General features: G+C 55.9%; 108 protein-coding genes, 1 tRNA gene and 2 pseudogenes (2 of these 111 only partly in view). 47 read left to right on the forward strand and 64 right to left on the reverse strand.

What is annotated here, in order from left to right; translation table 11 throughout:
• Positions 1 to 956: the 5' portion of an NAD-dependent DNA ligase LigB gene (gene ligB / locus MXM41_RS19350; protein ID WP_325933776.1), read on the reverse strand. It extends 715 nt beyond the left edge of the window; the window shows 956 of its 1671 coding nt (coding positions 1-956); the start codon lies at positions 954 to 956; the stop codon falls past the left edge of the window.
• 250 nt (positions 957 to 1206) lie between these two features.
• On the opposite strand from ligB, the gene gmk reads away from it, so the two are divergent.
• The 5 genes from gmk to recG are packed head-to-tail and all read left to right on the forward strand — an operon-like array spanning position 1207 to position 7070.
• Complete coding sequence (gmk, locus tag MXM41_RS19355) at positions 1207 to 1830, forward strand: guanylate kinase (protein ID WP_325933777.1); 624 nt, start codon at positions 1207 to 1209, stop codon at positions 1828 to 1830.
• Between the two features lie 54 nt (positions 1831 to 1884).
• On the forward strand, positions 1885 to 2160 hold the full coding sequence (rpoZ, locus tag MXM41_RS19360) for a DNA-directed RNA polymerase subunit omega (RefSeq protein ID WP_039030179.1): 276 nt from the start codon (positions 1885 to 1887) through the stop codon (positions 2158 to 2160).
• Between the two features lie 19 nt (positions 2161 to 2179).
• Complete coding sequence (spoT, locus tag MXM41_RS19365; RefSeq protein ID WP_325933778.1) at positions 2180 to 4291, forward strand: bifunctional GTP diphosphokinase/guanosine-3',5'-bis pyrophosphate 3'-pyrophosphohydrolase; 2112 nt, start codon at positions 2180 to 2182, stop codon at positions 4289 to 4291.
• A 4-nt stretch (positions 4292 to 4295) separates the two neighbouring features.
• Positions 4296 to 4985: a tRNA (guanosine(18)-2'-O)-methyltransferase TrmH gene (gene trmH / locus MXM41_RS19370; protein WP_325933779.1), complete on the forward strand. Its 690-nt coding sequence runs from the start codon at positions 4296 to 4298 to the stop codon at positions 4983 to 4985.
• Positions 4986 to 4988: 3 nt separating this feature from the next.
• Positions 4989 to 7070: an ATP-dependent DNA helicase RecG gene (recG, locus tag MXM41_RS19375; RefSeq protein ID WP_325933780.1), complete on the forward strand. Its 2082-nt coding sequence runs from the start codon at positions 4989 to 4991 to the stop codon at positions 7068 to 7070.
• Here the strand turns inward: recG and gltS are convergent, their stop codons facing one another.
• The gene (gene gltS, locus MXM41_RS19380) at positions 7071 to 8273 is read right to left on the reverse strand and encodes a sodium/glutamate symporter (RefSeq protein ID WP_325933782.1); all 1203 of its coding nucleotides are present in this window, start codon (positions 8271 to 8273) and stop codon (positions 7071 to 7073) included. It lies immediately after the preceding gene.
• A gap of 225 nt (positions 8274 to 8498) precedes the next feature.
• On the opposite strand from gltS, the gene MXM41_RS19385 reads away from it, so the two are divergent.
• Together MXM41_RS19385 and MXM41_RS19390 are read left to right on the forward strand one after the other, a co-directional pair.
• Positions 8499 to 9890 (forward strand): NCS2 family protein, encoded by a 1392-nt coding sequence (locus MXM41_RS19385; protein WP_325933783.1) that lies wholly within the window; start codon positions 8499 to 8501, stop codon positions 9888 to 9890.
• 119 nt (positions 9891 to 10009) lie between these two features.
• Entirely contained in the window at positions 10010 to 11722 is a 1713-nt protein-coding gene (locus tag MXM41_RS19390; RefSeq protein WP_325933784.1) for an AsmA family protein, read from the forward strand.
• Between the two features lie 68 nt (positions 11723 to 11790).
• On the opposite strand, the gene yicI is transcribed toward MXM41_RS19390, so the two are convergent.
• Positions 11791 to 14109: an alpha-xylosidase gene (gene yicI, locus MXM41_RS19395; RefSeq protein ID WP_325933786.1), complete on the reverse strand. Its 2319-nt coding sequence runs from the start codon at positions 14107 to 14109 to the stop codon at positions 11791 to 11793.
• Between the two features lie 12 nt (positions 14110 to 14121).
• A complete protein-coding gene (locus MXM41_RS19400; RefSeq protein WP_325933787.1) occupies positions 14122 to 15516 on the reverse strand; it encodes a glycoside-pentoside-hexuronide family transporter in 1395 nt (464 codons plus the stop codon).
• 282 nt (positions 15517 to 15798) lie between these two features.
• Here MXM41_RS19400 and MXM41_RS19405 point away from each other — a divergent pair.
• Both MXM41_RS19405 and MXM41_RS19410 read left to right on the forward strand, forming a co-directional pair.
• Positions 15799 to 15893 (forward strand) — tRNA-Sec (locus tag MXM41_RS19405).
• 133 nt (positions 15894 to 16026) lie between these two features.
• Positions 16027 to 16607, forward strand: a pseudogene (locus MXM41_RS19410) (DUF6680 family protein).
• A gap of 3 nt (positions 16608 to 16610) precedes the next feature.
• Here MXM41_RS19410 and MXM41_RS19415 read toward each other — a convergent pair.
• Entirely contained in the window at positions 16611 to 16802 is a 192-nt protein-coding gene (locus MXM41_RS19415; RefSeq protein ID WP_325933788.1) for a toxin-antitoxin system HicB family antitoxin, read from the reverse strand.
• Between the two features lie 124 nt (positions 16803 to 16926).
• Between MXM41_RS19415 and MXM41_RS19420 the strand changes: the two genes are divergently transcribed.
• Complete coding sequence (locus MXM41_RS19420) at positions 16927 to 17214, forward strand: SymE family type I addiction module toxin (protein WP_325933789.1); 288 nt, start codon at positions 16927 to 16929, stop codon at positions 17212 to 17214.
• Positions 17215 to 17452: 238 nt separating this feature from the next.
• The gene (locus MXM41_RS19425; RefSeq protein ID WP_325933790.1) at positions 17453 to 18064 is read left to right on the forward strand and encodes a hypothetical protein; all 612 of its coding nucleotides are present in this window, start codon (positions 17453 to 17455) and stop codon (positions 18062 to 18064) included.
• Between the two features lie 83 nt (positions 18065 to 18147).
• Here the strand turns inward: MXM41_RS19425 and MXM41_RS19430 are convergent, their stop codons facing one another.
• Complete coding sequence (locus tag MXM41_RS19430; RefSeq protein WP_325933791.1) at positions 18148 to 18585, reverse strand: acetyltransferase; 438 nt, start codon at positions 18583 to 18585, stop codon at positions 18148 to 18150.
• A gap of 117 nt (positions 18586 to 18702) precedes the next feature.
• Between MXM41_RS19430 and MXM41_RS19435 the strand changes: the two genes are divergently transcribed.
• The gene (locus MXM41_RS19435) at positions 18703 to 19002 is read left to right on the forward strand and encodes a helix-turn-helix transcriptional regulator (RefSeq protein ID WP_325933792.1); all 300 of its coding nucleotides are present in this window, start codon (positions 18703 to 18705) and stop codon (positions 19000 to 19002) included.
• A 211-nt stretch (positions 19003 to 19213) separates the two neighbouring features.
• Here MXM41_RS19435 and MXM41_RS19440 read toward each other — a convergent pair whose 3' ends face one another.
• The 3 genes from MXM41_RS19440 to MXM41_RS19450 form a co-directional block, all read right to left on the reverse strand.
• Positions 19214 to 19756 carry a hypothetical protein gene (locus MXM41_RS19440; RefSeq protein ID WP_325933793.1) on the reverse strand — a complete coding sequence of 181 codons (543 nt, stop codon included), beginning with the start codon at positions 19754 to 19756 and terminating at the stop codon, positions 19214 to 19216.
• 142 nt (positions 19757 to 19898) lie between these two features.
• A complete protein-coding gene (locus tag MXM41_RS19445; RefSeq protein ID WP_325933794.1) occupies positions 19899 to 20897 on the reverse strand; it encodes a class I SAM-dependent methyltransferase in 999 nt (332 codons plus the stop codon).
• Positions 20898 to 20973: 76 nt separating this feature from the next.
• Positions 20974 to 21498 (reverse strand): lipocalin family protein, encoded by a 525-nt coding sequence (locus MXM41_RS19450; RefSeq protein ID WP_325933795.1) that lies wholly within the window; start codon positions 21496 to 21498, stop codon positions 20974 to 20976.
• 117 nt (positions 21499 to 21615) lie between these two features.
• Between MXM41_RS19450 and MXM41_RS19455 the strand changes: the two genes are divergently transcribed.
• The 4 genes from MXM41_RS19455 (at position 21616) to MXM41_RS19470 (ending at position 25146) form a co-directional block, all read left to right on the forward strand.
• On the forward strand, positions 21616 to 22344 hold the full coding sequence (locus MXM41_RS19455) for a MerR family transcriptional regulator (RefSeq protein ID WP_325933796.1): 729 nt from the start codon (positions 21616 to 21618) through the stop codon (positions 22342 to 22344).
• 96 nt (positions 22345 to 22440) lie between these two features.
• A complete protein-coding gene (gene uraH, locus MXM41_RS19460; protein ID WP_325933798.1) occupies positions 22441 to 22851 on the forward strand; it encodes a hydroxyisourate hydrolase in 411 nt (136 codons plus the stop codon).
• A 102-nt stretch (positions 22852 to 22953) separates the two neighbouring features.
• Positions 22954 to 23913, forward strand: coding sequence for a DUF523 and DUF1722 domain-containing protein (locus tag MXM41_RS19465; protein ID WP_325933799.1), 960 nt, complete (start codon positions 22954 to 22956; stop codon positions 23911 to 23913).
• Between the two features lie 144 nt (positions 23914 to 24057).
• Entirely contained in the window at positions 24058 to 25146 is a 1089-nt protein-coding gene (locus MXM41_RS19470; protein ID WP_325933801.1) for an AAA family ATPase, read from the forward strand.
• A 19-nt stretch (positions 25147 to 25165) separates the two neighbouring features.
• Here the strand turns inward: MXM41_RS19470 and MXM41_RS19475 are convergent, their stop codons facing one another.
• From MXM41_RS19475 to MXM41_RS19500, 6 genes are all read right to left on the reverse strand, one after another.
• Positions 25166 to 26128, reverse strand: a complete 963-nt coding sequence (locus MXM41_RS19475; protein WP_325933802.1) for a GlxA family transcriptional regulator — start codon at positions 26126 to 26128, stop codon at positions 25166 to 25168.
• A 26-nt stretch (positions 26129 to 26154) separates the two neighbouring features.
• Positions 26155 to 26934 (reverse strand): MBL fold metallo-hydrolase, encoded by a 780-nt coding sequence (locus tag MXM41_RS19480; protein WP_325933803.1) that lies wholly within the window; start codon positions 26932 to 26934, stop codon positions 26155 to 26157.
• A gap of 138 nt (positions 26935 to 27072) precedes the next feature.
• Entirely contained in the window at positions 27073 to 27876 is an 804-nt protein-coding gene (gene nlpA / locus MXM41_RS19485; RefSeq protein WP_325933804.1) for a lipoprotein NlpA, read from the reverse strand.
• Positions 27877 to 28046: 170 nt separating this feature from the next.
• Positions 28047 to 28445 (reverse strand): type II toxin-antitoxin system VapC family toxin, encoded by a 399-nt coding sequence (locus tag MXM41_RS19490; RefSeq protein ID WP_325933805.1) that lies wholly within the window; start codon positions 28443 to 28445, stop codon positions 28047 to 28049.
• Positions 28442 to 28708 (reverse strand): AbrB/MazE/SpoVT family DNA-binding domain-containing protein, encoded by a 267-nt coding sequence (locus tag MXM41_RS19495; RefSeq protein ID WP_325933920.1) that lies wholly within the window; start codon positions 28706 to 28708, stop codon positions 28442 to 28444. Before MXM41_RS19495 ends, MXM41_RS19490 begins: the two co-directional genes overlap by 4 nt.
• Positions 28709 to 28825: 117 nt before the next feature.
• Positions 28826 to 30322 carry an MDR family MFS transporter gene (locus MXM41_RS19500; protein ID WP_325933806.1) on the reverse strand — a complete coding sequence of 499 codons (1497 nt, stop codon included), beginning with the start codon at positions 30320 to 30322 and terminating at the stop codon, positions 28826 to 28828.
• Positions 30323 to 30403: 81 nt separating this feature from the next.
• Between MXM41_RS19500 and MXM41_RS19505 the strand changes: the two genes are divergently transcribed.
• Positions 30404 to 31063, forward strand: a complete 660-nt coding sequence (locus MXM41_RS19505; protein WP_325933807.1) for a TetR/AcrR family transcriptional regulator — start codon at positions 30404 to 30406, stop codon at positions 31061 to 31063.
• Here MXM41_RS19505 and MXM41_RS19510 read toward each other — a convergent pair.
• Positions 31060 to 31479: a GNAT family N-acetyltransferase gene (locus MXM41_RS19510; protein ID WP_325933808.1), complete on the reverse strand. Its 420-nt coding sequence runs from the start codon at positions 31477 to 31479 to the stop codon at positions 31060 to 31062. The genes MXM41_RS19505 and MXM41_RS19510 overlap by 4 nt on opposite strands.
• Positions 31480 to 31801: 322 nt before the next feature.
• Here MXM41_RS19510 and MXM41_RS19515 point away from each other — a divergent pair, with 322 nt between their 5' ends.
• Positions 31802 to 32098 (forward strand): YicS family protein, encoded by a 297-nt coding sequence (locus MXM41_RS19515; RefSeq protein WP_325933809.1) that lies wholly within the window; start codon positions 31802 to 31804, stop codon positions 32096 to 32098.
• A 35-nt stretch (positions 32099 to 32133) separates the two neighbouring features.
• Here the strand turns inward: MXM41_RS19515 and MXM41_RS19520 are convergent, their stop codons facing one another.
• The gene (locus tag MXM41_RS19520) at positions 32134 to 33081 is read right to left on the reverse strand and encodes a LacI family DNA-binding transcriptional regulator (protein ID WP_325933810.1); all 948 of its coding nucleotides are present in this window, start codon (positions 33079 to 33081) and stop codon (positions 32134 to 32136) included.
• Positions 33082 to 33375: 294 nt separating this feature from the next.
• Here MXM41_RS19520 and MXM41_RS19525 point away from each other — a divergent pair, with 294 nt between their 5' ends.
• The 6 genes from MXM41_RS19525 (at position 33376) to MXM41_RS19550 (ending at position 39409) form a co-directional block, all read left to right on the forward strand.
• The gene (locus tag MXM41_RS19525) at positions 33376 to 33690 is read left to right on the forward strand and encodes a PTS sugar transporter subunit IIB (protein WP_325933811.1); all 315 of its coding nucleotides are present in this window, start codon (positions 33376 to 33378) and stop codon (positions 33688 to 33690) included.
• Between the two features lie 12 nt (positions 33691 to 33702).
• On the forward strand, positions 33703 to 35028 hold the full coding sequence (locus MXM41_RS19530; protein ID WP_325933812.1) for a PTS sugar transporter subunit IIC: 1326 nt from the start codon (positions 33703 to 33705) through the stop codon (positions 35026 to 35028).
• 17 nt (positions 35029 to 35045) lie between these two features.
• Positions 35046 to 36431, forward strand: a complete 1386-nt coding sequence (locus MXM41_RS19535) for a glycoside hydrolase family 1 protein (RefSeq protein ID WP_325933813.1) — start codon at positions 35046 to 35048, stop codon at positions 36429 to 36431.
• A gap of 11 nt (positions 36432 to 36442) precedes the next feature.
• On the forward strand, positions 36443 to 36745 hold the full coding sequence (locus tag MXM41_RS19540; protein WP_072250852.1) for a PTS lactose/cellobiose transporter subunit IIA: 303 nt from the start codon (positions 36443 to 36445) through the stop codon (positions 36743 to 36745).
• 162 nt (positions 36746 to 36907) lie between these two features.
• On the forward strand, positions 36908 to 38287 hold the full coding sequence (locus tag MXM41_RS19545; RefSeq protein WP_325933814.1) for a carbohydrate porin: 1380 nt from the start codon (positions 36908 to 36910) through the stop codon (positions 38285 to 38287).
• A gap of 216 nt (positions 38288 to 38503) precedes the next feature.
• On the forward strand, positions 38504 to 39409 hold the full coding sequence (locus MXM41_RS19550; RefSeq protein WP_325933815.1) for an EamA family transporter: 906 nt from the start codon (positions 38504 to 38506) through the stop codon (positions 39407 to 39409).
• Between the two features lie 387 nt (positions 39410 to 39796).
• Here MXM41_RS19550 and nepI read toward each other — a convergent pair whose 3' ends face one another.
• The 3 genes from nepI to MXM41_RS19565 all read right to left on the reverse strand — a co-directional run bounded on the left by nepI (position 39797) and on the right by MXM41_RS19565 (position 42129).
• Complete coding sequence (nepI, locus tag MXM41_RS19555; protein ID WP_325933816.1) at positions 39797 to 40987, reverse strand: purine ribonucleoside efflux pump NepI; 1191 nt, start codon at positions 40985 to 40987, stop codon at positions 39797 to 39799.
• 64 nt (positions 40988 to 41051) lie between these two features.
• Positions 41052 to 41579, reverse strand: a complete 528-nt coding sequence (locus MXM41_RS19560) for an SRPBCC domain-containing protein (RefSeq protein ID WP_325933817.1) — start codon at positions 41577 to 41579, stop codon at positions 41052 to 41054.
• 97 nt (positions 41580 to 41676) lie between these two features.
• On the reverse strand, positions 41677 to 42129 hold the full coding sequence (locus MXM41_RS19565; protein WP_325933818.1) for a DUF1198 domain-containing protein: 453 nt from the start codon (positions 42127 to 42129) through the stop codon (positions 41677 to 41679).
• A 100-nt stretch (positions 42130 to 42229) separates the two neighbouring features.
• On the opposite strand from MXM41_RS19565, the gene MXM41_RS19570 reads away from it, so the two are divergent.
• Entirely contained in the window at positions 42230 to 43132 is a 903-nt protein-coding gene (locus MXM41_RS19570) for a LysR family transcriptional regulator (RefSeq protein ID WP_325933819.1), read from the forward strand.
• Here MXM41_RS19570 and MXM41_RS19575 read toward each other — a convergent pair.
• The gene (locus MXM41_RS19575; RefSeq protein WP_325933820.1) at positions 43120 to 44124 is read right to left on the reverse strand and encodes an alpha/beta hydrolase; all 1005 of its coding nucleotides are present in this window, start codon (positions 44122 to 44124) and stop codon (positions 43120 to 43122) included. The genes MXM41_RS19570 and MXM41_RS19575 overlap by 13 nt on opposite strands.
• 724 nt (positions 44125 to 44848) lie before the next feature.
• On the opposite strand from MXM41_RS19575, the gene MXM41_RS19580 reads away from it, so the two are divergent.
• Positions 44849 to 45706, forward strand: coding sequence for a DUF6216 family protein (locus tag MXM41_RS19580; RefSeq protein ID WP_325933821.1), 858 nt, complete (start codon positions 44849 to 44851; stop codon positions 45704 to 45706).
• A gap of 166 nt (positions 45707 to 45872) precedes the next feature.
• Here MXM41_RS19580 and uhpT read toward each other — a convergent pair whose 3' ends face one another.
• From uhpT to rbsK, 7 genes are all read right to left on the reverse strand, one after another.
• The gene (uhpT, locus tag MXM41_RS19585; protein ID WP_325933822.1) at positions 45873 to 47264 is read right to left on the reverse strand and encodes a hexose-6-phosphate:phosphate antiporter; all 1392 of its coding nucleotides are present in this window, start codon (positions 47262 to 47264) and stop codon (positions 45873 to 45875) included.
• Between the two features lie 132 nt (positions 47265 to 47396).
• Positions 47397 to 48716: an MFS transporter gene (locus MXM41_RS19590; RefSeq protein ID WP_325933823.1), complete on the reverse strand. Its 1320-nt coding sequence runs from the start codon at positions 48714 to 48716 to the stop codon at positions 47397 to 47399.
• Positions 48709 to 50214 carry a signal transduction histidine-protein kinase/phosphatase UhpB gene (gene uhpB / locus MXM41_RS19595; protein WP_325933824.1) on the reverse strand — a complete coding sequence of 502 codons (1506 nt, stop codon included), beginning with the start codon at positions 50212 to 50214 and terminating at the stop codon, positions 48709 to 48711. The genes MXM41_RS19590 and uhpB overlap by 8 nt, the downstream gene beginning before the upstream one ends.
• Positions 50214 to 50804, reverse strand: coding sequence for a transcriptional regulator UhpA (gene uhpA, locus MXM41_RS19600; protein ID WP_325933826.1), 591 nt, complete (start codon positions 50802 to 50804; stop codon positions 50214 to 50216). The genes uhpB and uhpA overlap by 1 nt, the downstream gene beginning before the upstream one ends.
• An 82-nt stretch (positions 50805 to 50886) precedes the next feature.
• Positions 50887 to 51897: an aldose 1-epimerase family protein gene (locus tag MXM41_RS19605; RefSeq protein WP_325933828.1), complete on the reverse strand. Its 1011-nt coding sequence runs from the start codon at positions 51895 to 51897 to the stop codon at positions 50887 to 50889.
• 11 nt (positions 51898 to 51908) lie between these two features.
• Positions 51909 to 53225, reverse strand: coding sequence for an L-fucose:H+ symporter permease (gene fucP, locus MXM41_RS19610; protein ID WP_325933829.1), 1317 nt, complete (start codon positions 53223 to 53225; stop codon positions 51909 to 51911).
• A gap of 29 nt (positions 53226 to 53254) precedes the next feature.
• Positions 53255 to 54175 (reverse strand): ribokinase, encoded by a 921-nt coding sequence (rbsK, locus tag MXM41_RS19615; protein WP_325933830.1) that lies wholly within the window; start codon positions 54173 to 54175, stop codon positions 53255 to 53257.
• Between the two features lie 323 nt (positions 54176 to 54498).
• Between rbsK and MXM41_RS19620 the strand changes: the two genes are divergently transcribed.
• Entirely contained in the window at positions 54499 to 55290 is a 792-nt protein-coding gene (locus MXM41_RS19620) for a DeoR family transcriptional regulator (protein ID WP_223075656.1), read from the forward strand.
• A gap of 1 nt (position 55291) precedes the next feature.
• Here the strand turns inward: MXM41_RS19620 and ilvN are convergent, their stop codons facing one another.
• From ilvN to ivbL, 3 genes are all read right to left on the reverse strand, one after another.
• Positions 55292 to 55579 carry an acetolactate synthase small subunit gene (gene ilvN, locus MXM41_RS19625; RefSeq protein ID WP_039032259.1) on the reverse strand — a complete coding sequence of 96 codons (288 nt, stop codon included), beginning with the start codon at positions 55577 to 55579 and terminating at the stop codon, positions 55292 to 55294.
• A gap of 3 nt (positions 55580 to 55582) precedes the next feature.
• Positions 55583 to 57271, reverse strand: coding sequence for an acetolactate synthase large subunit (gene ilvB, locus MXM41_RS19630; protein ID WP_325933831.1), 1689 nt, complete (start codon positions 57269 to 57271; stop codon positions 55583 to 55585).
• Between the two features lie 102 nt (positions 57272 to 57373).
• Positions 57374 to 57472 carry an ilvB operon leader peptide IvbL gene (gene ivbL / locus MXM41_RS19635; protein WP_103824263.1) on the reverse strand — a complete coding sequence of 33 codons (99 nt, stop codon included), beginning with the start codon at positions 57470 to 57472 and terminating at the stop codon, positions 57374 to 57376.
• Between the two features lie 523 nt (positions 57473 to 57995).
• On the opposite strand from ivbL, the gene tisB reads away from it, so the two are divergent.
• The 6 genes from tisB (at position 57996) to dsdA (ending at position 62430) form a co-directional block, all read left to right on the forward strand.
• Positions 57996 to 58085 (forward strand): type I toxin-antitoxin system toxin TisB, encoded by a 90-nt coding sequence (gene tisB / locus MXM41_RS19640; RefSeq protein ID WP_039032257.1) that lies wholly within the window; start codon positions 57996 to 57998, stop codon positions 58083 to 58085.
• Between the two features lie 66 nt (positions 58086 to 58151).
• Entirely contained in the window at positions 58152 to 58598 is a 447-nt protein-coding gene (locus tag MXM41_RS19645; protein WP_325933832.1) for a GNAT family N-acetyltransferase, read from the forward strand.
• 186 nt (positions 58599 to 58784) lie between these two features.
• Positions 58785 to 59969 carry a multidrug efflux MFS transporter EmrD gene (gene emrD, locus MXM41_RS19650; protein ID WP_325933833.1) on the forward strand — a complete coding sequence of 395 codons (1185 nt, stop codon included), beginning with the start codon at positions 58785 to 58787 and terminating at the stop codon, positions 59967 to 59969.
• Positions 59970 to 60086: 117 nt separating this feature from the next.
• Positions 60087 to 60614, forward strand: coding sequence for a hypothetical protein (locus tag MXM41_RS19655; RefSeq protein ID WP_325933834.1), 528 nt, complete (start codon positions 60087 to 60089; stop codon positions 60612 to 60614).
• Complete coding sequence (locus MXM41_RS19660; RefSeq protein ID WP_325933835.1) at positions 60605 to 61021, forward strand: type II toxin-antitoxin system YafO family toxin; 417 nt, start codon at positions 60605 to 60607, stop codon at positions 61019 to 61021. Before MXM41_RS19655 ends, MXM41_RS19660 begins: the two co-directional genes overlap by 10 nt.
• 107 nt (positions 61022 to 61128) lie before the next feature.
• Positions 61129 to 62430, forward strand: a complete 1302-nt coding sequence (gene dsdA, locus MXM41_RS19665; protein WP_325933836.1) for a D-serine ammonia-lyase — start codon at positions 61129 to 61131, stop codon at positions 62428 to 62430.
• Between the two features lies 1 nt (position 62431).
• Here dsdA and MXM41_RS19670 read toward each other — a convergent pair whose 3' ends face one another.
• The 5 genes from MXM41_RS19670 to MXM41_RS19690 form a co-directional block, all read right to left on the reverse strand.
• Positions 62432 to 63535 carry an anaerobic sulfatase maturase gene (locus MXM41_RS19670; protein ID WP_418936801.1) on the reverse strand — a complete coding sequence of 368 codons (1104 nt, stop codon included), beginning with the start codon at positions 63533 to 63535 and terminating at the stop codon, positions 62432 to 62434.
• Positions 63532 to 63894 carry a DUF202 domain-containing protein gene (locus MXM41_RS19675; RefSeq protein ID WP_325933840.1) on the reverse strand — a complete coding sequence of 121 codons (363 nt, stop codon included), beginning with the start codon at positions 63892 to 63894 and terminating at the stop codon, positions 63532 to 63534. Before MXM41_RS19675 ends, MXM41_RS19670 begins: the two co-directional genes overlap by 4 nt.
• Positions 63884 to 64231, reverse strand: a complete 348-nt coding sequence (locus MXM41_RS19680) for a YidH family protein (RefSeq protein WP_325933842.1) — start codon at positions 64229 to 64231, stop codon at positions 63884 to 63886. Before MXM41_RS19680 ends, MXM41_RS19675 begins: the two co-directional genes overlap by 11 nt.
• Positions 64232 to 64292: 61 nt before the next feature.
• Positions 64293 to 65786, reverse strand: coding sequence for a sulfatase-like hydrolase/transferase (locus MXM41_RS19685; RefSeq protein WP_325933843.1), 1494 nt, complete (start codon positions 65784 to 65786; stop codon positions 64293 to 64295).
• Positions 65783 to 67498 (reverse strand): solute:sodium symporter family transporter, encoded by a 1716-nt coding sequence (locus tag MXM41_RS19690; RefSeq protein WP_325933844.1) that lies wholly within the window; start codon positions 67496 to 67498, stop codon positions 65783 to 65785. Before MXM41_RS19690 ends, MXM41_RS19685 begins: the two co-directional genes overlap by 4 nt.
• Before the next feature lie 168 nt (positions 67499 to 67666).
• On the opposite strand from MXM41_RS19690, the gene MXM41_RS19695 reads away from it, so the two are divergent.
• Positions 67667 to 68548, forward strand: coding sequence for an AraC family transcriptional regulator (locus MXM41_RS19695; RefSeq protein WP_325933845.1), 882 nt, complete (start codon positions 67667 to 67669; stop codon positions 68546 to 68548).
• 22 nt (positions 68549 to 68570) lie between these two features.
• Here MXM41_RS19695 and MXM41_RS19700 read toward each other — a convergent pair whose 3' ends face one another.
• The 3 genes from MXM41_RS19700 to ibpA all read right to left on the reverse strand — a co-directional run bounded on the left by MXM41_RS19700 (position 68571) and on the right by ibpA (position 71399).
• Positions 68571 to 70229 (reverse strand): putative transporter, encoded by a 1659-nt coding sequence (locus MXM41_RS19700; protein ID WP_325933846.1) that lies wholly within the window; start codon positions 70227 to 70229, stop codon positions 68571 to 68573.
• Between the two features lie 193 nt (positions 70230 to 70422).
• Complete coding sequence (gene ibpB / locus MXM41_RS19705) at positions 70423 to 70851, reverse strand: small heat shock chaperone IbpB (RefSeq protein WP_114316312.1); 429 nt, start codon at positions 70849 to 70851, stop codon at positions 70423 to 70425.
• A 137-nt stretch (positions 70852 to 70988) separates the two neighbouring features.
• Positions 70989 to 71399: a small heat shock chaperone IbpA gene (gene ibpA / locus MXM41_RS19710; protein WP_032615564.1), complete on the reverse strand. Its 411-nt coding sequence runs from the start codon at positions 71397 to 71399 to the stop codon at positions 70989 to 70991.
• Between the two features lie 311 nt (positions 71400 to 71710).
• Between ibpA and MXM41_RS19715 the strand changes: the two genes are divergently transcribed.
• Positions 71711 to 72043, forward strand: coding sequence for a YceK/YidQ family lipoprotein (locus tag MXM41_RS19715; protein ID WP_325933848.1), 333 nt, complete (start codon positions 71711 to 71713; stop codon positions 72041 to 72043).
• Here the strand turns inward: MXM41_RS19715 and MXM41_RS19720 are convergent, their stop codons facing one another.
• The 11 genes from MXM41_RS19720 to dnaA all read right to left on the reverse strand — a co-directional run bounded on the left by MXM41_RS19720 (position 72044) and on the right by dnaA (position 85497).
• Positions 72044 to 73270: a DUF3748 domain-containing protein gene (locus tag MXM41_RS19720; protein WP_325933849.1), complete on the reverse strand. Its 1227-nt coding sequence runs from the start codon at positions 73268 to 73270 to the stop codon at positions 72044 to 72046.
• Between the two features lie 51 nt (positions 73271 to 73321).
• Positions 73322 to 74659 (reverse strand): MFS transporter, encoded by a 1338-nt coding sequence (locus MXM41_RS19725; protein ID WP_325933850.1) that lies wholly within the window; start codon positions 74657 to 74659, stop codon positions 73322 to 73324.
• Positions 74660 to 74744: 85 nt separating this feature from the next.
• Positions 74745 to 75893, reverse strand: coding sequence for a galactonate dehydratase (gene dgoD, locus MXM41_RS19730; RefSeq protein ID WP_325933851.1), 1149 nt, complete (start codon positions 75891 to 75893; stop codon positions 74745 to 74747).
• Complete coding sequence (locus MXM41_RS19735) at positions 75890 to 76507, reverse strand: 2-dehydro-3-deoxy-6-phosphogalactonate aldolase (RefSeq protein WP_325933852.1); 618 nt, start codon at positions 76505 to 76507, stop codon at positions 75890 to 75892. The genes dgoD and MXM41_RS19735 overlap by 4 nt, the downstream gene beginning before the upstream one ends.
• Before the next feature lie 72 nt (positions 76508 to 76579).
• Positions 76580 to 77494 (reverse strand): 2-dehydro-3-deoxygalactonokinase, encoded by a 915-nt coding sequence (locus tag MXM41_RS19740; protein WP_325933853.1) that lies wholly within the window; start codon positions 77492 to 77494, stop codon positions 76580 to 76582.
• Entirely contained in the window at positions 77491 to 78180 is a 690-nt protein-coding gene (dgoR, locus tag MXM41_RS19745; protein WP_325933854.1) for a D-galactonate utilization transcriptional regulator DgoR, read from the reverse strand. Before dgoR ends, MXM41_RS19740 begins: the two co-directional genes overlap by 4 nt.
• A 263-nt stretch (positions 78181 to 78443) precedes the next feature.
• The gene (gene yidA, locus MXM41_RS19750; RefSeq protein ID WP_325933855.1) at positions 78444 to 79256 is read right to left on the reverse strand and encodes a sugar-phosphatase; all 813 of its coding nucleotides are present in this window, start codon (positions 79254 to 79256) and stop codon (positions 78444 to 78446) included.
• Positions 79257 to 79475: 219 nt separating this feature from the next.
• On the reverse strand, positions 79476 to 81887 hold the full coding sequence (gyrB, locus tag MXM41_RS19755) for a DNA topoisomerase (ATP-hydrolyzing) subunit B (protein ID WP_325933856.1): 2412 nt from the start codon (positions 81885 to 81887) through the stop codon (positions 79476 to 79478).
• 28 nt (positions 81888 to 81915) lie between these two features.
• A complete protein-coding gene (gene recF / locus MXM41_RS19760) occupies positions 81916 to 82989 on the reverse strand; it encodes a DNA replication/repair protein RecF (protein WP_325933857.1) in 1074 nt (357 codons plus the stop codon).
• A complete protein-coding gene (dnaN, locus tag MXM41_RS19765; RefSeq protein ID WP_103177630.1) occupies positions 82989 to 84092 on the reverse strand; it encodes a DNA polymerase III subunit beta in 1104 nt (367 codons plus the stop codon). The genes recF and dnaN overlap by 1 nt, the downstream gene beginning before the upstream one ends.
• 4 nt (positions 84093 to 84096) lie before the next feature.
• Positions 84097 to 85497: a chromosomal replication initiator protein DnaA gene (gene dnaA / locus MXM41_RS19770; RefSeq protein WP_103177629.1), complete on the reverse strand. Its 1401-nt coding sequence runs from the start codon at positions 85495 to 85497 to the stop codon at positions 84097 to 84099.
• A gap of 323 nt (positions 85498 to 85820) precedes the next feature.
• Here dnaA and MXM41_RS22895 point away from each other — a divergent pair.
• The 10 genes and pseudogenes from MXM41_RS22895 to MXM41_RS19815 all read left to right on the forward strand — a co-directional run.
• A pseudogene (locus MXM41_RS22895) lies at positions 85821 to 85871 on the forward strand (hypothetical protein); the annotation flags it as partial.
• Between the two features lie 230 nt (positions 85872 to 86101).
• Positions 86102 to 86242 carry a 50S ribosomal protein L34 gene (rpmH, locus tag MXM41_RS19775; RefSeq protein ID WP_003849659.1) on the forward strand — a complete coding sequence of 47 codons (141 nt, stop codon included), beginning with the start codon at positions 86102 to 86104 and terminating at the stop codon, positions 86240 to 86242.
• Between the two features lie 16 nt (positions 86243 to 86258).
• Entirely contained in the window at positions 86259 to 86618 is a 360-nt protein-coding gene (rnpA, locus tag MXM41_RS19780) for a ribonuclease P protein component (RefSeq protein ID WP_014072458.1), read from the forward strand.
• Positions 86582 to 86839: a membrane protein insertion efficiency factor YidD gene (yidD, locus tag MXM41_RS19785; protein ID WP_072036746.1), complete on the forward strand. Its 258-nt coding sequence runs from the start codon at positions 86582 to 86584 to the stop codon at positions 86837 to 86839. The genes rnpA and yidD overlap by 37 nt, the downstream gene beginning before the upstream one ends.
• A 2-nt stretch (positions 86840 to 86841) precedes the next feature.
• The gene (gene yidC, locus MXM41_RS19790; RefSeq protein ID WP_325933860.1) at positions 86842 to 88485 is read left to right on the forward strand and encodes a membrane protein insertase YidC; all 1644 of its coding nucleotides are present in this window, start codon (positions 86842 to 86844) and stop codon (positions 88483 to 88485) included.
• Positions 88486 to 88559: 74 nt separating this feature from the next.
• The gene (mnmE, locus tag MXM41_RS19795) at positions 88560 to 89924 is read left to right on the forward strand and encodes a tRNA uridine-5-carboxymethylaminomethyl(34) synthesis GTPase MnmE (protein ID WP_325933861.1); all 1365 of its coding nucleotides are present in this window, start codon (positions 88560 to 88562) and stop codon (positions 89922 to 89924) included.
• A gap of 111 nt (positions 89925 to 90035) precedes the next feature.
• Positions 90036 to 91211, forward strand: a complete 1176-nt coding sequence (locus tag MXM41_RS19800) for an MFS transporter (RefSeq protein WP_325933862.1) — start codon at positions 90036 to 90038, stop codon at positions 91209 to 91211.
• A complete protein-coding gene (gene yidZ, locus MXM41_RS19805) occupies positions 91180 to 92142 on the forward strand; it encodes an HTH-type transcriptional regulator YidZ (RefSeq protein WP_325933863.1) in 963 nt (320 codons plus the stop codon). Before MXM41_RS19800 ends, yidZ begins: the two co-directional genes overlap by 32 nt.
• 143 nt (positions 92143 to 92285) lie before the next feature.
• Complete coding sequence (locus tag MXM41_RS19810) at positions 92286 to 93032, forward strand: phosphopantetheinyl transferase (protein ID WP_325933864.1); 747 nt, start codon at positions 92286 to 92288, stop codon at positions 93030 to 93032.
• Positions 93033 to 93070: 38 nt separating this feature from the next.
• A complete protein-coding gene (locus MXM41_RS19815; protein WP_325933865.1) occupies positions 93071 to 93637 on the forward strand; it encodes an NADPH-dependent FMN reductase in 567 nt (188 codons plus the stop codon).
• Between the two features lie 86 nt (positions 93638 to 93723).
• Here MXM41_RS19815 and adeP read toward each other — a convergent pair whose 3' ends face one another.
• Positions 93724 to 95058 (reverse strand): adenine permease AdeP, encoded by a 1335-nt coding sequence (adeP, locus tag MXM41_RS19820; protein WP_325933866.1) that lies wholly within the window; start codon positions 95056 to 95058, stop codon positions 93724 to 93726.
• A 167-nt stretch (positions 95059 to 95225) separates the two neighbouring features.
• Between adeP and yieH the strand changes: the two genes are divergently transcribed.
• Entirely contained in the window at positions 95226 to 95891 is a 666-nt protein-coding gene (gene yieH, locus MXM41_RS19825) for a 6-phosphogluconate phosphatase (protein ID WP_325933867.1), read from the forward strand.
• 41 nt (positions 95892 to 95932) lie between these two features.
• Here yieH and MXM41_RS19830 read toward each other — a convergent pair whose 3' ends face one another.
• The 9 genes from MXM41_RS19830 to glmU all read right to left on the reverse strand — a co-directional run bounded on the left by MXM41_RS19830 (position 95933) and on the right by glmU (position 107265).
• Complete coding sequence (locus tag MXM41_RS19830; RefSeq protein ID WP_325933869.1) at positions 95933 to 97102, reverse strand: alpha/beta hydrolase-fold protein; 1170 nt, start codon at positions 97100 to 97102, stop codon at positions 95933 to 95935.
• 25 nt (positions 97103 to 97127) lie between these two features.
• Positions 97128 to 98654, reverse strand: coding sequence for a carbohydrate porin (locus tag MXM41_RS19835; RefSeq protein ID WP_325933870.1), 1527 nt, complete (start codon positions 98652 to 98654; stop codon positions 97128 to 97130).
• 379 nt (positions 98655 to 99033) lie between these two features.
• Entirely contained in the window at positions 99034 to 99759 is a 726-nt protein-coding gene (gene phoU / locus MXM41_RS19840) for a phosphate signaling complex protein PhoU (protein WP_325933871.1), read from the reverse strand.
• Between the two features lie 14 nt (positions 99760 to 99773).
• Positions 99774 to 100547, reverse strand: a complete 774-nt coding sequence (pstB, locus tag MXM41_RS19845) for a phosphate ABC transporter ATP-binding protein PstB (protein ID WP_250586715.1) — start codon at positions 100545 to 100547, stop codon at positions 99774 to 99776.
• 47 nt (positions 100548 to 100594) lie between these two features.
• Positions 100595 to 101485 (reverse strand): phosphate ABC transporter permease PstA, encoded by an 891-nt coding sequence (gene pstA, locus MXM41_RS19850; RefSeq protein ID WP_325933874.1) that lies wholly within the window; start codon positions 101483 to 101485, stop codon positions 100595 to 100597.
• A complete protein-coding gene (gene pstC / locus MXM41_RS19855; protein WP_032615515.1) occupies positions 101485 to 102444 on the reverse strand; it encodes a phosphate ABC transporter permease PstC in 960 nt (319 codons plus the stop codon). Before pstC ends, pstA begins: the two co-directional genes overlap by 1 nt.
• A gap of 82 nt (positions 102445 to 102526) precedes the next feature.
• Positions 102527 to 103567: a phosphate ABC transporter substrate-binding protein PstS gene (pstS, locus tag MXM41_RS19860; RefSeq protein ID WP_040077712.1), complete on the reverse strand. Its 1041-nt coding sequence runs from the start codon at positions 103565 to 103567 to the stop codon at positions 102527 to 102529.
• Positions 103568 to 103887: 320 nt separating this feature from the next.
• Positions 103888 to 105717, reverse strand: a complete 1830-nt coding sequence (gene glmS, locus MXM41_RS19865; RefSeq protein ID WP_325933877.1) for a glutamine--fructose-6-phosphate transaminase (isomerizing) — start codon at positions 105715 to 105717, stop codon at positions 103888 to 103890.
• A 177-nt stretch (positions 105718 to 105894) separates the two neighbouring features.
• Positions 105895 to 107265 (reverse strand): bifunctional UDP-N-acetylglucosamine diphosphorylase/glucosamine-1-phosphate N-acetyltransferase GlmU, encoded by a 1371-nt coding sequence (gene glmU, locus MXM41_RS19870; protein WP_325933879.1) that lies wholly within the window; start codon positions 107263 to 107265, stop codon positions 105895 to 105897.
• Between the two features lie 343 nt (positions 107266 to 107608).
• Here glmU and MXM41_RS19875 point away from each other — a divergent pair, with 343 nt between their 5' ends.
• Positions 107609 to 109699 (forward strand): right-handed parallel beta-helix repeat-containing protein, encoded by a 2091-nt coding sequence (locus tag MXM41_RS19875; protein ID WP_325933880.1) that lies wholly within the window; start codon positions 107609 to 107611, stop codon positions 109697 to 109699.
• Positions 109700 to 110039: 340 nt separating this feature from the next.
• Here the strand turns inward: MXM41_RS19875 and MXM41_RS19880 are convergent, their stop codons facing one another.
• The 4 genes in view from MXM41_RS19880 to atpA are tightly spaced (at most 50 nt apart) and all read right to left on the reverse strand, a layout consistent with a single transcriptional unit that may run on beyond the window.
• Entirely contained in the window at positions 110040 to 110459 is a 420-nt protein-coding gene (locus MXM41_RS19880) for a F0F1 ATP synthase subunit epsilon (protein WP_040077708.1), read from the reverse strand.
• Positions 110460 to 110479: 20 nt separating this feature from the next.
• Positions 110480 to 111862 carry a F0F1 ATP synthase subunit beta gene (atpD, locus tag MXM41_RS19885; RefSeq protein WP_103824235.1) on the reverse strand — a complete coding sequence of 461 codons (1383 nt, stop codon included), beginning with the start codon at positions 111860 to 111862 and terminating at the stop codon, positions 110480 to 110482.
• 26 nt (positions 111863 to 111888) lie between these two features.
• Entirely contained in the window at positions 111889 to 112752 is an 864-nt protein-coding gene (atpG, locus tag MXM41_RS19890; protein WP_325933882.1) for a F0F1 ATP synthase subunit gamma, read from the reverse strand.
• A gap of 50 nt (positions 112753 to 112802) precedes the next feature.
• A protein-coding gene (atpA, locus tag MXM41_RS19895) for a F0F1 ATP synthase subunit alpha (RefSeq protein WP_325933884.1) crosses the window boundary here: on the reverse strand, positions 112803 to 113592 show its 3' portion. 752 nt of this gene lie beyond the right edge of the window; only the last 790 of its 1542 coding nucleotides appear in the window; its start codon lies beyond the right edge, outside the window; the stop codon is at positions 112803 to 112805.

Raw genomic sequence — 113592 nt, forward strand, 5'->3', positions numbered from 1 at the left:
ACGGTAAAATTGATGGCCCGCACCTCAGCAACCCGTGCAACCGGCTCGTATTTCCATGCCACGACCCAACTGCCCTCTCCAGGCAGCCAGCGGTTGCCTGCGGGCTCCTGTGCCGAGCGGATCACGACACCATCGGTGACAAAGGGCAGCGGCGATCTGAACCAGCGATCGCGTATTTTTTTTACCTCCTCCAGCGAGCTGACCCGGTGTGTCCATGCTTCCGTAAGGGTGAAGCCTGCCCGGGATAACCTCTGCAGACGCTCGGGCATCGAAGCGGGGCCATCTGGCCACGCCCAGATGAAGATACCGATACGATACAGCTCTGGGCCAGTCTCTTGCCGCATCATCGTCCCGGCAACTTTTGCCCGCGCATTCATGCCACCCATCTGCTGCTGAATATGGTTATCGCGGCTTAAAAAGAGTTCGCCCTGCAACACGCTGTTGGCGAGCGGGCCCGTTACCCGCGTGGGCACGGAGGGAATGTGCTTAACTTTCGCCGTCCAGTCTTCGCCTTTCAACCCGTCGCCCCGGCTGGTGGCCTGCACCAGTTGCCCCTGACGGTAGACCAGCGTTACCGCCACGCCATCCACTTTCGGTTGGATCCACAGGTCGCGACGCGCTTGCATCCACTGCCGGAGTGCCGCTTTATCGGCTATCTTCGGCACCCCGGTGTGGCTGACCGGGTGCCTGATTGAACCCTTCGCAGGGACCAGCGCGTCCGCAGCCTGTTCATCGCCAAAGCAGTTCCGCCACTGTTTGAGCCTTGCCGCCAGCTGGTCATAAACTTCGTCGTTCACATCGCTGACGCCCTGTTGCCAGTACGCCTTATCCCAGCGTGCTATTTGCGCGCTGAGCCTGACTATCTCCTGCTCTGCCTGAGTGGGCGACCAGACCGGGCATACCGCCTGTCCAGCACTGCTCCAGAGCCACAACAGCAAGCCAATATATCGCCACATTGTTACCCCTCCCTGTTTTACAAGGGGTATAACGTGATGCGCAGCTGCAGGCGATACGCATAAACCGACTTTACGAGGCCGCGTCAGAACATTATTTCTGTTGCAGCAAAAAGGAGATAAAACCGGAAAACGGTACGCAAAATTCAAGGAAGACCAGGAAAAAGTGTGACAAAGGCTACGTCACGCAGCGGCGACGTGTATAATAAGCCCGTATGTAGGACTTCAACGCTATCAACATACAAAGACTCTCATGGCTCAAGGCACGCTTTATATTGTTTCTGCCCCAAGTGGCGCGGGTAAATCCAGCCTGATTCAGGCGCTGTTAAAAACCCAACCGTTGTACGATACGCAGGTTTCTGTTTCTCACACCACGCGCGCACCGCGCCCGGGTGAAGTGCACGGTGAACACTATTTCTTTGTGGATCACGACGAATTCAGAACGATGATTGGCAGAGACGCATTCCTTGAACACGCCGAGGTCTTCGGTAACTATTACGGCACCTCGCGTGAAACCATTGAGCAGGTGCTGTCGACCGGCGTGAACGTGTTCCTTGATATCGACTGGCAGGGCGCGCAGCAGATTCGCAATAAAATGCCTGATTCGCGCAGTATCTTTATTTTACCGCCGTCGAAAGATGAGCTGGATCGCCGCCTGCGTGGCCGCGGCCAGGATAGCGAAGAAGTTATCGCAAAACGTATGGCCCAGGCAGTTGCGGAAATGAGCCATTACGCCGAATATGATTACCTGATTGTGAATGATGATTTTGACGCCGCCCTGAGCGATCTCAAAACTATTCTTCGCGCCGAACGTCTGCGCATGAGCCGCCAGAAGCAGCGACATGACGCATTAATCACCAAACTGTTGGCAGACTGAACCCACATTCAGTATCATGCCCAGTCATTTCTTCATCTGTGGAGCATTTTAAGTATGGCACGCGTAACTGTTCAGGACGCTGTAGAGAAAATTGGTAACCGTTTTGACCTGGTGCTGGTCGCCGCGCGTCGCGCTCGTCAGATGCAGTCAGGCGGTAAAGATCCGCTGGTACCGGAAGAAAACGATAAAACTACCGTTATCGCACTGCGCGAAATCGAAGAAGGCCTGATCAACAGCCAGATCCTCGATGTTCGTGAGCGCCAGGAGCAGCAAGAGCAGGAAGCCGCAGAACTGCAGGCCGTCACCGCCATTGCTGAAGGTCGTCGTTAATTAAACCTGCAGGTCGCCCTTGTATCTGTTTGAAAGCCTGAATCAACTGATTCAAACCTACCTGCCGGTAGACCAGATTAAGCGTCTCCAGCAGGCGTATCTCGTTGCACGTGACGCTCACGAGGGCCAGACACGTTCAAGCGGTGAACCCTATATCACGCACCCGGTAGCGGTGGCCTGTATTCTGGCCGAGATGAAACTCGACTATGAAACGCTGATGGCCGCCCTGCTGCATGATGTGATTGAAGATACCCCCGCCACCTACCAGGATATGGAACAGCTATTTGGCAAAAGCGTTGCCGAGCTGGTGGAAGGGGTCTCTAAGCTCGATAAGCTAAATTTCCGCGACAAGAAAGAGGCGCAGGCCGAAAACTTTCGCAAGATGATCATGGCGATGGTACAGGATATCCGCGTCATTCTGATCAAGCTCGCCGACCGTACTCACAATATGCGCACGCTGGGTTCGCTTCGCCCGGACAAACGACGTCGCATTGCCCGTGAAACCCTCGAAATCTACAGTCCGCTGGCGCACCGTTTAGGTATTCATCACATTAAAACCGAGCTGGAAGAGCTGGGTTTTGAAGCGCTGTACCCGAACCGCTTCCGCGTGATTAAAGAGGTGGTGAAAGCCGCACGTGGCAACCGTAAAGAGATGATTCAGAAGATCCTCTCAGAAATCGAAGGACGTTTGCAGGAAGCGGGTATCCCCTGTCGCGTCAGCGGTCGCGAAAAGCATTTGTACTCTATCTACTGCAAAATGGTGCTCAAAGAGCAGCGTTTTCACTCGATCATGGATATCTACGCGTTCCGCGTGATCGTCCACGATTCCGATACCTGCTATCGCGTGCTCGGTCAGATGCACAGCCTGTACAAACCGCGTCCGGGAAGGATGAAAGACTACATCGCCATTCCAAAAGCGAACGGCTATCAGTCTCTGCACACCTCGATGATTGGTCCGCACGGCGTACCGGTTGAAGTGCAAATTCGTACCGAGGATATGGATCAGATGGCGGAGATGGGTGTTGCCGCGCACTGGGCCTACAAAGAGCATGGCGAAACCAGCACCACCGCGCAGATCCGCGCCCAGCGCTGGATGCAGAGCCTGCTGGAGCTGCAACAGAGCGCCGGTAGCTCGTTTGAATTTATCGAGAGCGTTAAATCCGATCTCTTCCCGGATGAGATTTACGTTTTCACACCAGAAGGGCGTATTGTCGAACTGCCTGCTGGTGCCACGCCGGTCGACTTTGCCTACGCCGTGCATACCGATATCGGTCATGCCTGCGTGGGCGCACGTGTCGACAGGCAACCGTATCCGCTGTCACAGCCGTTGACCAGCGGCCAGACGGTAGAAATCATTACTGCACCTGGCGCACGTCCAAACGCGGCGTGGCTCAACTTTGTCGTGAGTTCGAAGGCCCGCGCCAAGATCCGACAGCTGCTGAAAAACCTCAAACGCGACGACTCCGTCAGCCTGGGTCGTCGTCTGCTCAACCATGCGTTAGGCGGTAGCCGCAAGCTGGCGGAGATCCCGAAAGAGAACGTACAGCGTGAACTCGAGCGTATGAAGCTCGCCACGCTGGACGATCTGCTGGCGGAGATCGGCCTTGGCAACGCGATGAGTGTGGTGGTAGCGAAGAACCTGCAGCAGGGCGAAACCTCTGTACCGCAGTCGTCATCCACCAGCCACGGGCATCTGCCGATCAAAGGCGCCGACGGCGTACTGATCACCTTTGCCAAGTGCTGCCGCCCTATTCCTGGCGACCCGATTATTGCCCACGTCAGCCCGGGCAAAGGCCTGGTTATCCATCACGAATCCTGTCGTAACATCCGCGGCTACCAGAAAGAGCCGGAGAAGTTCATGGCGGTTGAGTGGGATAAAGAGACCGAGCAGGAATTTATCACCGAGATCAAGGTGGATATGTTCAACCACCAGGGCGCACTGGCGAACCTGACGGCGGCAATCAACACTGCCTCTTCCAATATTCATAGCCTGAATACCGAAGAGAAGGATGGTCGTGTCTATAGCGCCTTTATTCGTCTGACCGCGCGGGATCGCGTGCATCTGGCGAATATCATGCGCAAAATCCGCGTGATGGCTGACGTCATTAAAGTCACCCGTAACCGAAACTAGTTTTATGAATGCAACGCGTTATGCACGTATCTGTGAGATGCTCGCCAGGCGTCAGCCCGATCTGACGGTCTGCATGGAAGAGGTGCATAAGCCCCATAACGTTGCTGCTATCGTCCGTACTGCAGACGCCGTCGGCGTGCATGAAGTGCACGCCGTCTGGAAGGGGACGCGGATGCGTCCCATGGCCTCAGCTGCCGCAGGCAGCAACAGCTGGGTACAGGTCAAAGCCCACGACACCATTGGCGAAGCCATTTCGCACCTGAAAGGGCGCGGCATGCAGGTGCTGGCGACCCACCTTTCCGACAACGCCGTCGATTTCCGTGAAATTGATTACACCCGCCCGACCTGCATTCTCATGGGTCAGGAGAAAACAGGGATCACCCGGCAGGCTTTAGATCTGGCGGATCAGGACATCATCATCCCGATGATCGGCATGGTGCAGTCGCTGAACGTCTCCGTGGCGTCGGCGCTCATTCTGTATGAAGCGCAACGTCAGCGACAAAATGCCGGGATGTACAAACGCGAGAACAGCATGCTGCCGGAAGGCGAGCAGCAGCGCCTGCTGTTTGAAGGCGGTTACCCGGTGCTGGCCAGAGTGGCAAAGCAGAAAAAATTACCCTACCCCCACGTCAATCTGCAGGGCGAAATTGAAGCCGATGCGACGTGGTGGGCCACGATGCAGGCGGCGAAGTAAATCATGCAAGGCCGCCTGTTGGATGCTGTGCCGCTCAACTCCCTGACGGGCGTGGGTGCGGCCCAAAGCAGCAAGCTGGCAAAAATTGGCCTGCATACCGTGCAGGATCTCCTTCTGCATCTCCCCCTGCGTTACGAAGACCGCACCCAGCTCTATCAGATTGGCGACCTGCTGCCCGGGATCTATGCCACCGTGGAAGGCGAAGTGCTGAACTGCAACATCACCTTCGGCGGTCGCCGGATGATGACCTGCCAGATCAGCGACGGCTCCGGCATCCTGACGATGCGTTTCTTTAACTTCAGCGCCGCCATGAAAAACAGCCTCGCCGCTGGTCGCCGGGTGCTGGCCTACGGCGAAGCCAAACGCGGGAAATACGGCGCGGAGATGATCCACCCGGAGTACCGCGTACAGGGCGATCTCAGCACCCCTGAGATGCAGGAGACGCTGACCCCGGTCTACCCGACCACCGAAGGCGTTAAGCAGGCGACGCTGCGCAAGCTGACCGACCAGGCGCTGGAGCTGCTCGATACCTGTGCTATCGCCGAACTGCTGCCGCCCGAGCTGGCACAGGGGATGATGAGCCTGCCGGAGGCGTTGCGTACCCTGCACCGTCCGCCGCCGACCCTGCAACTCAGCGATTTAGAGAGCGGGCAGCATCCGGCACAGCGACGGCTCATCCTGGAAGAGCTGCTGGCGCATAACCTGAGCATGCTGGCGCTGCGCGCCGGCGCCCAGCGTTTTCATGCCCTGCCGCTCCCGCCCCTTAACGATTTAAAAGACCGACTTCTGGCCTCGCTGCCGTTTAAGCCCACCGGGGCGCAGGCCCGCGTGACCGCCGAGATCGAGCACGATATGGCGCTGGACGTGCCGATGATGCGCCTGGTCCAGGGCGATGTCGGCTCAGGCAAAACGCTGGTGGCTGCGCTGGCCGCGCTTCGCGCCATCGCCCACGGCAGGCAGGTTGCCCTGATGGCGCCGACTGAACTGCTGGCCGAACAGCATGCCAATAACTTCCGCAGCTGGTTTGCCCCGCTCGGCGTCGAAGTGGGCTGGCTGGCCGGTAAGCAAAAAGGCAAAGCGCGCCAGGCGCAGCAGGAGGCCATTGCCAGCGGTCAGGTGCAGATGATTGTCGGCACCCACGCCATCTTCCAGGAGCAGGTGCAGTTTCACGGTCTGGCGCTGGTCATTATCGATGAACAACACCGTTTCGGCGTGCATCAACGTCTGGCGCTGTGGGAGAAAGGTCTCCAGCAGGGGTACCATCCGCACCAGCTGATCATGACCGCCACGCCGATCCCGCGCACCCTTGCGATGACCGCCTACGCCGATCTCGATACCTCGATTATCGACGAGCTGCCCCCGGGTCGCACGCCGGTGACCACCGTCGCCATTCCGGATACCCGCCGCAGCGATATTATCGACCGCGTGCGTAACGCCTGCCTGCAGGAGGGTCGTCAGGCCTACTGGGTTTGCACCCTGATTGAAGAGTCCGATCTGCTGGAAGCGCAGGCGGCGGAAGCCACCTGGGAAGAGTTGAAGCTGGCGCTACCGGCGCTGAACGTCGGGCTGGTGCATGGCCGCATGAAGCCTGCGGAAAAACAGGCGGTGATGCAGGCCTTCAAGCAGGGCGATCTGCATCTGCTGATCGCCACCACGGTGATTGAAGTGGGGGTGGATGTGCCTAACGCCAGCCTGATGATCATCGAAAACCCGGAGCGTCTGGGCCTGGCACAGCTCCACCAGCTGCGTGGCCGCGTCGGACGTGGCGCGGTGGCCTCGCACTGCGTGTTGCTTTACAAAGCCCCGCTGTCGAAAACCGCGCAGAAGCGCCTGCAGGTGTTACGCGACAGCAATGACGGCTTTGTGATTGCGCAACAGGATCTGGAGATCCGCGGGCCCGGTGAATTACTGGGGACGCGTCAGACGGGTAATGCCGAGTTTAAGGTGGCGGATTTGCTGCGCGATCAGGGCATGATCCCCGAAGTTCAGCGTCTGGCACGCCATATCCATGAACGCTACCCCGAACAGGCGGCAGCGTTAATCGACCGCTGGATGCCAGAGACCGGGCGTTACTCGAACGCCTGATCAGCCAAAGATAGGCAACAGCAGGTAAAGCTTAATCACGATCGCATTGACGATATCAATAAAGAACGCCCCCACCATCGGTACCACCAGAAACGCCATATGTGACGGACCGAAACGTTCGGTAATGGCCTGCATGTTGGCGATCGCCGTCGGCGTTGCCCCCATACCAAAACCGCAGTGTCCGGCCGCCAGCACCGCCGCATCGTAGTTTTTGCCCATCAACCGCCAGGTAATGAACATGGCGTACAGCGCCATAAACAGGGTCTGTACTCCCAGAATCACCAGCATTGGCAGAGCCAGCGACGCCAGTTCCCACAGCTTAAGGCTCATCAGCGCCATCGCCAGGAACAGCGACAGGCAGACGTTGCCCAGCACCGATACCGCCCGCTCAAAGACGCGATAAAAGCCCATCAGTGAGAGACCGTTGCTGAGGATAACCCCCACAAAGAGCACGCAGACAAAGGTCGGCAGCTCCAGCGCGGAGCCCGCCAGTAGTTGCGCAATCACTTTGCCCACCGTCAGGCAGATGGCAATCAGGGCGATGGTTTCGATCAGCACCAGAGAGGTGATCATGCGCCCGACGTCCGGCTTCTCAAACGCCGATGGCGTGATCTCATCGTCAGGGCAACCGTTCGGGGTAGTGGAGTGCTTTACCAGATAGCGCGCCACCGGCCCGCCAATCAGGCCACCCAGCACCAGGCCAAAGGTGGCGCAAGCCATCGCCACTTCGGTGGCATTCTGAAAGCCGTAACGCTCAACAAACAGCTTGCTCCACGCCGCGCCGGTACCGTGTCCGCCCGACAGCGTGATCGAGCCGGCCAGCAGGCCCATCAGCGGATCCAGCCCCAACAGCGAGGCCATACCGATGCCAATGGCGTTCTGCATTACCAGCAGCCCGACCACCACAATTAAGAACACCCCCAGCACTTTGCCGCCTGCCCGCAGGCTGGACAGGTTGGCGTTCAGACCGATAGTGGCGAAAAAGGCCAGCATCAGCGGGTCTTTTAAGGTCATATCAAAGTCGATTTCCCAACCCATGCTTTTTTTCAGCACCAGCAGCGCAATGGCGGCCAGCAATCCGCCCGCGACGGGCTCCGGGATGGTGTATTTTCTGAGAAAGGGGACGCTATGAACCAGTTTACGGCCAAGCAGTAGAACCAGTGTTGCCGCAACGAGGGTCGACAACGTATCGAGATGAATCATAGTGGGCTCCTTTTAAGGCACGTACTCCATCAACAAGTGCGTTTTCCTGAAACGTTTGCGCGTTATTAGCGCAATCGGGAGCAGGAGTGTAATGAACTTTGCCGCTTCGCGACAGAAAAAGCCGTGCCGGACGGGTGAATTTATCAACGTTTTTTGTAAGCAATCGTTTGCTTTTCTCACCGACTCGGCTAAAATGCCCGCTTTTCCTCCAGGGGTTCGCAGCAGATGTCCGTTAACGCCATTGAACAGCAGGATGCGCAACCGATTGCGCAGCCGCACAACAGTGAACTGATTTACCGTCTTGAAGATCGTCCGCCGCTGGCGCAGACCTTGTTCGCCGCCTGTCAGCATCTGCTGGCCATGTTTGTGGCCGTCATTACCCCTGCGCTGCTGATCTGCCAGGCGCTCGGTTTACCGGCCCAGGACACCCAACACATTATTAGTATGTCGCTGTTTGCCTCAGGCGTGGCGTCCATCATTCAGATTAAGGCCTGGGGTCCGGTGGGCTCCGGCCTGCTGTCGATTCAGGGCACCAGCTTTAACTTTGTGGCACCGCTTATCATGGGCGGTACGGCGCTGAAAACCGGCGGCGCGGATGTGCCAACGATGATGGCGGCGCTGTTCGGCACCCTGATGCTGGCCAGCTGCACCGAGATGGTGATTTCCCGCGTTCTGCACCTGGCGCGCCGCATTATTACCCCGCTGGTCTCCGGCGTGGTGGTGATGATTATCGGGCTGTCGCTGATTCAGGTGGGCCTCACCTCCATCGGCGGAGGCTACGCGGCGATGAACGACCACACCTTCGGCGCACCGAAAAACCTGCTGCTGGCGGGCATCGTGCTGGCGATCATTATTCTGCTCAACCGTCAGCGTAACCCTTACCTGCGCGTCGCTTCGCTGGTGATTGCCATGGCGGCAGGCTATCTGGCCGCCTGGGCGATGGACATGCTGCCGCAATCCAGCGCCCCGACCGACAGCCCACTGATCATGGTCCCGACGCCGCTGTACTACGGTCTGGGCATTGACTGGAGCTTGCTCCTGCCGCTGATGCTGGTGTTTATGATCACCTCCCTGGAAACCATCGGCGACATCACCGCCACGTCCGACGTCTCTGAGCAGCCGGTCTCTGGCCCGCTGTACATGAAGCGCCTGAAGGGCGGCGTGCTGGCAAACGGCCTGAACTCCTTTGTGTCCGCCGTGTTTAATACCTTCCCGAACTCCTGCTTCGGTCAGAACAATGGCGTGATCCAGCTCACCGGCGTCGCCAGCCGCTATGTGGGCTTTGTCGTCGCACTGATGCTGGTTTTACTGGGCCTGTTCCCGGCGGTAAGCGGCTTTGTGCAGCATATTCCTGAGCCGGTTCTGGGCGGCGCAACGCTGGTGATGTTCGGTACCATCGCGGCATCGGGCGTGCGTATCGTCTCTCGCGAGCCGCTGAACCGTCGCGCCATCATGATTATTGCGCTGTCGCTGGCCGTGGGTCTGGGTGTTTCTCAGCAGCCGCTGATCCTGCAGTTTGCGCCAGACTGGGTGAAGAACCTGCTCTCTTCCGGCATCGCTGCCGGCGGTATCACCGCTATCGTTCTGAACCTGATCTTCCCGCCAGAAAAGCAGTAATCGCTTTTTACGGCAGCAGGCAACTGCTGCCGTAATCCGGAATTACACTATTCCCGCCTTGAGCATTGCGCATAAATCGTGCATAACTCCTTTATGTGCGTTTTACGTGATGGAAGACCATGAAATTTATTGGAAAGCTTCTCGTCGGTATTCTGGCCGTTCTGCTTATTGCGATCCTCGCGCTCTATATCCTTGTTCAGACCCGCTGGGGCGCGGCGCAGGTCAGCAGCTGGATCACGGTAAACACCGATTACGAACTCAATTTTGACCTGATGGATCACCGCTTCTCGTCGCCCACGCATCTGGTGCTGAAAAACGTCACCTTCGGGCGCGACGGCCAGCCTGCCACCCTTGTCGCAAAAATGGTGGATATCGGCGTGAGCAGCCGCCAGCTTACCGATCCGCTGCATATGGATACCATCACCCTGTTTGATGGCACATTGAATCTCTCGCCGCAGACAGCCCCCCTTCCTTTTCAGGCCGACCGTCTGCTGCTGAACAACATGGCGTTTAACAGCCCCAATACCGCGTGGGATCTGAGCGCACAAAAAGTGACCGGCGGCGTACGCCCCTGGGACCCCGAAGCAGGCAACGTGCTGGGTAAGAAAGCGCAGATTCAGATCAGCGCCGGCTCGCTGACGCTGAACGGCGTGCCGGCCAGCAACGTGCTGATCGAGGGTGAGCTGAGCGATAAAGAGGTCATTCTGACCACCATCGGCGCAGATATGGCCCGGGGCTCGCTCACCGGTAACGCGCGTCGCGACGCCAACGGCGGCTGGAAGGTGGACAATATGCGCCTGAACGATATCCGCCTGCAGAGCGATAAATCCCTGTCCGACTTCTTCGCCCCCATCACCACCCTGCCGTCGTTACAGATTGGCCGCCTCGATGTGACCGACGCCCGCCTGCAGGGGCCGGACTGGGCGGTGACCGATCTCGATTTAAGCCTGCGCAACCTGACCCTGAGCCAGGGCGACTGGCAGAGCGAGGACGGTCGTCTGTCGATGAACGCCAGTGAGTATATCTACGGCTCCCTGCACCTGTTCGACCCGATCCTCAACGCCGAATTCTCCCCACAAGGGATCGCCCTGCGCCAGTTCACCTCACGCTGGGAAGGCGGGATGGTGCGTACCTCCGGCAACTGGTTACGCAGCGGTAAAGCGCTGGTGCTGGATGATGTCGCCGTCGCCGGGCTGGAATACACCCTGCCGGAAAACTGGAAAACCCAGTGGATGGAGACCCTGCCGGAGTGGCTGCACAGCGTCACGCTGCGCAAGTTTGGCCTGAGCCGTAATCTGGTGATCGACGTCGACACCGCCTTCCCGTGGCAGATCACCGCCCTTGACGGCTACGGCACCAACCTGCAGCTGGCAAAAGATCGCGAGTGGGGCGTATGGGCTGGCACCGCTACGCTGAACGGCGCGGCCGCCACCTTTAACCGGGTGGACGTGCGCCGTCCGTCGCTGTCGCTCTCGGCCAACGCCTCGACGATTGCCATCAACGAGCTGAGCGCCTTTACCGAGAAAGGGATCCTGGAAGCGAAGGCCAGCGTCTCGCAGACGCCAGGGCGCCAGACCACCGTTAACCTGACCGGGCGCGGCGTGCCGTTGAACATCATCCAGCAGTGGGGCTGGCCCGCGCTGCCGGTGAGCGGCGATGGCAACCTTAAGCTCACCGCCAGCGGCAACGTGCAGAAAGATTCGCCGTTAAAGCCGACGGTCAACGGCAGGTTAAACGCGGTGAATATGGATAAGCAGCAGGTGACACAGACGATGACGGGTGGGGCGGTGAGTACGGTTGAGCAACAACCCTCACCCCAGCCCTCTCCCTGAAAGGGAGAGGGAGCAAACCCGTCCTCATCTGCTTAAAGATGGGCACTAACTCTTAGAGGGAGAGGGGCTCAGAGGTGAATCACCACCTCGTTCCCCTCCGCTTTCACCACCACGCCCCACTCGCTTCCCGCATGTGATGCGCCTTTCACGCCGCTCACACGATGCACATTGCGCAAACAGACCGACCAGCCCCGCGCTTCGCCGCTTCCTTCTAACGTGATGGTATCGCCGTGGCGCGTCGCGGTCAGGGTAAAGGCGACGACACCGTTAGCCGCAGGCACTTCACTCACCGCCGTCGCGCCATCGTTCAGGCTAAACAGCTGGAAGGCGGTACCTTCATTCCAGGCGTAATCCGGCTTCTGGTCGTTGTTGCCCAGCGCCAGCAGGGTGTTGTCCCGCACGTAGACCGGCAGGCTCCGGAAATCATGCTGCTGTTTGTGCCAGCGGCTGCCCTGGATTTCGTCGTTGTGCCACAGGTGCGTCCAGCGCCCTTCTGGCAGATAAAACTGCACGTCGCCCGCCTCGCTGAACACCGGCGCAACCATCACCGCATCACCCAGCATGTACTGACGGTCGAGGTAGTCGCAGGCCGGATCGTCCGGGAACTCGATCATCATGGCGCGCAGCATCGGCGTACCGCACTCGCGGGCCAGCGCCGCCTGGCGATAGAGGTACGGCATCATCCGGCACTTCAGCTGCGTGAAGTGGCGCACCACGTCGCAGGACTCGTCATCATACGCCCACGGCACCCGGTAGGATTTGCTGCCATGCAGGCGGCTGTGGCTGGAGAGCAGCCCGAACGCGCACCAGCGTTTATAGACGTGCGCCGGAGCGGTATTCTCGAACCCGCCGATATCGTGGCTCCAGAAGCCAAAGCCCGACAGGCCAATGGACAGCCCACCGCGCAGGCTTTCAGCCATCGATTCGTAGTTGGCGTAGCAGTCGCCGCCCCAGTGCACCGGGAACTGTTGTGCGCCCACGGAGGCCGAACGGGCAAACAGCACCGCCTCCTCCTCGCCCACCGTCTCTTTCAGCACGTTCCACACCAGCTCGTTATAGATATAGGCGTAGTGGTTGTGCATCTTCTGCGGATCGGAACCGTCGAACCACTGCACGTCGGTCGGGATACGCTCGCCAAAGTCGGTTTTGAAGCAGTCGACGCCGATATCCACCAGGCCTTTCAGCTTGTCGGCGTACCATGCACAGGCTTCCGGGTTGGTGAAGTCGTAGATTGCCAGCCCCGGCTGCCATTTATCCCACTGCCACAGGGAGCCATCCGGGCGCTTCAGCAGATAACCCTTCTCTTTCAGCTCCTTAAATACCGGGGATTTTTGCCCGATGTACGGGTTGATCCAGACGCAGACCTTCAGCCCTTTCTCCTTCAGGCGGCGGATCATCCCTTCCGGATCCGGGAAGGTGACCGGGTCCCACTCAAAGTCGCACCACTGGAAGGCCTTCATCCAGAAGCAGTCGAAGTGGAAGACGTGCAGCGGCAGGTCGCGCTCGGCCATACCGTCGATAAAGCTGTTTACCGTCGCTTCGTCGTAGTTGGTGGTGAACGAGGTGGTGAGCCACAGGCCGAACGACCATGCTGGCGGCAGCGCCGGACGACCGGTGAATTGCGTATAGCGGTTGAGCACCGCTTTCGGCGTCGGGCCGTCGATAACGAAGTATTCCAGATACTCGCCTTCAACGCTGAACTGCACCTTCGACACCTTCTCAGAGCCAATCTCAAAGGAGACGTTCTCCGGGTGGTTCACCAGCACGCCGTAGCCGCGGTTGGTGAGGTAGAACGGAATGTTTTTGTAGGATTGTTCGGTGCTGGTGCCGCCGTCGCGGTTCCAGGTTTCAACCGTCTGGCCGTTGCGCACCAGAGCGGTAAAGCGCTCGCCGAGGCCGTAGACGGTTTCGCCCACGCCCAGATCCAGGCGCTCAAACATGTAGTTGCGATCGGTATTGCCGTCCTGCACGTAGCCGTTGTTTTTCAGCTGGCTGCCGGTGATGCGCTGCCCGTCGCGGAAGAAATCCAGCGACCAGAACTCGCCTTTGGTAACGCGCACGCTAAGGTTGCCGCTTTTCAGTTCGGCAAACTCCGCGTTGTTTTCAATCTGCACGTTAACGTCTTTCAGGACGTTGAGCGGATAGTGCGGGCCGTTATTCAGCGCCCCCTGGAAGTGCTCGATGCGCACCCCGACAATCCCCTCCTGCGGCGCGAACAGGCGCACCGTGAACATAAGCGTATCCAGCTGCCAGGTGCGCTCGCGCACGTCGCGCGGGGCGACATAGGCCACCAGGTCGTTGCCCTGCTGCTCCACCTCGAACACCTGCACCGGGTAGGTCACGTTCAGACCCGGTTGAATTAGCCAGTTTCCGTCACTGATTTTCATGCTTTCGTCCTCTTAGTTCTGTAATTCTTTGCTGACCGGCAGGGTATTAAATTCCTGCTCATTACGTCGTGCGCCCTGCGCCAGATCGTCCATGATTTTCACCAGGAACGGCGTTTTCAGGCTGTAGTAGCGTTTGGCGATCACCGCGCTCAGCAGGTAGCACGCGGCGGGCACCAGGGTAAACAGGGCAATGATGATGCTGATGGTGGCGCTGTTCTGGGTTTTGGCTGCGGCATCGTAGCCGCCACCTGCCAGCATCCAGCCGATGAGCGCCCCGCCCAGCGCCAGCCCCAGCTTGAGCACGAACAGCGTGCCCGCAAAGCTGATGCCGGTGAGGCGTTTGCCGTTGGTCCACTCGCCGTAATCGACGGTATCGGACATCATCACCCACTGGATCGGCGTCACCAGCTGGTGCAGCACGCCAATCACGAAGATAAAGCCGAACATGGTGATGCTGGCCTGCATCGGCACGAAGAACATCGCCACGCTCGCCACCGCCAGCAGGGCATTGGTCCACCAGAAGACGCTGACTTTGCACTTCCAGTCGGTGAGCGGTTTTGCCAGCGCGGAGCCAATCAGGTTGCCGACACAGTAAGTGGTGAGGAAGGCGACGAACAGCTCCGGCGAGCCCATGATCCAGGTGACGTAGTACATCATCGCCCCGCCGCGCACGCAGACCGCCAGTATGTTGAGGATGGTAAGCAGCCCGACGATGCGCCACTGGTCGTTCTTCCAGATGTCGCGCAGATCTTCGCGCATGGAGGTGGTGCTTGGCGGCACCTGGATGCGCTCTTTGGTGGTGAAGAAGCAGAACGCCAGCATGAGGAACGCCACCACCGACAGCACGGCGATGCCGCCCTGGAAGCCGAGCGCTTTATCCTCGCCGCCAATCATATTCACCAGAGGCATCATCAGCACCGTAGAGAGCATGCCGCCCGCCGTCGCCAGCACAAAGCGCCAGGATTGCAGGGAGATACGCTGCGTCGGGTCGTTGGTGATCACCCCGCCCAGGGCGCAGTACGGGATGTTGACCACGGTATAGAGCAGGGTCAACAGGGTGTAGGTGACGGCGGCATAGATCATTTTGCCGTTCAGGCTGAGATCCGGCGTGGTGTAGGCCAGCACGCAGACCAGACCAAACGGGATGGCGCCGAACAGTATCCACGGCCGGAACTTACCCCAGCGGCTGCGGGTGCGGTCGGCAATCAGCCCCATGCAGGGGTCGGAGATGGCGTCCAGCGCACGCGCCAGCAGGAACATGGTGCCGACAAACCCGGCGGGGATGCCGAAGATATCGGTGTAGAAGAACATCATGTAGAGCATGACGTTGTCGAAGATAATGTGACTTGCGGCGTCACCCATGCCGTAACCAATTTTCTCTTTGACGGATAAGACTTCGCTTTTCATTGTTATTCCTTCACGCGTAGGGCGCTGAGACCGGTTACATTTTTTGTAAACCATTCACCCACGGGCAGGTATTGCGTTTTCTGGTTACGTTTTTACGTTTCTTGTTTTTTGTGATCGCGGTAAAAGTGCTGACGGGGAAAATGTAACCTGAGGATTTTCTTAAGAATTAGCTTAAAAGGGGGAATCCAGGTCAAAAGAGGGACAAAAAATGTGTGCGAAAGGATGGGGTAAATGATTGAAAGTAGATATAATGCGCCCGCCTCCATGTAGCAATCGAGGCGCGGAAGATCGTCATCTCCGGTGAGGTGGCTGGACTTCAAATCCAGTTGGGGCCGCCAGCGGTCCTGGGCAGGTTCGACTCCTGTGATCTTCCGCCAAAATCTATTATATTCCTTCTTTATATTTATGCCTTTCTATTTATTTTATATTTCTTCAATACCTTTAGCTATGATACTTTTATAAGGTGAAGTAATGAATAGTTTCTTTGGAATGGAAAGTAAAGATATAATAATGACTGCCGCAGTTCTTATTGGCCCTATACTGGCAGTTCAAATACAAAAAATTCTAGAGCAGTTCCGCGAAAAAAACAAAACCGCTTACATATATTTAGAACATTAATGTCAACACGATCACAAAGATTACACCGAGATCATGTCCAAGCTTTAAATATGATTGATATTGAATTTTATGGGCGGAAAATACCTGTTATCAAGACTAGATATCAAACAAATAAAGAACAAGCGGTAACTCACGCTTGGAAAAGCTATAACAATCACTTAAATAAAGGGAAAGATTTTCCAGATATAAATATATGGATATCAAAATCTGATGATTTGTTTACCGATTTGTTATATAGCATTGCGCAGTCAATGAATTATGATTTTTATAAAGTACAATTACAAAGAGACTGTTATCGCCCAATTGCGCATGGAGATTTAGAAACCACACAAGCCAATATTCTTAAAGGTCTTGAAGATATATTTAAGGGAAACAGCTCTTTACCTATGACTATAACTAATATTCCTCTAGGTAACTCGAATAATAGAAGTGAAGATACTCAAGAAGCCAATCAAGACATTGAGTTACCGTGACAATTAACCCTCAGGTTCAATACCTTTCATCCTTAACGCTTCCCTCGCCAGTTCCTTCAGCCAGCTGGCGAGGCTCACCCCTTCCTCCGCCGCCACAGCATCCAACTGTTCCTTCAATGCCGGATCAATACGCATTTTAAACTGCGGGGACTGCCCGCCGCCTTTTGGTTTTTTTTCGCGCGCTATGATTGACATGGGGCCACCTATCCATCTAATCTGAACCATATAGGAGGCCACCTAAACCTCCAGCTTTATCAACGCTCCAGTGTGCTCGAACACACCGGAGCGTCTAACCTCACCAACTATCAAGGAGTTGATTATGGCTGATTCGCATTCTACCCCAGACACCACCGCAACCGGAACTGAGCGTACATTAATTGTGGGATATCGCCCGCAAGGTCTCGATCGCAGTACGCCCAATCTCATCCTTTCCGGCAAATGGCTGCGTGCGGCGGGATTTGATACCGGGGATAAAGTCACGTTAAAAGTCATGGATGGCTGCATCGTAGTGATGGCGCACAACCCGCATGAAAAGGCACTGCTCGCTGAGTTAAAGCAGGCGCAGCAGAAGCTAAAAGGGATTGAAGGAGCGCTGTCCATGGTGTAATCACAGGCTGATCACCTGATTATTACTTAACCTGTAAGTCAGGCTTACAGGTTCGGCAGACTCGAAACCAAAGCAGATATGCAGTTGTTCAGCAAAACCGAACAACTGCCGCGGCCCGTAACCCTCATCTCACACTCATCACCATGCAAAAATCAGAATTTTACAAAAAAAGACTGGCAAGCGGCCAGTAAATAGCACGGTATACTCACGACGATACAAATCAGAATGAGTGCCAGACATGAAAACAATAGCTAATGTCAAAATTAAATGCTTATCGTTCCTGACTCTTATATTACTTTCAGCCTGCCATCACGCTTTCGCGGCCAAAATGACAGGCTTTGCGGAGCAATATTACCGGGATGACCTCTCTTCCCAAGAAGTTGTATCACAACAGCCTATCTCTCCCACCATTACTATCGGCAACAAAGCTATTCAGATGGAGACGACTTACCTGACGGATATTGCTGATATACCCATTCAGACAGACAGCTCTGCTCGCTGGCTCTGCCTGCATTCAAAAGACGGTACAAATTATTGGTTTATTTCCGATAATGAAATGGGGAGGGGGTTACTCACTGCTATTGCGATAGCTAAAGACGGCAATCATAAAGAGTGTGTGGCATCGCCAGAATCCATTCGCGTTTCCATAGCGAAGATATCTTTGCCTGATACCACTCGTCAGGATATCGCTCAGTCGCTCGGTACTCATGAAATAATAAAAAAGGAGGCTTTCCTTTTGTATCAGGAAACACCCACTCAGGACGAATTCACTCAAAGCAATACCGTCTCTTATTACTTCAATGGCGAGAAAGTGCGTGGCGTGATCGTTGGGCAGATTACGAGTAACTAATCATTTTCTGGAAAGGGAGAGGGCGGCTTTCCCCTCACCCCAACCCTCTCCCCACAGGGGCGAGGGGGCAGTATGTGCAGTAGTTAACCCTTATACCGCATATGCAACAACGGAAACGGATTGCCCTGCCCGTCCAGTTCCGACCGCCCGGTCTGCACAAACCCCATATGCTGATAAAACCCAACCCCTTGCGGGTTTTGCTCGTTAACGTCCACCTCGTTCGCGCCGAAATGGTCAATGGCGTGTCTCAGCAGCAGCGTGCCGACGCCTTTTCCCCGGCTCGCATCATCCACAAACAGCATTTCAATGCGGTTTTCATCCACACCCAAAAAGCCGTGAATGGCGCCGCTTTCATCCCGGGCGATCACAACCTTTAAGTTCGGTAAATAGGCGTTAAGCAATAACGGGCGTAATGCCGCAATATCGCTCTCCTGCAAAAAGTGGTGCGTAGCGCGAACGGAGGACTCCCAGATCGCGACGAGACGTTCAAATTGTGAGGGGACTGCGGTTTCGATTTTCATAATGCGATCATGGCCTAGAAACGAATCTACATCAAGCGTGAGCTCGTGCATTTATAAGTTGTAGCTTATACGATTAATAACTTATCAAGGATGACATCATGTAATGGAGACAAGAAATTGAAAACCCTGAATGAAGCGATCGCTTCGCATTCCCCTGAAAGCCAAAAACGCATCAAAGAAATGGCCGACGAAATGATCCTGGATACAGGTCTGCAAATGATGCGAGAAGAGTTGAAGCTGTCGCAAAAGCATGTCGCTGAGGTGATGGGAATTAGTCAGCCCGCAGTCACTCAGCTCGAACAGCGCGGGATTGAGCTGAAAATCGCTACGCTTAAACGCTACATTGAGGCGATGGGCGGTAAACTGAGCCTGGATATTGAACTCCCGACCGGGAAACGCGTGGCGTTTCACATTTAGGAAATTCCAGTTTTGTCCCTCTCCCAACAGGAGAGGGAATCGACCGCACTTAAACAGATACCTCCATCACCGCATCCACCCCGTCTTTCTGCACGACCGTATGACATTATTTTTTGTGCCATTAAATACTTTTGCAGCCGGTGTAATTTTCCTTATACATGTATCCATCGCAGCCTGTCCCGGCAAGATATATGACAATCAATCCGCTATATTATTGAACGTTTCCTGAAACAGTGGATTTAATGTACGTGAGAACCTGTTGTTGATTCATTGGCGACCGCATATTGATGCCCATTCCCAGCTTTTGCAGACATGCGTGGAGATTTTGGATTAATGAGTCATCATTCTTTAAACAGATAATATAGGCATTTTCAAAAGGTAAAATATTAACAAGCCTTATACCTTGTGGGCTCAGGTAGTGGTTGATATGTTCGAGCCAGGGCATCACATAGGGAAGATCCCAGGGCTCAATTTTCGCCTCTGACCAGTTAATTTTCTCAATGAGCGTAAAAAGATACTCAGAGGGATCAACGGGAAGAGAAGCACTAACCAGTGGTTTTAACGCCGGAAGATAACCGGTATATTCCGTCCATTCTTCATATACCATCAGATGTTGCGCGCTGAGGTTGTCATATAACCAATCAAGAACAGTTTCAGTCTCAAAGGTGGTGGGAAAAGAGGCATAAAGTGGATCGGGATCTAATTCCGGGATACTGTTTTTCAGGGCGTGTATCAGGTCCTTAAAATCGTCCATTAATATTTCCTTATATTATTCACTAGATAAATTAAAAATTATTTTTTGATCCAGATATATCCCGCTGCGCCGTAAACAATATCAAGCGGCTATAAAAACTGCAATTTCATCCCTCTGTCGTAGCCCGATAAATATGGCGACCTTATTTCCTGATTTCCATCACCGCATACACTCCGTCTTTCGGCACAATTACCGTGACGTTTTCCACCGGAATGCCCGCCGCCAGATGGATATCCTGAAGCTGTTGCAGAGTGCGCGGGTAGATCGGCGTCCAGCCGATACAGCGCAGGGCAAAATCGATCTGCGGGCTGCTGGTGAGCATGTTCGAGACGATAATCGCCCCGCCGGGCTTCACCAGCCGCAGAACATGTTGCAGGAAGGTCACCGCGTCGGCGTCGTTGAAATATTCGAAGATCCCCAGCGCATCCACCAGCTCGACGCGGCCTTCTCCCAGCGCCTGTACCAGCTTATCGCTGTGGATCAGGCACTCTTTCAGATCGCGCTGCAATATCGTGACCTGCTCCCCGACGCGCAGCCCTTCAGCGGCGGTCATTTTCTCTGCCCACTTCAGGGAGACGGGATCGACGTCCACCAGCGTTAAATGCACTTTTTGCCCGTCAAGATGGGCGCCGCGCAGCGCCTCAAGCACCGGGACGGCCGCGCCGCTGGCGAGGCTGACCCAGACATTGTCGATATCGTTACGCAGGTACTGTTCCGCCAGCACCGCCATCACCTTCGCGCGGGAGCGGATGCCGATGGCGTCGTTGGCGTGGATAAACCACAGGCGGCTGCGGCTGTCCATCCGGGTGCCGTCGGGGAGATGTTCATCCAGCGGATTCTGGATGGCGTACAGGGCCAGCGCCGTGGGCACCAGCCGGGTACGCCAGGCGACGATCGCCGGGCGTGTCGCGAAAGCCTGTTCAGACCAGGCGTGCTGGCATTTTATCGTCTTCTCGCCGCTGGCAGCCTTTTCAATCAGCGGCGGCATCAGCTGCGGGTCCGCTTTTAACGCCCGATCAACGGCGTTAATTTCGCGCGTTACCTCGTCTTTCATCGGCCATTTATCACTGACATCGGGAAACGACGCGCTGTGGATGGTCATGGTGGACGGCGCGGTGCCGCGAAAGGGTTGCCAGTGCATATGTTCATCTCCCGTGTACCCATGACGGAAGTCTACTTCCCTGTTCGCTTACCGCCCCAGGAAGAAAGCACGATCTTTACTGCTTCACCCACACCAGCTGATCGACCCGGAATCCCAGGCTGCGCGCGGTGTTCAGATAGTCCTGTTTCACCGCGTCCGGAATGGTTGGCGTGCGGGACAAGATCCACAGGTAGTCGCGGTTCGGGCCGCTGACCAGCGCGTACTGGTAGTCGTCGTCCAGCTTGATCACGTTATACCCGCCGTAGAACGGGCCAAAGAACGAGACCTTAAGCGCAGCGGTCGTTGGCGCACCAGTGTAATAGGCTTTGCCCTCGCTCTCATTCCACTTGCGCTTCACCGGATCGTATCCCCGGTTAAGCACGCTGATCCCGCCGTCGCTGCGCTTGCCGTAGGTGGCCGTGACCTGCTCCAGGCCACGTTCGAAGCGGTTTTCCAGCCGGGCAACCTCGTACCATTTGCCAAGATAGCGGCTGGCGTCAAAGTTGGTTATCGGCTGCACGCCTTTCGGCGGCGTCGGGGATTTGCAGGCGACCAGGGTCAGCGCAATGGCGACACCGGTCACAACAGGCCATAGTTTCATGAGAACTCCTTTCATTTGCGCGTCTGGAAGTAAAGTGTAGTGCACCGGTCTGGCGCTTCATCCCGCGGGCAAATATTCGTAGTATATTGAGATTATTCCTTCCCTTCGGATACAGACATGGCCTACTCCATCGGCGAATTCGCCAGACTCAGCGGGATCACCGCCACCACGCTGCGGGCGTGGCAGCGCCGCTACGGTTTACTCAAGCCGCAGCGCACGGAGGGCGGCCATCGCCAGTACAGCGAAGAGGACGTCCAGCAGGCGCTGAAGATCCTCGACTGGGTAAAAAAAGGCGTCCCCATTGGTCAGGTGAAGCCGCTGCTGGAACGCCCTTCCCCGAATCGCGCTAACAACTGGCTGACGCTGCAAATGAACATGCTGCAACGTCTGCAGGAGGGCAGAATCGAATCCCTGCGCCAGATGATTTACGACGCCGGTCGCGAATATCCGCGACCAGAGCTGGTGGCAAAAGTGTTGCGCCCGCTGCGCAGCCAGGTCTCAGCCAATGTGCCTGCCGCCATGACCCTGCGCGAGCTCCTCGACGGCATCATCATCGCCTACACCTCGTTTTGCCTTGAGGGCGATAAAAAAGCACCGGGCGATAACCTCCTGCTGAGCGGCTGGCATCTGAACGACCCGTGCGAAATCTGGCTCGAAGCCTTAACCCGTACCGGCCAGGGCCACCGCATCGACATTCTGCCCATTCCGCCTGCCACGCTGGCCCCGGAGATCCTCCCGGACCGCAAGTGGTTGCTGGTCACCAGCGGTAAACTGACCGCCGCACGCAAGAAACAGGTCGAACAGTGGCAGCAGCAGGTTTCTCTTGAGGTAATTATCCTCCGCTGATTTTCTCCTGTGGGAATGTTCACGAAAAGTTGAATATTTTCTCGCGCGGCAAATGCTAACGTTTTCCTGTGACTTATTACTCCACAGGAAAACCCAATGAAAAAAACTGCCCCTCTGCTGATCCTGGCCTCCATGGCCTTTGCCCCTGTTGCCTTTAGCGCCCCTGTCGGCACGCTGAGCGTGCACATTCTGGACCAGCAAACCGGCACGCCGCCGCCGGGCGTCAGCGTCACGCTGGAAAAGCAGCAGCAGGACAAATGGACCCCCATTGCCAGCGGTAAAACCGACCAGGATGGCCGCATTAAGTCGCTCTATCCAGAGGATCAGGATATGCAGCCTGGCGTCTACAAAGTGACCTTTAAAACCGCAGAGTACTTCCAGGCGAATAAGCTGAAGTCGTTCTTCCCGGAGATCCCGGTGCTGTTTACCGTGACCCGCACCAACGAAAAGCTGCACATCCCGCTGCTGCTCAGCCAGTACGGTTATTCAACGTATAAGGGCAGCTAAAAATCATTGATTTTTAAAAGTAATAAAAAATAAATCTGCTAATACTTGGACAAAATAGTCAAGTTGTGTAACTTTTAGATATAGGCTCTGGAGGTACACACCATGACAACAAAACCTGTGCTGGGTATTAGCGGCTGTTTGACCGGCTCCGCCGTTCGCTTCGACGGCGGGCATAAGCGTATGGGCTTTGTCATGGATGAGCTGGCCCAGTGGGTGACCTTCAGGCCGGTATGCCCGGAAATGGCGATCGGCCTGCCGACGCCTCGCCCTGCGCTGCGTCTGGTACAGACCACCCGCGGTGAGACGCAGATGCGGTTCAGCAAAGCGCCTCACGAGGACGTCACGCAGAAGATGGCCGACTTTGCGGCGGGTTATCTGCCAAAGATCGGCGATCTCGCAGGGTTTATCGTCTGTGCGAAATCCCCCAGCTGCGGCATGGAGCGCGTGCGGCTGTATGATGAAAACGGCAACCGGGGCCGCAAGGAGGGTGTCGGGCTGTTCACCGCCGCCCTGCTTGAAGCCTGGCCGTGGTTACCGGTGGAAGAAGACGGACGCCTGCACGATCCGGTGCTACGGGAAAACTTCGTTGAGCGCGTCTTCGCCCTTCATGAACTGAACACCCTGCGGGCTAATGGCCTGACCCGCCATGCGCTGCTGGACTTCCACAGCCGGTACAAACTCCAGCTGCTGGCCCACCATCAGGCGGGCTACCGGGAGATTGGCCCGTTTGTCGCCTCGCTGCACGAATGGGAAGATCTGGACGCTTTCTTCGTGGCGTATCGCGAAAAGCTGATGGCGATCCTGAAGCAACCCGCCTCGCGCAAGAATCACACCAACGTGTTAATGCATATTCAGGGCTATTTCCGTAACCAGCTGAACGCCCGCCAGCGCGGTGAACTGCGCGACGTGATCCTCCACTACCGTGATGGATTGTTGCCTATTCTCGCCCCGCTCACGTTGCTGAAGCATTACATGGCCGAATATCCCGACAGCTATCTGATGACGCAAAACTACTTTGATCCCTATCCCGATGATTTGGGTCTGCGTCTCGCCGTGATCTGACAGTAACAATGCGAAGGCCCCATTGACCCATAGAGGCCCAAAGCAGTACCCCGTTTGACGACACCCTCACTGTCGTCTTTTTTTTGCTTTTCGCCTGAAACACTGTAACTGTATACAGTAAATGATGCGCAACGGGGTACGCCGATGATCAACACTCTGCATATTCAAAACTACCGCTCGATTCGCGATCTGTCGCTGGATCTGCAGCAGCTCAATATCGTCTTTGGCCCGAACGGCACCGGCAAATCCAATATTTACAAGGCGATCCACCTGATGCACAGCGCGGCGCAGGGGCAGTTTTCCCAGGCGCTGGCGAACGAAGGCGGGATTTTGAAGGTTTTCTGGGCTGGCAAAACCCGCAGCGACCAGCTGCGGCGCATGAACCTGGCGGTGGAGACAGAGACTTACGAATACGAGCTGCAGGTGGGATTTGTCGAGAAGCTGCCCTATCCCTCGCAGTTTCAGCTCGATCCGGTCATTAAAGAGGAGTCCATCTGGCTGAGCGGCCACCAGCGGCGCCCGTCCGCGCGCCTGATGCAGCGCAAAAACCAGACGGTATTTCTGAATAACGTTCACCACGAAAAGGTGACCCACAGCGGTACCCTGTATGAGAACGAATCGGTGTTCGGGCAGCTCGGCGAGCCACACCTCTACCCGGAGGTGTCGCAGTTGCGCGAGTCATTGCGTAACTGGCGCTTTTATCATGAATTTTCCGTCTCGTCCGGTTCGGCAATGCGCGCCCCGCAAGTGGGGTTCCGCTCGCCGGTACTGGCCAGCGACGGTGCAAACCTGGCGGCGGCGTTTCAGACCATCGTCGAGATTGGCGACGAGCTGTTGCTGATGCGCATACTCGACCAGGCCTTCCCCGGCTGTGTGTTTTACAGCGATAACACGGGTGGACGCTTCCGCATGATGATGCAACGCGAAGGCTTAAGCCGACCGCTCGAACCCGCAGAGTTCTCCGACGGCACGCTGCGTTTTCTGTGCCTGGCGGTCGCGCTGCTCAGCCCACGTCCGCCCGCCTTTATCGCCCTCAACGAACCGGAAAACAGCCTGCATCCGCAGATGCTCCCCGCCCTGGCGAGCCTGATTGCCGAGGCCAGCCGCTATTCACAGATCTGGCTCACCAGCCACTCGCCGGAGCTGGCCACGCTGATTGAAAAGCACCGTTCGTTTTCGCTGTATCAGCTGTCGATGGCGGAGGGGGAGACAAAAATGGAGAAGCTGGGGTAACTGCCGGGAGGCGCTGCGCTTACCCGGCCTGGGGCTGAGTGCGGAAGGTTTTGCGCCACTCCGCCGGGCTGACGCCAAAGCGAGCCTTAAACTGCTGACGCCAGGTCACGGCGGAAAGAAACCCCACCTGCTCCGCCACCGCATCCATCGGCAGATTGCTGCTTTCCAGCAACAGCTGGCTACGTCGCAGACGCTCGGCGGTGATCCACCCGGTGACGCTCATCCCGGTGGCTTTCATAAAATGGCGGGTCAGCGTGCGGCGACTCATCGCCACGCTCTCTGCCAGCGAATCCAGGCTCAGCGGCTGATGAATGTTGCGCTGGAGATAATCAATCAGGTTGTTGATGCGCGCATCACGGGTATTTTCCGGCACCGGCTGGGCGATAAACTGCGCCTGACCGCCCTCCCGGTGCGGGGGCACGATCATTCGCCGGGCAATCTGATTGGCGACCACGCTGCCAAAGCGCTGACGAATAATGTACAGGCAACAGTCCAGCGCCGCCGCGGTGCCAGCAGAGGTGATAATGCGATCGTCATCGACGTACAGCGCGTTGATATCCAGCCGCGCCGCCGGAAACAGCGTCTGAAACTGACGCTCAAACTCCCAGTGAGTCGCTGCACGTTTGCCGTCCAGAATGCCTGCGTATCCGAGAACAAATGCACCCAGACACAGCCCGACAATCTCCGCGCCCTTATCTCTTGCCCGCACCAGGCTGTCGAGCAGCGCCTGTGGCGGACGTTCAAGCACGTGTGCCCAGTAAGGCACCACCACGATATCGGCCTGTTCGATAACCGAGAAATCGTGCGTCGCATTCAGTGCAAAGCCGTCGCGGGAGGTGAGCATACCCGGCGTTTCGGCGCAGATACGCACATCAAAACGCTTTTCGCCGCTGATACCGTCACCAAAAAGAATGCAGGGCACGGAGTAGTGAAAAGGGCTGAACCCGTCCACGGCGACAATCGCCACTGTTGTAAGTTTCACATTGTTCTCCTTTGCCCTGATGCTGCTCAGACTATAACGCTTTCCCCGTCCTGGGGAATAATGACCGCCTCGCCAATCTGGTTCGCGTCCAGATATTCCCGCAGCGCGCTGCGCGTCAGCAGGCAGTGGTTGATGGCCTCCATATGGACCGCGACGATTTTTGCCTGCGGCAGCAGATAGTGCACGTTCAGCACATCCTCCTGCCCCATGATGATGGGCCCAAAGCCGATCACATGTGCGTACCCGGCATTCAGCACCACCACATCCGGCTGGTGCTTTTGCAGCTCGGCGGCGACCTGCGGGCGCAAAATGGTGTCGCCCGCAATCAGCAGCGTTTTTTCATCGGGATGGCGAAACACTACGCCGCACGCCTCTCCAAGCCGCTCCGCCAGCTCGGGTACCGCGTAAGCGCGGTCGGTGCCGTGTTGACCGCCGTGGGTTTTGCTCAGCTGGATCTCGCCAAACGACGTGTTATCTGTCAAAACGGTCAGATTGCGGAAACCCTGGCTGCGCAGCAGCTGCGCGTCATCATCGTGCTGGACAAAGATCGGCATCTCTTTGGCGATCCGCTCGATGGCATGCTGATCCCAGTGATCGGCATGGGTATGGGTCACGATAACCGCATCGACATCCAGCAGGCTTTCCAGCGCACAGGGCAGTTCCACCATCGGGTTGCGAATTTCTGACCGGGCGGTGCCCGGAAAACCCGGGTATGTATCTTTTGGTGCCAGCATCGGGTCAATCAGAAAGCGTTTTCCGGCGTAGGTGATAAGCTGCGTCGCGTTACGAATATGGGTAATGTTCATGAGCTGTTCTCCGGTCTGTGTTGCAAAAAGTTTAGCCGGAGAGAAGCCGCCAGAATGTGGGCTAAAGGGCATTCAACGATGGGATTGGGCCAACTTATCTTCAGGCCGCGATGATCGGTATCACCGCGGCATGGTGATTTATTCCCAGCCCGGCACGGCCCCGCCGTTAAAGATGGTCTCTGCCGCCTTCGCCACTTCTGGCGACTGGTAGGACTGAATAAATTCCTTCACGTTCTCCGCATCTTTATTGTCTTCCCGCGTCACTACGATGTTCACGTACGGCGAGTTTTTATCTTCGATAAAGACGCTGTCATGCACCGGTGACAGCCCGGTTTGCTGGAGATAGGTGGTACTGATAATCGCCACGTCCACTTTCGGATCGTCCAGCACGCGCGGCAATTGCGCCCCCTCCAGCTCCATGATTTTCAGCTTTTTCGGGTTGGCGGTGATATCCAGCGCCGTCGGCAGCAAACCGACGTCCGGTTTCAGGGTGATCAGCTTTTCGTTTTGCAGCAGCAACAGCGCGCGGCCCAGGTTGGTGGGGTCATTCGGGATGGCGATGGTGGCGCCATCTTTAAGTTCAGACACCGATTTGATCTTGCGGGAATAACCCGCCATCGGGAAGACAAAGGTGTTGCCCACCGCCACCAGCTTGTATCCGTGCGCTTTGTTATCTTCCGCAAGGAACGGGCGATGCTGGAAGACGTTGGCGTCCAGCTCGCCGTGGTCGGTAGCGTCGTTCGGCAGCAGCGAGCCGCTAAAGCCCACCAGCTCGACGTCGAGGCCGAACTTCTCTTTCGCCACTTTTTTGGCGACTTCTGCCACGTCCTGCTCGGCGCCGTTAATCACGCCAACTTTAATGTGCTTAGCATCGCTGCCGCTCTGGTCACAGCCCGCCAGCAGCAGGCCAGCGAGAAGAAGCGCACCCAATTGAAGTTTCACCGGTCATGTCCTTTTGATAACTGTTTTATCGACTATATCGGCAACTCTGCGGCAGGTTAAAAAACGAAAAGGAATCAATAAGAAGGATAAGTTATATGCGGCTTTTACCGGGTGAATGCGTGCCGACGCTTTGTAGGCCCGGTAAGCGTAGCGCTACCGGGCGTTGAGGCTCAGGCCGCTGTGGTCCAGTCCTCGATAGTCAACGCCTGCACCATCCCGAAGGCACGATCGTTAGTCACAATCGTCGTGCCCCGACTGAGAGCATGCGCTGCGATCAACTGATCGAGATCGCCCATGATTTTGCCGCGCTTTTCCATTTCGGCGCGCAGCTTGCCGTAGATTGCCGCAGCGTCACTGTCCCAGTCGCAAACGGTGATAGTGCTCAGAAACTCCCTTATTGTCTCTTTCAACCCGCCGCTTTGTTTTTTATCCGCCCCATAAAGCAACTCCGCTTCTGTGATACTTGAGATACACACGTCGGCTGGCTTCAGGTTAGCCATTCTGTTTACGACACCGGGATGCCTTTTAAATAAATGGCTCACAATATTCGTATCCAGCATATGTTTCATACCTGAACTCCATCCAGAGGATCCCTCTTTGTAATACTCTGATTTCTTTCCTCCGGACTTAAAAAAGAATCCGGTACGGTCGTGTTTTCCAGCATCCTGAAAAATTCATCCCAGCTTTTTTCCTTGGCAGGTTCTGCAGCCAAAACCACATTCCCCTCCTCATCCCGCCGGATATAAACACTCTCCGAATCAAACGCGAACTCAGCAGGCAGTAAGACCGCCTGGTTTCTCCCCTTTTTGAACAGTTTTGCTTTGCGTTCCATTGCAACCTCTGCTGGTTTATTGACCAGGCAACAGGATGCGCCAGTATCGCCAGGGAAGACAAGCAGGGTCATTCAGATTCGGAAAGCGACTCGCAACAAATAGCAGAACCGCTAACCTCAGGCTTCCCGCTTGCGCAGCGGCGCCTCGCGCAAAAACCACGACAGCACAAAGGCCAGCACCATAATGCCTGCCGCCATCAGGAACACCGCGTGAATGGCAGAGCCAAAGGCGTCCAGGTAGTCCAGGCGCAGGGCATCCGGCAGATGGTGAATGGCGGTCGGGTTCATCTCCCGCGGCAGTTCGGTCCCCTCGGGGATCCGCGCCATCAGGCCCGACTGCAATACGTGGGTGAATACCGCGCCAAACAGCGCCACGCCAATCGCCCCGCCGATGGAGCGGAACAGGGTGACGCCCGAGGTAGCCACACCGTACTGGCTGGAGGAGACGCTGTTCTGTACCGCCAGCACCAGCACCTGCATCACCAGACCCAGCCCCGCCCCCAGCACGCCGGTAAACAGGTAGAGCTGCCAGACCGGCGAATCAATGGTGATCCGCGTCAGTAACGCCATGCCGACCACACCCAGCAGGGTGCCGAGGATCGGGAACAGGCGATATTTCCCGGTGCGGCTGATAATACGACCGCTGATAATCGAGGTCAGCAGCAGCCCGCCCATCAGCGGGATCAGCTGCAAACCGGCCTGGGTCGGGGTGGCCTCTTTGACAATCTGCAGATAGAGCGGCAGGAAGGTCACCGAGCCAAACAGCGACATACCGATGATAAAACCAATCAGGCTACAAAGCAGAAAGCTGCGATCGCGGAAGAGCGACAGCGGAATAATCGGCTCCCACGCCAGACGCTCCTCATAGATAAACCCAGCGATACCCGTCAGGCCAAAGGCCAGAATGCACCACAGCTGCGGGTCGCTCCACTCGCGTACCGTGCCTCCTTCGCTGGTAAACAGGATGATGCACAGCAGCGCCATGCTGAGGTAAATCGCCCCCAGATAGTCGATCTCATGTTTGTTGCGCTTCGCGCTGCCGCGAAAGACCGCGCCGATCACCAGCAGGGCAAACAGCCCCAGCGGCAGGTTGATATAGAAAATCCAGCGCCAGGAGGCGTGCTGCACCAGAAACCCGCCCACCAGCGGGCCAATCACCGTCGCCAGGCCAAAGACCCCGCCGAACAGGCCCTGATAGCGACCACGCTCCGCAGGCGGGATCACGTCGGCCACCGCCGCCATGCTGATCACCATCAGCCCGCCGCCGCCCAGCCCCTGCAGGGCGCGCATCAGCACCAGCTGGGTCATGTTCTGCGCCAGCCCGCACAGGGCAGAGCCCAGCAGAAACAGGACAATCGCAATTTGCAGAACAATTTTGCGGCCAAAGAGATCGCCAAACTTGCCGTACAGCGGCACCACGATGGTGGAACTCAGAATATAAGCCGTGACCACCCAGGAGAGCTTATCCAGCCCGCCCAGTTCACCCACAATTGTGGGCAGCGCCGTGGAGACGATGGTCTGATCGAGGGCCGAGAGCAGCATCACCAGCAGGAGCGCGCTGAACAGCAGCCGCACCGAAGGCGCGTTTTTGGTTTGCGTTGTTGAATCTGACATCCTAAAACACCGCTTGAAATTAATTAATTGGATAATTAATATTTATTGAAGTTATGAATCAGGTCAAGGGATCCCCCGCGTATGTCAGCACATAAAGATAATTCCGACCCCATGCCACAGGCTCGCCGCCCCGGGCGTCCGCGCGGGCGTAAACCCACCGCTACCAGCCGGGAACAGCTGCTGGATATTGCTCTGGATCTCTTTGCGCGTCAGGGGATTGCCCGCACCTCGCTTAACGCCATAGCCCGGGAGGCAGGCGTGACGCCGGCGATGCTGCACTACTACTTTAACTCCCGGGAACAGCTGCTGGATGCGATGATCGAGGAGCGTTTTCTGCCGCTTCGCAGCGCCATCGCGACGCTTTTCAGCAGCCACCCGGATGACCCGGTGACCGCTCTGACGCTGATGGTGGAAAAGCTGGCCGAGCTGGCCGTTCTGCACCACTGGTTCGCACCGCTGTGGATGCAGGAGGTAATAGGTGAAATGCCGGTTCTGCGCGCGCATTTGCAGGCCCGGTTCGGCGATGAAAAATATCAGGGAACGCTGGACACCGTAGCCCGCTGGCAACAGGAGGGGAAACTGAACCGCGATCTGGCGCCGGAGCTGCTGTTCACCACTCTGTTAAGTCTGGTGCTGGTGCCCTTTTCGCGGATGCGCAATGACGAGAGGTTAAGCGCCCTCTCGCCTGAACGTATTGTGCGCCATGCCCTGGCGGTGATCGGTTGCGGTATTGGCGCTTAAAGCGCCTTCGACAGGTAATGCCGTTGTATGCCTGGATACGGGAAATCGTTCAGCGTCATTTCCAGCTTATAGCCCTGCTTTTCGTAAAACGGACGCGCCTGGAAACTGAAGGTATCCACCAGCGCATGCCGGCAACCCTGCTTGCGGGCCTCCTCTTCGGCGGCGTGCATCAGCTGGCTGCCAAGCCCGCTGCCGCGTAGTTCGTCGGATACCCAAAGATATTTGATGTTCAGCCACTCGCCCTGGCGGTTGCCGATCAGCCCGCCGCGCATTTTGCCGCTGTCGTCGCGGGCATAGACCGCGATATCACTCCCCACGCGGGAAAAATCAATAAACTGGCTGTTATACATCCGCAGCAGCTGCAGTAGCTCTTCTTGTTCTTGTTCAGTAATGGTGTCGGTAATACTCAGTTGCATATCATTCCCCCGTTACGTTGCATATCGACTATCGCACACTGCGCTCAGGATACAAACGCCAAATTCTGGCGTTATGCTGGCTAAAAAATGTAAGTGCAATCAACGTAAAACTCTCTTTGCGAGCGGAATCACTCTTTGTTACCTGACGGCCGCCAGCCGTCACAAATTTTTCTGTCTGGCTTGCCTGTCCGGCAAATTGTGCGGCTACGCTTAGTCGTACCCCTGCGCAACTATTGGCAAAATTAATACTTTCGGCTTGGGTCGCAAAGGCGGATGTAACGATACATTTCATAAACGTGTGTGTTTTTTTCCGGAGGATTCCATGAAGTCAGCGCACCTGTTTTGCCTCATCGTCTGCCTGCTTTTCGCCGCCTTCGTTCATGCTCAGGAAATGAACGACCCGGTAAAATTAGAACAGATGAAACAGGCGGTGTTAAAGGATGTGAAAAAAGCCTGTGCCCCACAGCGCAAGCAAAGCGATAAAGAGTGGCAGGCGATGATTATGACCTCTGAGGCGAATCAGCTGCTGGTCAAAAATGCGGTGGTGGCGATGGAGCGGAACAACCAGGAAGGCTACTGGGATGCCGTCAGCCAGGTGGACTGCATGGAAGATTACTGAGTACGCATTAAGGGGCCAGACAGCCCCCTAATTTTTTATCGACGCATATCAGGAATAATTAAATCCCCGCGCAGCACATAGGAGCCCAGCATCTGGGTTTTCTCATTCAGCCAGCTGACAATCCGTGCCGCCATGGCATCCATTGAGTATTCAATCGCCGGAATGGTTGGGATCCCCGGCAGGTGCAGCGACCCCGCCAGACTGAAGACCATGATATCGCCCGGTACCGATTTATTAAACGCCTGCAGCTGCGGGATCACCCGCTGCGCTTCCTGTTCGTCGGCCACCAGTAAGGCGTTGAAGTTGAGCGTCGTGGCGTTATTCAGCAGCTCCTGTAGCGCCACCGAGGATGACGTGGCCTCCATAAACACCAGGTTGCGGTTAAACGGCAGGAAGTTTTTTTCCAGCGCGTGTTTGTAACCCAGCAGGACCTGATCGGCAAAACCGCTGCCTTGCGGATGGATCAGGGCAATCTGCCGGCGCCCCTGGCTGGCGAGGAAGTTACAGGCGGTTTCCGCGGCAAAGGCATGGTCAAACTGGATACTGTTGGCGTTACGGGTTTCCATGCAGTCCACCAGAATGACATTCTCCTGATCGATCTGCAGCGGAAAACGGGCGCCGATAATCAGAATGTCATCGCATAACCCGCAGGAGAGCTCCTCCAGCGCGTTCATGACTTCCGCTTTAGCGTTAGCGAAGCGCAGCAGCAGATGCTTTTGATGCTGGCTGAGGTGTTTTTCCAGCGCGTACAGGTAACCGGTCGTCTGGTTGATGTTGTCGTGCGCGCAAATCACTCCGATACAGCCGGTTGACTGGCTGAGCAGCGACTGGGCAATCACATTTGGCCGATAGTTCAGCTCTTCCACTGCTTTCAGTACGGCCTGGCGGCTGGCTTCCTTCACGCCGCGCGACCCGCTCAACACCCGTGATACCGTGGCTTTGGACACCCCGGCCAGACGTGATACATCGTTGATTGTAGACATCTTTTTCCCCTGACAGGTCTCTCCAGGCCCCTGTAATTCCTGATTCCACTTCGGCTCATATTATAGCCACTCAGGAGTATATCCGTTTCCGTTTTCTATGGAAACCGATTTTCCGTTTCCACTCCATGTGATGTAAAAGCAGCCAAAATATGTGACCCAAATCCGATAAACAGGCCCCATAAGTAATGGATCTTGATGGCTGTCACACTTCTGTCTTATATGAATGGAAACCGGTTTCCATCTGTTATCCAATCATCTCCGCAATAACTATTTACATTTTGAGGATGGTTGTCGATGTTCAAGATTATGCTGTGCTGTTCTGCCGGGATGTCCACCAGTCTGCTGGTACGGAAAATGGTCGAAGCCGCGGACGAACGCGGTTTACCTGTCAAAATCGATGCGTACGGTGTTTCAGAATTTGATACACAGTTTCCGCAATATCAGGTCGTGCTTCTCGGACCGCAAGTCAAATACATGTTAAAAACGCTCTCAGATAAGGCTGCCACCCAGGGCATACCCGTTCAGTCCATCGATACAATGGATTACGGTATGCAACGTGGTGATAAAGTGCTGGACTATGCTCTGTCGCTCATTGAAGCGGCACACTAAGAAGGTGTTCTCATGAGTTCGTTATATCAATCTATGGTTGCCGTCATTGAGCAGTCCATTACGCCTCTGGCGGGCAAGCTGGGCCAGCAGAAGTACGTGATTGCCATCCGCGACGGTTTTACCGCCGCGCTGCCGTTCATGATCATCGGCTCCTTTATGCTGGTGTTCATCTTCCCACCGTTCTCCGCAGATACCACCAACAGTTTTGCCCGCGGCTGGCTGGATTTTTCTGAGACCTGGCGCGAACAGCTGATGCTGCCGTTTAACCTCAGCATGGGTGTGATGACCTTCTTTATCTCGGTAGGAATTGGCGCCAGCCTCGGTCGGCAGTTTAATCTCGACCCGGTGATGTCCGGTCTGCTGGCGTTTATGGCGTTCCTGCTGGTGGCCGCGCCCTATGCCGACGGTAAAATCTCCACCCAGTATCTGTCGGGCCAGGGGATCTTCACTGCACTTATCACCGCCATCTATGCCACCCGCGTTTACGCATGGCTGAAGGATCACAACGTCACCATCCGTCTGCCGAAAGAAGTGCCGACCGGCGTGGCGCGTTCGTTTGAGATCCTGATCCCGGTGGTGGTGGTTATTGGTACGCTGCACCCGCTGAACTTGTTTATCGAAGCCCAGACCGGAATGATTATCCCGCAGGCGATTATGCACCTGCTGGAGCCGCTGGTTTCCGCCTCTGACTCCCTGCCCGCCATTCTGCTCTCCGTGCTGCTGTGCCAGATTTTCTGGTTTGCCGGCATTCACGGCTCGCTGATTGTGACCGGCATTATGAACCCGTTCTGGATGGCCAACCTCTCCGCCAACCAGGCTGCTCTGGCTGCCGGCGCTGCGCTGCCGCACGTCTATCTGCAGGGCTTCTGGGATCACTACCTGCTGATTGGTGGTGTAGGCTCCACCCTGCCGCTGGCCTTCCTGCTGCTGCGTAGCCGCGCGACTCACCTGCGCACCATTGGCAAAATGGGCATCGTGCCAAGCTTCTTTAATATCAACGAACCGATTCTGTTCGGCGCGCCGATCATCATGAACCCGATGCTGTTTATTCCGTTCGTGTTCGTTCCGATGATCAACGCATGTCTGGCGTACGCTGCCACTAAACTCGGCTGGCTGGCACAGGTTGTGTCGCTGACGCCGTGGACAACGCCGGCTCCGATTGGTGCCTCCTGGGCGGCAAACTGGGCCTTCAGTCCGGTGGTAATGTGCGTCATTTGTATGGTGATGTCGGCGCTGATGTATTTACCGTTCCTGCGTGCTTATGAACGTTCTTTGATGAAAACCGAAGAGCAGAAAGCGCAGGCGACCGTAGGTGCAGCAGAGACCGTCGGCAATTAAGTCAAAGAGGACGATTTATGAAATATGCATTTCCCGAAAACTTCTGGTGGGGCAGCGCCTGTTCTGCATTGCAAACCGAAGGGGAAAGCCAGGGCGGCGGGAAAGGATTAACCACCTGGGATCACTGGTTTGCAGAGCAGCCAAATCGCTTTCACAACGGGGTAGGACCGCAGAATACCTCCACGTTTTATCAGCACTGGAAAGCCGACATTCAGCTGTTAAAGCAGCTGAACCACAATAGCTTTCGCACCTCGATAAGCTGGGCGCGCCTGATCCCGGATGGCACCGGTGAAGTGAACCAGGAGGCGGTGACGTTTTACAACCAGGCGATTGACGAACTGATCGCCCAGGGCATCACGCCGTTTATCACCCTGTTCCACTTCGACATGCCGATGGCGATGCAGGAGATTGGCGGCTGGGAAAACCGCGACGTGGTCGCGGCCTATGCCCGCTACGCAGAAACCTGCTTTGAGCTTTTTGGTGATCGGGTAATGCACTGGTTTACCTTCAACGAGCCGATTGTGCCGGTAGAGGGCGGGTATCTGTATGACTTCCACTACCCGAACGTGGTCGATTTCCGGCGTGCTGCCACCGTGGCCTATCACACCGTGCTGGCCCATGCGCAGGCGGTTCGCGCCTTCCGCGCCGGGCATTATGCCGGTGAGATTGGCATCGTGCTGAACCTGACGCCGTCCTATCCGCGTTCGCAGAACCCGGCGGATGTAAAAGCCGCGCATCACTGCGATCTGCTGTTTAACCGCAGCTTCCTCGATCCGGTGCTGTGCGGTGAATACCCGGCTGATCTGGTAGCGATGCTGAAAGCGCACGATCAGCTGCCTGCCTGTCTGCCAGAAGACAGCGCGCTGATTGCCGACGGTAAAATCGACCTGCTGGGCATCAACTACTACCAGCCGCGTCGGGTGAAGTGCCGTGATAGCGCCATCAACCCGCAGGCGCCGTTTATGCCGGAGTGGTTCTTCGACAGCTACGAGATGCCGGGGCGCAAAATGAACCCGTATCGCGGCTGGGAAATCTACGAACCGGGTATTTACGATATTCTCATTAACCTGCGCGATAATTACGGCAACCCACGCTGTTTTATTTCAGAAAATGGTATGGGTGTCGAAAATGAACAGCGTTTTATTGAGAACGGCCAGATTAACGACCAATATCGTATCGATTTTATTTCTGAACATCTTAAATGGCTACATAAAGGCATTAGCGAAGGCTGTAATTGTCTCGGCTACCATATGTGGACATTTATTGATAACTGGTCATGGTGCAATGCGTATAAAAACCGGTATGGCTTTGTCCAGCTCGATTTAGACACGCAGCAACGTACCATTAAAAAGAGCGGAGAATGGTTTGCCAAAACCTCTCTGAATAATAGTTTCGATAAATAGAGTGAAAGATGATGATTGCCTTAGAAGAAGCCGTAATGGAAATCATCGTCAATGCTGGTCAGTCGCGCAGCCTGTGCTTTGAAGCACTGCATGCTGCGCGGCAGGGCAACTTTGACGAAGCGAAAAGCCTGCTGCGCGAAGCCGATGGTTATGCGCGCCAGGCGCACCATATGCAGACCAAACTCATCGAACAGGACGCGGGCGAGGCCCGTCAACCGATGACGTTAATTATGGTGCATGCTCAGGATCATTTAATGAACTCGCTGCTGGCCCGTGAATTATCCGAAGAGATTATTCATTTATATCAGCGCTAACGTTTAAATATCAGTGATGGAGATAGCGTTACGATAATAGTGTAAAACCTCTGTACCCGTAAAAATAAAAATCAACTTGTTCTGATGATAGCGACATATTCTGTCAATCCGGAACGGGGTGGTTATTGTCTGAATAAAATTTAAATATATATTGAGATAACCATGAATATGATTAAAAAACTTCCATTAACAATGGCGGTTATCGCCGCGCTTTGCCCAATTTCTGTACTCGCACAAGAATTTACGCAGGAGCAAATCGACGCCATTGTCGCAAAAGCGGTGGATAAAGCGCTGGCCGATCGTCAGGCTAAAATGGATGCCGCGGTCGCGAAAAAAGCCGACGTCATCAACGAACCGCAAAGCGCCGCGCAATCGCCGGATATGGCGATTCCGTTCGGGATTAAATTTACCGGCTATGCCCGCTACGGCGCGCACTTCCAGGCCGCCGATCAGAAATATGTCGCCGTCGACGGCTCCTATAACGGCGCCTCGGCGATTGGTCGTCTGGGTAACGAAAGTAACGGCGGCGAGTTCCAGCTCTCCAAAGCCTTCAAGGGCGACAACGGCGCTATCTGGGACGTCAACGTGATGATTGACCACTGGGGTGACGAAGTTAACCTGAAAAAAGCCTATGCCGGTGTAACCAACATTCTGGAATCCAACCCGAACGCCTACATCTGGGCGGGCCGTGACTTCCACCAGCGTCCGCAACAGGGCATCAACGACTACTTCTGGATGAACCACGACGGCCAGGGCGCCGGGGTGAAGAACTTCGACATCGGCGGCGTGCAGTTTGACGTGGCGACCGTGGCGGCAGTGGAATCCTGTAGCCCGGAAGTCATGGACGATGAAGCGAACCCGTCGCGCATCACCTGTACCGGCGGCTCCGGCACCGGCGATAAAGGCAACTACGCGGCCACCTCTAAAATTCACGGCATGAAGCTCGGCCCGATCGATCTGGAGCTGTACGCTAACTACGGCTTTGACTCGAAAGCCATCGACACCGACGAGCGGACCAACGCCTGGCAGGGTGGCGTGGTGCTGAGCCACACCAACGACAGCGGCGTGAACAAGGTGATCGCCCGCTACTCCGATAACGCTGACAACAGCGTGTTCAACAAAACCGAGGATCTGACCACGGTGTACGCTAGCTTCGAAGGGCTGCACAAGTTCACCCAGGCAACTCAGGTAGAGTACATTCTGGCCTTCCACGACTATGACAACAGCCGTGATAACACCGACAACCGTAAGAACTACAACGCTATCGTGCGTCCAATGCACTGGTGGAACGACGTTCACTCCACCTGGCTGGAAGCGGGCTGGCAGCATGTTGATTACGACAACGGCGGGGATAACAAAGGCTGGAAGCTGACCCTGTCGCAGAACATGTCTATCGCGATGGGCCCGGAATTCCGTCCGATGCTGCGCTTCTACGTCACCGGCGGCAAGGTGGATAACGAACGCACCGCCCGCGTGAACAATACCCAGGACGAAACGCTTGACGACTTCAACGTCGGCGCGATGTGGGAAGCCTGGTTCTAGGTAAAAGCAAAACGGCAGCGCAACGTTGCCGTTTTTAATGTTTTCTCCCTCTCCCGGTGGGGGAGGGTTGGGGTGAGGGCATCAGGCCGCACCTTGCTCTGCCGGGTGGCGCTGCGCTTACCCGGCCTACTCATTTTTTAGGCCCGTGCAAGCGCAGCGCCGCCGGGCAATACTCCCATGTTATGCTAGAAAAAAATCGACATAACAGGGGAGAACATGGGTGCCACAAAAAGAGGGATGCTGAACGTTCTGATCGCCGCCATTTTATGGGGCAGCTCAGGGGTTTGCGCACAGTACATCATGGAGAAAAGCCAGATCTCTTCGCCGTATCTGACCATGATCCGCCTGCTGTTTACCGGCGTGATCCTGCTGACATTATCGTTCGTTCACGGCGACAAGATTTTCTCGGTCATCAAAAATCGCAAAGACGCCCTCAGCCTGCTGATTTTTTCTCTGTTCGGGGCGCTGATCGTTCAGCTCACCTTCCTGGTGACGATTGAAAAATCCAACGCCGCTACCGCCACCGTGCTGCAGTTCCTCTCCCCGACCATTATTGTGGCGTGGTTCGCACTGGCGCGTAAAAAGCGCCCGGGCATCTTCGTGCTGGCGGCGATCATGACCTCGCTTATTGGCACCTTTTTACTGGTCACCCACGGCGATCCGACCTCGCTGACTATCTCGCCTGCCGCGCTGGTGTGGGGCATCGCCTCCGCCTTTGCCGCCGCATTCTATACTACCTACCCTTCCACCCTGATTGCCCGCTACGGCACGCTGCCGATCGTCGGCTGGAGTATGCTGCTGGCCGGGTTAATGCTGACGCCGTTCTATGCCGGCCGCGGCACTACCTTCGTCATCGACGGCAGCCTGCTGCTGGCGTTCTTCTATCTGGTGGTGATCGGTACGGCGCTGACCTTCAGCCTGTATCTGAAAGGGGCCCAGATGATTGGCGGGCCGAAAGCGAGCATTCTGAGCTGCGCCGAGCCGCTGAGCAGCGCCCTGCTGTCGGTAATATTGCTGGGGGTGGCGTTTACCCTGCCGGACTGGCTGGGTACGCTGCTGATTGTGTCGTCGGTGGTGCTGATTTCGATGGATTCAAGAAGAAAGGTTCAGACATCAGCGTAGCCTGATGTCCCCTCACCCTAACCCTCTCCCCATAGGGGAGAGGGGACAGCTCGGTGTGGTCTTTTCACCCTCGCCCCTTTGGGGATAGGGGACAGCTCGGTGCGGTCTTTTCACCCTCGCCCCTTTGGGGAGAGGGGACAGCTCGGTGCGGTCTTTTCACCCTCGCCCCTTTGGGGAGAGGGGACAGCTCGGTGCGGTCTTTTCACCCTCGCCCCTTTGGGGAGAGGGGACAGCTCGGTGTGGTCTTTTCACCCTCGCCCCTTTGGGGATAGGGGACAGCTCGGTGTGGTCTTTTCACCCTCGCCCCTTTGGGGAGAGGGGACAGCTCGGTGCGGTCTTTTCACCCTCGCCCCTTTGGGGAGAGGGCCGGGGTGAGGGGTAAATTGACTACTGCGCCTTCACCTTCCCCGCCACCAGCAGCGCGGTGATCAGCATCAGCGTGCCGGAAATGACCAGCGGTGATGTCAGCCCCAGATGGTCGAGCGCAACACCGCCCACCGCCGCCCCGCAGGTATTTGCCAGCTGGATCACCGCCACCTGAATGGAACCGGCTTTTTCGGCCTGATCCGCCAGCGAGCGGGTGATCCACGTTGACCAGCCCACCGGGATCAGCGCAAAGGCAAAGCCCCAGATAATGGCAATCGCCGAGGCGACCCATTTGTCGCTCCCCCACAGAATCAACACGACAGCGCTGACGGCCAGCACCAGCGGCGCGCCCGCCAGCGCCACCTTCAGGGAGCGTTTCAGGAACTGCGCCGACAGCGAGGTGCCGACAAAGCTGGCGATACCGAAGCTTAAAAGCACCAGCGTCAGGCCATCGACGTCAAACCCGGCCATGGTCATAAACACCGGACGGATATAGGTAAAGAAGGCGAACTGTCCGGCGAAGGCCATAAAGATGGCGGTCATTCCCGCCAGCACGCCGGGGCGTTTCAGCAGGCTGAACATGTTCTGCTTGTGATGCGCGGCTTCGCCCGGCAGTGACGGCAGCGCTTTCCAGACCCACAGAATACAGAGCACGCCCATCACCGCGGCGCCGTTAAAGACGTTGCGCCAGCCGATAATACCGCCAAGGAAACTGCCCAGCGGCGCGGCAATCACCAGCGCGATGGAGACCGCGCCGAAGATCACCGACAGCGCTTTCGGCACCGTGCGCGCCGGCACCAGCCGCATGGTGAGCGAGGCGGACATCGCCCAGAAGCCGCCCAGCCCCAGTCCAAGGCAGGCGCGTCCTGCCAGCAGCAGCATAAAGTTATCGGCGAACGAGACCAGCAAGCAGGAGAGCGTCAGCAGGACGCTGAACAGGATCACCACCTTGCGACGGTCAATGGTGCCGATCGCCTGGGTGATAAACAGGCTGGCGAACATCGCCACGAACGCGGTGACGGTGACTGACTGTCCCGCCAGCCCTTCGGAAATGCCCAGATCCTGCGCCATCGGCGTCAGCAGGCTAACCGGTAAAAACTCCACGGTAATCAGGCAGGCGACGCAAAACGCCACGGAGAAAACCGCCGACCAGTTGGGGCGCGAAACCGCTTTGGCCTGCGGTTGAGTCGTGGGCTGGATATGTTCTGTCATGGCATCACCTGAGATAAAAACGTGCGGAAAAGTCGCGCAGTTTATCATCAAAAATGTGACGAATTTAACGTTTTGACAACTTTTCTTGCATCGCCGCCTTCGCCAGTCCGACGATCCACTCCTGGTGCCCGTTAATCATTGGATTCGGCACGGTATGCGCCAGCGCTTGTGCAGGAACGCCTTTCTGCGACTCCTGAGTCAGAATGCGCACCCGGTTGCCGGGCAGATCCTCAAACAGCCAGGCATGAATGACATCCAGACGGGAGGCCGCATCCCCCTCCACCCAGCCGTGCCAGGCGATGCGCGCGGCCTGGCCTGCAACCGGCGGCACATATTCGGTGACCTGCGCCTCTACCGGAAAGCCGAAGGTCGTGAAACGAAAGCGCGCACCGGCGCTGAGCAGCGGGCCGCTGCCGTCGTGAAAACGAATGTCTTCGGCATTGCTGTAATACGCCGGCCAGAGGCGGGTGTCATTGAGCTGATCCCAGACGGCCTGCGCGGTAAGCCCGGCGACGATGATTTCGTTGGATGCAAAGTTATCGGTGGTGCCGGGCAGGTAATCCTGCGGCCAGACAATAGCGGATTGGTTCATGGTTCACCTCATCGTGTGGCTGATAAGGTGATGGTGCACCGGGCAGTGGTATAAATCTAATGACGATGATTTATAATCTTCATCATGAATCGTGATATCAGTGCAGGAAGAACACCCCCTCTTCCGGCAGAAAGTGCTGGTTATAGCGCAGCTGGAAGGCGTTGAGCTCGTATGGATCGGGTTCCATATCGCGCATAAAGCCGAGCGCCAGGCGCACCTGCGCATCGGTGATCGGTGCGGCGAGACGCGCCTTGCGCAGCAGGCGATACCAGCTCTGCAGATTGTCTTCGCTGCTGTCGACAATGCATACCTGCCAGATCAGCAGCACCTGCGCGGCATTTAGCAGATGCGCCTCGTCAGGGCGTTCAAGGTAGCGGATAAACTCATTGCCGGCGCTTTTGCCAAACTGGTCGATCATCGACTCCAGCGGCACAGGGGTGATCCCCAGACGTTCACTGAGACGACGAATGGCGCGTCGGGAACCCGACGTCATTACGCGAAAGCCCACCACAAACACCACGGCAAGCGTAGCCAGCATTATCCAGACCATGAATTCTCCTTAGGGTTAGTCGAGCATAATATCGGGAAACAGCGCGCCTCGACAGCGGACAACGTCGTATTAATGCACAGAAAACAGGTGGTAGAGAGGGATGAAAACGGATATCCGCACGCTGGATCTGAATCTTTTAAAAACGCTGGATGCCCTGCTGGATGAACGCAGCGTCACCCGCGCGGCAGCACGCTTATCCCTGACCCAGCCCGCGGTCAGCGGCATGCTCACCCGGCTGCGCGACTACTTTGCCGATCCGCTGTTTATCCGGGTGCCGCACGGCATGGTACCAACCACGCGAGCAGAAGAACTGGCCGCGCCGGTAAAACGCATTCTTGCGGAGATCGACGTGCTGCTTCAGCCCGTTGAATTCTCGCCTTCCACCGCCGAGCTGATCTTTACCGTCGCCGCCACCGACTATGCCCTGCGGGCGGTGATAGTGCCCTTTCTCGCCGCGCTCAAGACACGGGCGCCCGCCGTTCGCCTGCGGGTGGTGCCTGTTGAACCGGATCGCCTCACTGCGCAACTTGAGCAGGGGAAGATCGATGTGGCGTTACTGACGCCAGAGACCACACCCGGCGAACTCCACACACGTGCGCTGTATGACGAACGCTATGTCTGCATGATGCGCGCCGACCACCCGGACGCGGGTAGCCCATTGACGCTCGAGAGATTTTGCGCGCTGGAGCATGTGCTGGTTTCTTACGAAGGCGAGAGTTTTCACGGCGTCACCGACGACGCGCTGGCGCAAATTGGGCGCACACGGTATGTCGGATTATCGGTGAGCAGCTTTCTGGTGCTGCCGGAGGTGCTGGTAATCAGCGATATGATTGCGGTGGTGCCGGCGCGGATGGCGGAAAACCGGCAAGGGATGTGGGTCTGTGAGGCACCCGTAACCCTTCCCGGGTTCACCAAAAGCCTGGCCTGGCACGGCAGGACGCACCGCAACCCCGCACAGGCGTGGCTGCGCGGGTTGATGCTTGAGACAAGTCAGCGGCTCTGAAGCCCCTTTAACAGCGCCTCATGGAAACGCGCAGGATCCTGCATCTGCGGCGCGTGGCCCATGTCGTTAAACTCGACCAGCGTGGCGTGCGGGATACGCTTCGCCGTCTCCTGACCCAGCACCGCGTAGTTGCCGAGGGTCTTGCGGATCTCCGGCGGGGCGAGATCTTTGCCGATGGCGGTGTTGTCTTTTGTACCGATCATCAATAAGACCGGCATCTTCAGCTCGCTAAATTCATAGATTACCGGCTGGGTGTAGATCATGTCGTAGAGCAGGGCCGAGTTCCAGGCCACGCGCTCTTTACCCGGCCCGTTGTTCAGCCCGGCGAGCATGGTGACCCAGCGCTCGTACTCCGGCTTCCACTCTCCGGCGTAGTAGGTGTTTTTCTCGTACTGGCGGATGCCGTCGGCGCTGGTTTTCAGCTCGCGCTGGTACCACTGGTCAACGGTAATGTGCGGCACGCCGCGCGCTTTCCAGTCCTCAAGACCAATCGGGTTCACCATCACCAGCTGCTCTACCTGCTGCGGCCACATCAGCGCGTAGCGGGTCGCCAGCATGCCGCCGGTGGAGTGCCCGATGACCGTGACGCGATCGATACCCAGCTCTTTCAGTAAGGCATGAGTGTTATCGGCGAGCTGCTGGAAAGTGTACTGATAACGCTCGGGCTTAGTGGATTTGCAAAAACCGATTTGATCGGGCGCTACCACCCGGTAGCCGCTGGCGGTGAGGGCGCGGATCGTGCCGTCCCAGGTGCCAGCGCAGAAGTTTTTACCGTGCATCAGCACGACGGTGCGGCCGTTGGCGTTTTCCGGTTTTACGTCCAGATACGCCATATCCAGAGACTGGTTTTGCGAGGTGAAAGTAAAGTGTTTAACCGGCCAGGCGTAGTCAAAACCTTCCAGCTTCTCGCCATACGTTGGGGTGTCCGCAGCCATCGCGGGTGAGGCCAGCGCCACCAGCAGCGCAAGGCAGGACAATCGTCGGGTCAACATGCAAGCTCTCCATTAGCAAGGGGCTAAGGCTGCGCGAAAGGCGGCAGCAAAATAAAACTGTAGAGCATAGAGCGGAGCGGATGTGTAAAGCGGGGTAAAAGTATTGTCTCAGTTGCTACATTCTGGTGTGTTGTACAGGTTATTACTGAAGTTATTGAAGCGGCAGACATAGCAACTTGTCGCTCATCTTTAATCAAATCAGAGCATTTTCTGTCACTGAATATAGGGTTCCTTTATAAAATCAGCCAACAGGCAGACGAGATCATGCAAAATTCAAGCATAATGGAAACGGGTATTTTTTCTGCAGAAAGTTGGTCGATTGAATGTTTAGGCAGGTCATTTTGGCAGAGCCTTTTCATATGCATAAGCGCATTGAGTAATCGTCCGCGTCAGGCATTGCGTGCTGCGGAATCGTCTGTTTCGACAAGCACATTCGCAAATGTCCAGAAAAAGAGTTGGTAAAGGTGTTTAGTTAATACCAGATGACGTAATACCATTGTTACAATGGTAGCTTCCAAAATTTGATAAACCCTACAATAGCAGTTCAGAGGAGTTGATGCTTCAATCTCTATAAGCATATAATAACCAAGAAAAATCAATCGAAACAATTAACGTCAATATACAAGTATATTTACAGAGGATAGCAAAAGCTCAAGACACCTAATGAAGTTGGCTTCAAAAAACTTGACTTTCAGCGCCGCAGCAATTATTAAGAGAATTAACAATGGATACATCATTCAATACTTTACTTTCATATTTAACGGAACTCATTGATAATAAATATGTATTTTCAGCAATTGTTTTTTCCACTGTTTTGGCTCTTATTTTTTACATCAAATGGAAGGCAAAATCTGGATTCTCAATTTCCAATAAGTTGTTCATATTTCTTATAGGATACAGTAAAAAAAACAACAACGACCTCATTGATGAGATTATAGATATTGAAAAATTCAATTTCCACTACAATACTAATGCTATATCCAAAAGACAGATTAGTAGATTTGAGTTATGGATTCGAACTTACGAGTTAGATTTCAGGCTTATATCAAAACTAAAAAATCACCTAAACATTGAAACTCTAAAAATAAAGAAGGTTAATAACATATATTTTATATTAGTCTTTTTAAGCATTTTCGTTCCGTTCTTTGCATTATTTCCAGCAATTGATGTTGCGCTGAAACCAGCATTTCTCATTAAAATAGAAAATACAGGATGGTTTTGGATAAACAAAAATCAAGCCACAGAGTATATGTTAACTAATAAAAAAAAGCCATGGGTAATCAACAAAACCACTTGCACTGAAAATAATTCAGCCACACCACCAAAAAACATCATTAAATTAATTGATGAAAAATCATTCAATCTGATATGCAAATCTTTCAGTAGCAAAGAAGATCAGATTTTTATTGAAAGAAAAATCAAAGAACAGCAATTATTTTTCTATATTGTATCAATCGCATTAGCTTTTTTAGCTTTTATTTTATTTAAACATTTGATGAAATTAATATCTGCATATGAATCACGAAAAATGGTTTTGTTAAAAATAAAAAACCTCCGAAGTAAGAGGAGATATAGATCCTGAAGTGAAAAATCATCAACTAAATGTCAAGTATGAAAATTAATTATACAAACCGGAAAAGAATTTCCTAAAGCAATTAATTTAGTCTGAAAAAAATCTGCAGGACTTGAATGAGAAATTTAAGCCCTGCTAATTCAGTCATTTTATCGCTTATGTGCAATTCTCACACTCAAGCTACTTTTAATTTCTGAGCACGGTTCTCGCGGCGGATCTTGCGCTCTTCCAGCACCGCGACCATCGCCATCAGGACGATACAGCCGATGGCGGCCGCATCCAGCGCCGCAAAGGTGCCCGCCCAGCCGGTGAGGCCGAAGATCGGCGTGCCGTCGGCGATCATCCCCAGACCCAGCTTGGCGAAGCTGTCGCCGATCAGGTAGGCGAAGGTGCCCTTAATCCCATCGGCGGCGCCGATCGCTTTTTTCGGCACGAAGCCGACTGCCGCCACGCCGATCAGCAGCTGCGGGCCAAACACCAGGAAGCCGAGCGCGAACAGGGACGCCAGATAGACGTACTGGTTGCTGGCGTGCTGGTAGACGCCGAGGGTGGCGATAATCAGCGCCAGCGCGACGCAGGCCACCAGCGCACGACGGCCGTTGGCGAGATCCGAGAGCCAGCCCCAGAGCAGGGTGCCGACCAGCGCGCCCACTTCAAACAGGGTGAAGCCCTGAATCGCCACCTCTTTGGAAAGCTTCAGCTCCTGGAAGGCATACACGGTTGACCACTGATCAATACCGATGCGCACCACGTAGAGGAAGATATTGGAGAAGCAGAGCAGCCAGATGACTTTGTTTTTCAGCACGTACTCAACAAAGATCTGCCATTTGGTCATCTCGTTCTCTTCGGTCTCTTTGTCCTCTTCGCTGATCTCTTCATTAAACAGCTCTTCGGCTTTACCCAGTCCGTAAGATTCCGGGGAGTCGCTGCCGTAGCGCAGGCCGATAAAGCCGACGATCAGGGCGATAATCGACGGGAAGATAAACATGCCGATGACATGGCCGTCGAACAGCACGTTAGCACCGAACAGCGCCACGCCTGCCGCACCGGCACCGCCGAGGTTGTGGGAGATGTTCCACATGCCGAGGTAGGAACCACGCTTGCGGCGCGGGGTCCATTTGGTGATGGTGGAGTAGCTGCACGATCCGCCGGTACTCTGGAAGAAACCGCTCAGGGCGTAGAAGGCGATCATCATGAACAGGCTGACGGAGCCTGCGCCCATGCTGGCGCTGAAGCCGAGCATACAGATAGCGGAGAGGATCAGCATAAACGGCAGGAACTGCTTGGTGTTTTTGCCGTCCGCGTAGTAGGAGACAACGGTTTTCCCCACCCCGTAGGTGATGGAGAAACCGAGGCCAATCATCCCCAGCTGCGTCATGCTCAGCCCGTAGGTGGAGATCATGTCGTTCTGCGCAATGTTAAAGTTTTTGCGGATCAGGTACATGGTCAGGTAGCCGATGAAGACCACCAGATAGGACTGCATGAAGGGTTTGAACCACATTTTTCGCCGCACATCGAGCGGCAGATCCAGGGCCGGCTTGCGCACCTGATTTAAGAAGGCCAGCATGTATCAATGTCTCCTGAGCTGATTTTTGCCGCATTGTAAAAATCAGCCGGGCGTGACGCCTGAGACAGCGTCCAGGTAAAACCGGGAAAATTTCTTAGTTTTGCCCCACTCGCGGTGAAAAGGTGAGGCGCATCACATCATACTGGCTTCACGCGGGGCCTGCGCGTTGAGGAAAGGCAGCAGCAGCAGGGCCGAAATCCCCGCCGCGATGGCGATCACCCCGAAGAAACCACTCCAGTGCCAGGTGTCGATCACCCAGGCCAGCGGCCAGCCGGAGAGCGACGCCCCGAGGTAGGCGAACAGCCCGACAAAACCCGTTGCCGCTCCTGCCGCATCCTTATGGGAACACTCCGCTGCCGCCATGCCGATCAGCATCTGCGGGCCAAACACAAAGAAGCCGATGGTGAAGAAGCACGCCGCCTGCATGACGTAGCTGGCAAAAGGCATCAGCCACAGCGAGCCGACCGAGAGCAAAATTCCGGCGGCGAAAATGAGGTTCATCGGACCGCGGTTGCCGTTAAAAAGCTTATCCGAGCCCCAGCCCGCCACCAGCGCGCCGATAAACCCGCCCAGCTCGAACATCGTTACCGCCGAGTTGGCGGTCACCAGATCCACACCCAGCGTCTCGGACATATACAGGTTGCCCCAGTCGTTGATCGCTGCCCGCACCACGTAGACCAGCACGTAGCAGAGCGACAGCAGCCAGATATAGGGATTTTTCAGCACGTATCGGGTGAGGATCGCTTTGCGGGACAGCCCCGCCCCCTCCTGCTGCTGGGCAATCTCCATCTCATCGTGCCGCCAGTCGCCTACTGGCGGAAGGCCCACGGTTTGCGGCCTGTCGCGCAGGCGCCAGCAGAGGAACAACCCGGCGAGGATCGCGAGACAACCGGCAACCATCATCCCCGTGCGCCAGCCGTAGTGCAGCGCCGCCGCGCCGACCACCATCGGGATCAGCGCCCCGCCGACGTTATGGGCGGTGTTCCAGATCGCCCACCAGCCGCCGCGCTCGTTGCGCGAGTACCAGGCGGTGAGCAGACGGGCGCAAACCGGTGCCCCCCAGCCTTGGAAAAAGGCGTTCAGCGCCCACAGCAGGGCAAAAGCCCATAGCGAGGTGGAGAAGCCAAACAGGATATTTACCATCCCGGTCGCAATCAGCCCGACGCCCATAAAGTAGCGGGCGTTGGAGCGGTCGCTGACGATGCCGGAGAAGAACTTCGACAGGCCGTAGGTGATGTAAAACAGCGTCGCCAGCAGGCCGATATCGGTGCGCGTCATCACCCCGCTGGCAAGGATCTCCGGCGCGGCGGCGTTGAAGCTTTTGCGGGTAAAGTAAAACAGCGCGTAGCCGAGCCAGAGGGTGATCAAAATATGGCGTCGCCAGTAGCGGTAGCGGGCGTCGATTTCTGCCTTATCGCTTATCGGGGCGGCATCGACAGGGGGTTTAAACATGGTGACTCCGAAGCGGTAAACTGACGCTGACGCGCGTCCCGTGGGTGCAGGAGAGGTTCAGCGTGCCGCCCAGCGCCTTCACGCGCTCGCGCATCCCCGCCAGGCCAAAGCCCTGCTGCCCGGAGCCCGGCGGCAGGCCGCAGCCGTCGTCTTCAATCACCAGCATCAGGCGCTCGTCCTGCTGCCAGCCCTGTATCGTGACCGCGCTGGCGCTGGCGTGTTTGACGATATTATTCAGCCCCTCCTGACAGACGCGGAACAGGGTGACACGCTGGCCTTCACTCAGCGTTGTCTCGTCGATGTCCCAGTCGAGATGACTGACGATGCCGCGGCTCTCCAGCTCCATCTCACGCATCAGGGAGCGTACCGCCTGTTCCAGGGTCAGGTCGTCGAGCTGACGCGGACGCAGCCTGCCGAGCAGGCGGCGCACCGAGTCATAGACGCCCAGCGAAAGCTGTTCGATATGCGCCCCGCCCTGCTTCACGCCCGCGTTTTCAGCCGCCAGACGCTGGACGATGCCCGCCTGGGTGCGGATGGCGGTAATGGTCTGGCCGATATCATCGTGCAGCTCGCGCGCCACCTCCTGCCGCACACTCTCTTCGGTCTCCAGCAGGCGTTCAGCCAGGCGACGGTTGCGTGCCAGCTCGGTTTGAAGGGAGAGGTTCAGCTCGCGCAGACGCTGAATGCCCGCCCCCAGCAGCAGCCCGGTCAGGCTCTGGGCCAACAGGGAGAGCAGCAGATCCACCGGGTGATCGTGCCAGGTCTGGCTGGCAATCAGAGCGATGGCGTTCATCAGCGTGGCGATCAGCGCCCCCTGCCAGCCGTAGTGCCAGGCCAGGGCAATGATCGGCAGCGCCAGGCAAAACGGCGTGAAGCGCGACAGCTCCGCGGGCAGACCAAGCTGCAACCACAGGCTCACCACAAACAGCAGCAGATACCCGATGAGATGCCGGGTACGCCAGTTCACCGGTTGAGAAACCAGCGCCGGGCCAAGCGGCTGCCAGACGGTGCTGGTGAGGTAGTGCCAGATAACGAGGCAGATCGGGGCCAGGGTCAGCCCGCCGGTCAGGGTCAGCAGCAGGGCGTTAAGCCTCTCCTTCTCGCCCACCCAAGGTAGGGATTGCAACAGCGCGGCGGCAATCAGCGCCGCCCCCTGGCGCAACAGGGTGCGCCAGTCGCGCTGGTGGCGGTAGCGGGAGATCAGCGCCACGGGAATAAGCGTCAGCACGCTTCCGGTCATCAATAAGGGCAGATGCGCGAGGGCAACTTCCTCCGCAAGCCAGACCAGCATCAGCCACTCTGCGCCCAGCAGCACCGGCCAGTAGCCGCGCGGGCATTGCAGCATCAGCCCCAGCCGCAGGCCGAAGGGGAACAGCAGCACCGCCAGCTCCGGGCGTTCCACCAGGTGCAGGCTGATGCTCCACAGGCAGAACCAGGCGGCGGAGAAGATAAAGAAGCTGGCGACCACCGCCACCAGCCGGGAGAAAAAGGCGTGCATTACCAGCCGTCAAACATGCGGCGCGCCAGCTCAACGTCATTGCTGACGCCCAGCTTTTCCATCAGGTTGGCGCGATGAACGTGTACGGTTTTTGGCGACAGGCCCAGCTCAATGGCGATCTCTTTCACCGCCATCCCCTGAGCCAGCTTTTCCGCCACCTGGCGTTCGCGCCGGGTGAGCGGATCCTGGCGTCCGGCCGCCAGCTTGATGGCGATATCCGGCGTCAGGTAACAACCGCCGGTGGCGACGGTACGCACGGCGGCAATCAGCTCGTCCGGGCTGCAGCGTTTGGAGAGGAAGCCGCGCGCGCCCGCGTTCAGCGCCTGCTCCACCAACGCCGGGCTGTCGTGGACCGAGAGCATGATGGTCGTCATTCCTTTCGGCAACTGGCTCAGCAGCGCCAGCCCGGAGATATCCGGCATTGAGATATCGCAGATGCAGACCTGCACCCCGCGACCCGGCAGGCCAGCCAGCGCCTCGCGCCCGGAGCCAAACTCCGCCACCACCTGAAAATCGGGCTCCAGGCTCAGCAGCTGGGCAAATCCGGAGCGGACGATAAGGTGATCGTCGATAAGGGCGATGGTAGTCATGGCGCATTCCTGGCGGGATGAAAAAACGCGCTTACCTTAGCGGCAAGCGCGTTGCTGTTCAAGCGATGAACGATTTGTGCCGTCAGAGGATGCCGGTGGTCACCGTAAAACGGCGGGTTTCGGCCGGAGCCAGTTCAATCAGGCTACCGCTGCGCTGGGCCGCCAGGAACCCTTCCGGACGGCAGGTGGCCGGGAGCACGAAGGCCGCCACCTGCTGATCGCCGTTGTAGAGGATCCAGCGCGTGGCATAGTTAAGCTCCGCGCTGGCAAAGCGGGTCACGAAGGTGACGCCGTCCGGTGCGGTCATGCGAAACTCCGGGTGCGCAGTGTAGCGGTCGAGCGTGTCGGCAAAAAAGACAATTTCCGGATCGTAATAGTGCGGTTCATCCAGCGTGTTCAGCGTGGCTTCGCCCTGCAGCAAACGCTGATTGAACGCCAGCCACTGCCCGGTAGGCTTGACGTGCGCCGGAACCGACTCCCGCAATTTGATTGCCTCCTCAGGTACGTTCTGGCTGAAGGTCGCACCCGCCACATACGCATAGTTCATGTGGCACATATACTGGAGCGGCATCGGCACCGACGCCAGATTGGTCACCGACATGGCGATATCAAACAGGGCGCTGTCCTTATGCAGCGTGACGGCGGGCTGCGCCTGGTAGTGGTGGCCGAAGCCCATCACATATTCATAGCGCCCGGTCACCGTCAGGCTGTCGCCGTCCAGCACCAGCCAGGCTTCGTCCATTGGCGCGCAGGGCATTTCGCCGTGCAGCGGATGGGTATCTTCCGGCGACGGGCAGCCGTTTGCCAGCAGGCCAGAGTGGAAGGCGAAACAGCCGTAGGTTTCGACCACCTCTTTTGCCGCTTTGGGCTGGCTGAACATGTTGCGCATCGTCAGGTCGTGACCATCGAATTCGGCATCCCAGATCATCTGCCCCAGCCAGGGCAGGATAACCAGATGACCGCGACTGTTTTGCACCCGCAGCCCCTCCACGCCGCTGGCGTAGCGAAACGCCGTCACCGTGAAATCGTCGTTTTGCAGCAGGGTGCGCGGCTGTTCGGTAAAGAGCGCGCGCCACAGGGGAAGTTGCGTCATGGTGATCCTCCTCAGGAAGCGGTGGCTTCGGTCAGTTCGCGGCGCACTTTGCTCTCACGCCAGAAGTAGATGCCCACGTAAACAAAGCACAGCATCGACACCAGGAACGAGGCCTGCAGCGAGTGGAACAGATCGGCCACATAGCCCTGCACCGCAGGGACCACCGCCGCGCCCACAATCGCCATCACGATCACCGCGCCGGCCATCTCGGTATGTTCGTTGTCCACGGTATCGAGAGTTCCGGCGTAGATGGTGGCCCAGCACGGCCCAAACAGAATGCTCACCAGTACCGCGACGTACACCGCGCTAAAGCTCGGGGCCAGGGCGACATAGGCCAGGAACAGTGCGCCAATCACCGAGTACATAATCAGCACTTTCGCCGGATTGAAGCGAGTCATCAGAATATTGGCGACAAACTTACCGATGAAGAAGCAGGCAAAGCTGTAGACCATAAAGTTGGAGGCGTCGCGCTCGTTGATATCCCCCAGCTCCAGCGCCAGACGGATGGTGAACGACCACACCGCCACCTGCATGCCCACATACAGGAACTGCGCCACGATACCGCGACGAAAGCGAGCGTTAGTGGCGAGGTAGCGCAGGGTATCCATTGCCGATGGTCGTTTATGCTCCGCGGTTTGCGCCACTTTACAGGTCGGGAAGCGGGTCAACAGGAACAGCACCATCACCACGACCAGCACCATAATCATGTACTTGTAGGGCTCGAGCGTGTTCTCCAGCATCAGGATCTTGAAGTTATGCATCTGCTCGGCGTTCATGCCCGCCATCTGTTTTTCCAGGCTGTCGCCTTCGGAGAAGACCAGATATTTACCCAGCAGGATGCCCGCCGCAGCGCCAATCGGGTAAAAGGTCTGGCTGATATTCAGGCGCAGCGTGGCGTAGGCTTTTGGGCCAATCATCGAGCTGTAGGTATTGGCCGCCGTTTCGAGGAAGCTCAGACCAATCGCAATGGCAAAGATCGCCGCCAGGAACATGGTGTAGGTTGCCATGTGCGAGGCGGGGAAAAAGAGCGTGCAGCCGACAATATAGAGCGTTAATCCCGTTAAGATCGCCACTTTATAGCTGGTCTTTTTAATCACCAGCGAAGCCGGAATAGCAATCAGGAAATAGCCGCCATAAAACGCGCTTTGCACCAGCGCTGAGGCAAAATTGCTGAGTGCAAAGACGCTTTTAAATTGCGTAATTAAAATATCATTTAAAGCAGCAGCGCATCCCCATAACGGGAATAAGCAGGATAACAAAATAAACTGGAACAGAGGGGTTTTATTCAGATAGCCGTCAGGCATCTGAATGATGTTTTTATCGTTCATAGTGCTACCTTTTATTTCGCAGGGTTTTATTATTCGTTCAACGCCAGGAACTCGTTGAATTGTTCGATGCTGGGGTAAGACGACTGGGTGCCTTTGCCGGTGACGCTAAACGCGGCAAAGAGCGCGGCTTTTTTCATGGCGGCTTCGACGTTGCCGCTCTGTACATAGTAATGCGCAAAGCAGCCAATAAAGGCATCGCCCGCTCCGCTGGTGTCGACCGCATTCACTTTAAACGCCGGAACCACAACTTCTTTATCACGGGAGAGCCACAGCGCCCCTTTTTCGCCCATGGTGACGATAATATTATTCAGCCCTTTATCCACCAGCGAACGGGCCGCGAGGCAAATATTCTCGTAGGTGTTTACCGGCATTCCGGTCAAAATTTCCAGCTCGGTTTCATTGGGGACAAAGAAATCGCATTTGCAGGCGTAAGACATATCTAATTCGCGCAGCGCCGGGGCCGGATTTAATAAAACCTTAATGCCATGTTTCTTGCCAAATTCAATGGCGTGATAAACCGTCTCCAGCTGAACTTCCAGCTGCAGAACAATAAGCTGGCACTTTTTCAGGTCCTCTGCCGCGCGGTCGATATCTTCCGGCGAGAGAAATTTATTGGCGCCCTTCACAATCAGAATGCTGTTGCTGGAGTTGGCGTTAACAAAGATCGGCGCCACGCCGCTGCTGGTACAGGGTACTTTTTCCACATAGGTGGTATTGATGCCCCAGGACTCCAGATTACGGATGGTATTATCGGCAAAGATATCGTCACCGACTTTGGTGAGCATCATCACTTTTGAATTGAGCTTGGCCGCCGCCACCGCCTGGTTAGCCCCTTTGCCGCCGCAGCCAATTTTAAAGGCCGGCGCTTCGAGGGTTTCGCCCTCTTTCGGCATCTGATTAATGTAGGTGATGAGATCCACCATGTTGGAGCCGATAACCGCGATATCCATGTTTACTACCTCTCTGAAACAATCACATAGCAATGATATTATCGTAACATTATCATGTTATTTCCGTATCATTTGTGACTGCGATCGCGATTAGCGGATCCACTGTTACTGTTTATTGTTTAGTCGATGCGCGGGTTTAAAAGTGAGGAGCAATGGCAGGAATTCATAATTAATATAGTAATTACAACAAATTGAAGTACATTGACAGTTACAGAAGTGGCTTTTCTTTCTGGCCGGGCGGCAGTATAGTATGACGCAACAAAAATGTTCCTGGCGCATCATGAATGTGTTTTAAGGAACATCATACCGTGCGGAGAAGGTGAATGGAGACGAAGCAAAAAGAACGAATCCGGCGTCTGGTGGAGCTGTTAAAAAAAACCGACCGCATACACCTGAAAGATGCCGCCCGGATGCTCGAAGTCTCCGTCATGACCATCCGTCGCGATCTGAGCCCGGATAACCATGATACCGTGCTGCCCCTGACCCTGCTGGGCGGCTATATCGTGATGGTTAATAAACCGGCCACCGCCCCCGCGGCACCCGTGGTGCGCAGCCAGACGCACCATCCTGACGATCTGCCCATCGCCATCCTCGCCGCCGGCATGGTGGCGGAAAACGACCTGGTTTTTTTCGATAATGGCCCGGAGATGCCGCTGGTGATTAGCATGATCCCCGACGACATCACCTTCACCGGCATCTGCTATTCCCATCGCGTGTTTATGGCGCTCAATGAAAAGCCGAACGCCACCGCGATTCTGTGTGGCGGCACCTACCGGGCAAAGAGCGATGCGTTCTACGACACCAGCAATCCGTCGGTGCTGGACTCCCTGAACCCGCGCAAGGTGTTTATCTCGGCCAGCGGCGTGCATGAGCACTATGGGGTGACCTGGTTTAACCTTGACGATCTGGCCACCAAGCGCAAAGCCATTCAGCACGGCATCCGCAAAATCCTGCTGGCCCGCTACGCCCTGTTTGATGAAGTGGCGCCCGCCAGCATCGGGCCGCTGTCGGCGTTTGATGTGCTGATCAGCGACCGCCCGCTTCCGGCGGACTATCCGGCCCACTGCCGGAACGGCTTTGTGAAAATTATTACCCCGGACGCCGCCGGGGAGTAAGTTACTCGAAGAACACCGCAATTTTATTAAACATGGTCGGATCGGACTGGTTACGCACCACTTTCACCACGTCTTCCAGCTTGTCGATCTGGGCCATCATCTGCTCCAGACGCTGATCGTCATTCACCAGCAGCCAGATGCGGCTGTGCTCGCTGCCCTGAATAGGCAGGCAAAGTATGCCTTCCACGTTAAACGCCCGGCGGGCAAACAGCCCGCAGACGTGGGTCATAACGCCAGGATGGTTGCGGACGGTGAGTTCCAGAATGACGTTATCATTTTGTTTTTGCATGGCTTATTCCCCCACCATTTCTGTATTGGCCGCACCCGGCGGTACCATCGGATAAACTTTTTGTTGTGGATCGATACGCACGTGGATCAGTGCCGGGCCTGGACGTGAGATCACCGCCTGCAGTGCGGCCTGGGCATCCTCTTCGGCGTTCAGATCGCAGGTATGCAGGCCAAAACCGGCGGCGATCTGCATAAAGTTGATCGTCCCCGGATAAGTGGCGGCAAACACGCCCTGCTTGTAGAACAGGCTCTGCTGCTGATGCACCAGACCCAGCGCTTCGTTGTTCATCAGGATGATTTTCACATCCAGCTGGTTTTCCGCCGCGGTGGCCATCTCCTGAATGTTCATCATCAGGCTGCCATCGCCGGAGAAGCAGATTACCTTGCGATCCGGGTTAGCCAGCGCTGCGCCAACGGCGGCAGGCAGGCCAAAGCCCATGGTCCCCAGCCCGCCGGAGGTCAGCCACTGGCGCGGACGGTTCAGCGGATAGGCCTGGGCGGTCCACATCTGATGCTGACCGACGTCAGTGGTGATAATGGCGCTGTCATCCACGCAGGCGGCCACGGCGTTGATCAGCCCGTAGTGGCTCAGCGGATCGCCGCCCGTCGGAATGGCGCCCGGGAACTCCTGTTGCAGGCCGGTAACCTGCTCACGCCACGCGGTGCGCGGGGTGGCCTCAACCTGTGGCAGCAGCTGGGCCAGCACTTCGTTGACATCGCCCTGAATCGCCACGTGCGGCTGCTTAATTTTGCCCAGCTCCGCGCGGTCGATATCCACGTGAATGATTCTGGCATTCGGGCAGAACTGCTCGGTTTTGCCAATCGCCCGGTCATCAAAACGTGCACCCAGAACGATCAGCAGATCGGCTTCCTGCAAAATAAAGTTAGTGCTGCGCGCGCCGTGCATCCCGAGCATGCCCAGCGACAGCGGGTGCGCTTTTGGCAGCATGCCCAGCGCCATCAGGGTCATGGTGGTCGGCAGGCTGGCTTTTTCGGCCAGAGCACGTACCGCGTCAGGCGCATCGATTACCCCGCCGCCCAGATAGAGCACCGGACGCTGGGCGGCGTTAATCATCGCCGCCGCGTCGCGCACGCTCTCAACGCTGAATGCTGGCGATGGCGCGCGGCTACCCGGCTCGGGCAGAACCTCGATCTCGATTTCAGCGGTCTGCACATCCTTAGGAATGTCTATCCACACCGGACCCGGACGACCGGACTGCGCAATGCGGAATGCATCGCTGATAACCTGCGGTAATTCGCTGATATCGCGCACTAAATAGTTGTGCTTGGTGATGGGGATAGAGATGCCGTAGGTGTCTACTTCCTGAAACGCATCGGTGCCGATCATCGAGGCGGGCACCTGGCCGGTAATGCAGACTAACGGAATTGAATCGAGGCGCGCATCGGCGATGGCGGTCACCAGGTTGGTGGCCCCCGGCCCGCTACAGGCCATGCAGACCGCCGGTTTGCCCTGGGTACGAGCCATGCCCTGCGCGATAAAGCCTGCGCCCTGCTCGTGTCGCGCCAGCACGTGGCGGATCTGCGTGCTCTGGCTTAACGCGTCATACAGAGGGAGTACCGTCCCGCCAGGAATACCCGCAACCGTGGTAATGCCCTGACGTTCCAGCAGATGAACGATTAACTGCGCGCCAGTGAAACGCGTCTTGTGTGATGTTGTGCCCGAACTTGCCATGCTCCAGTCCTTTTATTCTGAGCCGACTTTCCGGGGGGCTTTAAACGAAAAACCCCGCCGGTTTGCGCCGGCGGGGTTTGGAATCGTGTGTTGATCCAGTCCCTACGGCGCATTGCCGACGACCACCACCACACGCACGACGACCACTGCGGCTGGGTGCGCAGTTTTTAGTAGAGTCGCGGTGTTCATGGATGCAGTCATGGGGGACCTGTCTCTGGAATCATTGAGTGGATTTATACAAGCACAGGTTTGCAGGCGTGACAACGGAATTATTTTCATCTGCCTGAAAATGCGTCAGGGATCACGTTTCGTTTGTTGGATGATGAAAACAAAAAACCCCGCCGGAGCGAGGTCTTTTTTACAGCGTTTGCGGCTGGTGACCGCAGAGCACACTGTGTTACGTCAACGCAAGAAGTATACGCGATCGCACAGGAACGCGCAATTTCGGCACGGATTTCGACGCTTTTGAGTATGGATCCCTCTTCACGTTTTGTCCATAAATTACTGTTCATATATACAGTATTTATCTATACTGGGTGTGTTCACAGGGTGTGAGGGGAGCCGCACGTGGTACACCGGCGCAACGAAGTCCTGGCTGAAACGGGTGGTGCCGTCAGCGCCTCCACTCCCCACCTGAGCACACTGTGTTACGTCAACAAAGGTGCTGGTTACAGGCGGCGGAAAGGTACGCCAGCATCGTGCTCCTTAACCAGAGGAGACGCGTATGAGCGTAGTGGATATGGTTGTACTTATCCTCAAACTCATTGTTGCAGCACTGCAACTGCTTGATGCTGTCCTGAAATACGTTAAGTGATTCAGGTTCAAGCCGCACCTGGGAGGGGCGGGAAACCGCCCCTCTCTAATAACGAGGGAATGCTCTATGTTGCGTTTGTTAATTGAGCCTGTCACGCCGGATGAACCGGGGTATATCGCGCTTAAAACCGAAAGCACCGCGCTCAACTTCAATATGTTGCGCAGGCTCGAAGAGAACTGGGAGCGGGGTGAAAATCGCTTCAACGCCCCAGGTGAAAAGCTGCTGGGCGCGTTTCTGAACGGCAAACTGGTGGGGATTTGCGGGCTAAACCGCGATCCGTTCAGCCAGCAGCCGCGGGCCGGCCGCATTCGTCATCTCTATATCAGCGAAAGCTGCCGGGGGCAGGGTATCGGCAAACAGCTCCTCGCCGTGGTGATGGCCGATGCCAGCGTCTGGTTCGATTTTCTCAATACCCATGCGCCCCAGACCGCCTGGGCATTCTATCAGCGGGCTGGCTTTACGCTGGTCGTGGATGAACCGCGCGTCACGCACCGGCTTTTTTGCGCGGTTTAAGCGAATGAATTAACGCTGGCAACATTCGTTGCCGCTGTCGTTTAAAAATCCTGCCTTCTCGCCCCTTCCCGTTCTTCGGGCGGGTACTTAACTTGTCATTTTCCTGTGGTAGATTCCTCGAGCATTTATGGGAATGCGTAGTCACTTATTCTTTATTTATCACTTTTGGCAAAAGTATTCAGCGATATGAAAAGACAGCGGAACGTTAATTTACTCTTGATGTTGATATTGCTGGTCGCCGTCGGTCAGATGGCGCAAACCATCTATATCCCGGCCATTGCGGACATGGCGAAGGAACTGCATGTCCGTGAAGGGGCGATCCAGAGCGTGATGGGCGCCTATCTGCTGACCTATGGCGTGTCACAGCTATTCTACGGCCCGCTCTCCGATCGCGTGGGTCGCCGTCCGGTGATTCTGGTCGGCATGACGATTTTTATGATCGCCACGGCCTTTGCCATGACCACCCACAGCCTGAGCGTGCTGATTACCGCCAGCGCGTTGCAGGGCGTTGGCACCGGCGTCGGCGGAGTGATGGCGCGCACCTTGCCGCGCGATCTGTATGAAGGCAGCCAGTTGCGTCATGCCAACAGCCTGCTGAACATGGGTATCCTCGTCAGCCCGCTGCTGGCACCGCTGATTGGCGGCCTGCTGAATACCGTCTGGTCCTGGCGCGCCTGCTTTGGCTTTCTGCTGGCGCTGTGCGCCATCGTCACCTTCAGCATGGCGCGCTGGATGCCGGAAACCCGGCCTTCTGAGGCGCCACGCACCCGGCTTATCGCCAGCTACAAGACCCTCTTCGGCAACGGGGCGTTTAACTGTTATGTGCTGATGCTGGTGGGCGGCCTGGCGGGTATTGCCGTTTTCGAAGCCAGTTCAGGCGTGCTGCTGGGCGCCGGGCTGGGCCTCAGCAGTATGGTGGTGAGTATTCTGTTTATCCTGCCGATCCCGGCGGCGTTTTTCGGCGCCTGGTTTGCCGGACGCGCTAACAAACGCTTTACCACCCTGATGTGGCAGTCGGTGGTGAGCTGCCTGCTGGCCGGGCTGATGATGTGGATCCCGGGCCTGTTCGGGGTGATGAACGTCTGGACCTTGCTTATCCCTGCGGCGCTGTTCTTCTTTGGCGCGGGGATGCTGTTCCCGCTGGCGACCAGCGGCGCGATGGAGCCCTTCCCGTTCCTCGCGGGCACCGCCGGAGCGCTGGTGGGGGGATTACAGAATATCGGCTCCGGCGCGCTGGCGTGGCTTTCGGCAATGATGCCGCAAAACGGACAGGCGAGCCTGGGGCTACTGATGACCTTAATGGGCCTGCTGATTGTGCTGTGCTGGCTGCCGCTGGCCTCCCGCGCCTCGCATCATGAGCAGGCGGTGTGATCGTACTCTGGCCCGGGTTCTTGTCGGGCCCCCGCTAAAAAACTTCTTTTAGCGTATAGTTAAATACAGTAGTAGAATGTCACGCCTCGTCGAGAAAAGACGATTATGGAGTCTATCGTGAAATTCAAAATTCAGCATTTGCAGGCAGCTGTGGCACTGGTTATTACCAGCCTCCAGCCGCAACCCAAAGCGGTTGCGTGTCAGCCTACGATTGTCGAACGGGTTTACGAGATGGGCGCAAAAGTCAACAAAACCGATATTAGCGATCTCACGGCGGCGCTGAATGAGGTTGCTGACGATCTCAGATCAAGCCGCGCTGAACTCGCGCGATATGCTGATAGCGATTTCAACGCCGCAGCTAAAATTGCGATGGAGATTTCGAGCCAAACTATTCATGTTGCAGGTATCGCTGAATCCTTTGTCCTGATGCTACCCGAAAAGGAGATCATCATGGCGTATGACAAAGCCTCTGTAGAATTCGCGTTCGTGAAAGCCATTAAAATGGTCAGTCTGGCGACTAAAAACTATCTTAGCCTCATCGATCAGATTACGCGTAAGACAAGTCCCAGAGAATCAGGAGCAGACTTTGTTGCGATGCAGCACCTTCTTGAAACCGGCAACAAGGCCGCATCCAGATGGATGTAACTGCTGAATACAGCAGTGTTACATGGGATGAATTCTTTCTTCCCACTTTTAGCGTTTATCCTGGCCTTGAAACTCAGCTTAAATCTGAATTTATTACTTATAAATCAACAGGTTCACCTTCTGATTTGTTAGGCCGGGACGCCCCTTTTGATTTTCCACCCTTCGCGGTTGACGCAAACGTTCATCATATTCACGTTAATTTGCATAATCAGAAGGTCTGGCGAGAGCGGCAGGAGAACTACCACCGTACCAGCGATCACTACCTGATTTACACCGAACATATGTGGGAATCAGGCAAATTCATGCTGATGGGCCTGATTACACCGGCTCACCAACGTATGCCTTCTGGTGATAATCGTCTACTGAGCTACTTTGCTGATGTTGCAGAAGGCTTTCACGCCTCCTGACCCTCCACCCTTCCAGCGTCTGTTTTCGTATTACTTTCGCGAACTATTTCTTGCACTGGCCGACTCTTTCCTGCTTTCTTTCGTTATCCAGCGCGAAGAGATCTCTTATGAAAAACGCAAACATCACCACCTTAATTGCACAGTATCCTCTGGTTGAGGATCTGATCGCCCTGAAAGAAACCACCTGGCTCAACCCGAAAGCCACCACCCTGGCCGCAGGGCTGCCGTATGTCGGGCTGACCGAAGCCGATGTGGAGGATGCCCGGGAACGTCTGAAGCGCTTTGCGCCTTACCTGGCGAAAGCGTTCCCGGAAACGGCGGCCAGCAAGGGGATCATCGAATCGGAACTGGTGGCCATTCCATTGATGCAAAAACGGCTGGAAAAAGAGTTTGATACCTCCCTCCCCGGCACGCTGCTGCTGAAAAAAGACAGCCATCTGCCCATCTCCGGCTCCATCAAAGCCCGTGGCGGCATCTATGAAGTGCTGACCCACGCGGAAAAACTGGCCCTTGCCGCCGGGCTGCTCAGCCCCGACGACGATTACAGCATTCTGCTGGAGCCGCGCTTCAAAGACTTCTTCAGCCAGTACAGCATCGCCGTGGGCTCGACCGGCAACCTGGGACTGTCCATCGGCATTATGAGCGCCCGTATCGGCTTTAAGGTGACGGTACATATGTCTGCCGACGCCCGGGAGTGGAAGAAAGCCAGACTGCGCAGTCACGGCGTGACGGTGGTCGAATATGAGCAGGACTACGGCGTGGCGGTGGAGCAAGGGCGCAAGGCGGCAGAAAGCGATCCGAACTGTTTCTTCATTGACGATGAAAACTCCCGCACTCTGTTCTTAGGCTATGCCGTGGCAGGCGAGCGCCTGAAGGCGCAGTTTGCCCAACAGGGGCGCGTGGTGGATGCGAACCATCCGCTGTTTGTCTATCTGCCCTGCGGCGTGGGCGGCGGCCCCGGCGGCGTGGCGTTCGGGCTGAAGCTGGCCTTTGGCGACAATGTGCACTGTTTCTTTGCCGAACCCACCCACTCGCCCTGCATGCTGCTGGGGGTGTATACCGGGCTGCATGACCAGGTTGCCGTTCAGGATCTGGGGATCGATAACCTCACCGCGGCGGATGGCCTGGCGGTCGGACGCGCGTCCGGTTTTGTTGGTCGCGCCATGGAGCGCCTGCTTGACGGGTTCTACACTATCTCCGATCGGAGCATGTACAACATGCTGGGCTGGCTGGCCCAGGAGGAGAATATTCGTCTTGAGCCGTCCGCCCTGGCAGGAATGGCCGGGCCGGTACGCCTCGCGGCCTCCGGTCACGTTGCGCTGGAGAACGCGACCCACCTGGTGTGGGCGACCGGCGGCGGCATGGTGCCGGAAGAGGAGATGGCGACGTATCTGGCGAAAGGGCAGTAACTTACTGGCTCTGGCGTAGCAGGGCCATAAGCTCTACGGGTGAACGGTGATAGCGGATTAAATCGCGCATCACCCGCATATGCGGGGCACAGTGGCGGAAGAAGGCCAGATACCCGGCACAGAGCGCGCTTTTGCCCTCCACCCGGTGTTTCGGGCAGTCGCCGTTGCACAGGGGAAGAACCGGACAAGCCCGGCACTCGCCGGATAAGGCGGTTTGTTTATGCTGGCCGAAGGCAATGGCCGCCTCGCTTTTATTAAGCTGTGCCAGCGGCGTCTGGTGGATGTTACCCAGCCGGTACCCGGGGTAAACATAGTGATCGCACTGGTAGAGATCGCCATTGGCCTCCAGCGCAAAGGCGTGGCCGCAGGTTTCAGCAAGAGAGCACATCTGCGACGGATAGCCGCACCATACGCCTAACGTCGAGTCGAAAAGCTGCACAAAGACGCGACCAATATCCTCCCGCACCCAGATATCAAAGATCGTCGACAGGAACGCCCCCCACTGCCGATCGCTGACCGACTCCGGATTGTCGTGCTCCTGCAGCGGAATAAACTGCAGATATGGCGTGCCCAGCGCGCGTAAATAACGATACATGCGCTCCGGCTGGCGGCTGTTCTGACGGTTGATGACCGTCAGCAGGTTAAACGACACCCGGTGCGCGCGCAGTTTCTCTACCGCTGCCAGCACCTTGTGGTGGGTAGGCTTGCCGCTGCGGCTGACCCGGTAAGCGTCATGCAGCGCCGCAGGCCCATCGAGAGAAATGCCCACCAGCCAGCCCTGTTCGCGAAAAAACGTACACCAGGCGTCATTGAGCAGGATCCCGTTGGTCTGAAACGCGTTGTGGATACGTTTTCCCGCGCCGTACCGGTGTTGCAGTTCCGCCACGCGGCGAAAGAAATCCAGCCCGCAGAGCGTGGGTTCTCCCCCCTGCCAGGCAAACTGCACCTCTGGCCCCGGCTGCGCGGCGATATGCTGCTGGATGAAGTGCTCAAGAGTAGCGTCATCCATGATCGGCTGTTGGGGTTTATCGATATAGAAGCAGTAACGGCAATCGAGATTGCACCGCGAGCTGGCTGGCTTGGCCATAACCTGACATCCTGTCATGTAAAATCCCTGATAAAAATAATGAGATGGCGAACATGGCTAGCAGCAAACAGCAATGCGAGGGACAACACTGCGAGGGCGATCATAAATTTAATACGCACCGGTCGGGATGATGAAAAATCATACAGCGCAACATCCATCCGCGCCCGGCTGCGGGTGTAATACCAGAGGATCAGCGCCGCGATTGCCAGTACCCCCAGCGCCACCCAGAACAGCGGGCCCGCCTGCTGCCAGTTATGTTTGATCGCCAGCATCATCAGCGCGCCGTAGCCCAGCAGGGTACGCAGCCAGGCGAGCGAGGTTCGCTCCGGCTGCAGCCCTGGATCGGCCATGCGGCGCGCTTTGCGGCTATCCGCCATACAGCACCAGTCCCATGACAATCACCGCCACCACCATCAGGATCAGGCTGATAATCAGCAGGCTGTGGGTATAGGGCATATCTTCTTTCAGCCGCATCGCCTTCTCGTTACGCAGCCAACGCAGATAGCCGTAGATGGCAAGCCCACCCGCAAAAAGGCACAGCAGCAGCGCCAGCAGCTGGCGGATCACCGGCGTCGCAAAATCAGGAGCCAGCTGGTCAAGGCCGACACCGGCCGCCAGAAAGCCCAGCGCGGTGCGGATCCAGGCCAGAAAGGTACGCTCGTTTGCCAGCGAGAAGCGATAATCCGGCGCTTCACCAAGGCGGGAAATTTTCATCTGCATTCCTTTTTGCTGTCATTGCCAGACGACGGCCTAAACGCCTTATCCGGCATTGTAGTCAGAACTTCTGTTTTTTCTCCTCCACTTTGACACCCTGAGTCGGTAAGCCGGTGTCATAGTCGCGCACTACCGGGGAGTAACCGTCTTCCGGACGTGGCCGGAAAGCCCCCATCCAGCGCGGCGTGGCATCTTTACGCCACGGGCGCAGACTCCACTGATAGGTACGGAAAGGATCGCGGATTTTATCCATATAATCCAGCAGCGCATCATGCATTCTGAGACGAACATCTTCGAACTCAGGCGCATCGATCAGGTTCTTGAGCTCATCAGGATCGTTTCGTCTGTCGTAAAGCTCATCGCTGGTAAACAGGTTCAATACCAGTTTCCAGTCGTCCGTCACCCAGCAGCGCACCGGAATAAAGCCGCCAAAACTGTCGTGCTCAATCTCATAGCGGTTGAACTCCACCATCACGCCGCGCGGCTTCGCAACGGCCAGGATATTTTCGCCAGGCAGAATGTCTGGTCTGGGAATGCCCGCCAGCGCCATCATGGTTGGCAGAAGATCGATATGGCTGACAGGCGTATCAACCTGACGACGCTCTCCCTGCGGCGAGCGCATAATCAGTGGGATACGGGTAATGTCATCGTACATTGCTGCCCCTTTGCTGATGAGCTTATGGGCACCCATCATTTCCCCGTGATCGGAGGTATAGATCACCCAGGTGTTATCCCGCTGCGCCGGCGTTAACGCCGCGATCACCCGGCCAATCTGGTCATCGACAAAGTCATTGCAGGCAAAATAGAGAGGATGGTAATAGCGCCCATCCTCCCCCACCGGAGAGGGCATCGCCTGAGACCACAGGCGATGGTGCTCGGGCTTATCCTTCAGCGGATCATGCGCTCTCGCCCCGAGGTCGTAATAAAAGTCCTGATACTTCTCCAGATACTCAACCGGGCAGGTAAAAGGGTGATGTGGTTCGTCATACGACACCACCATCAGAAACGGCTCATCGTCGCGCGCAGGCTGATGGAGAAAATCGACCGCCCGGTTGCTGATGCGGTGCGCCCAGGTAAAGGTCTCATCGATATTGTTGGCCTGTAAATCTTCAATGCTGTTCAGGCCGTTACGCCACAGGCCGATCTCTTGCTCGGTCAGTTCCGCAAGGTAATTGGCCCCGTCATACCAGTAATCGGCATCCCACTCCGGGGGGCACTCGCCGGTGCCAAAATAGTCATGCCCGTCGAGGTGCCACTTGCCGATATAGCAGGTGTGGTAGCCCGCGTCCTTAAAATAGCGGCCCATAGTGGCGATGTTTTTCCCCGGCGCGACGTTGTTGGTCCACGGGCCGGACTGGTTGGCATAGATGCCGGTAAATAAGCCCGCTCGCGCGGGTGTGCATACCGGCGAACAGGTATAGGCGGAGTTAAAGCGAATTCCTTCTGCCGCCAGCGCGTCAATATTATTTGTATTCAGCGGCTTGCCGCTATAGCAGCCCACCATATTGGTAGCCTGGGTATCGGTCATAATGAAGAGAAAATTAGGGCGACTCATGCTTTATCCTTAGCGTCACAGACACTCTGCACAGTGGCGGAACGGCGTGTCTGCCAGCTGCTGAAAATGATGTAAATCACCACGACTGCCGTGATGGTATAGCTGATAACCGTCAACCATCGGGTGTGATAACCGCCGAACTGTGCCAGGCCGGAATAGACGCCAATCATGGCGGCGAGAATGCCAACAGACGCGATTTTCGCGTTTTTCCATGGCTGCATATCCACGGCAAAGGCATCATGAAATTTGAACGGCGTCGCACGCGGCTTAATCGCGCCGATCAGTAACATCACCACCACATTGATGCAGAAGGTGCAGGCCAGGACGTATAGAAAATGGAAATCGAACTTCACCAGGTAATTGATGGTGATGTAACTGACAATACCGAGCCCCATTGCCACCTTAGCGGCCAGCGCCGGGATGCGCGGAAAGAAGAAGCCCATAATGATGATGGTCACCAGCGGCACGTTATAGATGCCGTTGAGCTGCTTCATCCAGCTGTAGAGACCTTCTGGCGCATTGGCGATCCACGGCGCAACCAGTACCGAAATCACCGCGATAAAGAGTCCAAATCTGCGCCCGACGTGCACCAGTTGTTCAGGTTGCGCATTCTGATTAATGATGCGGCGGTAGATGCCCATGCTGAATAGCGTGCTGGCGCTGTTTAAAAAGCCATTAAACGTGCTGATGACGGCGCCAAATAACACCGCGCCAAAAAAACCGACCAGAGGGACAGGCAGAACGTTATTGACCAGCGTGGGATAGGCCATATCTGCTTTCGGTAGATCCTGATACAGGTGAAAAGCAATCAACCCCGGCAAGACCAGCACCAGCGGATCGAGCATTTTCAACACCGCGGTGAGCAACGCCCCTTTTTGCCCTTCGGCAAGGCTTTTGGACGCCAGCGTACGCTGAACGATGCCCTGATTTGTACACCAGTAAAAGGTGTTCACCAGAATCAAACCGGTAAAGGCCGCACCAATCGGCAGCGGATCGTTCGCCCCGCCGATAGAGTTTAATTTCTCGGCATGCACGGTGGTCAGTTGCTCAATGCCCTGCACAAAACTGCCCTTGCCCATTGCGATCAGACCAAACACCGGCACCATCAGGCCGCCAATCACCAGGCCAATGCCGTTGATAGAGTCGGCCACTGCCATCGCCCTCAGCCCTCCTATCACGGCGTAAATGATTCCCGCCATGCCGAGCAAAACCACCAGCAACCAGATGGCCGCGCCCTGCGAGATCTGCAACGACTCGCCGATATGAAACAGGCTGTTAAGCGCCAGCGCGCCGGAATAGAGCACGATCGGCAGGAAGCAGACGCCGGTAGCGATAAGAAAACAAAAGTCGATGATAATGCGCGTGGTTTTGTCGTACCGTTCTTCCAGAAAATCGGGAATAGTGGCGATACCACGTTGCAGATAACGCGGCAGGAAGATCAGCGCCAGAAAGATTAAGGTCACCGCCGAGGTAACTTCCCAGCCCATCACCGACATTCCGCTTTTGTACGCCTGCCCGGAGAGGCCGACCAGCTGTTCAGTGGAGAGGTTAGTGAGCATCAGGGAAGCGGCAATGACCGGCGCTTTTAGCGACCGCCCGGCCAGAAAATAACCCTGCTGCGATCCGGTATCCGTTTTACGGATCTTCCACCAGGTGATAATCGCCACCAGTAGCGTAAAACCGACGAAGCTCAAAATTTGTAGCGTATTCATCTCATAGCCCTTGTTGTTGATTATGTCCCGGCCGCTGTAGGGTTAACTGAGGTTATTGCTTGCCGGGTCAGGCAGTCAGATTTCTTAAAATACAAACGTCATATCCCTGAACGAATAATTTTCTGTTAGGTTCAGGTTGTAGGCATCATTCTCTGGCGGGAAATTAAAATGAATGGAAACTTGCAGAACGTGCATGTAAAAAACGAAACTACGTACAATATTCCGCTGTTGATTAATGAAAGTGTGATCTCAAGCGGAATTTCCTTAATTTCGTTGTGGCATACCTGCGCCGATGAAGACTACCGGGTTATATGGCCGCGGGATAAGAAAAAGCCGCTGATCGCCAATTCATGGGTTGCTGTCTATACCGTACAGGGTTGCGGAAAGATCCTGCTGCACAATGGCGAAGAAATTACTCTTAGCGGAAACTGTATTATTTTTTTAAAACCCACGGAGATAAAATCCTACCATTGCGCAGGATTAATCTGGGAACAATACTGGATGGAGTTTACGCCAACCAGCGTAATGGATATTCCGCTGCGTCAACAATGCGTTATTTATCATGGCGATGTTTATAACCAGGAGTTAATGGAAGTCTCGCAATTAATTACCGCTTCGGACCCCATGAAAAATAACCTGGCGGTTGCCTTTCTGACTAAACTAATTTATCAGTGGAGCTGCCTTATTTATGCCGAGGGTATAAAGGATCCCCAGCGAATACAAATTGAAAAGCTGATTGCGGCCCTGCATGCCAGCCTGCAACGGCGCTGGAGCGTTGCGGATATGGCGGCCACCATCCCCTGTAGCGAAGCCTGGCTGCGCCGTCTGTTTTTACGTTATACCGGTAAAACACCCAAAGAATATTATCTTGATGCCCGACTGGAGCTGGCGCTATCGCTGTTAAAGCAGGAGGGAAATACGGTCGGGCAGGTGGCAGATATGCTCAACTTCTTTGATTCGTTTCACTTCAGCAAAGCCTTTAAGCATAAATTCGGTTATGCGCCTTCGACGGTGTTGAAGGACCGGCCTCCTCTGGAGGCCGGTCAATAGATGCATGCAGCGAGCCGGGGGTTTAACTTACCCAGAACAGCACCGCCAGCAGCTGCGGCGTGATGATGCGCATAAACATCACCAGCGGATAGACCGTGGCGTAGGAGAGCGCCGCCGCACCGCTGGTGGCGTGCAGGTTGTTGGCAAAGGCCAGCGCCGGGGGATCGGTCATCGAACCGGCCAGCATGCCGCACAGGGTCAGGTAGTTCATCTTCACCAGCAGCCGCGCCAGAAGGCCCATGGTGATGAGCGGGACGGCGGTTATGAGGATACCGTAGCCAATCCAGCTCATGCCGTCGCCGTAAGCCAGCGTCTCGACAAAATCCCCACCCGACTTCAGCCCCACCACCGCCAGAAACAGCACGATCCCCAGCTCGCGCAGGGCAAGGTTGGCGCTCGGCGGCATAAACCAGTAGAGCTTACCCACGCAGCCGATACGCCCGAGGATCAGCGCCATAATCAGCGGCCCGCCAGCAAGCCCCAGCTTGAGCGCCACCGGGAACCCGGGCACATACAGCGGGATGGAGCCAAGCAGGACCCCGAGCCCGATGCCGATAAACACCGGCAGCATTTGTACCTGCTGTAGCTTTTGTTGCGCGTTACCCACCATATTGGCAACGGCATCGATGGATGCCGGACGCCCGACGAGATTAAGAATGTCGCCAAACTGCAGGCTGGCGTTCGGGCTGGCCATCAGCTCGATCCCGGAGCGGTTCAGCCGCGAGATCACCACGTCGTAGCGCTCTTTTACCTGCAGTTCGCGGATTTTTTTGCCCAAAACCTTCTCGTTGGTCACCACCACGCGCTCAACGCGCATGTCGGTGCCGCGGGTAGAGAGGGAAGTGTCCACCTCCTGGCCAATCACCAGCCGGGCGTTATGCAGGTCCGCCGGTTGCCCCACCAGATGCAGCAGGTCGCCTGTCTGGATCACCGTGCCGGGCAGCGGCACCATCAGCGTCTCCTCACGCTTAAGGCGAGAGCAGATAATGTTAGCGCTGTTGAGGATCGGCACATCCTGAATCGGCATGTTGTTCAGATTCGGGTTTTCGACGCGGATATTGATGGTTTTAATCAGCGCCTGGCCCTGGGTCAGGGTGGACTCATGCTGCCGGGCTTCCTGCTCAACGTCCACGCGAAACAGGAGGCGCATCAGCCACATGGTGAGCAGAATACCGCAGATGCCAAACGGGTAGGCCATCGCATAGCTCATGCCCATCTGATCGACGATGTCGGGTGCGATCCCCAGATCGCGCAGAATTTGCTGTCCGGCACCCAGCGCGGGAGTATTGGTTACCGCGCCGGAAAAAATGCCCAGTACCACCGGCAGCGGGATGGCGAAGAGTTTATGCAGCAGCGCGGTAACCAGCCCGCCCATCACCACAATACCCATCGCAAAAAGATTCAGGCGCAGACCCGAGACGCGCAGCGAAGCGAAAAAGCCGGGCCCGACCTGAATACCGATGGTGTAGACGAAGAGGATCAGGCCAAATTCCTGAATAAAATGCAGCATTTGCGCGCTAAGGGTAATGCCCAGCTGGTCGGCAAAGTGGCCGACAAATATCCCGCCAAACAGCACGCCGCCAATACCAAACCCCACGCCACGGATTTTGACATTCCCTATCCACAGCCCGACCACCGCAACCAATGCCAGAATACTGACCGTTAACGCTATATCACTCATGACGGCATCCCTGTGAATAACATTATAGTTAGCAGGGATTCTCGCAGAGCGCGGGCGGGCTGTATGGGCGTTGGCGCACAAAAAAGCCGAGGTAAACGCAAAACGGTCACCCGAAGGTGACCGTTTTTAATCTTTACGCCCTCTCCCTGTGGGAGAGGGTCGGGGTGAGGGCATCAGGCCGCACAAACCCGTATTAGCTATTCAATGCCGGGCGTTCGCTGATGGCGATCCGCTGCGGTGCAATCGCCTCCGGCACGTTGCGGGTGATATCGATATGCAGCAGCCCGTTAGTGAAGGTAGCACCCGTCACCTCCATATGTTCAGCGAGGGTAAAGCTCAGGCTGAACGGCTGAGTCACCAGGCCCTGGTGCAGCCATTTGGTTTCGGTTTCCGGTTTTTCCGGGGTGCCTTTTACCGTCAGGCGCGTGCCTTCCAGCTGAATATCGAGGTTCTGCTGGCTGAAGCCGGCCACCGCAAGCGTAATGCGATAGTGGTTATCGTCGCTCTTTTCAATGTTGTACGGCGGGAAGGTCTGGCTTTCGGTGGTGCTTTGCAGCGCGGAGGCCAGTTTGTCAAAACCGATCCACTGACGCAGCAGGGGGGATAAATCATAGTTACGCATACTAAATCTCCTTCTGAGAAGCGAGTCCGGTACAATTTATTTTTGTACACAATGGTTCCTGCAAATCCATATGGATTCACATATGCTCCCGATATCGGCAAGCATTCAGGTGTGGGCCGCCATAGCGACCCGAATCATTAATTAATTTCGATACGGCGCGGTTTTTTCGCTTCCGGAATAACACGTTCCAGATCGATATACAGCAGGCCGTTAACCAGGTTCGCGCCATGAACGTGAATGTTCTCAGCCAGCTGGAACTTACGTTCAAAGTTACGTTCTGCGATGCCCTGATACAGGTAGGTTCGCTCTTTCTGCTCGCCCGCATGAGCGCCTTTCACCACCAGCAGGTTGTCCTGAGCGGTGATCTCCAGTTCACTTTCAGCAAAACCGGCTACGGCAATCGCGATGCGATAGTGGTTTTCGTCCACCAGTTCAACATTGTATGGAGGGTAGCCATTGCTCTGGCTTTGGTTGTTTTCTAAATGATTGAACAGACGATCGAAGCCAATGGCTGAACGATAAAGCGGAGAAAGATCAAAGTTACGCATACAGTTAACACTCCTGAAATCAGCAAGAATTGTCGCCTTCCACCGTGGACAGGCTGGGGTATCCCAAACGCCCATCAGGCACGTTTGTTTATCGATACATCCTTAAAATGGGTCCGTTTGTGGTCTTTTCAAGCCTGCCGTTGCGAGAATTTTTTGCACTTTACGGGTACTGGAATAGACTGGGTCTACAGCACGTAAGGTTAAAATGCGATAGGTGCCACAGAGCGGTACTTTTCAACTATTCATTTTGACAATGGCCCGTTATAAACCCGGTTACAGGTCTGTGCCGTGCCATTGATGATGACTGACTGATGATGAAAAATGTTCTGATAAAGCTGACGACGTTCAGCGCGGTGGTTATGCTTTGCGGATGTTCGAGCGTGATGTCTCACACTGGCGGTAAAGAAGGAACGTATCCCGGAACGCGAGCCAGCGCGAACATGCTGGCCGATGACGACACCAACTGGGGCACCAAATCCCTGGTAGTACTGGATATGCCGTTTACTGCGGTTTTCGATACTCTGCTGCTGCCGTGGGACCTCTTCCGTACCGACAAATCCGTTCGCTCCCGCGTGGAGCAAAGCGAGCAGGAGACGCTGGCAACCAACGCCGTGATCCCGCCCGCCGAAATGCCTTCCCGCTGATTAGCGTCCGGTCTCTGTTACCCACAGCTGCCGGAAACCGTCGATCTCCTCCATCCAGGCAAGAGTGTGCCCATCCGGGGCGTAAACCACCGCATCACCCGACGGCGGGTTGCCGTGATCGGACGTCAAAAACGTCACTGCGCCAGATGCCGCGTCACAGGTCGCAATGCGATTCTCCAGCACAAATCCCAGCGAATGACCCGCCGGATGCCAGTTAAAGGCCGACTGAATATCGCCTGCGTTATGGGTCAGCTGACGGGGCTCTCCTCCTTCCGGCGCAATCAGCCACAGCTGCACCACGCCCTTATCATCCCGCATCAGAAACGCGATCTGGGTCGCCTGGGGGTTGCTGCGCACCCAGTGGCGCGGCACGTTCACCAGTCCCGGATAGCGGCTGTCGTGGGTGAAGGTTAAACGCCGCTGCATCACTCCGGCAGGCGGGGCGGGCATGCGCGCAGCCGTGCCCTGAAGCGGAGTATCGCCCGCCTGTTTCCAGCCCTTCTCCTCTTTTGGCAGATCAACGATGAACAGCTCCGGCACTTTTTCGCCGCTTGCGGAAAGGGTATCGCCGATAAAGGCCAGACGGTTGTTGCCCACCCAGCCCTCTTCATAGGCGCGGTTGATCTCATCGCTGCCCGGCTGCGGCACAGGCGTGGTGCGGCTGACCAGCACGCTCCAGTACGTACCGGCATATTCCCGCGGATGGTGGCCCGCAGGCGTCACCGGACCAAAGGGGGCCGCCACGCCCACGTTGCGGAGATCGTGCTTTGGATCGCGCGCGTGCAATACATGGTCGTTATAGGTAAAGCTGACGTACTGCCCGTCCGGGCTATAGACATGGACGTGGCTGCCGCCGCGCAGCGCGCCGGGCGTGAAGGGTGCGGTGATATCCATTGCATCAAGATTGCTCACCTGCCCGCGCTCTGCAATCACCCCCTGACGGTGGTGGAAATCATACTGCCAGTGGGCATCGGGACTCTGCGGACCGTGGATAAAAACGTATTTATCGTCCGTCGGATGAACGGTGACGACGCCCACATGCGCGCCGTTGCTGGCGCGATAAATCACCTCCACCTCGCCGGTTTTAACATTAACCCGCTCAATGGTTTCGCCGGTAAAGGACGCGCCGGAAGGGCGAACGTCAAAGACCAGCCATTGGCTGTCTGCGGTCCAGGTTCGGGTGTTGGTAAGCTGGTGGTGGCGGGGAGCGAAAGTGATTTGTTTCATGAGGATACCCTGATGCGCGGATGTCGCATCAGGGTATAGCATTGCAGGGGATTAGCCTACCCGTTTAACGTCGCCCACCAGCAGGATGTAGGAGAGCGCGCCAATCAGGGCCACCGCTGAGATATAGACCAGCGCCGGGCCGAAACCGTAGTCCTGCGCCAGGTAGCCAATCACCAGCGGAACGGTGATCCCGCCCAGGCCGCCAACGAAGTTAAACACGCCGCCCGTCAGGCCAATCAGACGCATCGGCGCCAGCGACGACACCAGTGACCAGGTGATAGAGGCGAAACCATTGCCAAAGAAGGCCACCGCCATCAGGGTCATAATCCACACCGGATCGTTGGTGTAGTTGGCGCCCATGATGCAGGTGGAGATCAATAGCCCGCAGATGATCGGCGTTTTACGCGCCACGCCGAGGGAGTAACCTTTTTTCACCAGCTTGTCCGCCAGCCAGCCGGAGAGCAGCACGCCAAAGAAGGCTGCCAGGAACGGCACGGTAGTCATAAAGCCCGCCTTCAGCGCGGTGATGCCTTTCTCCTGAGTCAGGTAGTTCGGGAACCAGGTAAGGAAGAACCACAGCGTGGAGGTCACGGCAAACTGGCCCAGATACACGCCCACCAGCTTGCGGTGGAACACCAGCTTCCAGTCGGCTTTGGTCAGCGGCTGACGCGCCTCTTTTTTCACCGGCGCATCGCCATCTACCAGTCCGCCGCCGTCGCGGATGTAATCCAGCTCGGCTTTGCTGATGCTTTTGGTCAGGCGCGGCGGCTGGTAGACCTTAATCCAGATAAACGACCAGATGATGCCGATCCCACCGGTGACAATAAACACCCAGTGCCAGCTCAGCAGCTCCTGGATCCAGATCAGCAGCGGAGTCAGGAACGCCAGGCCGACAAACTGACCGGAGGTATAGAACCCGACGGCAGAGGCTCGCTCATGCTCCGGGAACCAGCTGGTGACCATGCGGTTGTTGGTCGGGAACGCCGGGGCTTCGAAAATACCGGTGATGGCACGCAGGCCGATCAGCGACATTAAGCCGGTAGCAAAACCCTGGAACAGAGTCGCCACGGACCAGCCGAAAATGGCGATAAAGTAAGTCAGGCGTGAGCCGACGCGGTCGAGGAACCAGCCGCCCGGGATCTGGCACAGCGTATAGAGCCAGGCGAACGCCGAGAAGACGTAGCCCATCTCCGCTTTGGTAATACCAAACTCTTCCTGAATATGGGCCGAGGCCACGGCAAGGTTGGCGCGGTCGACATAGCAGATGACCACGGTAACAAAGATCATCATCAGCGTCAGGTAACGGCGACGCCCGGTTTTGGTAGCAGTAACTGGAATATCCATCGCAATCTGTCTCCAGATTTTGGGCATAGCGAGGCCGCTCACCATGCCCTGTAAATTACAGAGGGTTATATTTTTATCTGTGAGAATTTTGCCCGGTGGCGCTACGCTTACCGGGCCTACGGGGTGGTGATCACCACTCCGCTACACTGCCGTCTTCATGACGCCATAACGGGTTACGCCAGTCCGACGCGTTTTTACTCAGCTCAATAACTTTGGCTTCGTCGATTTCCACGCCAAGGCCCGGCTTCGTTAACGGTTTAAAGAAACCGCCTTCCATGCTGAAGTCTTCTTTGTTCTTCACAAAGTCGAGCAGCTCCGCGCCCTTGTTATAGTGAATGCCCATGCTCTGCTCCTGGAACACCGCATTGCGCGAGACAAAGTCCACGTGCAGGCAGGCTGCCAGCGCAATCGGGCCCAGCGGACAGTGCGGTGCCAGCGCCACGTCATAAGCTTCTGCCATCCCGGCAATTTTGTAGCACTCGGTGATGCCGCCCGCGTGGGAGAGATCCGGCTGCAGAATGGCAATCCCGCCCGCCTCCAGCACGCGTTTGAACTCGAAGCGCGAGAACATACGTTCGCCCGCCGCGATGGGAATATGGGTCTGTTCCGCCAGTTTCGGGTAGTACTCGGCCTGTTCGGCCAGCACCGGCTCCTCGATAAACAGCGGACGGTACGGCTCCAGCTCTTTGATCAGCACTTTCGCCATCGGCGCGCTGACGCGTCCGTGGAAATCCAGACCAAACTCAATGTCATTGCCGAAGGCTTCGCGAATTTGCGCCACGGTATTCACCGCCCGATCGACCGCGCGCGAGTTGTCGATAACGCCCATCTCTTCGCAGCCGTTGAGTTTAAAGGTGTCGAAACCGATGCCGCGCAGCTTATTGATGCCGTCGATTACCTCTGCCGGACGGTCACCGCCCACCCAGCTGTAGGCTTTGATTTTGTCGCGTACCAGGCCGCCCATCAGCTGCCAGACCGGAGCATTCAGCACTTTGCCTTTGATATCCCACAGCGCCTGGTCGATGCCGGCAATGGCGCTCATCAGGATCGGGCCGCCGCGGTAGAAGCCCGCGCGGTACATCACCTGCCACAGGTCGTTAATGCGCGCCGGATCCTGACCAATCAGGTATTCACCCAGCTCATGCACCGCCGCTTCAACGGTGCGCGCGCGGCCTTCAATCACCGGCTCGCCCCAGCCAACCACCCCTTCGTCGGTTTCGATTTTCAGGAACATCCAACGCGGAGGTAAACGGTAGGTGGTGAGTTTGGTTATTTTCATTGCATTGCCTCTCGATACGCTTTTACAAATGCTGCCGCCTGCTGCGCGGTACGTTCCACGGACTGCCCGGCGCGATAGAGATCGCTGCCAAGACCCGCCCCCACACAACCGGCTTTCATCCACTGAGCCAGGTTTTCTGGCGTGACGCCGCCCACGGCAAAGACCGGCACGCTGGCGGGCAACACCGCTTTCAGCGCTTTGATGTAATCCGGGCCAAAGGCCGAAGACGGGAAAATTTTGAGCGACTGCGCGCCCGCATCGAGAGCGGTAAAGGCTTCTGTTGCCGTGGCACATCCCGGGCAGACGGCCATGCCGTAGCCCACCGCGCGGCGGATCACCTCAGGGTTGATATTGGGCGTGACGATAAGCTTGCAGCCCATCTTCGCCAGTTGATCAACCTGCTCTGGTTTCAGCACGGTTCCCGCGCCGATCAGCGCCCGGTCGCCAAACGCATCCACGACCGCCGGAATGCTTTTTTCCCATTCAGGAGAGTTGAGCGGGATTTCCACCGCGTCGAACCCGGCATCGATGACCGCGCCAACGTGCGCTAAGGCCTCGTCAGGGGTGATGCCGCGCAAGATTGCGATAAGAGGAAGATTAGTTTGCCACTGCATGAGCGATGCTCCTTTGTTACGCAAAATCATTTAGCCTGTGTCGAGGCGGCAAGACGGTGAATCCCCACTCACTTACTGAAGTAAGTGAGTGGGGTGAGCTGGCGCAGCCAACAAAGAGGCAGACTGAATGATGAAGCGTATTCCTGCCTGAAATGCCGTGTCGCCCTCAACCGCCTGCACGTCACGCCCGATGGCGTGGAACGCCTGGCGGTAACGTGCGGTCAGCGATGAACCCGCGACGAGGGTGATGGACTGCTGCCCAGCGAACTGTTCGCTCAGGGTGGCGACTTCTGCGCCAATCAGCAGGCCCGATAAAAATTCGCTTACCTGCTCGCGGGGAAGGGTTCCCAGCACGTGCGAGGCACGAACCTCAAAAAGCTGCGGCAAAACGGCGGGGGAAGCGATCCCGCGCTCAAGCCCGGCGGCAAAGGCCGCTGGCGAGTCATCCTGCTCCGGCAAACCGGCACCCACCAGCGAGTGTTTGAGCAGCAAATGGTGCAGTTCGCCGGTCATCACGGTGCGAAAATCAACGATCTGCTCAGCATCAGCCTGCACCCATTTGCAGTGCGTACCGGGCATGACATAGACAGATGAAGGAGAAAGCGTGCGCGCGCCAAGCAGTTGCGTCTCTTCGCCGCGCATCACGTTGTGGTTATCGTCACGGGAGACACACAAACCCGGAATGATCCAGATATTGTCGCCAACGGACGTTAACTGTTCGCCAATGGCGGAGAAATGGGCAGGTACCGGCAGATAAGGGGCCACCTTCCAGCCCACATTGCTGCCAACCATACCTGCCATCACCACCGGCGTGGTGCCGTCGCGCCAGTTTTGTGTCACCTCTGCTAACACCGCTTCAGGGGATTTACCGTTCAGGCGCGTGACGCCTGCTTCCGATTGCCTGCTCTCCAGGCACTGTTCGCCCTGGTAGAGCCAGGCGCGCAGATTGGTCGATCCCCAGTCAATTGCGATGTAGCGAGATGTCATGTGATTTCCTTCAACCTTCGTGTCGAGCTGGCGATCATGGTGAGCGCCGCCTGCTCTGCCGCATTGCTGTCCTGATGGCGTATCGCATCGAACAGCGCTTTATGTTCCTGGAGCGTCTTCGGCATATTGGCCTCATCACCCATCCAGGTTCGTTCAAATACTGCTCGCTGTAGCGAGCTGATCGCCACGCTAAGCTGCTGTAACACCGGATTATGCACCGACTGCAGCACCGCCTCGTGGTAGCGGATGTCCGCCTCGTTAAAGGCATCCCGGTCCTGGTTGTTGGCGACCATGTCATTCAGGGCCGACTCAATCTGCGCCAGGTCGCCTGAGGTTGCGCGTTCCGCTGCCCAGCGGGCTATGGCGGGTTCTACCAGGTTTCGTACCTCACTCATGGCGCCGATAAGCCGCGGGTCGTAGTCGTTTTCCAGCACCCACTGCAGGACGTCGGTATCGAGGTAGTTCCACTGGTTACGCGGGGCGACAAAGGCACCGCGATAACGCTTCATTTCAATCAGCCGCTTTGCCATCAGCGAGCGGAACACTTCCCGGATGATGTTGCGCGACGTTTCAAACTCCTCGCACAGCTCGGCCTCAGCAGGCAGCGGTGACCCGGGAACGTATTTGCCACCCACGATTTGGGTGCCCAGCGTAATAACGATGCGATCGGTTTTGTTGAGAGTCATGGAGAGTCCTTGTGCTCTGTAGGTACACCCCTACTTTACCGCGACCGCTGAATTTCACCTCACTTTTGCAGTACAAACGTGATGCTATTCGTCATTGCCGTGGTCGTAATGTAGTACAATCACGACACGTTGTACTACAATCTGGATCACAAAAAGAACAATTCGTGAAAGGAATGTTAAAGAAAGGTTCCTGCGGGGATAAAAAAACCCGCAACGGGTGCGGGTTCTGGGGATGATTTGCGCCAGAAAGTCCGGCCTGGATCTTAATTCAGGACAAATTTCTCAATAGCGTAAGCCACGCCGTCTTCGATATTAGATTTGGTGACGAAGTTAGCCACCTCTTTCACCGATGGGATCGCGTTCTCCATCGCCACGCCTAAGCCAGCGTATTCCAGCATCGCAATGTCGTTTTCCTGATCGCCGAGGGTCATGATCTCCTCCGGCTTGATCCCCAGCGTTTCGGCCAGCGATTTTACGCCGGTGCCCTTATTAACGCGTTTATCGAGGATTTCGAGGAAGTATGGCGCACTTTTCAGCACGGTATACTTCTCTTTTACCTCATCCGGAATGCGGGCGATGGCCTGGTCGAGAATGACGGGCTCATCGATCATCATCACTTTCAGGAACTGGGTTTCAGGGTCCATTTTTTCCGCTTCGCAGAACACCAGCGGGATGGTGGCGACGTAGGATTCATGCACGGTGTAGTAGCTGATGTCACGGTTAGCAGTGTAGAGCGTGGTGCGGTCGAGCGCGTGGAAGTGCGACCCCACCTCGCGGGAGAGTTGTTCCAGATAGCGGTAATCGTCATAGCTCAGCGCCGTTTGCGCCACCGTGCTGCCATCAGCCGCTTTCTGCACCAGCGCGCCGTTGTACGTAATGCAGTAGTCACCCGGTTCATTCATGTGCAGCTCTTTCAGGTAGTTATGCACCCCCGCATAAGGGCGACCGGTGCACAGCACCACGTTCACGCCCTTCGCACGGGCTGCGGCAATCGCATTTTTAACGCCTGGAGAGATGGTGTGGTCAGGCAGCAGCAGCGTGCCGTCCATATCGATTGCAATGAGTTTGATAGCCATGTGATCCCCGGTTGGAATGAGTCTGGCTTCATGCTAACGCGATTAGGCTCAAAAAACAGTAAAGAAAAGGGGATAGAAAGGGGAAGCGGGATTCCTGTTATGCGCAGAATTATTCCCCTCACCCTAACCCTCTCCCCAAAGGGGAGAGGGGACTGCTCGGTGCGGTCTTTGCTCCCTCGCCCCTGTGGGGAGAGGGCCGGGGTGAGGGGAACAAACGGCTTAAATGTCGATGTTCGCCGCTTTCAGGGCGTTCTCTTCAATGAAGGCACGACGGGGTTCAACCGCGTCGCCCATCAGGGTAGTGAACAGCTGATCGGCAGCAATCGCGTCCTTAACGGTGACGCGCAGCATGCGGCGGCTTTCCGGATCCATGGTGGTTTCCCACAGCTGATCCGGGTTCATTTCGCCCAGACCTTTATAGCGCTGAATGGAGAGGCCACGACGGGACTCTTTCACCAGCCACTCCAGCGCCTGCTCGAAGCTGGCAACCGGCTGACGGCGCTCGCCACGCTCGATGAAGGCATCGTCTTCGATCAGGCCACGCAGCTTCTCGCCGAGCGCACAGATACGACGGTACTCCGCGCCGGTCACAAACTCGTGCTCCAGCGGGTAGTCGGTATCCACGCCATGGGTACGCACGCGGATCACCGGCTCAAACTGCTGGGCGGCGTTCTGCTGAATATCGAATTTCCACTGGCTGCCGTGCTGCTCGTTCTCGTTCAGCTCGCTGACCAGCGCGTTTACCCAGCGGGTGACGTTCTGCTCGCTGCTGAGATCCTCTTCCGTCAGGGTCGGCTGATAGACCAGCGCCTTCAGCAGCGTTTTCGGATAGCGACGCTCCATGCGGCCAATCATCTTCTGGGTAGTGTTGTACTCAGACACCAGACGCTCCAGCGGTTCACCCGCCAGCGCCGGGGCGCTTGAGTTGGCGTGCAGGGTAGCGCCATCCAGAGCGATGGCGATCTGGTACTGATCCATCGCTTCGTCGTCTTTGATGTACTGTTCCTGCTTGCCTTTCTTCACTTTGTACAGCGGCGGCTGCGCAATGTAGACGTGGCCGCGCTCAACGATTTCCGGCATCTGACGATAGAAGAAGGTCAACAGCAGCGTACGGATGTGCGAGCCGTCGACGTCCGCATCGGTCATGATGATGATGCTGTGATAGCGCAGCTTGTCCGGGTTGTACTCGTCACGGCCAATGCCGCAGCCCAGAGCGGTGATCAGCGTCGCCACTTCCTGAGAAGAGAGCATCTTGTCGAAGCGCGCTTTCTCAACGTTCAGGATTTTACCCTTCAGCGGCAGGATCGCCTGGTTCTTACGGTTACGGCCCTGCTTCGCAGAACCGCCCGCAGAGTCCCCTTCCACGAGGTAAAGTTCGGACAGCGCAGGGTCGCGTTCCTGGCAGTCCGCCAGTTTGCCCGGCAGGCCCGCTAAGTCCAGGGCGCCTTTACGACGGGTCATTTCACGGGCTTTACGCGCCGCTTCACGGGCACGCGCCGCGTCGATAATTTTGCCGACCACGATTTTGGCGTCGGACGGATTTTCCTGCAGGTAGTCGCTCAGCAGCTCGTTCATCTGCTGTTCAACCGCTGATTTCACCTCAGAGGAGACCAGCTTGTCTTTGGTCTGAGAGGAGAACTTTGGATCCGGCACTTTTACGGAGACAACCGCGATCAGGCCTTCACGGGCATCGTCGCCGGTGGCGCTGACTTTCGCTTTTTTGCTGTAGCCTTCTTTGTCCATGTAGGCATTCAGGGTACGGGTCATCGCCGTACGGAAGCCGACCAGATGCGTACCGCCATCGCGCTGCGGAATGTTGTTGGTGAAGCAGTAGATGTTTTCCTGGAAACCGTCGTTCCACTGCAGCGCCACTTCCACGCCGATACCGTCTTTCTCGTTGGAGAAATAGAAGATATTTGGATGAATTGGCGTTTTGTTCTTGTTCAGGTACTCAACGAACGCCTTAATACCACCTTCATAATGGAAGTGGTCTTCTTTGCCGTCGCGCTTGTCGCGCAGGCGAATAGAGACGCCGGAGTTCAGGAATGACAGCTCGCGCAGACGCTTGGCCAGGATGTCATATTCAAACTCGGTCACGTTGGAGAAGGTTTCGAGGCTTGGCCAGAAACGAACGGTGGTGCCGGTTTTTTCCGTCTCGCCCGTTACCGCCAGCGGTGCCTGCGGCACACCGTGGGTATAGACCTGGCGGTGAATTTTGCCTTCGCGGTTGATCACCAGCTCCAGCTTCTGCGACAGGGCGTTAACCACAGAGACGCCTACGCCGTGCAGGCCGCCGGACACTTTATAGGAGTTATCATCGAACTTACCGCCCGCGTGCAGAACGGTCATGATCACTTCCGCCGCAGAGACGCCCTCTTCCGGGTGGATACCGGTCGGGATACCGCGGCCATCATCCTGTACGGAAACAGAGTTATCGGCGTGGATGGTGACGATAATGTCTTTACAGTGACCCGCGAGCGCTTCGTCGATAGCGTTATCTACCACCTCAAATACCATGTGGTGCAGACCGGTGCCGTCATCCGTGTCGCCGATATACATACCCGGGCGCTTACGCACCGCATCCAGTCCTTTCAGGACTTTGATACTGGAGGAGTCATAAGAATTCGACATCAACGTTTCTCGCTCATTTATTCTTGGGTTAATCCGTTATTTTACCCTTTTCCACGTTAAACATCTTCGAATTTTCGTCCGACATGTCTATTACGTGTTCAGCGCTAATCGCACTGACGAAAACCTGCGACTGTGTGGCTTTTAAGCGGCTGGCAAGCAGCCCGCGCCGCGCGTCGTCAAGTTCCGAGGCAAAATCATCAATCAGGTACAGACAGCGTCGCCCGCTCTCACGGGTTAAGTACTCACCCTGCGCCAGGCGCAGGGCGCACATCAGGAGTTTGAGCTGCCCGCGTGACAGGGTGTCCTCCACTGGCGCGCCGTCGGCACGAATACGGAAATCCGCCTTGTGCGGGCCGTGCGCAGTGTAGGTCAGCATGCGATCGCGCTCGAAGCTTCGCTCCAGCACCTCGGCATAATCCGTCTCTTTCTCCCAGCCGCGCTGGAAGGAGAAGCTCAGGGAAAACTCGGGTAAAAACTGCCGACAGGTGTCCGCCATGTCTTCCGCGATCCCTGCGCTGTAGTCCGCACGCCAGCGGCTAATCTGCTCCGCCAGCGGGATCAGCTCTTTATCCCACGCCTTAAGCTGGGCGTAGCGGGTCACCTGGCGCAGCGCGGCATTGCGCTGTTTCAGCAACCGTTTGAGATTGCTCCAGGCGGTAAAGAAGCCCGCTTCGTTATGAAAGCATCCCCAGTCGAGGAAGGCTCTTCTGTATTTGGGGCCGCCGTTGAGTAAAGTAAACCCCTCGGGGGTGATAAGCTGCATGGGCATCAGTAGTGCCAGCTCGGCCACTTTATGTCCGTCGGTGCCGTCGATGCGCACCTTACTGTCGCCATGCTTGTCTTTGGTCAGGCCGATGGCCGTCTCGTGCTCTTCACCCCGTAAACGGCCGTGAAGCACAAACGCTTCCTGCTCGTGGCGGATGACGCGACCAATCTGCAAACTGCGAAACGCCCGGCCATGGCCGAGCGTATAGATGGCTTCCAGCACGCTGGTTTTGCCGCTGCCGTTGGCGCCAACCAGGAAATTAAAGCCGGGGGATAAAGCAAGATCCGCGCTTTCGATATTGCGAAAGTCGCGGATCAACAGGCGGGTGAGCGACATTACAGTCTCATTGGCATGACAACATAAGCCGCACTCTGGCTGGCAGCATCTTCAATCTGTACGCTCGACACGGAGTCCGTCAGCAGAATACGCACATTTTCGCATTTCAGCGCGTTCAGCACATCCAGCACGTAGCTGACGTTAAAGCCGATTTCCATCTCGGTACCCGCCGCATAGGTGACATCCAGAATCTCTTCGGCCTCTTCCTGCTCCGGGTTGTTGGCCGTGATCTTCAGCTGGTTTTCGCTCACGTACAGACGCACGCCGCGGAACTTCTCATTGGAGAGGATCGCCGCACGGGCAAACGCCTGCTTAAGGATATCGCAGCCCGCTTCCAGCGTTTTGTCCGGGTTCTTCGGCAAGACGCGGCGATAATCCGGGAAACGACCATCCACCAGCTTGGAAGTAAAGATGAAATCACCGACGTGGGCACGGATATTGTTGCTGCCAATCTGCACGCGCAGCGGGGTTTCGCCGCCGTCGAGCATACGCATCAGCTCAATCACGCCTTTACGCGGTACGATCACCGAGTGGTTCGGCAGCGTCACGCCAACTGGCATGGAGCAGACCGCCAGGCGGTGGCCATCGGTGGCAACGGTACGCAGCTCTTCCCCTTCGGTTTCGAACAGCATGCCGTTTAAGTAGTAGCGAACGTCCTGATGGGCCATAGAGAACTGGGTGGCTTCAATCAGGCGTTTCATGGTGGCCTGCGGCAGGGTGAATTCAACTTCACTCTGCCAGTCATCCAGGTTCGGGAAATCGGCAGCAGGCAGCGTGGAGAGCGAGAAACGGCTGCGGCCAGAGCGTACCAGCATACGGTCGCCTTCCAGCTGCACGGCAATTTCTGCCCCTTCAGGCAGACCACGGCAGATATCAAAAAACTTACGCGCCGGAACGGTGGTTGCGCCCGCTTCGTGAGGCTGAGAAAGCGTCACGCGTGCGACCATTTCCATCTCGAGATCGGTGCCGGTCAGCGACAGCGTGCCGTCTGCGACCTGCAGCAGCAGGTTACCGAGAATAGGCAGCGTCGGGCGGCCGCCTAAGGGGCCACTCACCTGTTGCAGCGGTTTTAATAAGTGTTCACGTTCAACGGTAAATTTCATAGCATCACGATGATAATGTTCTGATTAAATTGGAGAAGTCTTCTTTTATGTCGTGGCTTTCTTCACGCAGCTGCTCGATTTTACGGCAGGCGTGCAGCACGGTCGTATGGTCACGGCCACCAAACGCATCGCCGATCTCCGGCAGACTGTGGTTGGTTAATTCCTTTGCCAGCGCCATCGCCATCTGACGCGGTCTCGCCACCGAGCGGGAACGACGTTTAGACAGCAAATCTGCCACTTTAATTTTGTAGTACTCCGCCACCGTCTTCTGAATATTGTCGATGGTGACCAATTTTTCCTGTAACGCCAGCAGATCGCGCAGTGCTTCACGCACGAAATCGATGGTGATTGCCCGTCCGGTAAAGTTGGCGTTGGCGATCACGCGGTTCAGCGCGCCTTCGAGCTCGCGAACGTTAGACCGCAGACGTTTAGCGATAAAGAACGCTACCTCGCCCGGCAGACGAATGTCGTTTTCGTCAGCCTTTTTCATCAGGATCGCGACGCGGGTTTCCAGCTCCGGTGGCTCGATCGCCACGGTCAGGCCCCAGCCGAAGCGGGATTTCAGACGATCCTCAACCCCGTTGATCTCTTTTGGATAGCGATCCGAGGTCAAAATGATCTGCTGATTGCCTTCCAGCAGCGCATTAAAGGTGTGGAAAAACTCTTCCTGGGATCGTTCTTTATTAGCAAAGAACTGGATGTCATCGATCAGCAGCGCATCAACGGAACGGTAGTAGCGTTTAAACTCTTCGATCGCGTTGTTTTGCAGGGCTTTTACCATGTCCTGAACGAAGCGCTCGGAGTGCATATACACCACTTTGGCATTGGGCTTACGCGCCATAATGCCGTTGCCCACCGCGTGCAGCAGGTGCGTTTTACCCAGACCGGTACCGCCATAAAGGAACAGCGGGTTATAGGCGCCGCCCGGGTTATCCGCCACCTGACGGGCAGCCGCACGGGCCAGCTGGTTCGATTTACCTTCGACGAAGTTATCGAAGGTGTGTTTGACGTTAACGTTAGAACGGTAGGTCGGCTCTGCCGGCGCCGGGACGTTATCCCAGCCAGCACGCGGCGCAGGTGCGACACGCGGCATCTGGACCTGCGCGGTCTGCGCGGGCGCAGCGGCGACGTTAACGGTCTCTTTAAGCGTTTGGGTGACCGGTTTAGTGCCCACTTCGAAACGCAGCTGTGGGGCATCGGCACCGCAAAATTCGTTTAGCAGTCCGTTGATGTTATTGAGGTATTTGTCCCTGACCCAATCGAGCACAAAACGGTTTGGCGCATACAAAGCCAGCGTGTTATCGCTCAGTTCCGCCTGTAACGGGCGGATCCACATACTGAATTCTGTGGCTGGTAACTCATCCTGCAATCGGGCAAGACACTGCTGCCAAAGCGAAAGTGACACGGCGGACTCCACTCGAACATAAAAAGAAAGCTATTGAATAGTCGTGATTGTAGACACACGTCGAAAGAACCCGGCGTTTAGGGGGACGTGCGAACCGCTATCTGCGGTTTTATTACCTGCTCTGGATCCTGGGATCGCGATCAGGACCGCGGATCATAGCCTAAACTGAGCCAGAGATCTTCTGTTTCTCACAGTTTCTTCCCGATTTATCCACAGGAGGATCCGAAACCGGGTAAGTGTAAACGATCCTGACGAAGCGACCCCGCGATTTAGGCCGCATATTGGAAAAATTAATGAATAACGACAAATTTTTGCTTAAATGATCTAACGAAGATCCTGGACGATCCTTGCGATTTGCCCTGGAGCCCGTATAATTCCCCACCCGGCGCGTGGGACTCGATTTCCTGCGTCTGACGCAGCTCAATTTGCACGCTAAAAACGTGCGGAAAGACGCGGGAAATAAGGAAAGAGAATTGACTCCGGAGTGTACAATTATTACAATCCGGCCTCTTTAATCACCCATGGCTTCGGCGTCCATCGTTCGTTATTCGTTCGGACTCCACAAAAAGTCATTGAATTTATTCAAGTTTAGGTAGAAATCGCCATGAAACGCACTTTTCAACCGTCTGTACTGAAGCGCAACCGTTCTCACGGCTTCCGTGCTCGTATGGCTACTAAAAATGGTCGTCAGGTTCTGGCACGTCGTCGTGCTAAAGGCCGTTCACGTCTGACCGTTTCCAAGTAATTAAGCTAACCCCTGAGTGGTTAAGCTAGCATTTCCCAGGGAGTTACGTTTGTTAACTCCCACTCATTTCACTTTCGTCTTCCAGCAGCCACAACGGGCTGGCACGCCGCAAATCACCATCCTCGGCCGCCAAAATTCGCTGGGGCATCCCCGTATCGGTCTCACTGTCGCCAAGAAAAACGTTAAGCGTGCGCATGAACGCAATCGGATTAAACGTCTGACGCGTGAAAGCTTCCGTTTACGTCAACATGAACTGCCTTCAATGGATTTCGTGGTGGTGGCTAAAAAAGGGGTTGCCGACCTCGATAACCGTGCTCTCTCGGAAGCGTTGGAAAAATTATGGCGCCGCCACTGTCGCCTGGCTCACGGGTCCTGATCGGCCTTATCCGGGTCTATCAACGCCTGATTAGTCCGCTACTCGGGCCACACTGCCGTTTCAGACCGACCTGTTCGCAATACGGAATTGAGGCATTGCGCAGGTTTGGAGTGATAAAAGGCAGTTGGTTGACGGTGAAACGCGTATTAAAATGCCACCCTTTACACCCAGGTGGAGACGATCCCGTCCCTCCAGGACCTTTTGATACCAGAGAACACTAACGATGGATTCGCAACGCAATCTTCTTATCATCGCTTTGTTGTTCGTGTCTTTCATGATCTTCCAGGCTTGGGAGCAGGACAAAAATCCTCAACCTCAGCAGCAGGTCACGCAGACAACGACCACCGCAGCGGGTAGCGCCGCCGACCAGGGCGTACCGGCCAGTGGCCAGGGTAAACTGATTACGGTTAAGACCGATGTGCTTGAGCTGACTATCAACACCCGTGGTGGTGATGTTGAGCAGGCGCTGCTGTTGACCTACCCGAAAGAGCTGAAGTCTACCGAACCGTTCCAGTTACTGGAAACCACGCCGCAGTTTATCTATCAGGCACAGAGCGGCCTGACCGGTCGTGATGGCCCGGATAACCCGGCTAACGGCGCACGTCCGCTGTATAACGTCGATAAAGATGCGTTTGTGCTGGCGGATGGCCAGAACGAACTCGCGATCCCGATGACTTACACTGATGCGGCCGGCAACACCTTCACCAAAACCTTCACCCTGAAACGCGGTGAGTATGCGGTGAACGTGGGCTATAACGTGCAGAACACCGGCGCGAAACCGCTGGAGCTATCCACATTTGGTCAGCTGAAGCAGTCCATCAATCTGCCGTCTCATCGTGACACCGGAAGCAGCAACTTCGCGCTGCACACCTTCCGTGGCGCGGCGTACTCCACGCCAGATACCAAGTACGAGAAATACAAATTCGACACCATCGCCGATAACGAAAACCTGAACGTCAGCTCGAAAGGCGGTTGGGTGGCGATGCTGCAACAGTATTTCGCGACCGCGTGGGTACCTAATAACAACGGTTCCAATAATTTCTATACGGCTAACCTCGGTAACGGTGTTGCCGCTATCGGCTATAAGTCTGAGCCGGTTCTGGTTCAGCCGGGTCAAGCCGGTAATCTGGCCAGCACCCTGTGGGTCGGGCCGGAAATCCAGGACAAAATGGCTGCCGTGGCACCACACCTGGATCTGACCGTAGACTACGGTTGGTTGTGGTTCATCTCTCAGCCGCTGTTCAAACTGCTGAAGTGGATCCATAGCTTCCTGGGTAACTGGGGCTTCTCCATCATCGTTATCACCTTTATCGTTCGTGGCATCATGTACCCGCTGACCAAAGCGCAGTACACCTCCATGGCGAAGATGCGTATGCTGCAGCCGAAGATTCAGGCGATGCGTGAGCGTCTGGGCGATGACAAACAGCGTCAGAGCCAGGAGATGATGGCCCTGTATAAAGCAGAGAAAGTGAACCCGCTGGGCGGCTGCTTCCCGCTGCTGATTCAGATGCCAATCTTCCTTGCGCTGTACTACATGCTGATGGGCTCCGTTGAGCTGCGCCATGCGCCGTTCGCCCTGTGGATCCATGACCTGTCTGCACAGGACCCTTACTACATCCTGCCGATCCTGATGGGCGTGACGATGTTCTTCATCCAGAAGATGTCGCCGACCACCGTGACCGACCCGATGCAGCAGAAGATCATGACCTTTATGCCGGTCATCTTCACGGTCTTCTTCCTGTGGTTCCCGTCAGGTCTGGTGCTGTACTATATCGTCAGCAACCTGGTAACTATCCTTCAGCAGCAGCTGATCTACCGTGGTCTGGAAAAACGTGGCCTGCATAGCCGCGAAAAGAAAAACTCCTGATTCGGTGTAAGCCGTAGCTAAAATAAAGGCGGTCATCAGACCGCCTTTTTTATTGCATTAAGAAGAGACAAACCATGAGCCATAACGACACTATCGTCGCCCAGGCAACCCCACCGGGACGCGGTGGTGTGGGCATTCTGCGTATCTCCGGCCTGAAGGCGCGCGAGGTGGCAGAAGCGGTGCTGGGTAAACTGCCAAAACCGCGTTACGCCGACTATCTGCCGTTTAAAGATAAAGACGGTACCGCGCTGGATCAGGGTATCGCGCTGTGGTTCCCGGGCCCGAACTCCTTTACCGGTGAAGACGTGCTCGAACTGCAGGGCCATGGCGGGCCGGTGATCCTCGACCTGTTGTTAAAACGTATTTTGACCCTGCCCGGCCTGCGCATCGCGAAGCCGGGCGAGTTCTCCGAACGCGCCTTCCTGAACGATAAGCTGGATCTGGCCCAGGCGGAGGCGATTGCCGACCTGATTGACGCCAGTTCCGAGCAGGCCGCACGTTCGGCGCTGAACTCGCTGCAGGGGGCATTTTCCGCCCGCGTTAACCACCTGGTGGAAGCACTTACTCACCTTAGGATCTACGTGGAAGCGGCCATTGATTTTCCGGATGAGGAGATCGACTTCCTCTCTGACGGTAAAATCGAAGCCCAGCTTAACGGCGTGATGAAGGATCTCGACGCGGTGCGCGCTGAAGCGCGTCAGGGGAGCCTGCTGCGCGAAGGGATGAAGGTGGTGATAGCAGGCCGTCCAAATGCCGGAAAATCGAGCCTGTTGAATGCCCTGGCGGGGCGCGAAGCGGCGATTGTCACCGACATTGCCGGTACCACCCGCGACGTGCTGCGGGAACATATTCATATCGACGGTATGCCGCTGCATATCATCGACACCGCGGGCTTACGCGATGCCAGCGACGAAGTGGAGCGCATCGGCATCGAGCGCGCCTGGCAGGAGATCGAGCAGGCCGACCGCGTGCTGTTTATGGTGGACGGCACCACCACCGCCGCCGTCGACCCGGCAGAGATCTGGCCGGACTTTATCGCCCGTCTGCCGGCTAACCTGCCGATAACCGTGGTGCGTAACAAAGCGGACGTCACCGGCGAAACCCAGGGTATCAGCGAGGTGAATAGTCACTCACTGATCCGCCTGTCGGCGCGTACCGGCGAAGGTGTAGATGAGCTGCGCAACCACCTGAAACAGAGCATGGGCTTCGATACCAGCATGGAGGGCGGCTTCCTCGCCCGTCGACGCCATCTGCAGGCGCTGGAACAGGCGGCACAGCATCTGGATCAGGGTAAAGCGCAGCTGCTCGGCGCCTGGGCCGGAGAACTGCTGGCGGAAGAGTTGCGCCTGGCGCAGCAGGCGCTGAGCGAGATCACCGGGGAGTTTACGTCGGATGACTTGCTGGGTCGGATCTTCTCGAGTTTCTGTATTGGTAAGTGATGCCGATTGAATAGTGGTGGTTTCCTCTCAGGAAATCACCTTTGTCCAAATGGCAACTCGCCTAAACTTACTTCACCCCCTATTCTTGCTGCCTGCATCTATGGGGGATTTATGGCTCGTTTTCTGTTTTGTAGTTTTGCGCTGGTGCTGCTTTATCCATCGGGCATTGATATGTATCTGGTGGGGCTCCCGCACATCGCCCGCGATCTGGGCGCCAGCGAAGCGCAGCTGCATATCGCGTTTTCGGCCTACCTCGCGGGGATGGCGTCATCAATGGTGTTTGCCGGAAAGATTGCTGATAAAGCCGGACGACAGCCCATCGCCATTACCGGGGCAGTGATTTTTGCGCTGGCCTCAGTACTCTGTTCTGTGGCGCAGGAGAGCACGCTTTTTCTGGCCGGGCGCTTTATTCAGGGCGTCGGCGCAGGCGGGTGCTACGTGGTGGCGTTTGCCATTTTGCGCGATACCTTAAGCACCCAGCGACGTGCCAAAGTGCTCTCTATGATGAACGGTATCACCTGCATTATTCCGGTGCTGGCGCCAGTGGTGGGTTACCTGATCATGCTGCAATTTTCGTGGCAAAGCCTTTTCTGGACGATGGCGGCGATGGGGATGGTGGTCTTTATCCTGTCGATCGCGGTGCTGAAAGAGACCCATCCCGGAGCACAAAACCGGAGCCACACCGCGTCAGTTCCCCCGGAAGAGAAGTTACTCAACCGCTTCTTCATCAGCCGGTTGCTTATTACCACGCTGAGCGTGGCGGTGATCCTGACCTATGTAAACGTTTCCCCGGTGTTATTAATGGAAATCATGGGTTTTGATCGCGGGGAATATTCCACAGTAATGGCGTTAACCGCGCTGGTCAGCATGGCCGTATCGTTCTCGACGCCGTTTGCGCTGAATATCTTCAGCCAGCGCACGCTGATGCTCACCTCTCAGGTACTGTTCCTGGCGGCGGGCGTACTTCTGGCGACCGCCACCTCCTCTGCCCTGATGCTGGCAGGCATCACCCTGATTTGCGCCGGATTCTCGGTGGGCTTTGGCGTGGCGATGAGCCAGGCATTAGGTCCCTTTGCGCTGCGCGCCGGAGTGGCAAGCTCTGTGCTGGGGATCACTCAGGTCTGCGGCTCGTCGCTGTGGATTTGGCTGGCGGCAATAATCGGGCTGAATGCATTGAATATGCTGATCGGGGTTCTGATTGGCTGTAGCATGCTCTGCATCATCCTACTTATGGTCATCCGGCCCGCAGCGCATCATGAAGAAGCCCCTCAGCAATCTCGATCTTAACCTGTTGTTGTGCCTGCAGCTTTTGCTGCAGGAGCGCAGCGTCACCAAAGCCGCGAAACGGATGAACGTCACGCCGTCCGCGGTAAGTAAATCACTGGCGAAGCTGCGCGACTGGTTCGACGACCCGCTGTTTGTGAAGACCCCGCTGGGGCTATTACCGACGCCGCTGACGGTGAGTCTGGAGCAGGATCTGGCCGACTGGATGCAGATTGGCAACCAGATCCTCGATAAATTCCATCATGATGCTCCCGGCGGCCTGACCTTTGAGCTGGCGGCGGAAACGCCGCTGATGCTCATTCGCTTTAACGCTCTGCTGGAACAGGTGAATCAGCGTTACCCCAAGGCAACGGTGAAGATGCGCCACTGGGATTATGATTCGCTGGACGCCATTACCCGCGGAGAGGTTGATCTCGGTTTTACCGGGCGTGAAACGCATCCGCGATCCCGCGAACTGCTAAAGTTGATGCCATGGTTTATCGACTACGAAATTCTGTTCAGCGATCGCCCGTGCGTCTATCTGCGTGAAGATCACCCCGCCCTTCAGGAAGCGTGGAACCTGGAGACATTCCTGCGCTATCCGCATATCAGCATTTTCTGGGAGCGGAGCGACACATGGGCGCTGGATGAGGTGCTGAGAGAGATGGGGCGTACGCGTAATATCGCCATGAGTCTGCCCGGTTTTGAACAGTCGATGTTTATGGCGGCACAGCCGGGCCATAACTACATTGCCACCGCGCCGCAATACTGCCATCACTATAACCAGCTCCACCAGCGGCAACTGATTTCCCTGCCGATCCCCATTGATGAAGCGCAGGCGCAAAAGCTCACTGTCCCCTTCACGCTCATCTGGCACAAGCGTAACAGCCACAACCCCAAAATCCTCTGGTTAAGAGAAACCATTAAGGAGCTGTATGGTTCGCCACTGCGCTAGACGTCTGATTTTTGACTAAGAAAGTGTAAAGTTCGGCTGCAAAACTTCCCTTACCTCCATTTAGCCATTAAAACAGAAGATAAGTTAAGCGATAATGATGTAAACGTTTAACCTGTCTATTGACCATTATCATGGAGCGAAAAATGGCAACGCATTTTGCAAGAGGGACGCTGACCGAAGGGCGATTGGTTTCGACCAGACTCTCTCCATCCTGTCATAACGAAGCACGGAAACTTCCTGAACATCGCCGCACACGGTTTATAGCTTCCCGGGCACTGCTCGCTGAACTAATGTTTATGCTTTACGGCACCAGCGAACTCCCGGAAGTGATTGCCGAATCCGAGGGTCGCCCTGCTTTTGCCGATCCGGAACTTCCCCGTTTTTCCATTGCCTACGCCGGCAATATCGTTGGTCTGGCGCTGACGACAGAGGGCGACTGCGGCCTCGATATGGAGCTACAGCGGGCGATCCACAGCCTGGATGGCACCCATGCTCATGACACCTACCCGCTATCCAGCAACGAGAATTTATGGGTGCGTAATCAGAACGACCCCAACGAAGCCAGAGCGCAGCTGATTACCCTGCGCCAGAGCATTCGAAAACTGTCAGGCGACGCCAGCGATTGTGCCAGCCAGCTGCAACTGTTACCGGGTTCCGGACGTCTGCGGGCCTCCAGAGCCACGCAGCTCGAAGCCTTAAGCGACGCCGAAGATGTATTGATCTGGTCGATTGCCGTCACCCCGGCCATTGAGCGGCTGAAAATCTGGGATTTCGACAGCCGCCTCGGATGGCAAAGCCTGCCGGATGTCCCCGCCCGCGCGAACGAACCGGCAGCACGCCTGATGCGGCTGACCAGTTTACCGGCGGAAAAAGCGATTATCCTCACCTGACCCTTCAGCAGGGCCATCATGATGAAGAAGGAGTAGTGATGTCTGATTCGTTGAATGTTGTTACGTTACTGGGAAGCCTGCGCAAAGGTTCATTTAACGGGATGGTTGCCCGTACCCTGCCGAAGCTGGCGCCCGAGGGGATGGAAGTAACCGCCCTGCCGTCGATCGGTGATATTCCGCTGTACGACGCGGATGTGCAGCAGGAAGAAGGATTCCCGGCGTCCGTGGAAGCGCTGGCAGCGCAGATCCGTCAGGCGGACGGCGTGGTGATTGTTACCCCGGAATATAACTATTCCGTGCCGGGAGGCTTAAAGAACGCCATTGACTGGCTTTCTCGTCTGCCGGAACAGCCGCTGGCGGGTAAACCGGTGCTGATCCAGACCAGCTCAATGGGCGCGATTGGCGGCGCGCGCTGTCAGTATCATCTGCGTCAAATCCTGGTGTTCCTGGATGCGATGGTAATGAACAAGCCGGAATTTATGGGTGGCGTGATTCAGAACAAGGTCGACCCGCAGACGGGTGAAGTTGTTGACCAGAGCACGCTGGATCATCTGAGCGGGCAGCTGAGCGCGTTTGGCAAGTATATTCAGTGCGTTAAAGCGTAGGACGTGTTAGGTCACCCCGACCCTCTCCTTTAGTCCGAGGGAGAACACATTAAAAACGGCAACCCAGGGTTGCCGTTTCGCTTTTATCAGGCATCAATAAACGCAATCTTCAGAATGAACAGCAGCGCGACGACCATTACGCACGGGCTGATTTCACGCCAGCGTCCGGTACCCGCCTTCATCACGCAATAAGAGATAAAGCCCAGCGCAATCCCTTCGGTGATAGAGAAGCTGAACGGCATCATCACCGCCGTAATGAACGCTGGCACCGCTTCGGTCAGGTCATCCCACTTCACGCGCGCCAGGCTGGAGGTCATCAGCACACCCACGTAAATCAGCGCACCTGCGGCAGCGTACGGCGGTACCATACCGGCCAGCGGAGAGAGGAAGATCACCAGCAGGAACAGCAGGCCAACCACCACGGCAGTCAGACCCGTACGGCCACCAACGGAAACCCCGGATGAGGATTCAATGTAGGCGGTCACGGAAGAGGTACCGATAAAGGAGCCGGTCACGGAAGAGACGCTGTCCACAAACAGCGCCTGCTTCATGCGCGGGAATTTACCTTTTTCATCCGCCAGACCGGCCTTGTCGGTCACGCCAATCAGCGTACCGGAGGAGTCAAACAGGTTAACCAGCATGAAGGAGAAGATGACTCCGGCCAGACCCAGGTTCAGTGAGCCCGCCAGATCGACATGGCCAATGACCGTGGAGACGCTCGGCGGCGCGGAGACGATGCCATTGTAGTGCACGTCGCCCATCATCCAGCCCAGCAGGGTGGTGACAATAATCGACACCAGCACCGCTGCATGGATATTGCGCGAGGCCAGAATAGCGATGATAAAGAAGCCCAGCACGCCCAGCAGTACGCTGTGGGAGGTGAGCTTACCGATGCTGACCAGGGTTTCCGGGTTCGCCACGATCACACCGGCGTTTTTTAGCCCCATCATGCCAATAAACAGGCCGATACCGCTGGTGATGCCAACGCGCAGGCTGACCGGGATATTGGCAATCATCCAGTAACGCACGCGGAAAATGGTCAGCAGCAGCAGACCGACTGCACCCCAGAAGATGGCGCCCATGCCCACCTGCCATGGCAGGCCCATCGCCTGAACTACGACAAAGGCAAAGAAGGCATTCAGACCCATCGCGGGCGCCAGAGCAACCGGGAGGTTAGCGAACAGCCCCATCAGGATGCTGCCGAACGCGGCGATAAGACAGGTAGTAACGAAGACGGCGCTGGTATCCATGCCTGCAACGCCCAGAATTTGCGGGTTCACAAAAACGATATAGACCATCGTCAGGAAGGTGGTGAAACCGGCGATCACTTCGGTGCGTGCCGTCGTGCCGTGTTCGCGCAGTTTAAACACGCGCTCAAGCAAACCCGCGCCAGAAGACTGGGTAGTGTGTTGTTGACTCATCATCTATTTCCGAACAAGGAGGGAAAATTCGTCGCTATCCTATACCAAAATGCGACAATAAGGGCGGTTGTGAGGCACTTTTTTTCATTGAATTTGCTTATACGGCAACGATTGCGTCACACCTTATGTAGCACGTAAACGTTAAACTTGTTAAGAAAGGGAAATGCATGTCTCAGATTGATGCGGTATTTTTCGACTGCGACGGTACGCTGGTCGACAGTGAGGTCATCTGTTCCCGGGCGTATGTCACTATGTTCCAGGAATTTGGTATCACGCTCGATCTCGAAGAGACGTTCAAACGCTTTAAAGGCGTTAAGCTCTACGAAATCATCGATATCATTAATGCTGAACACGGCGTGAGTCTCGCGAAAGCGAATCTGGAGCCTGTTTACCGCGCCGAGGTCGCACGCCTTTTCGACTCCGAACTGGAAGCCATCGCCGGCGCCAGCACCCTGCTGGAGGCGATGGCGGTGCCAGTGTGCGTGGTCTCTAACGGCCCGGTCAGCAAAATGCAGCACTCTCTTGGCAAGTTGCAGATGCTGCATCATTTCCCGGAAAAACTGTTTAGCGGCTACGATCTCCAGCGCTGGAAGCCGGATCCGGCCATGATGTTCCATGCGGCGAAAGCGATGAACGTGAACGTGGAGAACTGCATCCTGGTGGATGACTCCAGCGCAGGCGCGCAGGCGGGGATCGCTGCAGGCATGGAGGTGTTCTACTTCTGCGCCGATCCGCATAACCCGCCGCTCGATCATCCGAAGGTCACGACCTTTACCGAACTGTCGCAGCTGCCGGCAATGTGGAAGGCGCGCGGCTGGCACCTCACCCGCTAAAGCTGATAAGCCGTAAAGCGACACGCTTTACGGCTTTATTCCTATTTAAACAGTTTCTGGACGAATTCCGTATAGGCAGGTCGCCAGACATCCATCTCATGGTTCAGACCCGGATACTGGTGATAATCGAACTTGATCTGTCGTTGCTCAAGTTCCTGCTTCAGCCCGGCGATATCCTTGCCCGTCACAACATCTTTTTCGCCCACTACAACAGTGAAATTGCGTAGCTGCTTATTGATGGCCTGCGGATCGTTCAGCCGCGCGCTGACGCCTGCATCCGGTACGGTGGTGGTGGTTACGCCGCTAAAGGTGGCAAGCCAGCCGAAGCGCTCAAGATGATTCATCCCGGAGACCAGCGCCTGATACCCCCCCTGGGATAACCCGGCCAGCGCTCGTCCCTCGGCGTCATCACGCACGTTAAAGCGTTTGCCGATGAGCGGGATAATGTCCGTCATCAGCTCGCGATCGGCGGCCTGAGCGTTGAGGGGATAGAATGCCTTGCGCCGCTCATTGGGCACAAAGGTTTCAGGAACAATACCCTTCGCATCGGTTTCAGTATCCGGCACCACTACCAGCATCGGGGTAATCTTTCCGGCTGCAAGCAGATTATCCATAATCTGGGCGATACGCCCCTGGTCGATAACCGAACGCCCCGTGTCGCCAAAGCCATGATAGAAGTAAAGCACCGGCAGGGGGTTTCCCTGCCCGTTATAGCCCGGCGGCGTCCAGACGAACAGCTGGCGCTCTGAACTTAACGCCGTTGAGTGGTAGGTCAGGGTAATCAGATCGCCGTGAGGCACCGGGTTAATATCCAGAATGCTGCCCGGCACCAGCACCATGCTGGTGTTAACCTGGCGCTGGGGCTTGGTCATGGCCGTCCCCGTATCAATGCTGCGCACGCCGTCAACATTAAAGAAATACTCGTACAGATTGGGCTTCATCACCGGGCTCTGCCAGCTCCAAAGGCCCGAGCTGTCTTTGGTCGTCGGGTGGATGTTCTCAGGCGTGGGGATCCCCACCACCACCGATACGCTTTTTGCCTGTGGGGCAAAATAGCGAAACGTCACGGAGTTATCCGCATTCACCTGGGTGACGAAGCGGTTAACGGGCTGAGAGGGATCGGGCATCGCCGGCAGCGGCGTCGCATAAACCAGCTGCCCGAGACACAGCGTCAGGGTAAGAATGGATAAGGCGGTTTTGAATCGTTTCATGTCGTTGTCCTTGTTAAATGGCCTGTCACCACCAAATCTCAGCCTGCGCGCCAAGCGCAAACTGGTCTTTCTTCTGGTCTTCAAAGGTGAAGTTATCTAAGTCCGTCTCATCCGCTTTTATGTAGGTGCCGTAAAAGCGGATTTCAGGGCGGGAGGTCAACAGACTGGTATTGACCTTAAAGGTGTGAAACAGCGTGGTTTTATAGCCGGACTCATAGAAATTTTTTCCGTTAAGATCGCTGTTTTTCTGTCTGAAGTAGCCCAGCTCAACGCCAGTCTGGTTGAACCTGTCCCAGATATAAGCGGGACGCACCACGGCACGAAGGGAACTGAAGTCGGAGTGGGCACCCGTTTCGTAGCTGTAGACATCGTTGCCGAAGGAGTACACCAGCGCATTAGCGACGATCACGTCGTCGGTGAGGTACATCTCCCCCTGAGAGGCCAGGCGAACGGCCGTGCCGTTGGTGTGATCCCCGTAATAGCGGCCATTGAAGGTCGTGTAGGGGCTGGAGCCCGCATAGCGTGAGAAGCTGCTGGCGATGGAGTTGTTAGCCAGTAACAGAGAGAACTCGTTGAAGCCACCGGCATCGAATTTTTGCGTCAGGGTCGTCCCGACCATCCAGGTATCTTTCCACGGATAATAGCCGTTGTTATCCTGGTTATATTTCTCGCTTGAGCTTTGATTGGCCGCGACATAGCGCCCGCTGAGCATAAGCGTGGCCTTATCCCACAGCGGCAGCTCCTTGTAGCGAAGATCGATAGTGTTAGTGTTGATCTGCTGTTTGTTCTTCAGCTCGCGGTCATAGTCATCGACATCTTCGCGCACCAGGGCAATGTCCACTTTGCCGGGACCCACTTTCCAGTTTTCCAGACCAACGCCAGCGGCCGCGTCGGTGCGTTGCGTTTTCCAGTCCAGCATCTGGATCTCGATTTTCGGCGCACCATGCTTACCAACCCAAAAATCGGCTTCAGGCGCAAACGGCAGAAAGCCCTGGGTGGTGACGTACATATCGGAAAACTGCAGATAGTTTTCGCCGCCCGCATTATCGCCGAACCAGCCGGTGGAATATTGCTGGCTGACGTTACCATCCAGCATAACGATGGCATCGACGCGTTTATTACCCTCTTGCCAGACCCGCTGTTTTAGCTGCAGATCAAACCACCCGGTGTACTCATTTCCCAGCCGCCCCAGAGATCCAATCGCCCAGGATTTTGGCGAGCCGTGAGAGGCGCTGCCCCAGCCGGAGCGGAAATAGCCGTTATAGCTAAAGCCAATCTCATCTTTAACAAACTTGCTGAAATCCTTCATGGTAAGAGATGACACATCGTTTTTGCTGTTTTTCACTACTACCGCGTCAGGTTTTGTCGCCGGCTTGTCGGCTACTTTTGCCAGGGTCGCCTGTTTTTTATAATGCTGTAATTCGGCCTGCGTCTCTTTTAACGCTTTTTCGAGCATCTCAAGACGTTGCTCCACCGATAATGAGCCTGAATAGCTCACGCCTGGCAGAGACATAATTAATGCCGCAGAGGTAATTAACTTTCTCCTGAACATAATAATTCCCTTTTAAAATGTATTCGGCGACCCGAACGGTCTTTCCGCGAAATAGCGAAAAGGGGACGTTCGGGAAATAAAAAAACCTGAAAAAGACATCACCTCGTTCGAAGTGCGCCTTTTTCAGGTTTTGCCCGTGCGATGACGGTAACAATCCATTTGAACAACGTTATGGCATCAGCTAAATAACAGGTTATTCAGGATGCGTTATGCCGCTCTTTTTTATTGCAGGGAAGAGATAAAAACAAACAAGGAGGGTATGAAATGTGACTGACACCCCTTTATTTTTTCGGGACGAAAAGCGGGTGGATATAATTATTTATATAGAAAATACATTTGATGGGAATTATAACGCCAGCTTAGCTGGCGTTATAAATAATTACTCTTTCGGATCCTTACCCGCCAGCATCTTATCCAGCTCATCCCCGCCGACATGACGGAAATCCTGGCCCTTCACAAAATAGAAGATGTATTCGCAAATGTTCTGGCAACGGTCACCGATACGCTCGATAGAGCGGGCGCAGAACAGCGCGGTCAGCACGCTTGGAATCGTGCGTGTGTCTTCCATCATGTAGGTCATCAGCTGGCGCACAATGCCTTCGTATTCCTGGTCGACTTTCTTATCTTCCCGGTAGATACGCACCGCTTCATCGAGATCCATGCGCGCAAAGGCATCCAGCACGTCATGCAGCATCTGCACGGTGTGGCGACCCAGCGACTCCAGGCTCACCAGCAGCGGCTGGTGTTGCTGCGAGAACTTTTCCAGCGCGGTACGGCAGATTTTGTCCGCTACGTCGCCAATACGCTCCAGCTCGGCGATAGTTTTGATGATCGCCATCACCAGACGCAGGTCGCTCGCCGTCGGCTGGCGCTTGGCAATAATGCGCACGCAGGCCTCGTCGATCGCCACTTCCATCATATTGACCTGATGGTCGCCAGCAACAACCCGCTTGGCCAGCTCGCTGTCCTGGTTGTGCATCGCGGTGATCGCATCAGAGAGCTGCTGCTCTACCATTCCACCCATGGTCATCACCTGAGTGCGAATGCTCTCCAGCTCGGCGTTAAACTGGCCGGAGATATGTTTATTAAGATTGAGACTGTCCATAACGCACTCCTGAATCAACCGTAACGGCCGGTGATGTAGTCTTCTGTTTGTTTCTTCGCGGGCTTGGTGAACAGATCGTCCGTTTTACTGAACTCAATCAACTCGCCCAGGTACATAAACGCCGTGTGGTCGGAACAACGAGCAGCCTGCTGCATGTTGTGGGTAACGATCACCACGGTGTAATCCGCTTTGAGCTCGGTGATCAGCTCTTCGATACGCCCGGTGGAGATCGGGTCCAGCGCTGAGCAGGGCTCATCCAGCAGTAACACTTCAGGGCGAATAGCGATGCCGCGCGCAATGCACAGACGCTGCTGCTGGCCACCGGAGAGAGAGTATCCGCTCTGGTGAAGTTTATCTTTGGTTTCGTTCCATAATGCGGCTTTGGTCAATGCCCACTGCACGCGCTCATCCATATCAGCACGGGAGAGCTTTTCAAACAGGCGCACGCCAAACGCAATGTTGTCATAAATGGACATCGGGAACGGCGTCGGTTTCTGGAACACCATACCCACTTTCGCGCGCAGCAGGGCGATATCCTGAGTATTGGTGAGAATGTTGTCGCCATCCAGCAGGATTTCGCCTTCGGCGCGCTGCTCAGGATAAAGCGAATACATTTTATTAAAGGTACGCAGCAGCGTGGACTTACCGCAGCCAGACGGACCGATGAACGCTGTGACCTGGTTTTTGGCAATATCCAGGTTGATGTTTTTCAGGGCATGGAACTTACCGTAGTAGAAGTTCAGGTCACGAACCGAAAGTTTACCCGGAGCGGCATTAACCATACTCATTGACTCATTTCCTCATCCGGCGCCGCAGTGTGCCACGCCGTCAATAATTAACCGTGTTTCTTCTTCGCGAAAACAACGCGCGCCAGAATGTTCAGTAACAGTACGCACAGGGTAATAATCAGTACCCCGGCCCAGGCCAGTGACTGCCATTCGGCAAACGGGCTCATCGCAAATTTAAAGATCGTCACCGGCAGGTTGGCGATCGGCTGCATCATGTCCGTGCTCCAGAACTGGTTGGAGAGCGCGGTAAAGAGCAGCGGTGCCGTTTCACCAGCGATACGGGCTACGGCCAGCAGTACCCCTGTCAGGATCCCCGAGACGGAGGCTTTCAGGGTGATGGCAGAAATCATCTTCCACTTTGGCGTTCCCAGCGCGTAGGCCGCTTCACGCAGGCTGTCCGGCACCAGTTTCAGCATGTTCTCGGTGGTACGGATGACGATAGGCACCTGCAGCAGCGCCAGCGCAATCACACCCGCCCAGCCGGAAAAGTGTTCCATCTGCGCCACCACGATGGTGTAGACGAACAGACCGACCACAATCGACGGGGCAGAGAGCAGGATGTCGTTGATGAAGCGAATGACTTCTGCAATCCAGGATTTACGGCCGTACTCCGCCAGATAGATACCCGCCATGATGCCAAGCGGCGTACCGAAGACGGTCGCCCACAGGATCAGCAGGCCGCTGCCCGCCAGGGCGTTCGCCAGACCACCCCCCGCCGTATTTGGCGGCGGGGTCATCTCGGTGAACAGCGCCAGCGACATGCCGTCGACGCCGCGGGTTACGGTGGAAAACAGGATCCAGATCAGCCAGAACAGGCCAAATGCCATGGTCGCCATGGAGAGCGTCAGGGCAAGGCGGTTTTTCATGCGGCGTTTCGCCTGCATTTTGCGGCGGGATTCCGCCAGCTCCGCGGTATTTTGCATTTCGAGCGTAACCATTAGCGTGCCCCCTCATTTTTGGCCAGGCGCATGATCATCACTTTTGAGATCGCCAGAACAATGAAGGTGATAACAAACAGAATTAAGCCCAGTTCCATCAGCGCGGCAACATGCAGGCCCGATTCTGCTTCGGCGAATTCGTTAGCCAGCGCCGAGGTAATACTGTTACCTGGCATATAGAGTGAGGCGCTGTCGAGCTGGTAGGTGTTACCGATGATAAAGGTCACCGCCATGGTTTCACCCAGCGCACGACCCAGACCCAGCATAATGCCGCCGATGACCCCATTTTTGGTGAACGGCAGGACGATACGCCAGATAACTTCCCAGGTGGTGCAGCCGATGCCGTAGGCCGACTCTTTCATCATCACCGGGGTCTGTTCGAAGACATCGCGCATAACCGCCGCAATGTACGGAATAATCATGATGGCGAGGATCACGCCAGCCGCCAGAATGCCGATACCGAATGCCGGACCGGAGAAGAGGGCGCCCACAAACGGGATGGCGGAAAGGACGTTGCCCACCGGCTCCTGGAAGTAAGTCGCGAACAGTGGCGCAAAGATAAACAGGCCCCACATGCCGTAAACGATACTCGGGATCGCTGCCAGCAGCTCAATGGCGATACCCAGCGGACGCTTCAGCCAGTTCGGCGCCAGTTCGGTCAGGAACAGGGCGATACCAAAGCTCACCGGTACGGCAATCAGCAGGGCGATAAATGACGTCACCAGTGTGCCGTAGATAGGTACCAGCGCACCGTAGATATCGTTTGGCGCATCCCACTCTTTGGTCCACAGGAAGGAGAAACCAAATTTCTGAATGCTCGGCCAGGAGGAGAAAATCAGAGACACGATAATGCCGCCCAGCAGCAATAGCACAATCAGCGCAGCCAGTTTTACCAGCGCGCTGAAAATCATGTCACCTTTTTTACCCGGAGGGTTAAATGCAGGCTTGGTAGCAGCCATAAATTACTCTTCTGTTAACGACGTTTCACGATAGTTGGCGGGTTAGCTCACGCCACCCGCCATCTTCGTCAAAAATATCCTGTTAGTACAGCGCTTTACCGCTGCTGTCTTTCACGTTGGTTTTCCATGCAGCACGAATCTGCTCAACCACGCTGTCCGGCAGGCTGGCGTAATCCAGATCGTTAGCCTGTTTGCCGCCGTTTTTGTATGCCCAGTCGAAGAACTTCAGCACTTCGGTGCCCTGCTCTGGTTTCTTCTGATCTTTGTGTACCAGGATGAAGGTGGTGGAGGTGATTGGCCACGCCTCGTCACCTTTCTGGTTCGTCAGATCCTGAGCGAAAGATTTGCTCCAGTCAGCGCCTTTAGCGGCGTTAGCGAAGGTCTCTTCGGTCGGGCTAACCGGTTTGCCATCGGCAGAAACCAGTTTGGTGTACGCCAGGTTGTTCTGCTTGGCGTAGGCATACTCTACGTAGCCAATTGAGCCCGGCAAACGCTGTACGAACGCGGCGATACCGTCGTTACCTTTACCGCCCAGACCGGTTGGCCAGTTAACGGTAGAGCCAGAACCGACTTTAGATTTCCACTCTTCGTTGACTTTCGCCAGGTAGCTGGTGAAGACGAAGGAGGTACCGGAACCGTCAGCACGACGAACCACAGCGATGTTCTGCGAAGGCAGTTTCACGCCCGGGTTCAGTTTGGTGATGGCTTCGTCATCCCATTTTTTGATTTTGCCGAGGTAGATATCACCCAGGGTTTTGCCATCCAGCACCAGCTCACCAGACTTCAGGCCAGGGATATTTACCGCCAGCACAACGCCACCGATAACGGTCGGGAACTGGAACAGGCCTTCCTGATTCAGTTTTTCATCAGACAACGGAGCGTCGGATGCGCCGAAATCAACGGTGTTTGCGGTAATTTGTTTAACGCCACCGGAGGAGCCGATACCCTGGTAGTTCACCTTGTTACCAGTCTCTTTCTGGTACGTATCAGCCCATTTGGCATACACCGGCGCAGGGAAGGTTGCACCAGCGCCAGTCAGGCTTGCCTCTGCAAATACAGAGAAAGCGCTCATCGATAAGGTCGCGGCGACAACAGTTGCGACAGTGGTACGCATAACTTTCATAATGTCTCCTGCAAGATTTTCGTAAATCGTTGTTTAGTGGCTACGATGAGCAAAATAGGACAAAGAGGTGACAGATAAATGTACGAAATATGACAGTTTTATGACAACGAAAATCGCGCAGAAAAACCAGCAAAATAAGATATATATATCAGCTAGTTAGACATTAAGATGACAGGTTTTTTTCAGATAAATTTTCTTTCTGTGACACAGAAAAAATAGCTGAAGATGACGAATTGTCACAGACGGAAGCAGAAAAAAGCAGACGAAAGAATGCGCAGGAAGTACAGAAAAGCTCCACCCGAAGGTGGAGCCTGAGAGAATTACTCTACGGTAACAGACTTCGCCAGGTTACGCGGCTGGTCCACGTCGGTGCCTTTGATCAGCGCGACATGGTACGACAGTAACTGCAGCGGTACGGTATAGAAGATTGGCGCAATCACTTCTTCCACATGCGGCATCTCGATGATGTGCATGTTATCGCTGCTGGTAAAGCCAGCATCCTGATCCGCGAAGACGTAGAGCACACCGCCACGGGCGCGCACCTCTTCGATGTTAGATTTGAGTTTTTCCAGCAGTTCGTTATTTGGTGCCACCACGATAACCGGCATATCCGCATCGATGAGCGCCAGTGGGCCATGCTTCAGCTCGCCTGCCGCATAGGCTTCAGCGTGGATATAGGAGATCTCTTTGAGCTTCAGTGCGCCTTCCAGGGCAATCGGATATTGATCGCCACGGCCGAGGAACAGGGCGTGATGCTTGTCGGAAAAATCTTCCGCCAGCGCTTCAATGCGTTTGTCCTGAGAGAGCATCTGCTCAATACGGCTCGGCAGCGCCTGCAGGCCGTGCACGATATCCTGCTCAATCGCCGAATCCTGGCCTTTCAGACGGGCCAGTTTCGCCACCAGCATCAGCAGGACCGTCAGCTGGGTGGTAAACGCCTTGGTAGAGGCCACACCGATTTCGGTACCGGCTTTGGTCATCAGCGCCAGGTCAGATTCACGCACCAGCGAAGAACCCGGGACGTTGCAGATCGCCAGCGAGCCCAGGTATCCCAGCTCTTTAGACAGTCGCAGCGCCGCCAGCGTATCGGCGGTTTCGCCGGACTGGGACAGGGTGATCATCAGGCTGTTACGGCGGACTGCTGATTTGCGATAGCGGAATTCAGAGGCGATCTCCACATCACAAGGCACGCCTGCCAGGGCTTCGAACCAGTAGCGGGAAACCATACCGGAGTTGTAGGAGGTACCGCAGGCAACGATCTGAATATGCTCAACTTTTGCCAGCATGTCGTTAGCGTTAGCACCCAGCTCGCTCAAATCCACTTCGCCGTGGCTGATGCGCCCGGTCAGGGTGTTTTTGATAGCGTTCGGCTGCTCGTAGATCTCTTTCTGCATGTAGTGACGGTAAGCACCTTTATCGCCCGCGTCGTACTGCAGGTTAGATTCGATATCCTGGCGTTTTACCGGCTCGCCAGATTTATCAAAGATTTTTACGTCGCGACGGGTCACTTCCGCAATATCGCCCTCTTCCATGAAGATAAAGCGACGGGTCACCGGCAGCAGCGCCAGCTGATCGGAGGCGATAAAGTTCTCCCCCATTCCCAGACCAATGACCATCGGGCTACCAGAGCGGGCTGCCAGCAGGGTTGACGGGTCGCGGCTGTCCATGATTACGGTTCCGTAGGCGCCACGCAGCTGTGGGATGGCACGCAGTACGGCCTCACGCAGCGTACCGCCCTGCGCCAGTTCCCAGTGAACCAGGTGGGCGATCACTTCGGTGTCGGTTTCAGAGACGAAGGTATAACCACGTGCGGTGAGCTCTTCGCGCAGCGGTTCGTGGTTTTCGATGATGCCGTTATGCACGACCACAATGTGTTCAGAGACATGTGGGTGTGCGTTGCCTTCCGAAGGTTCACCGTGGGTCGCCCAACGGGTATGGGCAATACCTGTGCCGCCGCGCGGCGGGTTCTCTTCCGCAGCCTGCGACAGCATGTTTACTTTACCGAGGCGACGCAGGCGGGTCATGTTCCCTTCTGCATCAACTACTGCCAGACCGGCAGAGTCATAACCACGGTATTCCAGACGACGTAAACCTTCGAGAAGGATTTCAGCAATATCGCGCTGCGCGACTGCGCCAACAATTCCACACATAGTTAGATTTCCTGATTTTGGCATTATGCCATGCGTTGTCGCTGACCTGTTTTGCCCTTTCCGGGCGCCCCGAGCCTTGTAGAGAGTGGGGTTATATTTATGGGTACTGCTGATGGGCGGGGGATTATGTTATCCCCTCATCCCGGGCCTCTCCCCAACGGGGCGGAGGCAAAACGATTACTTCTTCTTCACCGGACGCTGCCAGCCCTGTTTATGGACCTGCGGCACGCGGCTGATAACCAGTTCATTGTCGGCCACATCGCGGGTGACGGTGGTGCCCGCCGCGATGGTTACGCCTTTACCAATCGTCACTGGCGCTATCAGCTGCGAATCGGATCCAACAAACACGTCGTCGCCGATGATGGTTTTAAACTTATTCGCACCGTCGTAGTTACAGGTGATAGTGCCCGCGCCAATATTCACGTTGTCGCCGATCTCGGCATCGCCCAGATAGGTCAGATGCCCGGCTTTAGAGCCTTTACCCAGACGCGCTTTTTTCATTTCGACGAAGTTGCCGACGTGTGCGCCTTCCAGCAGCTCAGCGCCCGGACGCAGACGGGCGAACGGCCCGATAGTGCAGGCGGCAGACAGATGGGCATCTTCCACCACGCTGTAAGGGCTGATTTCGCAGTCGTCGCCAATGATGCTGTTTTTAATCACGCAGCCGGCGCCGATCTTCACGCGGTGACCGAGGGTGACATTGCCCTCAAGAATAACGTTAGTATCGATTTCGACGTCGCGCCCGTGGCTGAGTACGCCGCGCAGATCGAAACGTGCCGGATCGCGCAGCATAACGCCTGCCAGTAGCAGCTTTTCAGCCTGCTCGGACTGATAAATGCGCTCAAGGCGGGAAAGCTGGAGACGATTATTCACACCATCCGTTTCGCTGATACGTGCCGGATGAACGGCAGCAATCTCACGGCCTTCCTGATAGGCCATCGCAATAATATCGGTGATGTAGAATTCGCCCTGGGCGTTGTTGTTGTTTAACTGCGACAGCCAGCGTTTCATGTCTGCACCGTTGGCAATCAGAATCCCGGTGTTGATTTCCTGAATTTCACGCTGCGCATCGGTCGCGTCTTTGTGCTCGACAATGCCCGTCACCTTGCCGTTCTCACGGGTGATGCGGCCATAGCCGGTAGGGTCATCCAGCTTAACGGTTAACAGACCAATTCCGCCCTGTGGTTTTGCGGCGCGCAGACGCGTCAGCGTCTCGACGGAGATCAACGGCACATCGCCGTAGAGCATCAGAATATCTTCGTCGTCAGAGAAGAACGGGGAGGCCTGCTGCATGGCGTGCCCGGTACCTAGCTGTTCTGCCTGCAGAACCCAGTTGAGTTTGTCGTCGCGCAACGTCTGCTTCAGCAGATCGCCGCCGTGACCGTAGACCAGATGCACCTGGCTGGCGCCAAGATCGTTAGCAGCATCAATAACATGCTGCACCATCGCTTTCCCTGCCAGGGTGTGCAGCACTTTAGGAAGATCGGAATACATACGGGTGCCTTTGCCTGCGGCAAGGATGACCACGCTCATTGCAGTGTTCAACATACACGTCCTGACTGTAATTTGAGTGAAAAGTAAAACCCTTTGGCATTGAAAATTCTACATATTTTGCGCCAAAAAATGGAGTGGCGGTAAAATGAGCAGCTCCATCTTTTTTGAAAATGTTAGAGGTTCTTTTTACCGCAAATTAAAGGGCTTTGCCTGTGAAATATAGCGTCCTTTGGAGAAGTCTCCAGCTCTCACAACATGTTAGCGATTTTTTCGTTTTAAAAATAAAGATTTTCCTAAACAAAACACTGTTTTAATTATTTAAATCTGTGACGCGCAAAAAAGAAACAGCGTTTTAATCTTATGATAATAGCGCTCAATTATTACTCAGGAGAATAAGATGAAATCTAAAATACCTCTGGCCCTGATGATGTGTAGCGCCTTTTCCGCGATGGCAACGGAACAACCTCATGTCTGGAAAGCTATTGCCTTTGGGCAATCCACGGATCTGAATTTTTCCTCCAACGTCCTGCCCGAAAAAATCGGCACCAACGATGTGACCATCGACGGGAAAAAGCTCTCGGCACAGGAGAGCGTTGACCTGGCAAAAGCCATTACCCTGGAAAGCCGGGGTGGCAAAATAGCCAACTCGCACGACGGATTAACGTTTTTCTATACCGAGCTGCCAACGGGAGAGAATTTCGTGTTACAGGCCAATATCCGGGTCGAACAGTTTGGCCCGGAGAATGGCGCGAAACCCGCAGCTCAGGAGGGCGCCGGGCTGCTGGTGCGCGATGTCCTCGGCAACCCGCGTCAGCAGCCGCTGAAAACCGGCTATGAAGAGTTTCCGGCGGCATCAAATCAGGTGATGAACGCCATTATGACTCAGGATAAAAAAGATCATCAGCGGGTAAAAATGCAGGCCATCACCCGGGAAGGGATCAGCCATCCATGGGGTGATGCAGGGGCGGCCATTAAAAAGCAGAGTTACAAGGAAGAGGTGGATCTGAGCAAGTCCCCTGAATTCCGCCTGAAACTCCAGCGCACGGACGACGGGTTTATCACCGCATGGGCCCCGCTGGACAGTGACAACTGGGTGAGCAAGAGCGTGCCGCGCGCCGATCTGATATCGGTGCAAAACAAAGACCACTATTACGTCGGCTTTTTTGCCTCCCGCAATGCCAAAATCACGGTGACTGACGCCTCGTTGACCACCTCCAGTGCCCATACCGTACCATCAGAGCCCTGGCAGGCAGAGCCGCTGCCGGTCATGGTACAGCTGGCGTCCGGCAACGTCAGCGCCTCGGCGGATTACCTGCTGCAGGCGCGCGCCAATGAGGACGGGGTATTTAGCGTAAGACAAAACGAAGTGGTGATCGGTAATGAGAAAGCGGTGAAAGCAGGGGAGATGTACAGCCTGCCCGCCCGTCTTGAACAGACCAGCACCTTCACGGTGAACTTTGCCCCTTCTCATGGCGCGCCAGTGAACCAGCAACTCACCGTTGAACGCGTGGTGGACCGGGATGCGACGCACCTGTATGCCGCCCCGGACGGAAAAGCGGATGCGAAAGGCACAGTCGATTCACCACTGGCTCTTGCCTCCGCAATCGCGCTGCTGGCGCCCGGCGGCACGCTGGTGCTGAAAAGCGGCGATTACCCGCAGAGCGAGATCCCGGTTTCCGCCAGCGGCAGCAGTGAACATATCAAAACGCTGCAGGCTGACGGTAAAGTGGTGATCCACGGCCTGCTGCTGGACGCCAGCTACTGGCATATCAGCGGTATCGACGTAACCGGAAAAAGTCTGCGTATCCAGGGCAGCCATAACCTGATCGAGCGCGTCACGGCCTACCGCAACGACGACACCGGCATCCAGATCTCCTCCCCGGAGAAAATTGGCCGGCCATTATGGGCGAGCTATAACCGGGTCGTGGATTCCGAGTCTTATGCCAATGAGGATCCCGGCAAGATTAACGCCGATGGCTTTGCGGTGAAGATGCGGGTGGGTGAAGGTAACCGGCTGGAGCGTTGCTATGCTCACGACAATGTTGACGACGGTTTTGACCTGTTCAACAAGATTGAAGATGGCGCGAATGGCGTGGTGGTAATCGAAAATTCAGTCGCCAGCAACAATACCAGTAATGGCTTTAAGCTCGGCGGGGAAGGGCAGCCCGTGGCGCACCAGATCCGCAACAGCAGAGCCACCGGCAATCACCTGGACGGTTTCACCGATAACTTTAACCCCGGCAAGCTGGTGGTGGAGAATAACATCGCGGTGGATAACCAGCGCTTTAACTACATCTTCCGCCCAAGCCCGTACGGTGATGTAACAACGCAGGGGACGTTTACCGGCAACCTGTCTGTTCGTAATAAGCCAGGCGAGTACGATGATGCGGTGGTGGGAACCATTGATAATACGAATTACTTTATCGCGAAGGGCAAAAGCGTGAATAGTGACGGGAAGGAACTGGATAAAACGCAGGTAAAACTTTAATCACCAGAGAGGCGCTTCGCTTATCACACTACGGTAAGCGTGGCGCCACCCGGCATATCAGCACTTAGATATTGAACGTACCGAAAGAGACGTTCATGTTGCTGAAAAGGGCGATGATTTTGTTAATGGTTTTCATGATGGCATCCTGATATTTTTGGAGTTCAGTTATGTGATATTCATCACAAAACGAAGTCTACTCCTGACCATTTCGCCGATCAATCATTTTGTGATGTAAATCACAAAATAATAAAACACCGTTTTAGTTTCATTTTTACTGAAACGGATCCATAAAAAAAGCCAGTCTGGAGAACAGACTGGCTTTCGTACTTTCAAGCCGGTGTTACATCGCTTTTTTGGTCAACTCGATAACGCGCAGTTTCGCGATCGCTTTAGCCAGCTCTGCAGACGCCTGAGCGTAATCTACATCGCCATGAGAGCTCTTAATGTGCTCTTCTGCTTTACGCTTCGATTCCAGAGCTCGTGCTTCGTCGAGATCCTGGCCACGAATTGCGGTATCAGCCAGTACGGTCACGCTGCCAGGCTGCACTTCAAGAATGCCGCCGGACAGATAGATGAACTCTTCATGACCGAACTGTTTAACGATGCGGATCATACCAGGCTTAATGGCGGTGAGCAGCGGGGCGTGTCCCGGGAAGATACCCAGTTCACCTTCGCTACCCGTTACCTGGATTTTCTCGACCAGACCAGAGAACATTTGTTGCTCTGCGCTGACGACGTCCAGGTGGTAAGTCATTGCCATATCACCCTCCGATTAAGGCGTTAAAGTTTTTTGGCTTTTTCCACGGCTTCGTCGATGGAACCCACCATATAGAAGGCCTGCTCCGGCAGGTGATCGTATTCGCCTTCCATGATGCCTTTAAAGCCACGGATGGTGTCTTTCAGCGCAACGTATTTGCCCGGAGAACCGGTAAATACTTCTGCTACGAAGAACGGCTGGGACAGGAAGCGCTGGATCTTACGCGCGCGTGCTACCACCAGTTTATCTTCTTCAGACAGTTCATCCATACCCAGGATGGCGATGATGTCTTTCAGTTCCTGGTAACGCTGCAGCAGGGACTGTACGCCACGCGCGGTGTCGTAGTGTTCCTGGCCAACTACCAGTGGATCCAGCTGACGGCTGGTGGAGTCCAGCGGGTCAACGGCCGGGTAGATACCCAGAGACGCGATCTGACGGCTCAGTACCACGGTTGCATCTAAGTGAGCAAAGGTGGTTGCTGGAGATGGGTCAGTCAAGTCATCCGCAGGTACGTATACCGCCTGAACGGAGGTAATAGAACCGGTTTTGGTAGAGGTGATACGTTCCTGAAGAACCCCCATCTCTTCCGCCAGCGTTGGCTGATAACCTACCGCAGAAGGCATACGACCCAGCAGTGCAGATACTTCCGTACCGGCCAGGGTATAACGGTAGATGTTGTCAACGAACAGCAGAACGTCACGACCTTCGTCACGGAATTTCTCAGCCATGGTCAGACCGGTCAGCGCAACGCGCAGACGGTTTCCAGGTGGCTCGTTCATCTGGCCGTAAACCAGGGATACTTTATCCAGAACGTTGGAGTCGGTCATTTCGTGGTAGAAGTCGTTACCCTCACGAGTACGCTCACCTACACCCGCAAACACGGAGTAACCGGAGTGCTCGATCGCGATGTTACGGATCAGCTCCATCATGTTTACGGTTTTACCAACACCCGCACCACCGAACAGACCAACTTTACCGCCCTTAGCAAACGGACACATCAGGTCGATAACTTTGATGCCGGTTTCCAGCAGTTCCTGAGAGCTGGACAGCTCTTCATAGGAAGGTGCCGCACGGTGAATAGCCCAACGCTCTTCTTCGCCGATATCGCCTTTCATGTCGATCGGCTGACCCAGGACGTTCATGATACGACCCAGGGTTGCTTTACCTACTGGTACTTCGATTGGGTGCTCAAGGTCTTTAACTTCCAGACCACGACGCAGACCGTCGGAAGAACCCATGGCGATGGTACGCACGATACCGCCGCCGAGCTGCTGCTGAACTTCCAGCACCAGATTTTCGTTACCATTCTGAACCTCAAGAGCATCGTACACGCGCGGTACGGCATCCTGAGGGAATTCGACGTCAACCACGGCGCCGATTACCTGGACAATTTTTCCAGTAGCCATCTTGAATCCTCTACGAATTAACCTGGTTATACCGCGGATGCACCACCGACGATCTCGGTGAGTTCCTGAGTAATGCTGGCCTGACGAGCTTTGTTGTATACCAACTGCAGCTCTTTAATCAGGCTGCCGCCATTGTCGGTCGCGGCTTTCATCGCCACCATACGTGCGGCCTGCTCGCTGGCCAGGTTTTCTACCACGCCCTGATAAACCTGAGATTCAACATAACGACGCAGCAGGGTATCCAGCAGCGCTTTTGGATCGGGTTCATACAGGTAATCCCAGGATTTATGCTTCAACTCTGGCTCGTCTGATGCCGGCAATGGCAGCAGCTGAGTGAGGGTCGGAACCTGAGACATGGTGTTAATAAATTTGTTGCTGACAACGTACAGCCTGTCCAGACGGCCTTCATCATAGGCCTGCAACATCACTTTTACCGGGCCGATCAGTTCGGACAGGGACGGGTTATCACCCATACCGGTCACCTGGGCGACAATATTGCCACCTACGGAATTAAAGAAAGAGACGCCCTTAGAGCCGATCATCGCGATGTCGCTTTGAACGCCTTTATCGGACCATGCTTTCATATCCGCCAGCAGCTTTTTGAACAGGTTAATATTCAAGCCGCCGCACAAACCACGGTCGGTCGACACCACCAGGTAGCCCACGCGCTTAACGTCGCGTTCTTCCAGGTAAGGGTGCTTATATTCCAGATTACCGCTCGCAAGGTGACCAATCACTTTGCGCATGGTATCTGCATAAGGACGGCTGGCCGCCATACGCTCCTGCGATTTACGCATTTTGGAAGCGGCGACCATCTCCATCGCTTTAGTGATCTTTTGCGTGTTCTGGACGCTTGCGATCTTACTACGTATCTCTTTTGCGCCGGCCATGAGCTTCTCCTCAATGCCTTGCGGCCTGTCCTAAGACAGACCGCCAGACGTTACCAGGACTGGGTTGCTTTGAAGGAATCGAGCAGGCTCTTCAGCTTGCCTTCGATTTCGTCGTTATAGCCACCGGACTGGTTGATCTCTTGCATCAGTGGAGCATGGTCACGGTCAGCGTAAGCCAGCAGAGCGGCTTCGAAGCTACCGATTTTCGCCAGTTCTACATCCCCCAGATAACCACGTTCTGCTGCGAACAGTACCAGGCCCTGCTGTGCAACTGACATAGGGGCATATTGTTTCTGCTTCAGCAGTTCGGTCACTTTCTGACCGTGGTCAAGCTGTTTACGGGTTGCATCGTCAAGGTCGGATGCAAACTGGGAGAACGCTGCCAGTTCACGATACTGTGCCAGTGCGGTACGGATACCACCGGACAGTTTCTTGATGATCTTGGTCTGCGCTGCACCACCCACACGGGATACGGAAATACCCGGGTTAACCGCCGGACGAATACCGGAGTTGAACAGGTTGGTTTCCAGGAAGATCTGACCATCGGTAATGGAGATTACGTTGGTCGGAACGAACGCAGAAACGTCACCCGCCTGGGTTTCGATGATTGGCAGCGCGGTCAGAGAACCGGTTTGGCCTTTCACTTCACCTTTAGTGAAGTTCTCAACGTATTCCGCGTTTACGCGGGATGCACGCTCCAGCAGACGGGAGTGCAGATAGAATACGTCGCCCGGGAATGCTTCACGTCCAGGTGGACGACGGAGCAGCAGGGACACCTGACGGTAAGCAACAGCCTGTTTAGACAGGTCATCGTATACGATCAGTGCATCTTCACCGCGG

The organism is Leclercia adecarboxylata, assembly GCF_035787115.1.
Classification (GTDB): domain Bacteria; phylum Pseudomonadota; class Gammaproteobacteria; order Enterobacterales; family Enterobacteriaceae; genus Enterobacter; species Enterobacter adecarboxylatus_E.

Excerpts from the sequence above, each read along its gene's own strand:
- gmk (WP_325933777.1), top strand. The coding sequence starts at position 1,207 with ATGGCTCAAGGCACGCTTTATATTGTTTCTGCCCCAAGTGGCGCGGGT.
- rpoZ (WP_039030179.1), top strand. The coding sequence starts at position 1,885 with ATGGCACGCGTAACTGTTCAGGACGCTGTAGAGAAAATTGGTAACCGT.
- trmH (WP_325933779.1), top strand. The coding sequence starts at position 4,296 with ATGAATGCAACGCGTTATGCACGTATCTGTGAGATGCTCGCCAGGCGT.
- recG (WP_325933780.1), top strand. The coding sequence starts at position 4,989 with ATGCAAGGCCGCCTGTTGGATGCTGTGCCGCTCAACTCCCTGACGGGC.
- gltS (WP_325933782.1), bottom strand. The coding sequence starts at position 8,273 with ATGATTCATCTCGATACGTTGTCGACCCTCGTTGCGGCAACACTGGTT.
- MXM41_RS19385 (WP_325933783.1), top strand. The coding sequence starts at position 8,499 with ATGTCCGTTAACGCCATTGAACAGCAGGATGCGCAACCGATTGCGCAG.
- MXM41_RS19390 (WP_325933784.1), top strand. The coding sequence starts at position 10,010 with ATGAAATTTATTGGAAAGCTTCTCGTCGGTATTCTGGCCGTTCTGCTT.
- yicI (WP_325933786.1), bottom strand. The coding sequence starts at position 14,109 with ATGAAAATCAGTGACGGAAACTGGCTAATTCAACCGGGTCTGAACGTG.
- MXM41_RS19400 (WP_325933787.1), bottom strand. The coding sequence starts at position 15,516 with ATGAAAAGCGAAGTCTTATCCGTCAAAGAGAAAATTGGTTACGGCATG.
- MXM41_RS19415 (WP_325933788.1), bottom strand. The coding sequence starts at position 16,802 with ATGTCAATCATAGCGCGCGAAAAAAAACCAAAAGGCGGCGGGCAGTCC.
- MXM41_RS19420 (WP_325933789.1), top strand. The coding sequence starts at position 16,927 with ATGGCTGATTCGCATTCTACCCCAGACACCACCGCAACCGGAACTGAG.
- MXM41_RS19425 (WP_325933790.1), top strand. The coding sequence starts at position 17,453 with ATGAAAACAATAGCTAATGTCAAAATTAAATGCTTATCGTTCCTGACT.
- MXM41_RS19430 (WP_325933791.1), bottom strand. The coding sequence starts at position 18,585 with ATGAAAATCGAAACCGCAGTCCCCTCACAATTTGAACGTCTCGTCGCG.
- MXM41_RS19440 (WP_325933793.1), bottom strand. The coding sequence starts at position 19,756 with ATGGACGATTTTAAGGACCTGATACACGCCCTGAAAAACAGTATCCCG.
- MXM41_RS19445 (WP_325933794.1), bottom strand. The coding sequence starts at position 20,897 with ATGCACTGGCAACCCTTTCGCGGCACCGCGCCGTCCACCATGACCATC.
- MXM41_RS19450 (WP_325933795.1), bottom strand. The coding sequence starts at position 21,498 with ATGAAACTATGGCCTGTTGTGACCGGTGTCGCCATTGCGCTGACCCTG.
- MXM41_RS19455 (WP_325933796.1), top strand. The coding sequence starts at position 21,616 with ATGGCCTACTCCATCGGCGAATTCGCCAGACTCAGCGGGATCACCGCC.
- uraH (WP_325933798.1), top strand. The coding sequence starts at position 22,441 with ATGAAAAAAACTGCCCCTCTGCTGATCCTGGCCTCCATGGCCTTTGCC.
- MXM41_RS19465 (WP_325933799.1), top strand. The coding sequence starts at position 22,954 with ATGACAACAAAACCTGTGCTGGGTATTAGCGGCTGTTTGACCGGCTCC.
- MXM41_RS19470 (WP_325933801.1), top strand. The coding sequence starts at position 24,058 with ATGATCAACACTCTGCATATTCAAAACTACCGCTCGATTCGCGATCTG.
- MXM41_RS19480 (WP_325933803.1), bottom strand. The coding sequence starts at position 26,934 with ATGAACATTACCCATATTCGTAACGCGACGCAGCTTATCACCTACGCC.
- MXM41_RS19490 (WP_325933805.1), bottom strand. The coding sequence starts at position 28,445 with ATGAAACATATGCTGGATACGAATATTGTGAGCCATTTATTTAAAAGG.
- MXM41_RS19495 (WP_325933920.1), bottom strand. The coding sequence starts at position 28,708 with ATGGAACGCAAAGCAAAACTGTTCAAAAAGGGGAGAAACCAGGCGGTC.
- MXM41_RS19500 (WP_325933806.1), bottom strand. The coding sequence starts at position 30,322 with ATGTCAGATTCAACAACGCAAACCAAAAACGCGCCTTCGGTGCGGCTG.
- MXM41_RS19505 (WP_325933807.1), top strand. The coding sequence starts at position 30,404 with ATGTCAGCACATAAAGATAATTCCGACCCCATGCCACAGGCTCGCCGC.
- MXM41_RS19510 (WP_325933808.1), bottom strand. The coding sequence starts at position 31,479 with ATGCAACTGAGTATTACCGACACCATTACTGAACAAGAACAAGAAGAG.
- MXM41_RS19515 (WP_325933809.1), top strand. The coding sequence starts at position 31,802 with ATGAAGTCAGCGCACCTGTTTTGCCTCATCGTCTGCCTGCTTTTCGCC.
- MXM41_RS19520 (WP_325933810.1), bottom strand. The coding sequence starts at position 33,081 with ATGTCTACAATCAACGATGTATCACGTCTGGCCGGGGTGTCCAAAGCC.
- MXM41_RS19525 (WP_325933811.1), top strand. The coding sequence starts at position 33,376 with ATGTTCAAGATTATGCTGTGCTGTTCTGCCGGGATGTCCACCAGTCTG.
- MXM41_RS19530 (WP_325933812.1), top strand. The coding sequence starts at position 33,703 with ATGAGTTCGTTATATCAATCTATGGTTGCCGTCATTGAGCAGTCCATT.
- MXM41_RS19535 (WP_325933813.1), top strand. The coding sequence starts at position 35,046 with ATGAAATATGCATTTCCCGAAAACTTCTGGTGGGGCAGCGCCTGTTCT.
- MXM41_RS19540 (WP_072250852.1), top strand. The coding sequence starts at position 36,443 with ATGATTGCCTTAGAAGAAGCCGTAATGGAAATCATCGTCAATGCTGGT.
- MXM41_RS19545 (WP_325933814.1), top strand. The coding sequence starts at position 36,908 with ATGAATATGATTAAAAAACTTCCATTAACAATGGCGGTTATCGCCGCG.
- MXM41_RS19550 (WP_325933815.1), top strand. The coding sequence starts at position 38,504 with ATGGGTGCCACAAAAAGAGGGATGCTGAACGTTCTGATCGCCGCCATT.
- nepI (WP_325933816.1), bottom strand. The coding sequence starts at position 40,987 with ATGACAGAACATATCCAGCCCACGACTCAACCGCAGGCCAAAGCGGTT.
- MXM41_RS19560 (WP_325933817.1), bottom strand. The coding sequence starts at position 41,579 with ATGAACCAATCCGCTATTGTCTGGCCGCAGGATTACCTGCCCGGCACC.
- MXM41_RS19565 (WP_325933818.1), bottom strand. The coding sequence starts at position 42,129 with ATGGTCTGGATAATGCTGGCTACGCTTGCCGTGGTGTTTGTGGTGGGC.
- MXM41_RS19570 (WP_325933819.1), top strand. The coding sequence starts at position 42,230 with ATGAAAACGGATATCCGCACGCTGGATCTGAATCTTTTAAAAACGCTG.
- MXM41_RS19575 (WP_325933820.1), bottom strand. The coding sequence starts at position 44,124 with ATGTTGACCCGACGATTGTCCTGCCTTGCGCTGCTGGTGGCGCTGGCC.
- MXM41_RS19580 (WP_325933821.1), top strand. The coding sequence starts at position 44,849 with ATGGATACATCATTCAATACTTTACTTTCATATTTAACGGAACTCATT.
- uhpT (WP_325933822.1), bottom strand. The coding sequence starts at position 47,264 with ATGCTGGCCTTCTTAAATCAGGTGCGCAAGCCGGCCCTGGATCTGCCG.
- MXM41_RS19590 (WP_325933823.1), bottom strand. The coding sequence starts at position 48,716 with ATGTTTAAACCCCCTGTCGATGCCGCCCCGATAAGCGATAAGGCAGAA.
- uhpB (WP_325933824.1), bottom strand. The coding sequence starts at position 50,214 with ATGCACGCCTTTTTCTCCCGGCTGGTGGCGGTGGTCGCCAGCTTCTTT.
- uhpA (WP_325933826.1), bottom strand. The coding sequence starts at position 50,804 with ATGACTACCATCGCCCTTATCGACGATCACCTTATCGTCCGCTCCGGA.
- MXM41_RS19605 (WP_325933828.1), bottom strand. The coding sequence starts at position 51,897 with ATGACGCAACTTCCCCTGTGGCGCGCGCTCTTTACCGAACAGCCGCGC.
- fucP (WP_325933829.1), bottom strand. The coding sequence starts at position 53,225 with ATGAACGATAAAAACATCATTCAGATGCCTGACGGCTATCTGAATAAA.
- rbsK (WP_325933830.1), bottom strand. The coding sequence starts at position 54,175 with ATGGATATCGCGGTTATCGGCTCCAACATGGTGGATCTCATCACCTAC.
- MXM41_RS19620 (WP_223075656.1), top strand. The coding sequence starts at position 54,499 with ATGGAGACGAAGCAAAAAGAACGAATCCGGCGTCTGGTGGAGCTGTTA.
- ilvN (WP_039032259.1), bottom strand. The coding sequence starts at position 55,579 with ATGCAAAAACAAAATGATAACGTCATTCTGGAACTCACCGTCCGCAAC.
- ilvB (WP_325933831.1), bottom strand. The coding sequence starts at position 57,271 with ATGGCAAGTTCGGGCACAACATCACACAAGACGCGTTTCACTGGCGCG.
- ivbL (WP_103824263.1), bottom strand. The coding sequence starts at position 57,472 with ATGACTGCATCCATGAACACCGCGACTCTACTAAAAACTGCGCACCCA.
- tisB (WP_039032257.1), top strand. The coding sequence starts at position 57,996 with ATGAGCGTAGTGGATATGGTTGTACTTATCCTCAAACTCATTGTTGCA.
- MXM41_RS19645 (WP_325933832.1), top strand. The coding sequence starts at position 58,152 with ATGTTGCGTTTGTTAATTGAGCCTGTCACGCCGGATGAACCGGGGTAT.
- emrD (WP_325933833.1), top strand. The coding sequence starts at position 58,785 with ATGAAAAGACAGCGGAACGTTAATTTACTCTTGATGTTGATATTGCTG.
- MXM41_RS19660 (WP_325933835.1), top strand. The coding sequence starts at position 60,605 with ATGGATGTAACTGCTGAATACAGCAGTGTTACATGGGATGAATTCTTT.
- dsdA (WP_325933836.1), top strand. The coding sequence starts at position 61,129 with ATGAAAAACGCAAACATCACCACCTTAATTGCACAGTATCCTCTGGTT.
- MXM41_RS19670 (WP_418936801.1), bottom strand. The coding sequence starts at position 63,535 with ATGACAGGATGTCAGGTTATGGCCAAGCCAGCCAGCTCGCGGTGCAAT.
- MXM41_RS19675 (WP_325933840.1), bottom strand. The coding sequence starts at position 63,894 with ATGGCGGATAGCCGCAAAGCGCGCCGCATGGCCGATCCAGGGCTGCAG.
- MXM41_RS19680 (WP_325933842.1), bottom strand. The coding sequence starts at position 64,231 with ATGAAAATTTCCCGCCTTGGTGAAGCGCCGGATTATCGCTTCTCGCTG.
- MXM41_RS19685 (WP_325933843.1), bottom strand. The coding sequence starts at position 65,786 with ATGAGTCGCCCTAATTTTCTCTTCATTATGACCGATACCCAGGCTACC.
- MXM41_RS19690 (WP_325933844.1), bottom strand. The coding sequence starts at position 67,498 with ATGAATACGCTACAAATTTTGAGCTTCGTCGGTTTTACGCTACTGGTG.
- MXM41_RS19695 (WP_325933845.1), top strand. The coding sequence starts at position 67,667 with ATGAATGGAAACTTGCAGAACGTGCATGTAAAAAACGAAACTACGTAC.
- MXM41_RS19700 (WP_325933846.1), bottom strand. The coding sequence starts at position 70,229 with ATGAGTGATATAGCGTTAACGGTCAGTATTCTGGCATTGGTTGCGGTG.
- ibpB (WP_114316312.1), bottom strand. The coding sequence starts at position 70,851 with ATGCGTAACTATGATTTATCCCCCCTGCTGCGTCAGTGGATCGGTTTT.
- ibpA (WP_032615564.1), bottom strand. The coding sequence starts at position 71,399 with ATGCGTAACTTTGATCTTTCTCCGCTTTATCGTTCAGCCATTGGCTTC.
- MXM41_RS19715 (WP_325933848.1), top strand. The coding sequence starts at position 71,711 with ATGATGAAAAATGTTCTGATAAAGCTGACGACGTTCAGCGCGGTGGTT.
- MXM41_RS19720 (WP_325933849.1), bottom strand. The coding sequence starts at position 73,270 with ATGAAACAAATCACTTTCGCTCCCCGCCACCACCAGCTTACCAACACC.
- MXM41_RS19725 (WP_325933850.1), bottom strand. The coding sequence starts at position 74,659 with ATGGTGAGCGGCCTCGCTATGCCCAAAATCTGGAGACAGATTGCGATG.
- dgoD (WP_325933851.1), bottom strand. The coding sequence starts at position 75,893 with ATGAAAATAACCAAACTCACCACCTACCGTTTACCTCCGCGTTGGATG.
- MXM41_RS19735 (WP_325933852.1), bottom strand. The coding sequence starts at position 76,507 with ATGCAGTGGCAAACTAATCTTCCTCTTATCGCAATCTTGCGCGGCATC.
- MXM41_RS19740 (WP_325933853.1), bottom strand. The coding sequence starts at position 77,494 with ATGACATCTCGCTACATCGCAATTGACTGGGGATCGACCAATCTGCGC.
- dgoR (WP_325933854.1), bottom strand. The coding sequence starts at position 78,180 with ATGACTCTCAACAAAACCGATCGCATCGTTATTACGCTGGGCACCCAA.
- yidA (WP_325933855.1), bottom strand. The coding sequence starts at position 79,256 with ATGGCTATCAAACTCATTGCAATCGATATGGACGGCACGCTGCTGCTG.
- gyrB (WP_325933856.1), bottom strand. The coding sequence starts at position 81,887 with ATGTCGAATTCTTATGACTCCTCCAGTATCAAAGTCCTGAAAGGACTG.
- recF (WP_325933857.1), bottom strand. The coding sequence starts at position 82,989 with ATGTCGCTCACCCGCCTGTTGATCCGCGACTTTCGCAATATCGAAAGC.
- dnaN (WP_103177630.1), bottom strand. The coding sequence starts at position 84,092 with ATGAAATTTACCGTTGAACGTGAACACTTATTAAAACCGCTGCAACAG.
- rpmH (WP_003849659.1), top strand. The coding sequence starts at position 86,102 with ATGAAACGCACTTTTCAACCGTCTGTACTGAAGCGCAACCGTTCTCAC.
- yidD (WP_072036746.1), top strand. The coding sequence starts at position 86,582 with ATGGCGCCGCCACTGTCGCCTGGCTCACGGGTCCTGATCGGCCTTATC.
- yidC (WP_325933860.1), top strand. The coding sequence starts at position 86,842 with ATGGATTCGCAACGCAATCTTCTTATCATCGCTTTGTTGTTCGTGTCT.
- mnmE (WP_325933861.1), top strand. The coding sequence starts at position 88,560 with ATGAGCCATAACGACACTATCGTCGCCCAGGCAACCCCACCGGGACGC.
- MXM41_RS19800 (WP_325933862.1), top strand. The coding sequence starts at position 90,036 with ATGGCTCGTTTTCTGTTTTGTAGTTTTGCGCTGGTGCTGCTTTATCCA.
- yidZ (WP_325933863.1), top strand. The coding sequence starts at position 91,180 with ATGAAGAAGCCCCTCAGCAATCTCGATCTTAACCTGTTGTTGTGCCTG.
- MXM41_RS19810 (WP_325933864.1), top strand. The coding sequence starts at position 92,286 with ATGGCAACGCATTTTGCAAGAGGGACGCTGACCGAAGGGCGATTGGTT.
- MXM41_RS19815 (WP_325933865.1), top strand. The coding sequence starts at position 93,071 with ATGTCTGATTCGTTGAATGTTGTTACGTTACTGGGAAGCCTGCGCAAA.
- adeP (WP_325933866.1), bottom strand. The coding sequence starts at position 95,058 with ATGAGTCAACAACACACTACCCAGTCTTCTGGCGCGGGTTTGCTTGAG.
- yieH (WP_325933867.1), top strand. The coding sequence starts at position 95,226 with ATGTCTCAGATTGATGCGGTATTTTTCGACTGCGACGGTACGCTGGTC.
- MXM41_RS19830 (WP_325933869.1), bottom strand. The coding sequence starts at position 97,102 with ATGAAACGATTCAAAACCGCCTTATCCATTCTTACCCTGACGCTGTGT.
- MXM41_RS19835 (WP_325933870.1), bottom strand. The coding sequence starts at position 98,654 with ATGTTCAGGAGAAAGTTAATTACCTCTGCGGCATTAATTATGTCTCTG.
- phoU (WP_325933871.1), bottom strand. The coding sequence starts at position 99,759 with ATGGACAGTCTCAATCTTAATAAACATATCTCCGGCCAGTTTAACGCC.
- pstB (WP_250586715.1), bottom strand. The coding sequence starts at position 100,547 with ATGAGTATGGTTAATGCCGCTCCGGGTAAACTTTCGGTTCGTGACCTG.
- pstA (WP_325933874.1), bottom strand. The coding sequence starts at position 101,485 with ATGGTTACGCTCGAAATGCAAAATACCGCGGAGCTGGCGGAATCCCGC.
- pstC (WP_032615515.1), bottom strand. The coding sequence starts at position 102,444 with ATGGCTGCTACCAAGCCTGCATTTAACCCTCCGGGTAAAAAAGGTGAC.
- pstS (WP_040077712.1), bottom strand. The coding sequence starts at position 103,567 with ATGAAAGTTATGCGTACCACTGTCGCAACTGTTGTCGCCGCGACCTTA.
- glmS (WP_325933877.1), bottom strand. The coding sequence starts at position 105,717 with ATGTGTGGAATTGTTGGCGCAGTCGCGCAGCGCGATATTGCTGAAATC.
- glmU (WP_325933879.1), bottom strand. The coding sequence starts at position 107,265 with ATGTTGAACACTGCAATGAGCGTGGTCATCCTTGCCGCAGGCAAAGGC.
- MXM41_RS19875 (WP_325933880.1), top strand. The coding sequence starts at position 107,609 with ATGAAATCTAAAATACCTCTGGCCCTGATGATGTGTAGCGCCTTTTCC.
- MXM41_RS19880 (WP_040077708.1), bottom strand. The coding sequence starts at position 110,459 with ATGGCAATGACTTACCACCTGGACGTCGTCAGCGCAGAGCAACAAATG.
- atpD (WP_103824235.1), bottom strand. The coding sequence starts at position 111,862 with ATGGCTACTGGAAAAATTGTCCAGGTAATCGGCGCCGTGGTTGACGTC.
- atpG (WP_325933882.1), bottom strand. The coding sequence starts at position 112,752 with ATGGCCGGCGCAAAAGAGATACGTAGTAAGATCGCAAGCGTCCAGAAC.